The 115,343-nt window shown below is 73.9% G+C and carries 92 protein-coding genes, 1 tRNA gene and 12 pseudogenes (2 of these 105 cut by a window edge); 61 read left to right on the forward strand and 44 right to left on the reverse strand.

The window, feature by feature from the left end; genetic code table 11:
- The 18 genes and pseudogenes from aroC to POD19_RS09010 form a co-directional block, all read left to right on the forward strand.
- Positions 1 to 1,092, forward strand: the 3' portion of a protein-coding gene (gene aroC, locus POD19_RS08925; protein WP_036336604.1) for a chorismate synthase. The gene continues 144 nt to the left of window position 1, outside the view; the window shows 1,092 of its 1,236 coding nt (coding positions 145-1,236); the start codon falls outside the window, past its left edge; its stop codon occupies positions 1,090 to 1,092.
- The gene (locus tag POD19_RS08930; protein WP_044659812.1) at positions 1,089 to 1,793 is read left to right on the forward strand and encodes a shikimate kinase; all 705 of its coding nucleotides are present in this window, start codon (positions 1,089 to 1,091) and stop codon (positions 1,791 to 1,793) included. Before aroC ends, POD19_RS08930 begins: the two co-directional genes overlap by 4 nt.
- On the forward strand, positions 1,790 to 2,959 hold the full coding sequence (gene aroB, locus POD19_RS08935; RefSeq protein WP_081097731.1) for a 3-dehydroquinate synthase: 1,170 nt from the start codon (positions 1,790 to 1,792) through the stop codon (positions 2,957 to 2,959). The genes POD19_RS08930 and aroB overlap by 4 nt, the downstream gene beginning before the upstream one ends.
- A gap of 120 nt (positions 2,960 to 3,079) precedes the next feature.
- Entirely contained in the window at positions 3,080 to 3,643 is a 564-nt protein-coding gene (gene efp, locus POD19_RS08940) for an elongation factor P (protein WP_002857030.1), read from the forward strand.
- Complete coding sequence (gene nusB, locus POD19_RS08945) at positions 3,636 to 4,088, forward strand: transcription antitermination factor NusB (protein ID WP_044659811.1); 453 nt, start codon at positions 3,636 to 3,638, stop codon at positions 4,086 to 4,088. The genes efp and nusB overlap by 8 nt, the downstream gene beginning before the upstream one ends.
- 169 nt (positions 4,089 to 4,257) lie before the next feature.
- A pseudogene (gene pyrR / locus POD19_RS08950) lies at positions 4,258 to 4,865 on the forward strand (bifunctional pyr operon transcriptional regulator/uracil phosphoribosyltransferase PyrR).
- Between the two features lie 3 nt (positions 4,866 to 4,868).
- Entirely contained in the window at positions 4,869 to 5,852 is a 984-nt protein-coding gene (locus tag POD19_RS08955; RefSeq protein ID WP_036313715.1) for an aspartate carbamoyltransferase catalytic subunit, read from the forward strand.
- 19 nt (positions 5,853 to 5,871) lie between these two features.
- On the forward strand, positions 5,872 to 7,227 hold the full coding sequence (locus POD19_RS08960) for a dihydroorotase (RefSeq protein ID WP_340309510.1): 1,356 nt from the start codon (positions 5,872 to 5,874) through the stop codon (positions 7,225 to 7,227).
- 73 nt (positions 7,228 to 7,300) lie between these two features.
- Positions 7,301 to 7,849, forward strand: coding sequence for a PH-like domain-containing protein (locus POD19_RS08965; protein WP_250161805.1), 549 nt, complete (start codon positions 7,301 to 7,303; stop codon positions 7,847 to 7,849).
- Positions 7,846 to 9,029, forward strand: a pseudogene (carA, locus tag POD19_RS08970) (glutamine-hydrolyzing carbamoyl-phosphate synthase small subunit). Before POD19_RS08965 ends, carA begins: the two are co-directional and overlap by 4 nt.
- A 3-nt stretch (positions 9,030 to 9,032) precedes the next feature.
- The gene (gene carB, locus POD19_RS08975) at positions 9,033 to 12,338 is read left to right on the forward strand and encodes a carbamoyl-phosphate synthase large subunit (protein ID WP_010078599.1); all 3,306 of its coding nucleotides are present in this window, start codon (positions 9,033 to 9,035) and stop codon (positions 12,336 to 12,338) included.
- Entirely contained in the window at positions 12,335 to 13,222 is an 888-nt protein-coding gene (pyrF, locus tag POD19_RS08980) for an orotidine-5'-phosphate decarboxylase (protein WP_036336596.1), read from the forward strand. The genes carB and pyrF overlap by 4 nt, the downstream gene beginning before the upstream one ends.
- Positions 13,223 to 13,360: 138 nt before the next feature.
- Entirely contained in the window at positions 13,361 to 13,675 is a 315-nt protein-coding gene (mihF, locus tag POD19_RS08985) for an integration host factor, actinobacterial type (protein WP_010078601.1), read from the forward strand.
- Positions 13,676 to 13,746: 71 nt separating this feature from the next.
- On the forward strand, positions 13,747 to 14,397 hold the full coding sequence (gene gmk / locus POD19_RS08990; protein WP_078025473.1) for a guanylate kinase: 651 nt from the start codon (positions 13,747 to 13,749) through the stop codon (positions 14,395 to 14,397).
- Positions 14,398 to 14,463: 66 nt separating this feature from the next.
- Positions 14,464 to 14,904 carry a DNA-directed RNA polymerase subunit omega gene (gene rpoZ / locus POD19_RS08995; RefSeq protein WP_010078603.1) on the forward strand — a complete coding sequence of 147 codons (441 nt, stop codon included), beginning with the start codon at positions 14,464 to 14,466 and terminating at the stop codon, positions 14,902 to 14,904.
- Between the two features lie 7 nt (positions 14,905 to 14,911).
- The gene (gene coaBC / locus POD19_RS09000; RefSeq protein ID WP_340309429.1) at positions 14,912 to 16,198 is read left to right on the forward strand and encodes a bifunctional phosphopantothenoylcysteine decarboxylase/phosphopantothenate--cysteine ligase CoaBC; all 1,287 of its coding nucleotides are present in this window, start codon (positions 14,912 to 14,914) and stop codon (positions 16,196 to 16,198) included.
- A gap of 15 nt (positions 16,199 to 16,213) precedes the next feature.
- The gene (gene metK, locus POD19_RS09005) at positions 16,214 to 17,476 is read left to right on the forward strand and encodes a methionine adenosyltransferase (protein ID WP_010078605.1); all 1,263 of its coding nucleotides are present in this window, start codon (positions 16,214 to 16,216) and stop codon (positions 17,474 to 17,476) included.
- Between the two features lie 112 nt (positions 17,477 to 17,588).
- Positions 17,589 to 19,652 carry a primosomal protein N' family DNA-binding protein gene (locus POD19_RS09010; protein ID WP_159401773.1) on the forward strand — a complete coding sequence of 688 codons (2,064 nt, stop codon included), beginning with the start codon at positions 17,589 to 17,591 and terminating at the stop codon, positions 19,650 to 19,652.
- Between the two features lie 8 nt (positions 19,653 to 19,660).
- Here POD19_RS09010 and POD19_RS09015 read toward each other — a convergent pair whose 3' ends face one another.
- Positions 19,661 to 20,716 carry an alpha/beta fold hydrolase gene (locus tag POD19_RS09015; RefSeq protein WP_144819023.1) on the reverse strand — a complete coding sequence of 352 codons (1,056 nt, stop codon included), beginning with the start codon at positions 20,714 to 20,716 and terminating at the stop codon, positions 19,661 to 19,663.
- Positions 20,717 to 20,843: 127 nt separating this feature from the next.
- Here POD19_RS09015 and POD19_RS09020 point away from each other — a divergent pair, with 127 nt between their 5' ends.
- From POD19_RS09020 to holA, 7 genes and pseudogenes are all read left to right on the forward strand, one after another.
- Entirely contained in the window at positions 20,844 to 21,851 is a 1,008-nt protein-coding gene (locus tag POD19_RS09020; protein WP_136939979.1) for an IS481 family transposase, read from the forward strand.
- A gap of 259 nt (positions 21,852 to 22,110) precedes the next feature.
- Entirely contained in the window at positions 22,111 to 23,436 is a 1,326-nt protein-coding gene (locus POD19_RS09025) for a YkvI family membrane protein (protein ID WP_036336588.1), read from the forward strand.
- A 157-nt stretch (positions 23,437 to 23,593) separates the two neighbouring features.
- A complete protein-coding gene (gene leuS, locus POD19_RS09030; protein WP_144818816.1) occupies positions 23,594 to 26,101 on the forward strand; it encodes a leucine--tRNA ligase in 2,508 nt (835 codons plus the stop codon).
- A gap of 46 nt (positions 26,102 to 26,147) precedes the next feature.
- The gene (locus POD19_RS09035; protein WP_036313753.1) at positions 26,148 to 27,122 is read left to right on the forward strand and encodes a DegV family protein; all 975 of its coding nucleotides are present in this window, start codon (positions 26,148 to 26,150) and stop codon (positions 27,120 to 27,122) included.
- 129 nt (positions 27,123 to 27,251) lie between these two features.
- Positions 27,252 to 28,109, forward strand: a complete 858-nt coding sequence (locus POD19_RS09040; protein WP_036313756.1) for a ComEA family DNA-binding protein — start codon at positions 27,252 to 27,254, stop codon at positions 28,107 to 28,109.
- A complete protein-coding gene (locus tag POD19_RS09045) occupies positions 28,106 to 30,706 on the forward strand; it encodes a ComEC/Rec2 family competence protein (RefSeq protein WP_223247540.1) in 2,601 nt (866 codons plus the stop codon). Before POD19_RS09040 ends, POD19_RS09045 begins: the two co-directional genes overlap by 4 nt.
- A 10-nt stretch (positions 30,707 to 30,716) precedes the next feature.
- Positions 30,717 to 31,735, forward strand: a pseudogene (gene holA / locus POD19_RS09055) (DNA polymerase III subunit delta).
- Between the two features lie 101 nt (positions 31,736 to 31,836).
- Here holA and rpsT read toward each other — a convergent pair.
- Entirely contained in the window at positions 31,837 to 32,103 is a 267-nt protein-coding gene (gene rpsT, locus POD19_RS09060) for a 30S ribosomal protein S20 (protein WP_060973719.1), read from the reverse strand.
- A 195-nt stretch (positions 32,104 to 32,298) separates the two neighbouring features.
- Positions 32,299 to 32,961, reverse strand: coding sequence for a type II toxin-antitoxin system PemK/MazF family toxin (locus tag POD19_RS09065; RefSeq protein WP_060973718.1), 663 nt, complete (start codon positions 32,959 to 32,961; stop codon positions 32,299 to 32,301).
- Between the two features lie 111 nt (positions 32,962 to 33,072).
- Here POD19_RS09065 and lepA point away from each other — a divergent pair, with 111 nt between their 5' ends.
- A complete protein-coding gene (lepA, locus tag POD19_RS09070; RefSeq protein ID WP_044659803.1) occupies positions 33,073 to 34,932 on the forward strand; it encodes a translation elongation factor 4 in 1,860 nt (619 codons plus the stop codon).
- Positions 34,933 to 36,213, forward strand: coding sequence for a radical SAM family heme chaperone HemW (gene hemW, locus POD19_RS09075; RefSeq protein ID WP_060973717.1), 1,281 nt, complete (start codon positions 34,933 to 34,935; stop codon positions 36,211 to 36,213).
- Between the two features lie 15 nt (positions 36,214 to 36,228).
- Here the strand turns inward: hemW and POD19_RS09080 are convergent, their stop codons facing one another.
- Together POD19_RS09080 and POD19_RS09085 are read right to left on the reverse strand one after the other, a co-directional pair.
- A complete protein-coding gene (locus POD19_RS09080) occupies positions 36,229 to 36,648 on the reverse strand; it encodes a DUF4870 domain-containing protein (protein ID WP_002854682.1) in 420 nt (139 codons plus the stop codon).
- A gap of 94 nt (positions 36,649 to 36,742) precedes the next feature.
- Entirely contained in the window at positions 36,743 to 37,603 is an 861-nt protein-coding gene (locus POD19_RS09085; protein WP_010078617.1) for a DUF3097 family protein, read from the reverse strand.
- A 170-nt stretch (positions 37,604 to 37,773) separates the two neighbouring features.
- Between POD19_RS09085 and hrcA the strand changes: the two genes are divergently transcribed.
- The 10 genes and pseudogenes from hrcA to POD19_RS09135 all read left to right on the forward strand — a co-directional run bounded on the left by hrcA (position 37,774) and on the right by POD19_RS09135 (position 48,424).
- Complete coding sequence (gene hrcA / locus POD19_RS09090; protein ID WP_119217268.1) at positions 37,774 to 38,787, forward strand: heat-inducible transcriptional repressor HrcA; 1,014 nt, start codon at positions 37,774 to 37,776, stop codon at positions 38,785 to 38,787.
- Between the two features lie 75 nt (positions 38,788 to 38,862).
- Positions 38,863 to 39,996: a molecular chaperone DnaJ gene (dnaJ, locus tag POD19_RS09095; RefSeq protein ID WP_119217269.1), complete on the forward strand. Its 1,134-nt coding sequence runs from the start codon at positions 38,863 to 38,865 to the stop codon at positions 39,994 to 39,996.
- The gene (locus tag POD19_RS09100) at positions 39,989 to 40,753 is read left to right on the forward strand and encodes a 16S rRNA (uracil(1498)-N(3))-methyltransferase (protein WP_340309511.1); all 765 of its coding nucleotides are present in this window, start codon (positions 39,989 to 39,991) and stop codon (positions 40,751 to 40,753) included. The genes dnaJ and POD19_RS09100 overlap by 8 nt, the downstream gene beginning before the upstream one ends.
- A 76-nt stretch (positions 40,754 to 40,829) precedes the next feature.
- A complete protein-coding gene (locus tag POD19_RS09105; protein WP_230278170.1) occupies positions 40,830 to 41,867 on the forward strand; it encodes a PhoH family protein in 1,038 nt (345 codons plus the stop codon).
- A complete protein-coding gene (ybeY, locus tag POD19_RS09110; RefSeq protein WP_144818820.1) occupies positions 41,857 to 42,330 on the forward strand; it encodes an rRNA maturation RNase YbeY in 474 nt (157 codons plus the stop codon). Before POD19_RS09105 ends, ybeY begins: the two co-directional genes overlap by 11 nt.
- An 11-nt stretch (positions 42,331 to 42,341) precedes the next feature.
- Positions 42,342 to 43,667, forward strand: a complete 1,326-nt coding sequence (locus POD19_RS09115; RefSeq protein ID WP_136939985.1) for a hemolysin family protein — start codon at positions 42,342 to 42,344, stop codon at positions 43,665 to 43,667.
- 43 nt (positions 43,668 to 43,710) lie between these two features.
- Positions 43,711 to 44,676: a GTPase Era gene (gene era, locus POD19_RS09120; RefSeq protein ID WP_002854662.1), complete on the forward strand. Its 966-nt coding sequence runs from the start codon at positions 43,711 to 43,713 to the stop codon at positions 44,674 to 44,676.
- A 337-nt stretch (positions 44,677 to 45,013) separates the two neighbouring features.
- The gene (gene leuA, locus POD19_RS09125) at positions 45,014 to 46,747 is read left to right on the forward strand and encodes a 2-isopropylmalate synthase (protein ID WP_049147695.1); all 1,734 of its coding nucleotides are present in this window, start codon (positions 45,014 to 45,016) and stop codon (positions 46,745 to 46,747) included.
- Positions 46,744 to 47,565: a DNA repair protein RecO gene (gene recO / locus POD19_RS09130; RefSeq protein ID WP_136939986.1), complete on the forward strand. Its 822-nt coding sequence runs from the start codon at positions 46,744 to 46,746 to the stop codon at positions 47,563 to 47,565. Before leuA ends, recO begins: the two co-directional genes overlap by 4 nt.
- Positions 47,562 to 48,424, forward strand: a pseudogene (locus tag POD19_RS09135) (isoprenyl transferase). Before recO ends, POD19_RS09135 begins: the two are co-directional and overlap by 4 nt.
- Here POD19_RS09135 and POD19_RS09140 read toward each other — a convergent pair.
- The gene (locus POD19_RS09140) at positions 48,364 to 49,473 is read right to left on the reverse strand and encodes an alpha/beta hydrolase (RefSeq protein ID WP_144818822.1); all 1,110 of its coding nucleotides are present in this window, start codon (positions 49,471 to 49,473) and stop codon (positions 48,364 to 48,366) included. The pseudogene POD19_RS09135 and the gene POD19_RS09140 sit on opposite strands and share 61 nt — an antisense overlap.
- 55 nt (positions 49,474 to 49,528) lie before the next feature.
- Here POD19_RS09140 and POD19_RS09145 point away from each other — a divergent pair.
- Positions 49,529 to 50,655: pseudogene (locus tag POD19_RS09145) on the forward strand (quinone-dependent dihydroorotate dehydrogenase).
- Between the two features lie 66 nt (positions 50,656 to 50,721).
- Here POD19_RS09145 and POD19_RS09150 read toward each other — a convergent pair.
- Complete coding sequence (locus POD19_RS09150; protein WP_136939989.1) at positions 50,722 to 51,345, reverse strand: DUF3043 domain-containing protein; 624 nt, start codon at positions 51,343 to 51,345, stop codon at positions 50,722 to 50,724.
- An 80-nt stretch (positions 51,346 to 51,425) separates the two neighbouring features.
- Here POD19_RS09150 and POD19_RS09155 point away from each other — a divergent pair, with 80 nt between their 5' ends.
- The 5 genes from POD19_RS09155 (at position 51,426) to POD19_RS09175 (ending at position 56,643) form a co-directional block, all read left to right on the forward strand.
- Positions 51,426 to 52,829, forward strand: a complete 1,404-nt coding sequence (locus tag POD19_RS09155) for a dipeptidase (RefSeq protein ID WP_144818824.1) — start codon at positions 51,426 to 51,428, stop codon at positions 52,827 to 52,829.
- A gap of 118 nt (positions 52,830 to 52,947) precedes the next feature.
- Positions 52,948 to 53,340, forward strand: coding sequence for an iron-sulfur cluster insertion protein ErpA (erpA, locus tag POD19_RS09160; RefSeq protein ID WP_002854644.1), 393 nt, complete (start codon positions 52,948 to 52,950; stop codon positions 53,338 to 53,340).
- 278 nt (positions 53,341 to 53,618) lie between these two features.
- Positions 53,619 to 54,536 (forward strand): aa3-type cytochrome oxidase subunit II, encoded by a 918-nt coding sequence (gene ctaC, locus POD19_RS09165; protein WP_445299761.1) that lies wholly within the window; start codon positions 53,619 to 53,621, stop codon positions 54,534 to 54,536.
- Positions 54,536 to 56,245, forward strand: coding sequence for an aa3-type cytochrome oxidase subunit I (ctaD, locus tag POD19_RS09170; protein WP_070708784.1), 1,710 nt, complete (start codon positions 54,536 to 54,538; stop codon positions 56,243 to 56,245). The genes ctaC and ctaD overlap by 1 nt, the downstream gene beginning before the upstream one ends.
- The gene (locus POD19_RS09175) at positions 56,242 to 56,643 is read left to right on the forward strand and encodes a cytochrome c oxidase subunit 4 (RefSeq protein ID WP_070708785.1); all 402 of its coding nucleotides are present in this window, start codon (positions 56,242 to 56,244) and stop codon (positions 56,641 to 56,643) included. The genes ctaD and POD19_RS09175 overlap by 4 nt, the downstream gene beginning before the upstream one ends.
- A gap of 528 nt (positions 56,644 to 57,171) precedes the next feature.
- On the opposite strand, the gene istB is transcribed toward POD19_RS09175, so the two are convergent.
- From istB to ctaE, 6 genes are all read right to left on the reverse strand, one after another.
- Positions 57,172 to 57,957, reverse strand: coding sequence for an IS21-like element helper ATPase IstB (istB, locus tag POD19_RS09180; RefSeq protein WP_010078636.1), 786 nt, complete (start codon positions 57,955 to 57,957; stop codon positions 57,172 to 57,174).
- Positions 57,954 to 59,477, reverse strand: a complete 1,524-nt coding sequence (locus POD19_RS09185; protein WP_031943827.1) for an IS21-like element ISMlu14 family transposase — start codon at positions 59,475 to 59,477, stop codon at positions 57,954 to 57,956. Before POD19_RS09185 ends, istB begins: the two co-directional genes overlap by 4 nt.
- Before the next feature lie 931 nt (positions 59,478 to 60,408).
- Positions 60,409 to 62,103, reverse strand: a complete 1,695-nt coding sequence (gene qcrB, locus POD19_RS09190; protein WP_095353356.1) for a cytochrome bc1 complex cytochrome b subunit — start codon at positions 62,101 to 62,103, stop codon at positions 60,409 to 60,411.
- Between the two features lie 5 nt (positions 62,104 to 62,108).
- The gene (gene qcrA / locus POD19_RS09195; RefSeq protein WP_020625609.1) at positions 62,109 to 63,185 is read right to left on the reverse strand and encodes a cytochrome bc1 complex Rieske iron-sulfur subunit; all 1,077 of its coding nucleotides are present in this window, start codon (positions 63,183 to 63,185) and stop codon (positions 62,109 to 62,111) included.
- 69 nt (positions 63,186 to 63,254) lie between these two features.
- A complete protein-coding gene (gene qcrC, locus POD19_RS09200; RefSeq protein WP_036315101.1) occupies positions 63,255 to 64,061 on the reverse strand; it encodes a cytochrome bc1 complex diheme cytochrome c subunit in 807 nt (268 codons plus the stop codon).
- An 85-nt stretch (positions 64,062 to 64,146) separates the two neighbouring features.
- Positions 64,147 to 64,785, reverse strand: coding sequence for an aa3-type cytochrome oxidase subunit III (gene ctaE, locus POD19_RS09205; RefSeq protein ID WP_428842618.1), 639 nt, complete (start codon positions 64,783 to 64,785; stop codon positions 64,147 to 64,149).
- A 190-nt stretch (positions 64,786 to 64,975) separates the two neighbouring features.
- On the opposite strand from ctaE, the gene trpD reads away from it, so the two are divergent.
- Positions 64,976 to 66,034, forward strand: coding sequence for an anthranilate phosphoribosyltransferase (trpD, locus tag POD19_RS09210; protein WP_144818826.1), 1,059 nt, complete (start codon positions 64,976 to 64,978; stop codon positions 66,032 to 66,034).
- 54 nt (positions 66,035 to 66,088) lie between these two features.
- On the opposite strand, the gene POD19_RS09215 is transcribed toward trpD, so the two are convergent.
- Positions 66,089 to 66,370, reverse strand: coding sequence for an Lrp/AsnC family transcriptional regulator (locus tag POD19_RS09215; RefSeq protein WP_002854527.1), 282 nt, complete (start codon positions 66,368 to 66,370; stop codon positions 66,089 to 66,091).
- A 68-nt stretch (positions 66,371 to 66,438) separates the two neighbouring features.
- Positions 66,439 to 66,855 carry a DUF3054 domain-containing protein gene (locus POD19_RS09220; RefSeq protein WP_095353358.1) on the reverse strand — a complete coding sequence of 139 codons (417 nt, stop codon included), beginning with the start codon at positions 66,853 to 66,855 and terminating at the stop codon, positions 66,439 to 66,441.
- Positions 66,856 to 66,964: 109 nt separating this feature from the next.
- On the opposite strand from POD19_RS09220, the gene POD19_RS09225 reads away from it, so the two are divergent.
- A complete protein-coding gene (locus POD19_RS09225; protein WP_144818828.1) occupies positions 66,965 to 67,618 on the forward strand; it encodes a hypothetical protein in 654 nt (217 codons plus the stop codon).
- A 194-nt stretch (positions 67,619 to 67,812) separates the two neighbouring features.
- Positions 67,813 to 68,058 (forward strand): superinfection immunity protein, encoded by a 246-nt coding sequence (locus POD19_RS09230; protein ID WP_002854519.1) that lies wholly within the window; start codon positions 67,813 to 67,815, stop codon positions 68,056 to 68,058.
- Between the two features lie 16 nt (positions 68,059 to 68,074).
- Here POD19_RS09230 and POD19_RS09235 read toward each other — a convergent pair whose 3' ends face one another.
- Positions 68,075 to 68,623 carry a maltokinase N-terminal cap-like domain-containing protein gene (locus tag POD19_RS09235; RefSeq protein ID WP_049147365.1) on the reverse strand — a complete coding sequence of 183 codons (549 nt, stop codon included), beginning with the start codon at positions 68,621 to 68,623 and terminating at the stop codon, positions 68,075 to 68,077.
- A 59-nt stretch (positions 68,624 to 68,682) separates the two neighbouring features.
- On the reverse strand, positions 68,683 to 70,788 hold the full coding sequence (locus POD19_RS09240) for an NADPH-dependent 2,4-dienoyl-CoA reductase (RefSeq protein ID WP_144818830.1): 2,106 nt from the start codon (positions 70,786 to 70,788) through the stop codon (positions 68,683 to 68,685).
- 149 nt (positions 70,789 to 70,937) lie between these two features.
- Here POD19_RS09240 and POD19_RS09245 point away from each other — a divergent pair, with 149 nt between their 5' ends.
- The 3 genes from POD19_RS09245 (at position 70,938) to POD19_RS09255 (ending at position 73,110) form a co-directional block, all read left to right on the forward strand.
- Entirely contained in the window at positions 70,938 to 71,414 is a 477-nt protein-coding gene (locus tag POD19_RS09245) for an NfeD family protein (protein WP_020624804.1), read from the forward strand.
- A 70-nt stretch (positions 71,415 to 71,484) separates the two neighbouring features.
- Positions 71,485 to 72,675: an SPFH domain-containing protein gene (locus POD19_RS09250; protein ID WP_078025539.1), complete on the forward strand. Its 1,191-nt coding sequence runs from the start codon at positions 71,485 to 71,487 to the stop codon at positions 72,673 to 72,675.
- A gap of 87 nt (positions 72,676 to 72,762) precedes the next feature.
- Positions 72,763 to 73,110 (forward strand): RNA polymerase-binding protein RbpA, encoded by a 348-nt coding sequence (locus tag POD19_RS09255; protein WP_060774975.1) that lies wholly within the window; start codon positions 72,763 to 72,765, stop codon positions 73,108 to 73,110.
- Positions 73,111 to 73,186: 76 nt separating this feature from the next.
- Here POD19_RS09255 and POD19_RS09260 read toward each other — a convergent pair whose 3' ends face one another.
- From POD19_RS09260 to POD19_RS09310, 11 genes and pseudogenes are all read right to left on the reverse strand, one after another.
- Positions 73,187 to 73,918, reverse strand: coding sequence for a polyprenol monophosphomannose synthase (locus POD19_RS09260; RefSeq protein WP_036315073.1), 732 nt, complete (start codon positions 73,916 to 73,918; stop codon positions 73,187 to 73,189).
- 90 nt (positions 73,919 to 74,008) lie between these two features.
- Entirely contained in the window at positions 74,009 to 74,236 is a 228-nt protein-coding gene (locus tag POD19_RS09265) for a hypothetical protein (RefSeq protein ID WP_340309432.1), read from the reverse strand.
- Between the two features lie 2 nt (positions 74,237 to 74,238).
- Positions 74,239 to 75,102, reverse strand: a complete 864-nt coding sequence (locus POD19_RS09270) for a hypothetical protein (protein ID WP_340309433.1) — start codon at positions 75,100 to 75,102, stop codon at positions 74,239 to 74,241.
- Positions 75,103 to 75,121: 19 nt separating this feature from the next.
- Positions 75,122 to 78,110: pseudogene (locus POD19_RS09275) on the reverse strand (DEAD/DEAH box helicase).
- Positions 78,111 to 78,184: 74 nt separating this feature from the next.
- On the reverse strand, positions 78,185 to 79,042 hold the full coding sequence (gene tatC / locus POD19_RS09280) for a twin-arginine translocase subunit TatC (RefSeq protein WP_041103787.1): 858 nt from the start codon (positions 79,040 to 79,042) through the stop codon (positions 78,185 to 78,187).
- Positions 79,043 to 79,062: 20 nt separating this feature from the next.
- Positions 79,063 to 79,320, reverse strand: a complete 258-nt coding sequence (locus tag POD19_RS09285) for a twin-arginine translocase TatA/TatE family subunit (RefSeq protein WP_002855080.1) — start codon at positions 79,318 to 79,320, stop codon at positions 79,063 to 79,065.
- A gap of 37 nt (positions 79,321 to 79,357) precedes the next feature.
- Positions 79,358 to 81,457 (reverse strand): helix-turn-helix transcriptional regulator, encoded by a 2,100-nt coding sequence (locus tag POD19_RS09290; protein ID WP_340309434.1) that lies wholly within the window; start codon positions 81,455 to 81,457, stop codon positions 79,358 to 79,360.
- Between the two features lie 11 nt (positions 81,458 to 81,468).
- The gene (locus tag POD19_RS09295; RefSeq protein WP_010078659.1) at positions 81,469 to 81,864 is read right to left on the reverse strand and encodes an FKBP-type peptidyl-prolyl cis-trans isomerase; all 396 of its coding nucleotides are present in this window, start codon (positions 81,862 to 81,864) and stop codon (positions 81,469 to 81,471) included.
- A gap of 32 nt (positions 81,865 to 81,896) precedes the next feature.
- Positions 81,897 to 82,988 carry an FKBP-type peptidyl-prolyl cis-trans isomerase gene (locus tag POD19_RS09300; protein ID WP_340309435.1) on the reverse strand — a complete coding sequence of 364 codons (1,092 nt, stop codon included), beginning with the start codon at positions 82,986 to 82,988 and terminating at the stop codon, positions 81,897 to 81,899.
- A 37-nt stretch (positions 82,989 to 83,025) separates the two neighbouring features.
- Entirely contained in the window at positions 83,026 to 84,420 is a 1,395-nt protein-coding gene (gene pafA, locus POD19_RS09305; RefSeq protein ID WP_340309436.1) for a Pup--protein ligase, read from the reverse strand.
- Positions 84,417 to 84,608, reverse strand: coding sequence for a ubiquitin-like protein Pup (locus POD19_RS09310; RefSeq protein WP_115164939.1), 192 nt, complete (start codon positions 84,606 to 84,608; stop codon positions 84,417 to 84,419). The genes pafA and POD19_RS09310 overlap by 4 nt, the downstream gene beginning before the upstream one ends.
- A 124-nt stretch (positions 84,609 to 84,732) precedes the next feature.
- On the opposite strand from POD19_RS09310, the gene POD19_RS09315 reads away from it, so the two are divergent.
- The gene (locus POD19_RS09315; protein ID WP_340309437.1) at positions 84,733 to 85,197 is read left to right on the forward strand and encodes a pyrimidine dimer DNA glycosylase/endonuclease V; all 465 of its coding nucleotides are present in this window, start codon (positions 84,733 to 84,735) and stop codon (positions 85,195 to 85,197) included.
- 150 nt (positions 85,198 to 85,347) lie between these two features.
- Positions 85,348 to 85,830, forward strand: coding sequence for a cyclodeaminase/cyclohydrolase family protein (locus POD19_RS09320; protein ID WP_340309512.1), 483 nt, complete (start codon positions 85,348 to 85,350; stop codon positions 85,828 to 85,830).
- Between the two features lie 15 nt (positions 85,831 to 85,845).
- On the opposite strand, the gene dop is transcribed toward POD19_RS09320, so the two are convergent.
- The 6 genes and pseudogenes from dop to POD19_RS09350 form a co-directional block, all read right to left on the reverse strand.
- Positions 85,846 to 87,573, reverse strand: a complete 1,728-nt coding sequence (gene dop / locus POD19_RS09325; RefSeq protein WP_340309438.1) for a depupylase/deamidase Dop — start codon at positions 87,571 to 87,573, stop codon at positions 85,846 to 85,848.
- Between the two features lie 7 nt (positions 87,574 to 87,580).
- Positions 87,581 to 89,323: pseudogene (gene arc, locus POD19_RS09330) on the reverse strand (proteasome ATPase); the annotation flags it as partial.
- Positions 89,324 to 90,388: a tRNA (adenine-N1)-methyltransferase gene (locus tag POD19_RS09335; RefSeq protein WP_119217277.1), complete on the reverse strand. Its 1,065-nt coding sequence runs from the start codon at positions 90,386 to 90,388 to the stop codon at positions 89,324 to 89,326.
- Between the two features lie 16 nt (positions 90,389 to 90,404).
- Complete coding sequence (locus POD19_RS09340; protein ID WP_340309519.1) at positions 90,405 to 90,830, reverse strand: hypothetical protein; 426 nt, start codon at positions 90,828 to 90,830, stop codon at positions 90,405 to 90,407.
- Positions 90,831 to 91,051: 221 nt separating this feature from the next.
- Positions 91,052 to 91,531: pseudogene (locus tag POD19_RS09345) on the reverse strand (M50 family metallopeptidase); the annotation flags it as partial.
- Positions 91,528 to 92,268: an HAD family hydrolase gene (locus tag POD19_RS09350; protein WP_095695724.1), complete on the reverse strand. Its 741-nt coding sequence runs from the start codon at positions 92,266 to 92,268 to the stop codon at positions 91,528 to 91,530. The gene POD19_RS09350 and the pseudogene POD19_RS09345, both read right to left, overlap by 4 nt.
- Before the next feature lie 91 nt (positions 92,269 to 92,359).
- Here POD19_RS09350 and POD19_RS09355 point away from each other — a divergent pair, with 91 nt between their 5' ends.
- Complete coding sequence (locus POD19_RS09355; protein WP_036315178.1) at positions 92,360 to 93,310, forward strand: proteasome assembly chaperone family protein; 951 nt, start codon at positions 92,360 to 92,362, stop codon at positions 93,308 to 93,310.
- Between the two features lie 22 nt (positions 93,311 to 93,332).
- On the opposite strand, the pseudogene mshC reads toward POD19_RS09355, so the two are convergent.
- The 3 genes and pseudogenes from mshC to POD19_RS09370 form a co-directional block, all read right to left on the reverse strand.
- Positions 93,333 to 94,600 (reverse strand): annotated as a pseudogene (gene mshC, locus POD19_RS09360) (cysteine--1-D-myo-inosityl 2-amino-2-deoxy-alpha-D-glucopyranoside ligase).
- A 64-nt stretch (positions 94,601 to 94,664) separates the two neighbouring features.
- The gene (locus POD19_RS09365) at positions 94,665 to 95,498 is read right to left on the reverse strand and encodes an undecaprenyl-diphosphate phosphatase (RefSeq protein WP_340309439.1); all 834 of its coding nucleotides are present in this window, start codon (positions 95,496 to 95,498) and stop codon (positions 94,665 to 94,667) included.
- Between the two features lie 69 nt (positions 95,499 to 95,567).
- Positions 95,568 to 95,786, reverse strand: coding sequence for a hypothetical protein (locus tag POD19_RS09370; RefSeq protein WP_036315190.1), 219 nt, complete (start codon positions 95,784 to 95,786; stop codon positions 95,568 to 95,570).
- Positions 95,787 to 95,879: 93 nt separating this feature from the next.
- Here POD19_RS09370 and POD19_RS09375 point away from each other — a divergent pair, with 93 nt between their 5' ends.
- Positions 95,880 to 96,119, forward strand: a complete 240-nt coding sequence (locus POD19_RS09375; RefSeq protein WP_036315193.1) for a DUF5703 family protein — start codon at positions 95,880 to 95,882, stop codon at positions 96,117 to 96,119.
- 52 nt (positions 96,120 to 96,171) lie between these two features.
- Here POD19_RS09375 and POD19_RS09380 read toward each other — a convergent pair whose 3' ends face one another.
- Positions 96,172 to 97,497: a M20/M25/M40 family metallo-hydrolase gene (locus tag POD19_RS09380; RefSeq protein WP_340309440.1), complete on the reverse strand. Its 1,326-nt coding sequence runs from the start codon at positions 97,495 to 97,497 to the stop codon at positions 96,172 to 96,174.
- A gap of 116 nt (positions 97,498 to 97,613) precedes the next feature.
- Here POD19_RS09380 and POD19_RS09385 point away from each other — a divergent pair.
- From POD19_RS09385 to POD19_RS09400, 4 genes and pseudogenes are all read left to right on the forward strand, one after another.
- A tRNA-Leu gene (locus POD19_RS09385) sits at positions 97,614 to 97,697 on the forward strand.
- A gap of 136 nt (positions 97,698 to 97,833) precedes the next feature.
- Positions 97,834 to 99,093: pseudogene (locus POD19_RS09390) on the forward strand (4-alpha-glucanotransferase); the annotation flags it as partial.
- Between the two features lie 116 nt (positions 99,094 to 99,209).
- Positions 99,210 to 99,835, forward strand: a pseudogene (locus POD19_RS09395) (4-alpha-glucanotransferase); the annotation flags it as partial.
- A gap of 285 nt (positions 99,836 to 100,120) precedes the next feature.
- Positions 100,121 to 101,290, forward strand: a complete 1,170-nt coding sequence (locus POD19_RS09400) for a glycosyltransferase (protein ID WP_340309513.1) — start codon at positions 100,121 to 100,123, stop codon at positions 101,288 to 101,290.
- Between the two features lie 67 nt (positions 101,291 to 101,357).
- Here the strand turns inward: POD19_RS09400 and POD19_RS09405 are convergent, their stop codons facing one another.
- The 3 genes and pseudogenes from POD19_RS09405 to POD19_RS09415 form a co-directional block, all read right to left on the reverse strand.
- Entirely contained in the window at positions 101,358 to 102,251 is an 894-nt protein-coding gene (locus POD19_RS09405) for a MaoC/PaaZ C-terminal domain-containing protein (protein ID WP_340309514.1), read from the reverse strand.
- Positions 102,252 to 102,253: 2 nt separating this feature from the next.
- Positions 102,254 to 103,602: pseudogene (locus tag POD19_RS09410) on the reverse strand (3-oxoacyl-ACP reductase).
- A 32-nt stretch (positions 103,603 to 103,634) separates the two neighbouring features.
- Positions 103,635 to 104,978 carry an acetyl-CoA C-acetyltransferase gene (locus POD19_RS09415; RefSeq protein ID WP_036315208.1) on the reverse strand — a complete coding sequence of 448 codons (1,344 nt, stop codon included), beginning with the start codon at positions 104,976 to 104,978 and terminating at the stop codon, positions 103,635 to 103,637.
- Positions 104,979 to 105,096: 118 nt separating this feature from the next.
- Between POD19_RS09415 and POD19_RS09420 the strand changes: the two genes are divergently transcribed.
- Positions 105,097 to 105,810, forward strand: coding sequence for a TetR/AcrR family transcriptional regulator (locus POD19_RS09420; RefSeq protein ID WP_340309441.1), 714 nt, complete (start codon positions 105,097 to 105,099; stop codon positions 105,808 to 105,810).
- Entirely contained in the window at positions 105,807 to 107,930 is a 2,124-nt protein-coding gene (locus POD19_RS09425; protein WP_340309442.1) for an acyl-CoA dehydrogenase family protein, read from the forward strand. Before POD19_RS09420 ends, POD19_RS09425 begins: the two co-directional genes overlap by 4 nt.
- Before the next feature lie 77 nt (positions 107,931 to 108,007).
- On the opposite strand, the gene glgA is transcribed toward POD19_RS09425, so the two are convergent.
- Complete coding sequence (glgA, locus tag POD19_RS09430) at positions 108,008 to 109,204, reverse strand: glycogen synthase (RefSeq protein ID WP_340309443.1); 1,197 nt, start codon at positions 109,202 to 109,204, stop codon at positions 108,008 to 108,010.
- Between the two features lie 113 nt (positions 109,205 to 109,317).
- Between glgA and glgC the strand changes: the two genes are divergently transcribed.
- Both glgC and pepN read left to right on the forward strand, forming a co-directional pair.
- A complete protein-coding gene (gene glgC, locus POD19_RS09435; protein ID WP_144826634.1) occupies positions 109,318 to 110,562 on the forward strand; it encodes a glucose-1-phosphate adenylyltransferase in 1,245 nt (414 codons plus the stop codon).
- Between the two features lie 103 nt (positions 110,563 to 110,665).
- Complete coding sequence (gene pepN, locus POD19_RS09440; protein ID WP_069941299.1) at positions 110,666 to 113,314, forward strand: aminopeptidase N; 2,649 nt, start codon at positions 110,666 to 110,668, stop codon at positions 113,312 to 113,314.
- A 79-nt stretch (positions 113,315 to 113,393) separates the two neighbouring features.
- On the opposite strand, the gene POD19_RS09445 is transcribed toward pepN, so the two are convergent.
- Positions 113,394 to 114,347 (reverse strand): hypothetical protein, encoded by a 954-nt coding sequence (locus POD19_RS09445; RefSeq protein ID WP_101962892.1) that lies wholly within the window; start codon positions 114,345 to 114,347, stop codon positions 113,394 to 113,396.
- 137 nt (positions 114,348 to 114,484) lie between these two features.
- Positions 114,485 to 115,343: the 3' portion of a lipoate--protein ligase family protein gene (locus POD19_RS09450; RefSeq protein WP_340309444.1), read on the reverse strand. It continues 200 nt past the right edge of the window; the window shows 859 of its 1,059 coding nt (coding positions 201-1,059); its start codon lies off the right edge, out of view; it ends in the stop codon at positions 114,485 to 114,487.

Raw genomic sequence — 115,343 nt, forward strand, 5'->3', positions numbered from 1 at the left:
CGCATGAAGTTCGAGCAGGACGCGGTGACGATCCTCGGCGGCGTCCGCCACGGCCGCACCCTCGGCTCGCCCGTGGCGATCCAGGTGGGCAACACGGAATGGCCCAAGTGGGAGAAGGTGATGGCCGCCGATCCCGTCCCCGCGGAGGAGCTCGACGGTCTGGCCCGCAACGCGGCGCTCACCCGCCCACGGCCCGGCCACGCCGACCTGACCGGCATGCAGAAGTACGGCTTCGACGAGGCCCGCCCCCTCCTCGAGCGCGCCTCGGCCCGTGAGACCGCCGCCCGTGTGGCCCTGGGCACCGTCGCCCGCGCCTTCCTCGGCGAGCTCGGCGTGCGGATCGTCTCCCACACCGTGGCCTTCGGGGAGGCCGCCCTGCCGGAGGGCCACCCGTTCCCCGTCCCCGAGGACGAGGCCCGCCTCGACGCCGACCCGGTCCGCTGCCTCGACCCGCAGACCTCCGCGGCGATGGTCGCCGAGGTCGACGACGCCCACCGCGCCGGGGAGACCCTCGGCGGCGTCGTGGAGGTGCTGGCGTACGGCGTGCCGATCGGCCTGGGCTCCCACGTCCACTGGGACCGCCGCCTCGACGCGCGGCTGGCGGGGGCGCTCATGGGCATCCAGGCGATCAAGGGCGTGCAGGTCGGCGACGGGTTCGCCACGGCCGCCCGACGCGGCACCGCCGCCCACGACGGGATCGCCCGCGGCGCGGACGGCCGCCCCCGGCGCACGACCGACCGGGCCGGCGGCATCGAGGCCGGCATGTCGACGGGCGAGCTGCTGCGCGTGAGCGCCGCGATGAAGCCGATCGCCACGGTGCCGCGCGCACTGCCCACGGTCGACGTCGCCACGGGCGCGGAGACCACGGCCCACCATCAGCGCTCCGACGTGGCGGCCGTGCCCGCCGCGGGCATCGTCGCCGAGGCCATGGTCGCCCTCGTCCTGGCCGACGCGATGCTCGAGAAGTTCGGCGGCGACTCCGTGGCCGAGACGCGCCGCAACCTCGAAGCGTTCCAGGCCGCGGTCCCCGCCCTGCCGGAGCCGGGCGCCGACGTCGTGGCGGACGGCCCGATGGGCGACCCCCTGCCGTGACCGACACCCCCGGGACCGCGCCGGCCCCGGGACCGGACCCGAGCACGCGTCCCGTCCCCGGGCCCGTCACCGTGTGCCCGTGGGAGGGCATGATCGGTGCCCTCGAGGCGCGCCTGACGGCCGCGGCCACGGTGGCCGCCGCGGCCGACGAGGACCCGGCCGCGCGCCCGGCCCGCCGGATCGTCCTCGTCGGCCCGATGGGGGCCGGGAAGACGACGGTCGGCCGGGCCCTGGCCGCCGTGACCGGGCTGCCCTTCGTGGACTCCGACGAGCTGTTCACCCAGGTGCACGGCCCGATCCCGGAGTTCTTCGCCGAGCACGGCGAGGCCGCGTTCCGGGCGGAGGAGGCGCGCGTCATCGGCCATGTGCTCGGCCGACCCGCCCCGTGCGTCCTCTCGTGCGGCGGCGGCGCCGTCCTGCATCCGGGCACCCGCCGCGCGCTGGCCGGGCCGGACTCCGACGTCGTCTACCTCGCGGTCGGAGAGGAGGAGGCGCTGCGCCGCGTGGGCGGCGGCGCGGGCCGCCCCGTCCTGGCCGGAGACCCCGCCGGGACCTGGCGGCGCATCCTCGCCGAACGCGAGGGGCTGTACCGCGAGGTCGCCGACCTCGTGCTCGACACCACAGGCCTGACGGCCGCCGAGGCGGCCTGGCGTATCGTGGGGGACGCCCACCGCCCCCGAAGGAGTGAGTCACACCCATGACCGACCGTGAGCCGGACATCACCGAGCAGGAGACCCCGGGGGCGGCGCCCGCGGCCGCTCCGGCCGCACCCGAGGACGTGACGGTCATCCCCGTGGCCGGCGGCCACGAGGCGGCCGTGCACGGCGGCTACGACGTGGTGGTGGGCCGGGGCCTGCTCGCGCGCCTGCCGGACATGCTCGGCCCGACCGTCCGACGCGTGCTGGTCATCCATCCGCGCGCCCTCCGGGCCACCGGCGACGTCGTCAAGAACGACCTCGAGGCCGTGGGCCTGACCGCACTGACCGCCGAGATCCCGGACGCCGAGGAGGGCAAGCACCTGCAGGTGGCCGGGTTCTGCTGGCAGGTGCTCGGCCAGAACGACTTCACCCGGTCGGACGCGATCGTCTCCGTGGGCGGCGGCGCCGTGTCCGACCTGGCCGGCTTCGTGGCGGCCACGTGGCTGCGCGGCGTCCGCGTCGTGCACATGCCCACCACCCTGCTGGGCATGGTGGACGCGGCGGTGGGCGGCAAGACCGGCATCAACACCGCCGAGGGCAAGAACCTGGTGGGGGCGTTCCACAATCCGGCCGGCGTGCTGGCGGACCTGGACACGCTGCTCACCCTGCCGGCCAACGAGCTGATCTCCGGCCTGGCCGAGGTCGTGAAGTGCGGCTTCATCGCCGACCCCGCGATCCTCGACCTCATCGAGGAGGACCCGGCCCAGGCCCAGAACCCGCACTCCGCGCGGCTGCGCGAGCTGATCGAGCGTTCGATCCGGGTCAAGGCGGACGTCGTCTCCCGCGACCCCCGCGAGTCGGGCGCCCGCGAGGCGCTGAACTACGGCCACACGATGGGGCACGCGATCGAGCTCGCCGAGCGCTACCAGTGGCGCCACGGCGCCGCGGTGTCCGTGGGGCTGGTCTTCGCGGCCGAGCTGGCCCGCTCCCTCGGCCGGCTCGACGACGCCACCGCGGACCGCCACTGGTCGGTGCTGACGGCCCTGGGCCTGCCCGTCTCCTACCGCGGGGACCGGTGGCAGACCCTGCTCGAGGGCATCCGCCGGGACAAGAAGAACCGCGGCGACCAGCTGCGCTTCGTCCTGCTGGACGGGCTCGCGCAGCCCACCACCGTGGACATCCCGGACGCGTCCCTGCTCTTCGCGGCGTACCAGGAGATCGCAGAGTGAGCCGCCGCTGACCCCGGCCCCGCGCGGGGCCTCCCGTAGACTGGCCCGCGCACATCCAAGACCCCACCCACTGCAGGCGGACCCGTGACGGTCCGCGAGACCGATCGGGAGCACACACACGTGGCAACGAGCAACGACATCAAGAACGGCGCCGTCCTGAAGCTGGAGGGCCAGCTCTGGAACGTCACCGAGTTCCAGCACGTCAAGCCGGGCAAGGGCGGCGCGTTCGTCCGCACCAAGATGAAGAACATCACCACGGGCAAGGTCGTGGACAAGACCTTCAACGCCGGCGCCAAGGTCGAGTTCGCCACCGTGGACCGCTCCGACTACCAGTACCTCTACCAGGACGGCGCGGACTACGTGTTCATGGACGTCAAGGACTACGACCAGATCACCGTGCCCGGGGCCGTGGTCGGCGACGCCGCGAAGTACATGCTCGAGAACACCCAGGTGGTCATCGCCCTGCACGAGGGCACGCCGCTGTACCTCGAGATGCCGGCGTCCGTGGTCCTGGAGATCACCTACACCGAGCCGGGCCTGCAGGGGGACCGCTCGTCCGCCGGCACCAAGCCCGCCACCGTGGAGACCGGCGCCGAGATCCAGGTGCCGCTCTTCGTCGAGCAGGGCACCCGCGTCAAGGTCGACACCCGCACCGGCGACTACCTCGGCCGCGTCAATGACTGAGCGGGCCTCCGCCGGCTCCGCTGCCAAGCGGGGGACCACGGCGCGCAGCCGCTCCCGGCAGCGTGCGGTGGAGATCCTGTTCGAGGCCGAGCAGCGGGGCTCCAGCGCGCTGGAGGGCATCCGCACCCGCCGCGAGAGCACCGATCTGCAGGTGAACGCCTACACCCAGCGGCTCGTGGAAGGCGTCATCGCGGACCAGGAGCGGCTCGACGAGGCCCTGAGCTCCTACTCCCGCGGCTGGTCCCTGGACCGCATGCCCGCCGTCGACCGGGCGATCCTGCGCGTGGGGGCCTGGGAGCTGCTGTTCCAGGACGACGTGCCGGACGCCGTCGCCATCTCCGAGGCCGTCGCCCTGGCCGCCCAGCTGTCCACGGACGACTCGCCCGAGTTCGTCAACGGTCTGCTCGGCCGCCTGCAGCAGGTCAAGCCGACGCTGCTCGCCTGAGCCGCCGAGAGCTCCGTCACGAGGCCCGTCCCGCACCGCGTCATCCGCGCCGTGGGGCGGGCCTCGCTGGTAGAGTCGGCGACGTTCCGCGCGGGGGCCCACCGGCGCCCCGGGACGGACCACGCATCCTTTAAGAGCCGTCCTGTGAGGCGGGGAAGGAGGCGCCGGCATGGGAACTGACCCCGCCGCACCTCGTGCTGCCCGGACCGTGCTGTCCACGTCCGAGATCGACCGGGCGCTGACCCGGATCGCCCACGAGATCCTCGAGTCCAACAAGGGCGCCGAGGGTCTCGTCCTGATGGGGATCCCGCGCCGCGGGGCCCCCTGGCCCGGCGGCTCGGCGCCCTGCTGGCCCGCATCGAGCCGGCCTTCGACCCCACCGCCGCCGTCGGTGAGGTGGACGTGACGCTCTACCGGGACGACCTCCGCCGCGGCACGGCCCGCACCCCGATGCCCACCCGCCTGCCCGAGGTCCCCCTCGACGGCGCCGTCGTCGTGCTCGTGGACGACGTCCTCTTCTCCGGCCGCACCGTCCGGGCCGCCCTCGACGCGATCGCCGACCTGGGCCGCCCCGCCGCCGTGCGCCTGGCCGTCCTCGTGGACCGCGGGCACCGCGAGCTGCCCGTCCGGGCCGACTTCGTGGGCAAGAACCTGCCGACCTCCACCGCCGAGCGCGTCCAGGTCCGGCTCATGGAGGTCGACGGCCCCGAGGGCACCGGCGAGGTCACTGAGGACGCCGTGAGCATCGTCGACCGTGTCGCGACCCGGGAGGGTTGAGCCGTGCGCCACCTGCTGTCCACCGCCGACCTCTCCCGCGCCGACGCCCTCGCCGTCCTCGACACCGCCGAGGAGATGGCCGCCGTCAACCAGCGCGAGGTCAAGAAGCTGCCCGCCCTGCGCGGCCGCACCGTGGTGAACCTCTTCCTCGAGGACTCCACCCGCACCCGCATCTCCTTCGAGGCCGCCGCCAAGCGGCTCTCCGCGGACGTGATCAACTTCTCCGCGAAGGGGTCGTCCGTCTCCAAGGGGGAGTCGCTCAAGGACACCGTCCAGACGCTCGAGGCCATCGGCGCGGACGCCATCGTGATGCGCCACTGGTCCTCGGGCGCGGCCCGCCAGCTGGCCGACTCCGGCTGGGTGCGCTCCGCCGTCGTGAACGCCGGCGACGGCACCCACGAGCACCCCACCCAGGCCCTCCTGGACGCCTTCACCCTGCGCCGGCGCCTCGCCGCGGCGACGGGAGAGGACCTGGTCGGCCGGGACCTGACCGGCATGCGCGTGGTGATCGTGGGGGACATCCTGCACTCGCGCGTGGCCCGGTCCAACGTGTGGCTGCTCAGCACGCTGGGCGCACAGGTCACCCTGGCCGCCCCGCCCACCCTGCTGCCCGTGGGCGTGGCCGCGTGGCCGTGCCAGGTCACCTACTCGCTGGACGAGGCCCTCGACGCCGGCCCCGACGCCGTCATGATGCTCCGCGTCCAGGCCGAGCGGATGGGCGGCGCCTTCTTCCCGTCCGCAGGGGAGTACACCCGGACCTGGGGGCTGACCGATGACCGCTTCGCCCGCCTCACCGCCGGCCGGGGCGCCCTGCTCGACGAGCCCGTGGTCATGCACCCCGGCCCGATGAACCGCGGCCTGGAGATCAGCCCGGCGGCGGCGGACTCGCCCCGCAACACCGCCCTCGAGCAGGTCGCCAACGGCGTGTCCGTCCGCATGGCGGTCCTGCACCTCGTCCTCAACCACGACCAGGAGGTCCGCCCGTGAGCGCCCCCAGCCCCGCCCCCTGCTGCTGCGCAGCGCGCGCCTGACCACGGGCGAGACCGCCGACGTGCTCGTCGCCGAGGGCCGGATCGCCGCCCTCGGCCCGGACGCCGCGACCCACGCCGCCGGCCTCGACCCGGCCCCCGAGGAGGTCGACTGCGCCGGCCTGGTGCTGCTGCCCGGGCTCGTCGACCTGCACACCCATCTGCGCCAGCCCGGCAAGGAGGACGCGGAGACGGTCGAGACCGGCACCCGCGCCGCCGCGATGGGCGGCTTCACCTCGGTCCACGCGATGGCCAACTCGACGCCGACGGCCGACACCGCCGGCGTGGTGGAGCAGGTGTGGCGGCTGGGCCGGGACGCGGGCTGGTGCGATGTGCACCCCGTGGGCGCGGTGACCGTGGGCCTGGCCGGCGAGGCCCTGGCCGACCTCGGCGCGATGGCCGACTCGCAGGCCCGCGTGCGGATGTTCTCCGACGACGGCATGTGCGTCCACGACGCCGTGCTGATGCGCCGTGCGCTCGAGTACGTGAAGTCCTTCGGCGGCTTCGTGGCCCAGCACGCGCAGGAGCCGAACCTCACCGCCGGCGCCCAGATGAACGAGTCCGAGCTCTCCGGCGTCCTCGGCCTGGCCGGCTGGCCCGCCGTGGCGGAGGAGGCCATCATCGCCCGTGACGTGCTGCTGGCCCAGCACGTGGACTCCCGCCTGCACGTGTGCCACGTCTCCACGGCCGGCTCCGTCGAGCTGATCCGCTGGGCCAAGGCCCAGGGCGTGGCCGTGACCGCCGAGGTCACCCCGCACCACCTGCTGCTCACGGAGGAGCTCGTCCGATCCTACGACCCCGTGTTCAAGGTCAACCCGCCGCTGCGCCGCGAGTCCGACGTCCTGGCCCTGCGCGCCGGCCTGGCCGACGGCACCATCGACACCGTGGGCACCGACCACGCCCCGCACACCGCCGAGACCAAGCAGTGCGAGTGGACGGTCGCGGCGATGGGCATGACGGGCCTCGAGACCGCCCTGTCCGTGGTGCAGCAGGCGATGGTGGACACCGGCCTGATGGACTGGGCGGGCGTCGCCCGCGTGATGTCCACGGCGCCGGCCCGGATCGCCGGCCTGACCGACCAGGGCCAGGCCGACGAGCGCGGCGTCCCGCGCGTCGGCGCCGTGGCCAACCTCGTGCTCGTGGACCCGCGGGCCCGCCGCACCGTGGACCCCGAGCAGCACCTGACGAAGTCCCGCAACAGCCCGTACCGGGGCATGGAGCTGCCGGGCGCGGTGCGCCACACGGTCTATCGCGGCGCCCGCGTCGTCGCCGACGGCGCCCCCGCCCGGCCGTACCGCCACCCGGCCCTGACGGAGACGGGGGAGCGCGCGTGAGCATCACCCCCTGGCCGCCGCCCTGGCGGCCCGACCCGTCCCCCCGCGGACCCCGACGAAGGACTACGCGGACGTGTGGCTGCCGGTGACCCTGGGCACCCTGGCCGTCGTCCTCGTGCTGCTCGGCCTGCTGGCCCTCGGGTGGCGGGCCCGCCGCCGGGCGCAGGCCGGGATCCCGGCCCCGGCCCCCGTGCCGACGGCCCTCTACGACGCCGAGCCGACGCTGTCCGCGGAGGGCATGCACGTGGGCACGGTGCGCGGCGAGGACCGACTGGACCGCGTGGCGGTGCACGGCCTGGGCCTGCGCTCGCGCGCCGTCCTCGAGGTCCACGACGCCGGCGCCCACCGCGGCCTGCTCGTGCTCCGCCCCGGGGCCGCCAACCTGTTCATCCCCGCGGACGACCTCGTCGAGGCCGGCCTGTCCGCGGGGATCGCCGGCAAGTTCGTCGAGCCGGGCGGGCTCGTCGCCTGGGGCTGGCGCCTCGGCGACGTCGAACTCACCTCCGCCTTCCGCCCCGACCGCCCCGAGGACCGCGACCGGCTCCTCGCCGCCCTGCAGACCATCATCGACCCCGCCCCGGCCGACCCGGCCGGCCGCGCAGGAGAAGGAGACCCCCGATGAGCACCCCCACCGACGACCTGGCCCTGCTCGTCCTCGAGGACGGCACCGTCCACCGCGGCCGGGCCTACGGCGCCCGCGGCCGCACCCTGGGCGAGGCCGTGTTCACCACGGGCATGACCGGCTACCAGGAGACCCTCACCGACCCGTCCTACGCGGGGCAGATCATCGTGCAGACCTCCCCGCACATCGGCAACACCGGGGTCAACGACGCCGACCGCGAGTCGCGGGCGATCTTCGCCGCCGGCTACGTGGTCCGCGACGCGGCCCGGCGTCCGTCCAACTGGCGCGCCGAGCGCACCCTCGACGAGGAGCTCGAGACGTTCGGCGTCGTCGGGATCCGCGAGGTCGACACCCGGGCCATCACCCGCCGCCTGCGCACCGAGGGCTCGATGCGCGCCGGCGTGTTCTCCGGCGAGCACGCCGCCCGCCCGGAGGCCGAGCTGCTGGCGGAGGTGCGCGCCCAGCCGTCGATGGCCGGCGCCCGCCTCGCGGAGTCCGTCACCACGGAGCAGCCGTACGTCATCGAGCCGGCCGAGCACGGCTGGGAGGGCGAGCCGATCGCCGAGATCGCCGCCCTCGACCTCGGCATCAAGGCCGCCACGCCGCGGCACCTGGCCTCCCGCGGCATCCGCGTGCACGTGCTGCCCGCGGCCACGGACCTGGCCGGCATCCGCGCCGTGGACCCGGACGGCGTCTTCCTGTCCAACGGCCCCGGCGACCCGGCCACGGCAGACGCCCAGGTGGAGCTGCTGCGCGAGGTCCTCGACGCCGGCCTGCCGTTCTTCGGCATCTGCTTCGGCAACCAGATCTTCGGCCGCGCGCTCGGCTTCGACACCTACAAGCTGAAGTTCGGCCACCGCGGCCCGAACCAGCCGGTGCTGGACAAGGCCACGGGCCGCGTGGCCATCACCTCCCAGAACCACGGCTTCGCCGTGGACGCCCCCTCGGCGAGCCGATCGAGGCGCCGGAGTCGCGCTTCGGCCGCGTCGAGGTCTCCCACTGGTCCCTGAACGACCAGGTCGTCGAGGGCCTGCGCCTGCTCGACCGGCCCGCCTTCTCCGTGCAGTTCCACCCGGAGTCCGCGGCCGGCCCCAACGACACCCTCGACCTGTTCGACCGCTTCGTGCAGCTGCTCACCGAGCACCGCGCCGCCACCACCCCCGCCACCGAAGGAGCCTGATCCATGCCCAAGCGCACCGACCTGAAGTCCGTCCTGGTCATCGGCTCCGGCCCCATCGTGATCGGCCAGGCCGCCGAGTTCGACTACTCGGGCACCCAGGCCATCCGCGTCCTCAAGGAGGAGGGCGTCCGCGTCGTCCTCGTCAACTCCAACCCGGCCACGATCATGACCGACCCGGAGCTGGCCGACGCCACCTACGTCGAGCCCATCACCCCGGCCGTGGTCGCCAAGATCATCGAGAAGGAGCGCCCGGACGCCCTGCTGCCCACCCTGGGCGGCCAGACGGCGCTGAACACCGCCATCGCCCTCGACAAGGACGGGGTGCTCGAGCGCTTCGGCGTCGAGCTGATCGGCGCGAACATCGAGGCCATCGAGCTCGGCGAGAACCGCGAGCTGTTCAAGGGCGTCGTGGAGCGTGCCGGCGGCGAGTCCGCCCGGTCCCACATCGTGCACACGATGGAGGAGGCCCTGGCCGCCGTCGAGGACCTGAAGTACCCCGTGGTGGTGCGCCCCTCGTTCACGATGGGCGGCCTCGGCTCCGGCATGGCCTACGACGAGGCCGACCTGTACCGCATCTGCGGCGCCGGCCTGCAGTACAGCCCGACCTCCGAGGTCCTGCTCGAGGAGTCCATCCTCGGCTGGAAGGAGTACGAGCTGGAGATGATGCGGGACAAGAACGACAACGTCGTCGTCGTCTGCTCCATCGAGAACGTGGACCCCGTGGGCGTGCACACCGGCGACTCCATCACCGTGGCCCCGGCCATGACGCTGACGGACCGCGAGTACCAGAAGCTGCGGGACATCTCGATCAACGTCATCCGCGAGGTCGGCGTGGACACCGGCGGCTGCAACATCCAGTTCGCGGTGAACCCCGTGGACGGGCGCGTCGTCGTCATCGAGATGAACCCGCGCGTCTCCCGCTCCTCGGCGCTGGCCTCGAAGGCCACCGGCTTCGCGATCGCCAAGATCGCCACCAAGCTGGCCCTGGGCTACACGATGGACGAGATCCCCAACGACATCACCCAGAAGACCCCGGCGTCCTTCGAGCCGGTCCTGGACTACGTGGTCGTGAAGGTCCCGCGCTTCGCGTTCGAGAAGTTCCCGGCGGCGGATCCCACGCTGACCACCACCATGAAGTCGGTCGGCGAGGCCATGGCCATCGGCCGCAACTTCACGGAGGCCCTGCAGAAGGCCCTGCGCTCGCTCGAGCAGAAGGGCTCGGAGCTCGCGTTCCCGCAGGACGCCGACCCGCAGGCCCTGCTCGCGGCGGCGAGCACGGCCACCACCGACCGGCTCTCCCAGACCCAGCAGGCGCTCTACGCCGGCGCCACGATCGAGGAGGCCTTCGAGGCCACCGCGATCGACCCGTGGTTCCTGGACCAGTTCGTGCTCATCAACGAGGTCGCGGACGAGATCCGCGACGCCGAGGTCCTCGACGAGGCCCTGCTGCGCCGCGCCAAGCGGCACGGGTTCTCCGACGCCCAGATCGGCTCGCTGCGGCACATGGACGCCGCGGTCGTGCGCGGCGTGCGTCACGCCCTGGGCGTGCGCCCCGTCTACAAGACCGTGGACACCTGTGCCGCCGAGTTCGAGGCCTTCACCCCGTACCGGTACTCCAGCTACGACCTCGAGACCGAGGTCGCCCCGCACGAGGGCGAGTCGGTGATCATCCTCGGCTCGGGCCCGAACCGGATCGGCCAGGGCATCGAGTTCGACTACTCGTGCGTGCACGCCACCATGGCGCTGCGCGAGGCCGGTTACGAGACCGTGATGGTCAACTGCAACCCGGAGACGGTATCCACGGACTACGACATCTCCGATCGCCTCTACTTCGAGCCGCTCACGCTCGAGGACGTCCTGGAGGTCATCGCGGCAGAGGAGGCCTCCGGCGGCGTGCGCGGCGTCTTCGTGCAGCTCGGCGGCCAGACCCCGCTCAAGCTGGCCCAGCAGCTCGCCGACGCCGGCGTGCCGATCCTGGGCACCTCGCCCGCGGCCATCGACCTGGCCGAGCACCGCGGTGAGTTCGCGCTCGTGCTCGAGCGCGCGGGCCTGGTGGCGCCGAAGAACGGCACGGCCGTCTCCTTCGACGACGCCAAGCGCGTGGCGGACGAGATCGGCTACCCCGTGCTCGTGCGCCCCTCCTACGTGCTCGGCGGCCGCGGCATGGAGATCGTGTACTCCGAGGAGGCGCTGGCCCACTACGTGGCGCACGCGACGGAGATCACCCCCGACCAGCCGATGCTCGTGGACCGCTTCCTCGAGGACGCGATCGAGATCGACGTCGACGCCCTCTACGACGGCACCGAGCTGTACCTCGGCGGCGTCATGGAGCACATCGAGGAGGCGGGCATCCACTCGGGTGACTCCGCGTGCGTGCTGCCTCCCGTCACCCTGGGCCCGGACGTGCTCGAGCGCGTGCACCGCGCCACCGAGCGGATAGCGGCCGGCGTCGGCGTGCGCGGCCTGATCAACATCCAGTTCGCGCTCGCCTCGGACGTGCTGTACGTGATCGAGGCGAACCCGCGCGCCTCGCGGACCGTGCCGTTCGTCTCGAAGGCCACGGGCGTCCAGCTGGCCAAGGCGGCCGCGCGGATCGGCGTCGGCGAGAGCATCGCCGACCTGCGCGCGGCGGGCATGCTGCCCACGGCGTACGACGGCGGCACCCTGCCGATCGGCGCGCCCGTGGCGGTCAAGGAGGCGGTGCTGCCGTTCACCCGCTTCCGCACCGCGGAGGGCCGCGTGGTCGACTCGCTGCTGGGCCCGGAGATGCGCTCGACGGGCGAGGTCATGGGCATCGACAAGCACTTCGACACCGCGTTCGCCAAGTCCCAGTCCGCCGCCGGCGGCCCGCTGCCCACCTCGGGGCGCGTGTTCGTGTCGGTCGCCAACCGGGACAAGCGCACCCTCGTGGGCCAGGCCAAGCGCCTCGTCGACCTCGGCTTCCAGGTGGTCTCCACCGGCGGCACCGCCGAGGTGCTGCGGCGCAACGGCATCCCCGCGGAGGTCGTGGCGAAGATCGCCGACGCCGGGCACGAGGACGGCGCGGGCACCGTGCTGGAGCAGCTGCACGCCGGCACCGTCGACCTCGTGCTGAACACGCCCTCCGGCGGCGACGCCCGCACGGACGGCTACGAGATCCGCGCGGCCGCGACGTCGCTCGGCGTGCCGGTGATCACGACCACGGCCGAATTCGGGGCGTGCCTGCAGGCCATCGAGGCCATGCGGTCCTACGAGTGGTCCGTCACCTCACTGCAGGAGCACGACGCGCGCCTGCAGCAGGCTGTCGCCGGTCCGGAGGCCGCGGCGTGACCACGACGGCGACGGGCGGCGCGGGGCCCCGCGCCCCCTTCGGGCGGCGGCTGGCCCACGCCATGGAGACGGCCGGTCCGCTGTGCCTCGGCGTGGACCCCCATCCGGGCCTGCTGCGGCAGTGGGGCCTGAGCGACACCCCGGCGGGCCTCGAGGCGTTCTCCCTAACCGCCCTCGAGGCGGCGGTGGGTCCCGAGGGGCCCCGCGTGGCGGCGATCAAGCCCCAGGTGGCGCTGTACGAGCGCCACGGATCGGCCGGCCTGGCGGCCCTGGAGCGGCTGCTCGCGGCCGCCCGGGACGCCGGGGTGCTCACGATCGCGGACGCCAAGCGCGGTGACATCGGCTCCACCATGGACGGCTACGCCGCCGCGTGGATCGCCGACGCCTCGCCCCTGGCCGCGGATGCGGTGACGCTCAGCCCGTACCTGGGTTTCGGCACCCTCGTGCCGACCATCCGCGCCGCCCACGAGGCCGGCCGCGGCGTGTTCGTCCTCGCGCTGACCTCCAATCCGGAGGGCCGCGAGGTCCAGCACGTGGGCGAGGGGTCGGCCGAGGGATCGGTCGCCCGGCGCATCGCCGCGGCGGCGGCCGCCGAGAACGCGGCCCTGCGCGGCGACGACGCGTGGGGGCCGGTGGGACTCGTCTTGGGCGCCACGGTGGCCGCCGAGGCGGACCGCCTCGGCCTGGACCTGCCGGCCCTCGGCGGGCCCCTGCTGGCGCCCGGGTTCGGTGCCCAGGGCGCCACGGCCCGGGGCATGCGGGCCGACTTCGGGACGGCCTGGCCGCAGGTCTTGGCGACCTCGTCCCGCGGCATCCTGAGCGCGGGCCCGTCGGTGGCCTCGCTGGTGGACACGATCGAGGAGAATCGCGCCGCCCTGCGGTGACGCCCGCGTCCTCCCGGCGCGCCCGTGCCGTGTGGACGGGATGGTATCTTCCCTTTCGATCGGCTGTGCTCGTCGTCCTTGACCATGGAAGGGTCACGACGGGGCCGGTGGGGAACGAGAGGCATCGAGGTCAGACCCATGGCGTTGCGGCAGCTCAGTGTGCAGGAGAGGGCGGAGGCCCGGAGGAAGGCCCTCCAGGCCCGCCAGGCGCGGGCGGAGCTCAAGGCGGCCTTCGCCGCCGGTGAGGTCGGCCTGGCCGACATTTTCGCGCGCGCGGACGCCGACGACGCCGTCGCCCGTCTGCGGACCGTGGACCTGCTGCTGGCCCTGCCGGGCGTGGGCGAGGTCCGGGCCCGGGAGGCGATGGCGGGGTGCGGCATCTCGCCGCGGCGTCGGCTGGGCGGCCTGGGCCGTCGTCAGCGCGAGGCGCTGATCGCCTATATTGGCCGGTGACCCCCACATCCCGGCGGGTCGGCGCCGGCCCGGGTGACGGGTCTGCGAGGCCCGTCCCACCAGGAGGATGCGTGACCGACACGTTCGACCCCGGACCCGCCCCCGCCGTCCCGGTGGCCCGCACCGTCGTCCAGGAACGCCCCCCGGGCCCGGGCGTCACCGTCCTGGCCGGCCCCACCGCCGTCGGCAAGGGCACCGTGTCGGCCTATGTCCGCGAGCACTACCCCGAGGCCTGGCTGTCCGTCTCCGCCACCACCCGCCCGGCGCGCCCGGGCGAGGAGGACGGGGTGCACTACTACTTCACGACGCCGGAGGAGTTCGACTCCCTCGTCGAGGCGGACGAGATGCTGGAATGGGCCGTCGTGCACGGCGTCCACCGCTACGGCACGCGGCGCGACCGCGTGATGGAGGCCGTGGCGCAGGGCCGCCACGTCCTGCTGGAGATCGACCTGCAGGGAGCGCGCCAGGTCCGCCGTGCGCTGCCGGAGGCCACCTTCGTGTTCCTGGCGCCGCCGAGCTGGGAGGAACTCGTGTCCCGGCTGCTCGGCCGCGGCACCGAGAGCCCGGAGGAACAGCGCCGCCGGCTCGAAACGGCTAGACTGGAACTCGCCGCGGAACCCGAGTTCGACGCCGTCGTCGTGAACGACCGCGTGGAGCGGGCCGCCGAGGAACTGGTGAGACTCATGGGGCTGGACCCCGAGCGCCGTCCGACCGAGGCCTGAGGACCGGCCGCACCGACGCCGCACCCGGCGCCGACGTGACAGTGAGATGAAGACTTTGGAGACCCCGTGACCGAACAGTACGAAGGCATCGTCAACCCGCCCATCGACTCCCTGCTGGAGCGGGTCGACTCGAAGTACGCCCTGGTGCTCTTCGCCGCCAAGCGGGCCCGGCAGATCAACGCCTACTACTCGCAGCTGCACGAGGGGCTGTTCGAGTACGTCGGCCCGCTCGTGGACACCCAGCTGAACGAGAAGCCGCTGTCCATCGCCCTGCGCGAGATCGAGGCCGACCTGCTCGTGTCCCGCGAGGCCGTCGAGGCCACCCCGGAGGCCGACCTGGCCGCCGAGGACTTCGGCGACTTCTCCCTGCCGGGCGAGGACGACCCGTTCGCCACCCTCGAGTCGGCCGACGCCCACCAGCCGATGGGCGATCCCGCCGCCATCGAGGAGGCCGCCGAGACGGTGCGCGCCGAGGAGGGCACCTCCGAGGACGCCCCGGAGGCCTGAGCCCGTCATGGAGATCGTCCTCGGGGTCGGCGGCGGCATCGCGGCCTACAAGGCGGCGCTGCTGCTGCGCCTGATGACCGAGGCCGGCCACGGCGTGACCGTGGTGCCCACCGCCAACGCCCTCGAGTTCGTGGGCGCGGCGACGTGGGAGGCCCTCTCCGGTCGCCCGGTCCGCACGGACACGTTCGAGGCGGTCGACGAGGTGAACCACGTCCGGCTCGGCCGGCGTGCGGACCTCGTGGTGGTCGCGCCGGCCACCGCCGATCTGCTCGCGCGCACCGCCGCGGGGATGGCGCCCGACCTGCTGGGCAACGTGCTGCTCACCGCCACGTGCCCCGTCGTCCTGGCCCCCGCCATGCACACCGAGATGTGGCACCACCCCGCCACGGTCGCCAACGTCGCCCTCCTGCGCGAGCGCGGCGTCACGGTCGTGGACCCCGCCGTGGGCCGGCTCACCGGGGCCGACTCCGGCGCCGGGCGGCTGCCCGAGCCCGCCGAGATCTGGGAGCGTGCGCAGGCCGCCGCGGCCGCGGGCGCCCCGCGCCGTCCCCGGGCCTCCGGGTCCGACGCCGAGCCGACACCCGGCCCGCTGGCCGGTCGCACCGTGGTGATCACGGCCGGGGGCACCCGCGAGGCGCTGGACCCGGTCCGCTACCTGGGGAACCGCTCCTCCGGCAAGCAGGGGGCCGCCCTGGCGCGCGCCGCCCTCGAGGCCGGCGCCACCGTGCGGTTCGTCGCCGGGTCCATGTCCGTCCCGACGCCCGAGGGCGTCGAGCGCGTCGTGCCCGTGGAGTCCACGCAGGACCTGCTCGAGGCCGTGCTGGCGGAGGCCGCCGACGCCGACGTCCTCGTGATGGCGGCGGCCGTTGCGGACTTCCGACCGGCCGAGGTCTCCGACGCCAAGATGAAGAAGGGCGACGACGGCGGCGCGCCCGTCATCGTGCTCGAGCGCACCCCGGACGTGCTCGCCACGGCCGTGCGGACCCGCTCCGAGGGCGGGCCCATGGCCCCGCTCATCGTCGGCTTCGCCGCGGAGACCGGCGACGCGACGTCCTCCGTGCTCGAGTACGGCCGGGCCAAACTGGCGCGCAAGGGCTGCGAGATGCTCGTGGTCAACGAGGTCGGCACGGACAAGGTGTTCGGCCGGGACGAGACCGCCGTGACCATCCTGTTCGCCGACGGCCGCCCCGCCGTGGAGGCCGCAGGCTCCAAGGACGAGGCCGCGGCCGCCGTCGTGCAGGCGATCGTGGATGACCTCGCCGGTCGCGACCCCGCCGGCGCGTCGGGCCGCTGACCTAGACTGTGCGGCATGACCGATGCCGCCTCGCTGAGCCCCGCCCGCCACGCCGACCCGTATTCGGGGGTGGGCGGCGGAGAGCTCCGCCTCTTCACCTCCGAGTCCGTCACGGCGGGCCACCCCGACAAGATCTGCGACCAGATCTCCGACGCCATCCTGGACGCGATCCTCGCCGCCGACCCGTCGGCGAAGGTGGCCGTGGAGACCCTGACCACCACCGGCCTGGTGCAGGTGGCCGGCGAGGTGAACACCTCGGCGTACGTGGAGATCCCCAAGATCGTGCGCGAGACCATCCTGGACATCGGCTACGACTCCTCGGCCAACGGCTTCGACGGCGCCCAGTGCGGCGTGAACATCTCCATCGGCCAGCAGTCCTCGGACATCTTCGCCGGCGTCTCCCGGTCCCTCGAGGCCCGCGAGTACGGCTCGGCGGACGAGGTGGACGAGCAGGGCGCGGGGGACCAGGGCATCATGTTCGGCTACGCCACGGACGAGACCCCGGCGTACATGCCCATGCCCATCTACCTCGCGCACCGGCTCTCCGAGCGGCTCACCGCGGTGCGCCGGGCGGAGAACACGCCCATGCCGTACCTGCTGCCGGACGGCAAGACGCAGGTCACCATCGGCTACGCGCCCGGCCACGTGCCCACCACGGTCGAGGCCGTGGTGGTCTCCACGCAGCATCACGAGTGGGTCACGCAGGAGCAGCTGCGGGCGGACGTGGAGGAGCACGTGATCCGGCCCGTCATCGAGCGCTCCGGCCTCGACACCTCCGGCATGCGGATCATCATCAACCCGGGCGGCAAGTTCGTCATCGGCGGCCCCGTGGGCGACGCCGGCCTCACCGGTCGCAAGATCATCGTGGACACCTACGGTGGCATGGCCCGGCACGGCGGCGGCGCCTTCTCCGGCAAGGACCCGTCCAAGGTGGACCGCTCCGCCGCCTACATGCTCCGCTGGGTCGCGAAGAACGTGGTGGCCGCCGGCCTCGCCTCGCGCGCCGAGTTCCAGGTGGCCTACGCGATCGGCTCGGCCCGGCCCGTGGGCCTGTACGTGGACACCTTCGGGACGGCCACGGTGCCGGAGGAGAAGATCATCGAGGCCGTGAACGCGGTGTTCGACCTGCGTCCGGCCGCCATCGTGAAGGAGCTGAACCTCCTGCGGCCCATCTACCGACGGACCGCCGCGAACGGCCACTTCGGCCGGGACGACGCCGACTTCACGTGGGAGCGCACGGACCGCGTCGAGCAGCTGCGCGCTGCCGCCGGCCTCTGATCCGGAGGCGGGCATCACGGACACGCTGTTCGCCCTCCCGGAGCCGGAGGACGCGCCCCGACTGCCGGAGCGGGCCGAGGGGTGGCCGGAGCGGCCGATCGCCCGCGTCCTGCTGGACTCGCCCGTGCCGCACCTGGACCGCGAGTTCGACTATCTCGTGCCCGTGGCCCTGGACGACCGGGCGGTCCCCGGCTCCCGCGTGTCCGTCCGCTTCGGCGGACGGGCCATGACGGGCTGGCTCGTCTCGCGGGAGCAGGAGCCGGCCACCGGCGCCCAGCTCACCGAGCTCACCGGCGTGCTCACCGCCATCCCGCCGCTGACGGAGGAGGTCCTGGCGACGGCTCGCGCGGTGGCCCGCCGCCAGGCCGGCGTCGTCACGGACGTGCTGCGGGCCGCGGTGCCCCCGCGCGTTGCGCAGGTCGAGAAGGCCGCCCTGGCGGAGGACGCGGAAACCGCCGCGGACCACCCTGTGACGCTGACCGGCACGGACGCCGAGCGCCCGGAGCCTCCCGCGGCGGAGGAGGGCCTCGTGCCCACGGTGTGGGAGTCCCTCGAGGGGGGCACCGCGTTCGTGTCCGCCGTGCTGGCCGGGGACGCCGCGCGGGCGGCCGCCGTCGTGCCCTCGCGCCTGTTCGAATGGGACGAGGCGGGCGCGCTGGCCGCTCTGGCGCGCACGGTGGCCGCCTCGGACGGCGGCGTCCTGCTGCTGGTGCCCGACCACCGCGACCTCGACCGGCTCTGCGCCGCCCTCGACGAGCACGTGGGGGAGGACGCCTACGCGCGGATCGGCTCCGAGGACGGCAACACGCCCCGGTACCGCGCCCACCTGGCCGCGCTGCGCGGCACCCGGCGCATCGTGGCCGGCACCCGGGCCGCCGTGTGGTCGCCCGTGCGCGACCTGAGGCTGGTGGTGCTCTGGGACGACGGCGACGACGCGTGGGCAGAACCCCGCGCGCCCTACTTCCACGCCCGAGAGGTCGTGTTGGAGCGGGCCCGCGCGACCGGCGCGGCGCTGCTCTTCGCCGGGCCCTCCCGGTCCGTCCCGGTGCAACGGCTCGTCGAGTCGGGCTGGCTGCTGCACCTGGGCCCCTCCCGCGCGACCCAGCGCGAGCTCGGGCCACGGGTCGTCTCCACCGCCGACGCCTGGGAGACGGCGCGCGACCCGTTCGCGCAGCGGGCGCGGCTGCCGCAGGCCGCCTGGGCCGCCGCCCGCGCCGCGCTGCTCGGGCCACGGCCGGGCCCGGTGCTCGTGCAGGTGGCCCGGGCCGGCTTCATCCCAGCCCTCGTGTGCGAACGGTGCCGCACGCCCGCCCGCTGCCGCGTCTGCGCGGGGCCGCTGGGCTTCCGCGACGCGCGGGCCGCCCGGCACGGGGAGGTGGCCTGCCGGTGGTGCGGCACCCGGGAGCGCGGCTTCCGGTGCACCGAGTGCGGCGGCACGACGCTGCGGGCCGGCGCCCGCGGCGTGGACCGCACGGCCGAGGAGCTGGGCCGGGCGTTCCCGCGCGTGCCCGTGCACGCCTCCTCGGCGCAGCACATGCTCGGCTCGGTGCCGCCCGGGCCCTCCCTGGTGGTGGCGACCGTGGGGGCCGAGCCGGCGACGCCCGACGGCTACGCGGCCGCCCTGCTGCTCGACGGGGACAGCCAGCTCCAGCGCGAGGGCCTCGACGTGCCGGGCCGCGTGCTCGCCCGCTGGCTCGCGGCCGCCTGCCTGGTCCGCCCCGCCTCCGACGGGGGCGTCGTGGTGGTCACCGCGGACGCGGGGGAGGCGGTGAACGCGCTCGTCCGACGGGACCCCGACGGCTTCGCCGCGCGCCAGGTCGCCGAGCGGCGCGAGCTGCACCTGCCTCCCGCCGGCCGCCTCGCAGAGGTCACGGGGGAGGCCGCCGCCGTCGCGGAGTACCTCGAGCTCGTGGAGGCCGCCCGCCGGGAACGGCCGGACGAGGACGTCCACGAGGATCCGCACTCGGCCCCGCTCGATGGCGGCCCGGCGCGGCTGCCCTGGATTGGGCCGGTGCCGGACCCCGCCGACGAGACCCGCTCCCGCGCCCTGCTGATCTTCCCCTACGCGGCGGCCGAGGCCACCGTCGGCGCCCTGCGCGCCGCCCGGTCCGCAGCGAGCGCTCGGCGGGAGACCGCCCCGGTGCGGGTGCGGCTCGACCCGGCCGGGGTGCTCTGAGGGGCCCGTCAGCGGCCGGCGCGGCGGAGCCAGTCGCGGATCAACGCCGCACAGGCGGCCGGCCGCTCGTAGTGCAGCAGATGCCCGACGCCGTCGAGGACGTGCAGCTCCGCCGTGCCGCCCGCGTCGTCGATCGCCGCGGCGAGCGCCTCCTGTGCCGGCACCGAGCCCAGCGGATCCTCCCGCCCCGCGACCAGCAGCACCGGCAGGCTGAGGCGGGCGGCGACGTCGGCCACGGAGCCCGTGCTCGAGGCGCGGTACGCCTCGGAGAGCATGCGTGCGGAGGCGAAGTCCGAGAAGTGGCGCCGGTGCTGGTCATGGGTGTACGCGAGGACATCCCTGTCCCTGGTGCGGGTCATGGCGAGCGTGGTCACCCACACGACCGGCGGCGCGCCCAGCAGCAGCCGCGCCGGGCGCTCGGGCAGGCGGGCGGCGACCTCGTAGTACCCCTCGGCGACGGCCGCCAGCACCCGACTCGACACGGACGCCGACGCCTCCAGCGCGGGTTCGGCGATGGGGTTGAGCAGGACCAGCCGTCCCCACCGGGACGGGTCCCGCGCGACCAGCTCGGCCGCCACCGTCGTCCCGTAGGAGTGCGCGACCAGCACGGGGGTCGCCCGCAGACCCAGGGCGGCGACGACGGTGGCCACCGCGTCCGCGTGATGGGCCACGGTGTGCTCGGCGTGGGGGAAGGGCTCCGAAGCCCCGAAGCCGGGCAGCTCGATCGAGTGGATCGGATGCTCCGGGAGCGCGTCGGCCAGCAGGGCGAGGCCGTGGTGATCCCCGCGGAAGCCGTGCACGAACACCAGCGGGGCAGCGGCCGGGTCTCCCTCGGGTGCGCCTCGCGATCCCGGCGCGGCCTCCGGAACGGGGGCGTACTCCCACACGGCCACGGACGACGGGGTCCTGCGGACGGGGTCCGGGACCGCCAGGGTGCGCCGGCGGGGCGTCCGGGCCACGTGGCCCGTCAGCACGCGGGGATCGGCGGGCGCCGCGGGCGGGCGCAGCAGATCGCGCAGGCGGACGGGCGGGCCCGGGGCGGCGGACGGCGTCGGGACAGGCACGTCCCCACCCTAGCTGTTGTGGGTCATGAGGTTCTTGACATCCGTACCGGGCTGAGATGAGACGAGTGGGCCCCGCCCCGCAGGATGGAAGTTCCTCAACAACCCACCTGCCAGAAGAGACCCACTCATGACTCACGCTAACGCACCCCTGACCCCCACTGGCCGTCTCAGGATGGTCCACCGCCACCTGCACGACGGGATCCCGCAGGCACACGTGGCCGCCGAGTTCCGGGTGAGCCGGCCCACGGTGGCCACCTGGGTCGCCCGCTACCGCGCCCAGGGAGAAGCCGGCCTTCAGGACCTGCCCAGCCGGCCGCACCGTTCACCTGCCCAGCTCGATCCGGTCCTGGTCGCCCAGATCCACGCCCTGCGGCGGGAGCGCAAGTGGTCCGCACGGCGCATCCATCACCACCTCGTCTCCGAGGGCCACCGGGTGTGTCTTCGTACCGTGGGACGGTGGCTGCACCGGGCCGGGATCTCCCGGTTACGGGACCTGACCCCGGCCGGAGAAGACCTGCGCCAACGACCCCAGAAGATCACCGCGAGAGGGCCGGGGCACATGGTGCACCTGGACGTGAAGAAGATCGGGAAGATCCCTGACGGGGGCGGCTGGCGTGCTCACGGACGTGACAGTGAAGCAGGCCGTGCTTCCAAGCGTGGTGCAGGCCGGCGGGTCGGCTACACCTATCTGCACTCGGCGATCGACGGGTTCACCCGGCTGGCCTACACCGAAGCGTTGGAGGACGAGCGGGCGGCCACGACCGTGAGCTTCTACTGCCGGGCGAGGGCGTTCTTCGCCGCCCACGGCATCACCGTGGACCGGGTGATCACGGACAACGGGAACAACTACCGGGCCGTGGACTTCACCGCGAAGGTGGTCTCACTCGGGGGCCGGCACCACCGGATCCGCCCCTACACCCCGCGCCATAACGGGAAGGTCGAACGGTACAACCGGCTGATGGTCGATGAGGTCCTCTACGCCCGCCCGTACTCCTCAGAGCAAGCTCGGCGTGAGGCCCTGCAGGTGTGGGTGAACCACTACAACTACCATCGGCCTCATACCTCCTGCGGAGACGCTCCTCCGGCCTCACTGGCACCGACCCGAGTCAACAACGTCATGCCCTCCTACACCTAGCCAGGCCTTCGACCGCCGACGCCGTGGCGCCTCGTCTCCGCTGGACGCGGGGACGGGGTCCGCCGAGATGCTCGGCCTGATCGCGACCGCGGCGTGCCAGCGGGAGGGCGGCCTTGGGGTGGGCCTGAGGCCACGCTGCCCGGAACCCGGCGACGCCTGGTCCTGGCCACGATGGCGCGCGCGTGCCTACCGTACTCCGGCCCGTCCTCGGTCCCGGGGCCCGCACGGGCGCACCCCGTCCCCCACGAAAGGCCCATGCGTGCAGCACCCCGTCGCGCTCAGATCCCTGAAGATCGCCCTCGCCTTCGTCGGCCTGCTCGTCGGCGCCGGCTTCGCCACCGGCGCCGAAGTCATCCAGTACTTCGTGGGCTTCGGCTGGATCGGCGTCGTGGGCGCGGGACTGGCCGGCCTGCTCGTCACCGCCGGCGGCGCCGTCATCCTCCAGCTGGGCAGCGTGTTCCTCGCGGCCGACCACAAGGTCGTCTTCCGCAGCGTCTCGCACCCCGTGATGGCCCGGATCCTGGACGTCGTGGTGACGGTGACGCTCTTCGCGATCGGCGTCGTCATGCTCGCCGGGGCGGGCTCGACGCTCGCCCAGCAGTTCGGCTGGCCGACGTGGGCGGGCTCCACCCTGATGACCCTGCTCGTGCTCGTGACGGGCATGCTGGACGTGGAGAAGGTCTCCGCGATCATCTCCCTGATCACGCCCCTGGTGGTCGTCGCGGTCGTGGCCGGGTTCGTCCACGTCCTGGTCACCCGCGACGGCGGCTTCACCGCCCACGAGTCCCTCGCCGTCCAGGCCACCACGCCGGTGGACCCGTGGTGGCTGTCCTCGGTCAACTACTTCGGCCTCGTCGTCGTGATGGCCGTGTCCATGTGCCTCGTGATCGGCGGGTCCATCACCCACCCCCGGGAGGCGTTCCTCGGCGGCCTCACCGGTGGCCTGATGTACACCGCCCTGCTCCTGATGGCCTCCACGCTGCTCTACCTCGGCTACGCCGAGATCGGCCGCGCCGACGTCCCCATGCTGCGGCTGTTCGCCTCGATCGCGCCCTGGCTGGGCTGGGCGATGGTCGTGGTGATCTACCTGATGATCTTCAACACCGCGATCGGCATGTTCTACGCGCTGGGACGCCGCCTCACGGCCGACCGCCCGGGCCGCTACCGGCCCGTGTTCGCCGGCGTCACGCTGCTGGCCTTCGCGGTGAGCTTCGTCGGCTTCGGCGACCTGATGAACGTCGTCTACCCGGCGCTGGGCCACCTGGGGATCGTGCTCGCGCTCGTGCTCCTCGTCTGGTGGCTCACCCACCGCCGGCAGATCTCCGCCGAGTCGGGGCTGCGTCTGCGCCTGCTCGCGCTGCTCCGCCTGCGTGAGCATCCGGAGAAGACCTTCACGGCCCAGCACGCAGTGCAGCTGCAGGAGGCGGTCGGGGACTCCGTGGCGGCCCCGGACGCGGTGACGGAGGCCCTCGAGGACGAGGTCGCCCAGGTGCTCGAGGAGGACGACGCGCTCACCTCCGGAGGGGCGCGCCCCGGTCCCGACGCCGGGCCCGAGCGTCCGGCAGGCGGCAGCCACTCCGCCTGAAACCGCGTGCCCGGCCGGGCACGGCGTCTCGGAGCGGCCCTGCGGCCGGGCCGGGGCGCCGTCGCCGTAGGATGGGGTGGCCGGCCGTGCCGCCGGCCCCGTCCGCGCCGCCCGAGGGCCGGCGCCCCATCCCGACTGCGTGAGGACTCGAACCGCCGTGAGCCAGACCCCCGACAGCGCCGTGCCGGCCACCCCCAGCATCCCCGCCGACGCGGAGTACTCGTTCCGTGACGTGGAGGCCCGCTGGGCCGGGTACTGGGAGCAGGCCGGGACGTTCGCCCCGCGCGAGGACGGCTCCGAGACCCGCACCGTGGTCGACATGTTCCCGTACCCGTCGGGCGACCTGCACATGGGGCACGCCGAGGCGTTCGCGATGGGCGACGTCGTCGCGCGCCACTGGATGCAGCGCGGCTTCGACGTGCTGCACCCCATCGGCTGGGACTCCTTCGGCCTGCCGGCCGAGAACGCCGCCATCAAGCGCGACGCCCACCCGGCCGAGTGGACCTACGCGAACATCGAGACGCAGAAGCGCTCCTTCCAGCGGTACGGCATCGCCGTGGACTGGTCCCGTGAGCTGCACACCTCGGACCCCGAGTACTACCGGTGGACCCAGTGGCTGTTCCAGCAGCTGTACCGCAAGGGCCTGGCGTACCGGAAGGACTCCCCGGTCAACTGGTGCCCCCAGGACCAGACGGTGCTCGCCAACGAGCAGGTCGTGGACGGCCGCTGCGAGCGCTGCGGCACCGAGGTCACCAAGCGGACCCTGAACCAGTGGTACTTCCGCATCACCGAGTACGCGGACGCGCTGCTGGACGACATGGACCAGCTCACCGGCCACTGGCCCGAGCGCGTGCTCGCCATGCAGCGCAACTGGATCGGCCGCTCCGAGGGCGCCCACGTCGACTTCCAGGTCGAGGACGGCCCCGTCGTCACGGTCTTCACCACCCGGCCGGACACGCTGCACGGCGCGACCTTCATGGTGGTCGCCGCCGACGCCCCGCTGGCCGCCGAGCTCGCCGGCGACGACGTGCGGGCCGAACTCGAGGCGTACCGCGAGGACCTGAAGAAGGTCTCGGACATCGACCGCCAGGCCACGGACCGTCCCAAGAGCGGCGTGTTCCTGGGCCGCCACGCGGTGAACCCGCTGACCGGTGAGCGTCTGCCGATCTGGGCCTCGGACTACGTGCTGGCCGACTACGGCACGGGCGCCATCATGGCCGTGCCGGCCCACGACCAGCGCGACCTCGACTTCGCCCGCGCCATGGGCCTGCCCGTGCGCACCGTGCTGGACACCGGCGAGGAGGACCCGGCGGTCTCCGGCGTCGCGACGACCGGCGAGGGCATCCTGGTGAACTCCGGGGAGCTCGACGGCCTGGACAAGACCGCCGCCATCGCGCGGGCCATCGAGATCGTGCAGGAGCGCGGCACCGGCCGGGGCACCACCACGTACCGCCTGCGCGACTGGCTGCTCTCCCGTCAGCGCTTCTGGGGCACCCCGATCCCCGTGGTCCACTGCCCGGACTGCGGCGAGGTGCTCGTGCCGGAGGACCAGCTGCCGGTCACCCTGCCGACCGACCTCAAGGGCGAGCAGCTCGCCCCCAAGGGCCAGTCGCCCCTGGCCGCGGCGACGTCGTGGGTCGAGGTGGACTGCCCGCAGTGCGGCGGCCCCGCGCGACGGGACACCGACACCATGGACACGTTCGTGGACTCGTCCTGGTACATGCTCCGCTACGCGTCCCCGAACGACGACGCCCGCGTTTTCGACCCCGACGCCCTGCGCCGCTGGCTGCCCGTGGACCAGTACGTGGGCGGCGTGGAGCACGCGATCCTGCACCTGCTGTACGCCCGCTTCTTCACCAAGGCCCTGCACGACCTCGGCCTGGTGCCCTTCACCGAGCCGTTCCGCGCCCTGCTCAACCAGGGCCAGGTGCTCAACGGCGGCAAGGCCATGTCCAAGTCGCTGGGCAACGGCGTGGACCTGGGCGACCAGCTGGACGAGTTCGGCGTCGACGCCGTGCGCCTGACCATGGTGTTCGCCTCGCCGCCCGAGGACGACGTGGACTGGGCCGACGTCGCCCCGGGCGCCGCCGGCAAGTTCCTGGCCCGCGCGTGGCGCCTGGCCCGCGACGTCCGCGCGACGGGCGCCCCGGCCGGCACGGACCCGGCGGGCGGGGCCGTGACCCTGCGCCGGGTGACCCACCGGACCGTGCACGAGGCCCAGCAGCTGCTGGACGACGGCAAGTTCAACGTGGTCGTCGCCAAGACGATGGAGCTGGTCAACGCGGCCCGCAAGGAGATCGACGCCGGCGCCGGCGCGGCCGACCCCGCCGTCCGCGAGGCCGCCGAGGCCGTGGCCGTGCTGCTCTCGCTCGTGGCGCCGTACACGGCCGAGGACATGTGGGTGCTGCTCGGCCACGAGCCCTCCGTGGTCCGCGCCGGCTGGCCCGCGGTGGACGAGGCGCTGCTGGTCGAGGACACCGTCACGGCGGTCGTCCAGGTCAAGGGCAAGGTCCGCGACACCCTCGAGGTGCCCGCGGACATCACCGCCGAGGATCTCGAGGCGCGCGCCCGCGCGTCGCAGAAGGTGCGGAACTTCATCGGGGACGCCGAGATCGTCAAGGTGATCGTGCGCGAGCCCAAGCTCGTGAACCTGGTGATCCGCTGACCGCGTGAGACCGTCCCCGACCGGGCCGGGGGAGAGGAGGCAGGCCGTGGCGAGCATCGAGCAGTGGCGCGACGATGCGCTCGTCCGCCTGCGCTCCCGCCGCTCCCAGCTGGCCGGGCGGGCACGCTACGGGCTGCGCCCGCCCCGCCGGGACCGCACGGCCGTCGTCACGGACTCGGCCGCGGCCCTGCCCGGCGCCGTCCTCGGACACGGTCTGGCCGCGGGGATCCGCCAGGTGGCGCTGCCCGTCATGGTGGGCGAGCAGATCCACACGGAGGGCACGGACGAGCTCGCGCTGGAGCTGCCGCTGGCCCTGGCCGCCGGCACCCCGGTGCGCACCTCACGGCCCTCGCCGGGCGCGTTCCGGACGGCCTACGCCGAGCTGGCCCGCGCCGGCTACGCACGCATCCTCTCCGTCCACCTGTCCGGCGAGCTCTCCGGCACCGTGGAGGCCGCGCGCCTGGCCGCCGCGGAGGCCGAGCGCCCGGTGACCGTGGTGGACTCGCGCACCGTGGGCTTCGCGCTGGGCATGGCCGTGGTGGACGCCGCCGTGGACGCGGGGGTGGGCATGCCCGTGGCCCGCATCCGCGAGCGGCTCGAGGCCACCGTGGACTCCAGCCACGTGCTGTTCACGGTGCCCAGCCTCGAGCAGCTGCGCCGGGGCGGGCGGATCAGCGGGCTGGCCTCGCTGCTGGGCACGCTGCTGCAGGTGCGCCCCGTCATGGCCGTCGACGACGGCGCGATCGGCCTGGTCGACCGCCCGCGGTCCGCGGCCCGGGCCGTCGACCGGCTCGTGGAGCTCGCGACCGAGCGGGCCGGCGAGGACCCGGTGCGGATCGCCGTGCACGAGTACGGCGACCCCGAGACGGCCGTGCAGCTCGCGGAGCGGCTCCAGCCGGTCTCCACCACCCCCGTGCCCGTCGTCGAGCTGCCCGCCGTGCTCGCCGCGCACCTGGGCCTGGGCGCCCTGGGTGTGGTGATCTGCCCGCTGGAATCGCCCACGGGGGGCTCGGGGGACTGAGGCCGCCCGTGCGGGAGCGCCGAGGAGACGGGCGCGTCCGTTCCTGCACACCACCCTGGACCGCGGAGGTCATCCCCAGGTCGGGTGCGGGACGCGCCCGACTCGGCGACGGGGCCGCAGACTGCCCGCATGAGCCCCAGCCACCGCCTCTGCGACGATCCGCCCGCCTTCGCCCCGGACCCCGCGCCCGCGGCCGCCCCCGACGTCGACACAGCCGGCCCGCACGCCGCGTCCCGGTGGGAGCGCACCCCACCTCGGGGCCCGGTGCTGCGGTGGCGGCCGGCCCTGCTGGCCGTCACCGTGCTGCTCGTCGCCGCCACGGCCTGGTGGGCGGTGGCCTGGCTGACCACCCCGGCGCCGCCCGCGGCCATCCCGGCGGCCGCGGCCGGTGCAGGCATCCCGCAGACCGACGCGCCCTCCACCGCCCCGTCGGCGGCGGGCACCGACGCGCGGACGTCCGAGGCGGGGCCGTCGGGGGAGGCGTCCGGCCCCGCCGGGTCCGGCCCGCTGCGGGTGCACGTGGTGGGCGAGGTCGCCCGGCCGGGAGTGGTCAGCCTCGCGCCGGGCTCCCGGGTGGCCGACGCCGTGGGCGCCGCCGGCGGCCCGACCCGGCACGCCCGGGCGGAGCGCATCAACCTCGCGGCCCCGTTGGACGACGGCCAACAGGTCCTCGTCCCCTCCGCCCGCACACCGCAGGACGCCCTGGACCGGGTGGCCGGGGCCGCGCAGGCGCAGCCCACGCCGACCACGGGCAGGGCCGGTGGCGGAGGCGAGCCGGGCGGCGCCGAGTCCGGCGACACCGTGGACCTGAACACCGCCGACGCCACGGAGCTGCAGACCCTGCCCGGCGTCGGCCCCGCCACGGCGGAGAAGATCATCGCCCACCGCGAGACGGTCGGCCCGTTCACCGGCCTGCAGGACCTGGACGCGGTGCCCGGCATCGGCCCGGCCACGCTCGACCGGCTGCGTGACCACGTCTCGTGGTGAGCCCGGCCCCGGGCCCGCCCAGCGATCCCGTGGACCGCCGCGCCCGCCACCGCGAGGTGCCCGGCCCGCTCGAGGCCCGGTGGGTGCCCGCCCTGCTCGTCTGCCTGACCCTCGGGATCCTCGGCGTCGCCTGGGACGCCCCGGCCCGCTCGGCGGCGGCCCTCACCGGGCTGGCCGTCGCCGCGACCACTGTCCTGGGCGCCGCCCGCTCGACCGGTCGGATACGGGGCGTGGCCACCGCGACGACGCTGGCCGGCGTGGCCGCGGCCCTGATGCTGCAGCACTCGGCCGGGCCCGCCGCCGCGGCCAGCGCCAGCGGCTGGACCGGCGCGGTGCACGCCGGCTCACCGCTGCGGCTCGAGCTGACCCTGGACGGGCCCGCCACCCGGAGCGAGGCGACCTTCGGCCCACGCTGGAGCGTGCCCGTGCGGGTCGAGACGTTCGGTCATCCGCCGCGGGCCCCCGAGGCGGCCGTGACGGCCCGACTCACGGGCGGGGGCGCACCGCCCGCGACGATCGCCGCGCCGTTGGACGGGACGGCGGCCCCCGGCGGCGGGCCGGGATCGCGGGTGTGCGTGGTGGCCCGGCCGTCGAGGTCCGGCTCCACCGTGTTCCTGGCCGCCGCGGCCGCCCCGCAGCCGGGACCCTGCCCCGGCGGGGCGGAGCCGGCAGGCGGGGCCACCGACGGCGGCCCGGGCCCGCCGCGGCGGGAGGCGCTGCGCGCCGCGTTCCGTCAGTCCGCGGAGGGCACGGTCGGCACGGCGCCGGAGCTCATCCCGGGGCTGGTGCTGGGCGACCGCTCCGCCCAGGGGGCCGCCCTCGACGACGCCATGAAGGCCTCGGGCCTGTCGCACCTGTCTGCCGTGTCCGGGGCCAACGTGGCCATGATCCTCGGCGCGGTCGCGATCACCCTGCGCAGCGCGCGGGTGCACCGGGCGGTGGTCCTCAGCGCCGGGCTGGCGGTCCTCGGGGTGTTCGTGGTCGTCGTGGGGCCGGAGCCGTCGGTCCTCCGGGCGGCCGTGATGGGCGCTCTCGGCGCCCTCGCGGTGTTCTTCGGCCGCGCGCGGCAGGCGTTCGGACTCCTGACGGTGGGCGGCACGGCCCTGCTCGTCGCGGTGCCGGCCCTCGCCGTGGAACCGGCCTTCCACCTCTCCCTGGCGGCGACCGCGGGCATCGTCCTGGGCGGCGCGCCCCTCGACCGTGCGCTGCACGCCGGGCTCGGCCGGGTGCTGCCCGACGTCGTGGCGCGGTGGCTCTCGGCGTCGCTCGCGGTGACCGTGGCCGCCCACCTGGCCTGCCAGCCGATCATCCTGGCCATGACCGGTGAGGTGTCGGCCTACGCGGTGCCGGCCAATCTGCTGGCCGCCCCGGCCGTGCCGCCCGTGACCGTCCTGGGCACCCTCGCCGCGGCCCTCGCCCTGCCCGCGCCGGGGATCGCCGCCGCCCTCGTCGCCGTGATCCAGTGGCCCGCGGCCTGGATCGGGTGGGTCGCCCACACCAGCGCCTCCCTGCCCGGGGCGCTGCGTCCGTGGCCGGCCGGAGCCCTCGGCGCCGGGCTGGGCGTCCTGCTGGTGGCCGCGACGCTCCTCGGATTCGCCGCCGTGCTCCTGCTCGAACGACGCCGGGCCGCCCCGGTGCGGCGTGTCGGCCGCAGCGCGCCGCGGACCCGCGAGCGCCTCCCCGCCCTGGTCGTGCTCGCCGCCGCGCTGGCCGCGGCCACCACGGGTGCGGTCGGGGCGGTCCTCGTGCCGCGGGCCTCGGGCGCGGCCCCGCCGGACTGGGCGGTGGCGTTCTGCGACGTCGGCCAGGGAGACATGGCCGTGTTCCGGTCCGGCCCGCGCGCGGGGGTCGTCGTCGATGTCGGGCCCGAGCCTGGGCTCGCTCGTCGCTGCCTCGACGACCTCGACGTCGACCGGGTGGACGCCGTGCTGCTCACTCACCTGCACGCCGACCACACCGGGGGACTGCCCGGCGTGGTCGACCGCGCCTCCCGCGGGGCGGTGCACTACGCGACCCGGGACGCGCCGGCGCAGGGCAGGGGAGGGCGCGGCGGCGAGGCGGACGGCGTCGACCGGCCCGCCGACGCGGCACGGCTCCGCACCGGCGCGACGGGCACGGCCGGGCCGGTGCGGTGGCACGTGCTGCTCGCCGACGCGCGGGCCCCCGAGGAGAACGACGCCTCCGCCCAGGTGCTGGTCACCGTCGAGAGCGAGGCCGGTCCGGTCACGACGCTGATCACCGGCGACATGGAGGAGGACGCCTCCGCGGCATGGGTCGCGGGGCACCGGTCCGATGCCGCCGCTCCGCCGCGCGTGGACGTGCTCAAGGTCGCCCACCACGGGGCCCGCAACGGTGGGACGGCCGTGCCGCGCGCGGTCGGCGCCCGCCTGCACATGGTCTCCGTGGGCGCCGACAACCCGTACGGACACCCCCACCGGGCCACGGTGGACGCGCTCGGCCGCCTCGGGCCGGTGGCCCGCACCGACCTGCACGGCACGCTGGCCCTCACGGCCGCGGACGGCCCCGACCCCGACGGCGCGCCCGAGATCACGGCTCACACCGTCCGCCCGCCCTCGAGCGTCCGCACCGGACCCTAGGATGGGACGCATGTCCGCCGCCCGCAGCCCCCGTTCCGGCCGAGCCGGCCGCACCGACCCGCTGGCCTGGCGGCGAGCCGAGCCCGCCCCGCTCATGCTCCTCAAGGGACCCGAGGACCATGCCGCCCGCTGGGTGACGGACCGCGTGACCCAGGCTCTGCGCGAGCGCCACGGCCAGCTGGAGATCCACCGGCTCCGCGCGGGGAGTACCAGCCCGGCCAGCTGGCCACCGCGGCCAGCCCGTCCCTCTTCGCCGAGCCCACCCTCATCACGGTCGAGGGCCTCGAGGCCATGAACGACGCGTTCCTCGAGGACGCCCTGCGCCTCGTCCAGCAGGGCCCCGGCGCGGACGACGTCACGCTCGTGCTGCGCCACACCGGCGGCAACCGCGGCAAGAAGCTGCTGGACGCCGTCGCCCAGGCCGGCACGGTGGTCGAGTGCGTGCCGCTGAAGAAGGACGAGGAGCGGCTGGCCTTCGTGCAGGCCGAGTTCCGCGACCGGCGTCGGCGCATCGACGAGGAGGCGGCCCGCGCGCTCATCCGCGCCACCGGCGCCTCGCTCACGGAGCTCGCGGCCGCGTGCGCCCAGCTCGTCGACGACACCGAGGGCGTCGTCACCGTCGAGACCGTGGACACCTACTACAGCGGCCGCGTGGAGGCCACGAGCTTCGCGGTGGCCGACGCGGCGCTCGAGGGGCAGGCGGCGAGGGCCGTGTCCCTCGTGCGGCACGCGATGGCCACCGGCGTGCACCCGGTGATGATCACCGCGGCGCTCGCGCTCAAGGCGCGGCAGGTGGCACGGATGATCGACGCCCGCCGGCCCGCCGCCGAGCTGCCGTCCCTGCTCGGGGTGGCCCCGTTCCAGGTGCGCTACATCCAGCAGGCGGCGCGGCACTGGACGGCGGCCGGCATCGCGCAGGCCGTGGAGTGGATCGCCCAGGCCGACGCCGAGGCCAAGGGCGCCTCCCGCAACCCGGAGTTCGCCGTCGAGCGCGCGGTCATCCGCGTGGCCACCGCCGTCAGCCGCTGACGGCGCCGCCGGACGGCACGCGACGGGGGCTGCCCGGACACGACGCGGCCCCCGCACCGATCGCTCGGGGCGGGGGCCGCGGTCACAGCCGGGGGCGTGGATCAGCCGAGGAGGGCCTTCACGCGAGCGGCGATGCCGGACTTGCGGTTCGCGGCCTGGTTCTTGTGGATGACGCCCTTCGAGGCGGCCTTGTCCAGCTTCCGGGAGGCGGTGCGCAGCGCGGCGGCGGCGGCCTCGGCCTCGCCGGCGGCGACGGCCTTGTCCACGGCGCGGATGGCGGTCCTCAGCTCGGACTTCACCGCGACGTTGCGCTGGCGCGCCTTCTCGTTGGTGAGGATGCGCTTCTTCTGGGACTTGATGTTAGCCAAATCGGGTCCTTCGTCGTCGGCGGCGCGGACGAGGGTCCGGGCGCCGCATGAACAGGGGGTCGTGGAGGGTGCCCGGATCCGTGGACTGAGCGGCGTGGGGAACACCGATGATGACCCGTTCCGGGGGTGCCCGTCGACCGGCGGACACAATGCGGACGATCCTACCACCCAGACCCTGCGATCCGCGCGGCGGACTCAGCGCCCCCGCCTCCGGGCGCGGGCCAGCGCGGCCGTGACCCGGTCGAAGGCCGCCCGGTCCAGGACGCCGCCCTCCCGGCGCACCGCGGCCGGATCCACGCGGACCACCCGGTCCAGCTTCGCCTCCGAGGCGCGGCCGGACCGGTCCCAGGCGCCCGCGCCCACGTCCACGTAGTCCTCGTCCCGGGCCAGGGCGTTGTTCCGGTCCCGGCTGGTCAGCATGAGCCCGAGCAGGTGCGCCCCGTCCCGGCCGATCAGGAGCACGGGGCGGTCCTTGCCCCGGCCGTCCATCTCCTCGTACGGCACCCAGGTCCACACGACCTCTCCCGGCCCGGCCGTCGGCCCGGGCACGGGCGCGTACTCGACGCGGACGGTCCCGGTGAAGTCCGGCAGGGACGCGTGGCGGCCGGTGTCCTGTCGCCGGGGCCGGCGCTCCTGCCCGGGCCCGGGCATCGGCCACGAGTCGGTGGGCTCCGTGGGGTCCCACGCGGGCCCGGGAGGCCCGGGCGGGCCCGGGAAGGGTGACGGGCCGCTCCGGTCGCCGGCCCGTCGACCGGCCTCGGAGGCGGCTCGACGCGGCCGGGCGTCGTCGCGGAGGGTGCCGATCAGGCGTGCCGTCCGGCGGCCGAGGGACAGGGCGCGATGCAGGTCGAAGGCCATGGGCGTGAATCTAGTGGACGCGCGGGCCCGGCGTCCGGGTCGGGTCGGCGGCGGGACATGACAGACTAGGCGGTCAGAGCCCCGTCCCCGTCACCCGTAGAGGAAGTGCCCGTGTCGCCCCTGGCGTCGAACCCCCCGGTGCCCGCTGCCACCGACCCCTCGGTGATCCGCAACTTCTGCATCATCGCCCACATCGACCACGGCAAGTCCACGCTGGCGGACCGCATGCTGCAGGCCACCGGCGTCGTGCAGCCCCGCGACATGAAGGCCCAGTATCTGGACCGCATGGACATCGAGCGTGAGCGCGGCATCACCATCAAGTCCCAGGCCGTGCGCATGCCCTGGTCCGTGGACGGGGTGGACTACGCCCTGAACATGATCGACACCCCCGGGCACGTGGACTTCACCTATGAGGTCTCCCGCTCGCTGGCCGCGTGCGAGGGCGCGATCCTGCTGGTGGACGCCGCCCAGGGCATCGAGGCCCAGACCCTGGCGAACCTCTACCTCGCCATGGAGCACGAGCTGGAGATCATCCCCGTGCTCAACAAGATCGACCTGCCCGCCGCGGATCCGGACCGCTACGCGGCCGAGCTGGCCTCCCTGATCGGCTGCGAGCCCGAGGACGTGCTGCGCGTCTCCGGCAAGACGGGCGTCGGCGTGGAGGAGCTGCTGGACCGCGTGGTCCGCGCCGTCCCCGGCCCGGAGGGCGACGCGGACGCCCCGGCCCGCGCGATGATCTTCGACTCCGTGTACGACACCTACCGGGGCGTCGTCACGTACGTGCGCGTCGTGGACGGCCGGCTCTCCCCACGGGAGAAGGTCCGCATGATGTCCACGGGCACCACCTACGAGCTCCTCGAGATCGGCGTCTCCTCCCCGGAGCCCGTGCCCACCAAGGGCCTGGCCGCGGGCGAGGTGGGCTACCTCATCACCGGCGTGAAGGACGTGCGTCAGTCCAAGGTGGGCGACACGGTCACCAACCACGCCCACCCGGCGGAGCAGTCCCTGGGTGGCTACGAGGACCCCAAGCCCATGGTGTTCTCGGGTCTGTACCCCATCGACGGCTCGGACTATCCCGTGCTGCGTGACGCCCTGGACAAGCTCAAGCTCAACGACGCCGCGCTCGTCTACGAGCCGGAGACCTCGGTCGCGCTGGGCTTCGGCTTCCGCGTCGGCTTCCTCGGTCTGCTGCATCTGGAGATCGTGCGCGAGCGCCTCGAGCGCGAGTTCGACCTCGACCTCATCTCCACCGCGCCCAACGTGGTCTACGAGGTCACCCGGGAGGACCGTGAGGTCGTCACCGTGACCAACCCCTCCGAGTTCCCCGAGGGCAAGATCCTCGAGGTGCGCGAGCCCATGGCCTCGGCCACGATCATCGTGCCGGCCGAGTTCATCGGCGCCGTCATGGAGCTGTGCCAGGCCAAGCGCGGCAATCTCAAGGGCATGGACTACCTCTCCGAGGAACGCGTGGAGATCCGCTACTGGATCCCGCTGGCCGAGATCGTGTTCGACTTCTTCGACCAGCTCAAGTCCCGCACCAAGGGGTACGCCTCGCTGGACTGGAAGGCCGACGGCGACCAGGTCGCCGACCTCGTCAAGGTGGACATCCTGCTCCAGGGCGAACAGGTGGACGCGTTCTCCTCGATCACCCACAGGGACAACGCCTACGCGTACGGCGTGATGATGACGGGCAAGCTCAAGGAGCTGATCCCGCGCCAGCAGTACGAGGTGCCGATCCAGGCCGCCATCGGCTCGCGCATCATCGCCCGCGAGAACATCCGCGCGATCCGCAAGGACGTGCTCTCCAAGTGCTACGGCGGAGACATCTCCCGCAAGCGCAAGCTGCTCGAGAAGCAGAAGGAGGGCAAGAAGCGCATGAAGATGGTCGGCCGGGTGGAGGTCCCGCAGGAGGCCTTCATCGCCGCCCTGTCCTCTGACGGCGCCGGCGCCGACCAGGCGGCGAAGAAGTAAGTGCCCGCCCTGCCCCTCGGCGAGCCCGTCCCCGACGACGGCCGGCTGCCGGCCGACGTCGGGCGGCGGGTGCGCGCGGCCGCCCGCGACGGCGCGGCGCGCACCTTCAGCCTGTACGTCCACGTGCCGTTCTGCACGGTGCGCTGCGGCTACTGCGACTTCAACACGTACACGGCCGTCGACTTCGGCCCCGGCGCGGGTCGCGGCGACTACTGGGAGTCGGCGGTCGCGGAGCTGGACTTCGCCGCGGACGTGCTCGCGTCCTCGGACGTGCCCGCCCGCCCGCTGCACACGGTGTTCTTCGGCGGCGGCACGCCCACGCTCCTGCCGGCCGCGGACCTCGTGCGCATCCTCCAGGCGGCGGTGGACCGGTTCGGGATCGCGCCCGGCGCGGAGGTGACCACCGAGGCCAACCCAGACACGATCACCCCGGAGTACGCCCGCCAGCTCGCGGCCGGCGGCTTCACCCGCCTCTCCCTGGGCATGCAGTCCGCGGTGCCGCACGTGCTCGCCACGCTCGAGCGCACCCATCGGCCCGAGTCCGTCCCCGCCGCCGTCGCCGCGGCCCGCGAGGCCGGCCTGGAGGTGTCCCTGGACCTGATCTACGGGACCGCGGGGGAGTCCCTCGCCGACTGGCGGGCCACGCTCGAGGCCGCCGTCGCCCTGGCCCCGGACCACGTGAGCGCGTACTCGCTGATCGTGGAGGAGGGCACCAAGCTCGGGGCCCAGGTGGCCCGCGGCGAGGTGGCGGACGTGGACCCCGACGACCAGGCGGACAAGTACCTGCTCGCCGAGGAGCTGCTCGGCGCCGCCGGCTACCGCTGGTACGAGGTGTCCAACTGGGCGCGGGACCCGCGGGGGTCCGGGGTCCACCGCGCGCGGCACAACGTGGCGTACTGGGAGGACCAGGACTGGTGGGGGATCGGCCCGGGAGCGCACTCGCACCTCGCCGGCGTCCGGTTCTGGAACGCCAAGCACCCCGCCGCCTACGCGCAGCGGCTGGCCACGGGGGTCACCCCCGCCGTGGGCCGCGAGCGGCCCGACGCCGACGCGCGGCGACTCGAGCGCATCATGCTCGCGGTGCGCACGGTGGACGGGCTCCGGACCGCGGAGCTCGTCTCGGAGACGCCGGGGGAGGCCGCGCGGATCCGCGGGGCGATCGCCGAACTCATCGCCGCGGGCCTGCTGGACGGGCTCGCCGCCGTGGACGGCCGCATCATCCCGACGCTCGAGGGGCGGCTGCGCAACGACGCGATCGTCCGGGCGCTGGCCGGCTTCTGACCGGCCGGCCCCAAGTCAGCGCAGGATGCGCAGGTTGAACGGGTACCGGAACGGACGGCCCTTGGACACGTGCGAGGCGCCCATCACGCCGTAGACCGCCATGGCGGCCCACGTGAGCGCGCCGAGGATCGCGAAGATCGGGCCGACCACCGGCAGCAGGGACAGGAAGAAGAACAGGAGCGTGATGAGCGTGGGCGGCCCGGAGAAGTTCAGGGCCTCGCGCGACTCCTGCGAGGTGAACGGGCCGCGGTCGCGGTAGAGCAGCCACACGACCAGCGGGCCGAGCACGCCGAACGCCAGACTGAGGTGGGCCAGCGCCGCGCGGTCACGGTCCTGCTTCGCCGTGAGCGGGGCGCCGCGGCCGCCGGCCGAGACGAGCCAGGCGGGCGGGCCGTGGCCGGTGCGGCCGGCGTCGGGCTGCGCGCGGGTGTTCACGAGGGGCTCCTCCTGGATCGCGGGACCCGCGCGCCGGGGACCGGGCGCAGGGCATGGGCCAGCATAGCGCGGGCGGGCGGGGGCCGCGCCGAGATCAGTGCTCGGGTGCGGCGGTGAGGAAGTCGATGAGCTCCTCCACGCGGCCCAGCAGGGACGGCTCGAGGTCCGCGTACGTGGTGACGTGGGAGAGCAGCCGCTTCCACCCCAGCCCCGTGGCCTCCTTGCTCCCGTGCGGCCAGCCCAGTCCCCGCAGGATCCCCGTCTTCCAGTCCTGCCCCTTCGGCACGACGGGCCACGCGGGGATGCCGAGGACGGAGGGCTTGATGACCTGCCAGACGTCCACGTAGGGGTGACCGAGGATGAGCACGTTGCCCGCGGCCCCCGGCACGCGCATGGCCTCGGCCGCGAGGCGCTCCTCCTTGGACCCGGTGACGAGATGGTCCACGAGGATCCCGAGCCGGCGCCGCGGACCGGGGGCGAACGCACGGATCGCCCCGGCGAGGTCGTCCACGCCGTGCAGGGGCTCCACGACGATGCCCTCGAGGCGCAGGTCCTCGCCCCACACCTTCTCCACCAGCTCGGCGTCGTGCACGCCCTCCACCCAGATGCGAGAGGCGCGGGCGGTGCGGGCCCGCGCCCCCTCGACCCGTCGCGAGCCGGAGGCGGTGCGGGCCGGCGCCGCCGGGGCCGCGGCGGTCGGGGGGACCAGGGTCACGGGCTCGCCGTCGATCCAGAAGCCGCCGCCGAGGGGGAAGCCGCGGCGCACGCCGCGGCGGTCCTCCAGGACCACCACGTGCACGCCGCCGGAGCGCTCGATGCCGATCACGGCCCCGGTGAACCCGGAGGCCACGTCCTCGACCACCGTGCCGGGGGTGGCGGGCACATCGGGGACGGTCCGGGCGGGGCGGCGCGTCAGGTCGTCGTGGCCCGCGGGGCCCCAGCTGCTCCAGTCCATGGGAGAGCACGGTAGCAACGGGGGCGGGCGATCACCGTGAGCGAAGCCGTGCGGGCCGGTCGGGTCGTCCCCCGGGTCGGACGGTAGCATTGGCACTTGACCCGCCGGAGTGCCAGCCAGGGGCACCTCCGGGGTCGCCCCGGATCCCGACGGACCAGAGGAGGACCGAGATGTCGGAGCAGCCCCGCCGCCTGCAGGTGCTCCAGGCGATCGTGGAGGACTACGTGGCGCTGCGCGAGCCCGTGGGCTCCAAGGCGCTCGTGGAACGGCACGCCCTGGGCGTGTCCTCCGCGACCGTGCGCAACGACATGGCTGCGCTCGAGGAGGAGGGCCTCATCGTGGCCCCGCACACCTCCGCCGGGCGCGTCCCCACGGACAAGGGCTACCGCGTGTTCGTCGACCGCCTCTCCGAGGTGAAGCCGCTGTCCCCCGCCGAGCGCCGGGCCGTGCGGACCCTGCTGGACCCGGAGACGGACACCGAGCACATGATGGAGTCCACGGTGCGCCTCCTGGCCCAGCTGACCCAGCAGGTCGCCGTCGCGCAGTTCCCCCACGAGGACGGCTCCACGATCCGCCACCTCGAACTGGTCTCCCTCACACCCACGCGCGTGCTCGTGGTCCTCATCCTGTCCACGGGACGGGTGGACCAGCGGCACGCCGTGCTGGACCGTCCGGTCGAGGAGGCGGAGCTGTCCGTGCTCCGCGGCCTCCTGCTGGACGCCCTGCTGGGGCTCGGTCCGGTGCAGGCGGCCACCGTGGTGGACGACGTCGTCACCCGGGTCCGCCCGGAGCACCAGCAGTCCGCCGCCCTCGTGGCCGCGGCCGTCCACGACCTGCTCGAGGCCGGTCGGCAGGACCGCATCGTCCTGGCCGGCACCGCCAACCTGGCCCGCTCCCCGGGGGACTTCGGCGCGTCCATCGGGCCGATCCTGGAGGCGCTCGAGGAGCAGGTGGTGCTGCTGCGCCTGCTCACGGAGATGGAGCAGGACGCCCACGGGGTGTCCGTGCGGATCGGGTCCGAGAACGTCGGATCGCTCGCGGACACCTCGGTGGTCGCAGCCGCCTACGGCCCCGGCGCCGTGGCGAAGGTCGGTGTCATCGGTCCGACCCGGATGGACTATCCGGGCACCATGGCCGCCGTCCGGGCGATCGCCCGCTATCTCTCCCGCATCCTGACCACCTGACGCGCCTCCGCGCGTCCTGGCGGGCCCCGTCCCGCATCGCCCCACGTCCCGCTCTCCCCGAGAGGAATCCCCACCGTGACCGACCACTACGAGACGCTCGGCGTCAGCCGTGACGCCAGCACCGAGGAGATCCGCCGCGCCTACCGCAAGCTCGCGCGCACCCATCACCCGGACGTCAACCCCGACCCGGAGGCGGCCGAGCAGTTCAAGCGCATCTCCCACGCCTACGAGGTGCTCTCGGACGAGGGCCGGCGCCGGGCCTACGACACGACGGGCAATGAGAACGGCCAGGCCGGCTTCCCGGGCGGCTTCGGCGGGGCGGGCGGCTTCGGGGGCTTCGCCGACATCTTCGAGACCTTCATGAACGCCGCCGGCCAGGGCGGCCGCGGCGGCCCCGCCAGCCGCGCCCGCCGCGGCCAGGACGCCCTCGTGACCGCGCGGATCGACCTGCGCGACGCCGTCTTCGGCGGCGAGCAGACGATCGAGTTGGACACGGCCGTGCGCTGCGATCGGTGTGAGGGCTCGTGCTGCGAGCCCGGCACCCAGCCGGAGACCTGCCAGACCTGCCACGGCCACGGCATGATCCAGCGCCCCGTGCGGTCGCTGCTGGGCACCGTCATGGCCACCGAGGCCTGCCCCGCCTGCCAGGGGTTCGGCACCGTCATCCCGACGCCCTGCCACGAGTGCGACGGGCAGGGCCGCGTCCGCACCCGGACGCCGCTGACCCTGCGCATCCCCGCGGGCGTGGACGACGGCACCCGCATCCACCTCGCCGGCCGCGGCGAGGCCGGCCCGGGCGGCGGCCCGAACGGGGACCTCTACGTGGAGATCGCGGTCCGCCCGGACGAGACCTTCCGCCGCGAGGGCGACCACCTGGCCACCACCGTGACCGTCCCCATGGCCGCCGCGGCCCTGGGCACCACCGTCACGCTGGACACCCTGGACGGCACGCAGTCCGTCAGCCTGGACCCGGGCGTGCAGTCCGGCCACGTCGAGGTCCTCCACGGCCTGGGCGTCGGCCGCCTGCGCGGGCAGGGCCGAGGCGACCTCAAGGTGGACGTGGTGGTCACCACGCCCACCGACCTGGACGAAGAGCAGCGCCAGCTCCTGGAGCGCCTGGCCGAGGTGCGCGGCGAGGAGGTCGTGCACGGCGCACCCCAGGCCAAGGGCATGTTCGCTCGGCTGCGGGAGAACCTGAGGAATCTGTGACCGCCCCCTGTTCCACCTCGAGCCGGGCGCCCTGGCCGGCGCGAGCGCCGGCGCGGAGGTCGTCTTCGGCGGCCCCGAGGCCCGACACGCCGCCGCGGCCATGCGCCTGGCCCTCGGGGAGGCCGTGCTCCTGGCCGACGGGTCGGGCACGCTCGGCCACGGCACCGTGCTCGCGGCCGCCCCGGACGCGGTGTCCGTGCGGCTGGACGCGGTGGCGGAGGAGCCGGCGCCCACCCCGGCGCTCGTGCTCGTCCAGGCCCTCGCCAAGGGCGACCGGGACCTCATGGCGGTCCAGGCCGCCGTCGAGCTCGGCGTGGACGCCGTGGTGCCCTGGGAGGCGGAGCGCTCGATCGTCCGCTGGAAGGGCCCCAAGGCCGCCAAGGCCCGCCAGAAGTGGGCGGACACGGCCCGCGCGGCCGCCAAGCAGGCGCGTCGCGCCCGGGTGCCCGCGGTCCGAGACCACGTCTCCGGGACGGCGGTCGCCGGGCTGGCCCGGGACGACGACGGCGGCCGGCTCGTCCTCGTGCTGCACGAGGACGCGGAGCACGGGGTGTCCGCGGTGCCCGCGGAGCGACTCTCCGCGGCCGCCGAGATCGCCGTCGTCGTGGGTCCCGAGGGCGGGATCGGCCCGGCCGAGCTCGAGGCCTGCGTGGCCGCGGGGGCCGTGCCGGTGCGGCTCGGCCCGCACGTGCTGCGCGCCTCCACGGCCGGCCCCGCCGCCCTCGCCGTGCTCCAGCACCGGCTCGGCCGCTGGTGAGCCCCGGCAGGACGACGCGCCGACGCCTAGACTGGACGGGACGTCCCGCCCCCACGACCCCGAGGTGATCCGCCCCATCGTGACCGTGCCCCCCACGACCCCGACCCCGCCCGCCACCGCGCACGAGGGGGTCGCGTTCGAGACCGCCGACCTCATGGTCCGCACGCTCGGACCGCAGGACGCCCTGCTGCGGATCCTCGGCGGCGTGTTCCCCACCGTGGACGTCACGGTCCGCGACCAGCGACTGGACCTGGCCGGGCCGGTGGCCGACGTGGCCTCGGTGCGGCGCGTCGTCGAGGACCTGCGCTCGATCGCCCGCCGCGACCAGGCCGTCACCCCCGAGGTGATGGGCCAGGTGGTCCACCACGTCCGCGATGCCGCCACCGGGCGCGGCGCGGGTCAGCTGCACCTGGACTCGATCCTCTCGGGCCGGGGCCGCCGCATCCGCGCGAAGACCCTGCACCAGCAGGACTACGTGGAGGCGATCGACCGCTCCACCGTCGTCTTCGGCATCGGCCCGGCCGGCACCGGCAAGACCTACCTGGCGATGGCCAAGGCGGTGCAGGCGCTGCAGGCCAAGGAGGTCAACCGCATCATCCTCACCCGTCCGGCCGTCGAGGCCGGCGAGCGGCTCGGGTTCCTGCCCGGCGGGCTCTCCGAGAAGATCGACCCGTACCTGCGCCCCCTGTACGACGCGCTGCACGACATGATCGAGCCCGAGTCGATCCCGCGGCTGATGGAGGCCGGGACCATCGAGGTCGCCCCGCTGGCGTACATGCGCGGCCGCACCCTGAACGACGCGTTCGTGATCCTCGACGAGGCCCAGAACACGACCGGCGAGCAGATGAAGATGTTCCTGACCCGCCTCGGCTTCGGTGCGCGCATGGTCGTCACGGGCGACACCTCGCAGGTGGACCTGCCGCGCGGCACCCAGTCCGGCCTGGCCCAGGCCGTCGAGGTGCTCGAGGGGATCGAGGGACTGGAGATGGTCCGCTTCGACTCCTCGGACGTGGTCCGGCACTCGCTGGTGAGCGCCATCGTGGACGCCTACGACGCCGCCCGCGGCCCCGCGGAGCGCTCCCAGAAGCGAGGAGGGGCCCGCCGTGGCCGTTGAGATCCTGAACGAGTCGGGGATCGAGGTCCCCGAGGACGCGCTGCTGCGCATGGCCCGGCACGTGTACGCGCGCCTGCACGTCCACGAGCGCGCCGAGACGGCCGTGACCGTCGTGGACGCCGCACGCATGGCCGAGCTGCACGAGGAGTGGATGGACCTGCCCGGGCCCACCGACGTGATGAGCCTGCCCATGGACGAGCTGACCCCCGGCTCGCCCGAGGCGCCGGCCGAGGGCGTGCTCGGCGACGTCGTGCTCTGCCCCGAGGTCGCCGCCGAGCAGGCGGCGCGCGGCGGGCACTCCCGTGACGACGAGCTGCTCCTGCTGCTCACCCACGGCATGCTCCACCTGCTCGGGTACGACCACGTCGAGGACGCCGAGCGCGAGGAGATGTTCGCGCTCCAGGATCGGCTCGTCTCCGAGGTCCTCGGCCGGCCCGCCCCGGCCCCCACCGTCGAGGATTGAGGGCACCGCCCATGCTGACACCCGCCGTCCTCTTCGCCCTCTTCCTGGTCTTCCTCGGCCTGACCTGGACGCTGTCCCTGGCCGAGTCCGCGTTCTCCTACCTCTCCCGGCGGGATGCGGAGGACATCGTCCGCGAGCAGCCCGGCTCCAAGGTCCTGGAGATCGCCCGCGAGCGGGAGAGCCACCTCGGGGCCCTGCGGGTCTGGCGCTTCGTGGCCGAGGCCCTGTCCGCCGTCTGCCTGACCGCGGCCGCCGACGCGGTGGTGGACGACACGTGGCTCGCCGTGGCGATCGCCGCGGTCGTGCTCGTGGGCGTGGCCGCCCTGCTGGGCGTCTGGAGCCCGCGGCCGATCGGCTCCCGCAACGAGGCCGCCGTCGCCCGCCGCCTGGGCGGGCTCGTGTGGGTGCTCCGCCGGGCCCTGGGCCCGCTCGCCGCCCGACTGGACCGGGACCGGCGCCGTCGCGAGGTCGAGCCGGAGGATGAGGACGACTTCCAGGAGCGCCACCTGCGTGAGTTCGTCGCCCGCGCCCACGACGCGGACGTGCTCGCGGACTCCGAGGCGGAGCTGATCCAGTCGGTGTTCTCCATGAACGACACCATCGTCCGCTCCGTCATGGTGCCGCGCACCGACGTCGTCACCATCGACGCCGACCACACGCTCGGCCAGGCCATGGCCCTGTTCCTGCGCTCCGGCAACTCCCGCATCCCGGTGATCGGCGACGACGCCGACGACATCCGGGGCATGCTGCACCTCAAGGACGTCACCCGCGCCCTGCACCACGACGGCGCTGCGACCGACACCCCCGTCACCGAGGTCATGCGCGACGTCCGCTTCGTCCCCGAGTCGAAGTCCGTGGCCACCCTCCTGCAGGAGCTGCAGCGCGAGTCCACCCACGTGGCCGTGGTGGTGGACGAGTACGGCGGCACGGCGGGGCTCGTGACCCTCGAGGACCTCATCGAGGAGATCGTCGGCGAGATCTACGACGAGGACGACCGCCCGGACCGCCCCGAGGTGGAGTTCGTCGCGCCCGGCGTCTACTCCGTCGACGCGCGCATGGGCATCCACGACTTCCGGGAGGAGTTCGAGCTGCCGGAGGAAGACGAGGACGACGACGTCGACACGGTCGGCGGCCTCCTGGCCAAGGAGCTCGGCCGCGTCCCGATCCAGGGCTCGCGCGTCGTGGTCCAGGGCATCGAGCTCGTCGCGGACACCCTCGAGCCCCGCCGCAACCGGGTCGCGCGCCTGCGCGTCTCCGAGACCCCCGACCGTCCGGTGCGGCTGCGCCGGCGCGAGGAGCAGGCCCACGGCGCCACGCCCGCCGACCCCGTGGCCTGAGCCGGCCGCCCCACCCCACGCCCCGCCTGACAAGGATGACCCCATGACCGATCTCGTCGATCCGGCCCGCGCCGCGGACGGCTTCCGTTCCGGCTTCGTCTCGCTCGTGGGCCGGCCGAACGCCGGCAAGTCCACGCTCACCAACGCGCTGGTGGGGGAGAAGGTGGCGATCACCTCCTCCAAGCCGCAGACCACGCGCCACACCATCCGCGGAATCGTCCACCGCGAGGACTTCCAGCTCGTGCTCGTGGACACCCCGGGCCTGCACCGGCCCCGCACCCTGCTCGGCGAGCGCCTCAACGACCTCGTGGCGGAGACGCTCAACGAGGTCGACGCCGTGGGCATGTGCCTGCCGGCCGACGAGGCGATCGGCCCCGGCGACCGGTTCATCGCCCAGCAGCTCTCCTACCTGCACCGCACCCCGGTGGTCGCCGTGGTGACGAAGACGGACAAGGTGGGCCCGGAGCAGCTCATGGCGCAGCTCGTGGCCGTGACCGCGCTGGGCGACGAGGTCCTCGGGCCGGAGAACGGCGGGGAGGGCTTCGCGGCCGTCGTGCCGGTCTCGGCGGTGGCCGGCCGCCAGGTCGACGACGTCCTGGGCGTCTTCGCGGGCCTGCTGCCGGCCGGGCCGCCCCTCTATCCCGACGGCGAGCTCACGGACGAGCCGGAGGCGGTCATGGTGGCCGAGCTCATCCGTGAGGCCGCCCTGGAGGGCGTGCGCGACGAGCTGCCGCACTCGGTGGCCGTGGTGGTCGAGGAGATGTCCCTGCGCGAGGACCGCCCCGCGGATCGGCCCCTCATGGACGTGTGGGCGAACGTCTTCGTCGAGCGGGACAGCCAGAAGGGCATCATCATCGGCAAGGGCGGCTCCCGGCTGCGTGAGATCGGCGCGCAGGCGCGGGCGGGCATCGAGCGCATGCTCGGCACCAAGGTGCACCTGGACCTGCGGGTCAAGGTCGCCAAGGAGTGGCAGCGCGACCCCAAACAGCTCGGCCGACTCGGCTTCTGAGCCGGAGGCCCCGGCCCGGGCGCGCACGCGCCGGAGCGGGCCGCCGTCGTCGTGCGTCACACGGGGACGGCCTCCTGTGGCCCGGCCCACCTCGGTGCTAGGGTCGGGGGCATGTCCCTCCGCCTCGCGACGACAGCGCCGGCCACGGCCCGCCTGCTACTTCACGGCCGCACGGGGTCCCCGTGCCAGGCCGTGATCCACGCCGCCTGAGCGCACGCGGAGGCAGGACGCCTCCCACCGGACCGGACACCCCGTGCGGAGTCCCTGACCTCCCGGTCCGGCCACCGACCATCCACCTTTCGCGCGCCCGCCGCGCGCACGTCGAGGGAGAACACGCATGAGCGCCCACCTGCAGAAGTCGTCGGGGATGAAGTTCCACAAGTACGTCCCGTTCCAGGACCAGATCGAGGTCGCCCTGCCGGACCGCACCTGGCCGGACAAGGTCATCGAGAAGGCGCCGCTGTGGTGCGCCGTGGACCTGCGCGACGGCAACCAGGCCCTGATCGACCCCATGGGCCCCGAGCGCAAGCTGCGCATGTTCCAGCTGCTCGTCGGCATGGGCTTCAAGGAGATCGAGGTCGGCTTCCCGTCCGCCTCGCAGACCGACTACGACTTCGTCCGCCAGCTCATCGAGGGCGACCACATCCCGGACGACGTCACCATCCAGGTCCTCACCCAGTCCCGTGAGCACCTGATCGAGCGCACCTTCGAGGCGCTCGAGGGGGCCGACCGGGCCATCGTGCACCTGTACAACTCGACGTCGGTGCTGCAGCGCCGCGTGGTGTTCCGGCAGGACGAGGACGGGATCGTGGACATCGCGACCTCCGGCGCGCGCCTGGTGAAGAAGTTCGAGGAGCAGCTCAAGGGCACGCAGATCACCTACGAGTACTCGCCCGAGTCCTACACGGGCACCGAGCTCGAGTTCGCCCGGCGCATCTCGGACGAGGTGGCCACGGTCCTGGAGGCCTCCACCGACCGCAAGATGATCCTGAACCTGCCGGCGACGGTGGAGATGTCGACCCCGAACGTGTACGCCGACTCGATCGAGTGGATGCACCGCAACCTGGAGCACCGCGACTCGCTCATCCTCTCCCTGCACCCGCACAACGACCGCGGCACGGGCGTGGCCGCCGCCGAGCTGGGCTACCTCGCCGGGGCGGACCGCATCGAGGGGTGCCTGTTCGGCAACGGCGAGCGCACCGGCAACGTCGACCTGGTGACGCTGGGCATGAACCTGTACTCGCAGGGCGTCGACCCCATGATCGACTTCTCCGACATGGACCACATCAAGCGCACGGTCGAGTACTGCAACCAGCTGGCCGTGCCCGAGCGCTCGCCCTGGGGCGGCGACCTCGTCTTCACGGCCTTCTCCGGCTCCCACCAGGACGCCATCAAGAAGGGCTTCGAGGCGATGGAGGTCGACGCGAAGGCGGCCGGCACGGACGTGGACGGCATCCCGTGGGCCGTGCCGTACCTGCCCATCGACCCGAAGGACATCGGCCGCTCGTACGAAGCCGTCATCCGCGTGAACTCGCAGTCCGGCAAGGGCGGCGTCGCCTACCTGCTCAAGTCCGAGCACAACCTGGACCTGCCGCGCCGCGCGCAGATCGAGTTCTCCCACGTCATCCAGGATCTGGCCGACGCCCAGGGCGGCGAGGTCTCCGGCGCCGACCTGTGGCGTGTGTTCCAGGACGAGTACCTGCCCGCCGACGCGGCGGAGGCGCAGTGGGGCCGCTACCGGCTCCGCTCGGTCTCCTCGGCCTCCGGCGAGGACGGCGCGTTCCGGATGGAGGCCGAGCTCGAGGTCGACGGCGTCACGCAGACCCGCACGGCGCAGGGCAACGGCCCGATCGACGCGTTCCTGCGCATCCTCGGCGAGGAGGGCGTGGACGTCCGCGTGCTCGACTACTCCGAGCACGCGCTGTCCGAGGGCGGCGCGGCCATGGCCGCCGCCTACGTGGAGGCGGCCGTGGGCGACCGTGTCCTCTGGGGCGTCGGCCTGGACCACAACACCACCACCGCCTCGCTGAAGGCCGTGGTGTCCGCGGTGAACCGCGCCCTGCGCGCGTGAGCGGCTCCGGCTCCTCCCGGCGGGGTGCGCGGCACGGCGGCTACGCGGCGAACTCGTCCCGCACCGAGGCCATCGTGCTGCGCACCCACCGTCTGGGGGAGGCCGATCGCATCATCGAGGCGCTCACCCCCGAGCACGGCCTGGTCCGGGCCGTGGCCAAGGGGGTGCGCAAGACCTCCTCCCGGCTGGGCTCGGTGGTGGAGCCGTTCATGCACTCCACGCTCCAGCTCGCACGCGGCCGGGGGGAGCTGCACACCGTGAGCCAGGCGCAGCTGCTGCACCCGTACGCGACGATGCTGGCCGCCGACTACGACGCCTACACCGTCGCCGGCGCCCTCGCCGAGGCCGTCGAGCGGGTCCCCGCGGTCGACGACGACGGCCGGCGCGCCCAGTACCGCCTGTTCCACGGCGCGCTGGCCGCGCTGGCCCGCGGCGCGCACGACCCGCGCCTGATCCTGCACTCGTTCCTGCTGCGCGCGCTCGCCCAGGCCGGCTGGGCCCCGACCTTCGACCGGTGTGCCCGCTGCGGCGCCCCCGGCCCGCACACGGCACTGCACGTGGGCCTCGGCGGGGCCGTCTGCCCCGAGTGCAGGCCGCCCGGTGCCGCGCACCCGGCCCCGGAGACCTTCGACCTGCTCTCGGCCCTCGCGGCGGGGGACTGGGCCACCGCGGACGCCTCCGGGGCCCCCGCCCGCCGCGAGGCGGCCGGTATCGTGGCGGCGTACCTGCAGTTCCACGCCGAGCGGCGCCTGGTGTCCCTGTCCGTCCTGGACCAGGACCTCGGCCTCCCCGCCCCGCGCGTCGAGAGGAGACCATGAGCGCCGACCGAGCCCCGCAGCCCCCACCGCCGCACCCCTCGGGTGCGGTCGCCCCGCGGATCGACCCGCGTTTCGTGCCCCGGCACGTGGCGATCGTGATGGACGGCAACGGACGGTGGGCCAACCAGCGCGGCCTGCCCCGCACCGAGGGCCATCGGGCCGGCGAGGCGGCGCTGCTGGACGTCGTCGCCGGGGCGGTGGAGCTGGGGATCGGCCACGTGTCCGCGTATGCGTTCTCCACCGAGAACTGGCGGCGCTCGGCGGAGGAGGTGCGCTTCCTCATGGGCTTCTCCCGGGACGTGCTGCGCCGGCAGCGGGACACCCTGCACTCGTGGAACGTGCGGATCCGGTGGAACGGGCGGGCCCCCGCCTGTGGACCCCCGTGATCCGGGAGCTGCAGGAGGCCGAGGAGCTCACCCGCCACAACACCGGGACCACCCTGCACATGTGCGTGAACTACGGCAGCCGCGCCGAGATCCTGGACGGCGTCCAGGCCATCGCCGAGGAGGTCCGGGCCGGCCGGATGCGGCCGGGGGAGATCAGCGAGGACGTCATCACCCGCTACCTCGATCGCGGTTTCCGCACGGGTCAGGACGTCGACGTCGTCCCGGACGTGGACCTGTTCCTGCGGACCTCGGGGGAGCAGCGCCTGTCCAACTATCTGCTGTGGCAGTCCGCCTACGCGGAGCTGCTGTTCCTGGACGTGCTGTGGCCGGACGTCGACCGGCGGACCCTGTGGGCCGCCGTCGAGACCTACGCCCGACGGGACCGCCGCTACGGCGGCGCCGTGGACACCCCTCAGCCGGCGCCGTCGTCCGGGGCGCCGGACTCGGCCTCGGACGCCGACGGCGGCGCGTAGGCGCCCAGCCACGTGAGCGTCGCGGCGCCGGCCGCCTCGCGCACCGACGCGGCGGAGGCGAACACGTCGTGCAGCGCGTCGGGGAGCCGGTGGACGGTCACCCGGTCGCCGAGCCGCAGGGAGCGTCGGGCCATGGCGTCGGGGTCCAGGACGATGTCCGAGGTCAGCATCGCCTCGTCGTAGGACGTGCCCCGATGCCCGCGCGCGGAGACGAGCACGAGGATCGGCACGGAGACGTCGAGCCGCCCGGCCACGGCCCGGTGCCCCGAGAGGACCGCGCTCAGCCAGGCGGCCGGCACCTCGAACGCGTACGGGGGGCGCCAGAGCGGGTGCAGGTCCCATTCGCCCTCGCCCTGGTCCGAGAGGGTGCGCCAGTAGTGGTCGATGCGCGGCAGCGTGAGCATGGCGTAGGGCTTCATGGCGGAGACGGGCCCCACGATGGACTTCGCCAGCAGGCGCACCCCCGCGCTGCCCTGCATCTCCAGCCACGGGCTGTTGAGCACGAGCGCGGCGAGGCGGCCGGGATTCCGGTCCGCCCACAGCGCGGCGATCAGCCCGCCGGTGGAGTGTCCCATGAGGATGGGCGGCAGCGGGTGGTCCTGGGCGATGGTCTCGAACGCGGCCTCGAGGTCCGCGTCGTAGCGGGCCAGGTCGTCCGTCCAGCCGGGCGTCTGTCCCGTGCGCAGCGAGCGGCCGTAGTGGCGGAGGTCGACGGCGTGGAAGGCGTAACCGGCGGCCTCGAACGCGCGGGCGAGCGGGGCGTTGTAGAAGTAGTCGCTCCAGCCGTGCACCGAGAGGATGGGTCGCCGGGCCGGGTCACGGGCGGCGTCGGTGCGCGGACGCACCACTGTGACAAGGTTCTGTCCTTGTTCATCGGTGTCGAGGCCGAGCGTGCATCGTTCGAAGCCCGGCAGCCCGTCCGGGACCCAGCCCAGGCCCGGCGGATCGTCGAGGAACGGGCGGTTGTCCTTCTCCGTCGCTCCGCCGGCGGGTGCGCCGTGCGGGGCTGAGGGGTCCGGGGGCGGCGGCTGGATCGGGTCACGGGCCATCAGGCCACTCTAGGAGGACCCCGGGCGTGCGGGAGGCCCGTGCGAGGATGGGGACATGCAGCTGCCTGATCCCAAGTCCGCCGTCGACGGCCTTCTGACCTCCCGCGCGCCTCGCCTGTACCCGCCCTTCTTCCGTGCCGTGTTCGGCGGCATGGACGCGGAGCAGGCGCATCAGCGGGGCTTCGACGCGATCCGGCTGGCCGAGCGCACCGGGGCGTCCGCCGCCCTGCGCGCCGCCTTCCGCCCGGACCCGATGCTCGCGCGCACGGTCATGGGCCTGCGGTTCCCGACGCCCTTCGGCCTGGCCGCGGGGTTCGACAAGGACGGCCGGGGGACCGCCGCCCTGGCCGACCTCGGGTTCGGCCACATCGAGGTCGGCACGGTCACGGCGCAGCCGCAGCCCGGCAACCCGCAGCCCCGACTGTTCCGTCTCGTGGACGACCGGGCGCTGGTCAACCGCATGGGCTTCAACAACGACGGCGCGGCGGCCGTCGCCCCCGCCTGGCGCGGACCCGGCAGACACTGGAGCGCCGCTTCGGCCCGGCCCGGCCGGTCCTGGGCGTGAACATCGGCAAGACCAAGGTGGTCCCCCTCGAGGACGCGGCGGACGACTACCGGGCCTCGACCCGCCTGCTCGCGCCCCACGCCGACTACCTGACGGTCAACGTGTCCTCGCCGAACACGCCGGGGCTGCGCCAGCTGCAGGAGATCGACGCGCTGGAGCCGATCCTTACGGCGGTGCGCGAGGAGGCCGACCGTGCGGTCCCGGACCGTCGCGTGCCGCTGACCGTGAAGATCGCCCCGGACCTGGCGGACGACGACGTGCGCGCCGTCGGGGCGCTCGCCGAGCGCCTCGGGCTGGACGGCGTCATCGCGACCAACACGACCGTCTCCCGGGAGGGTCTGCGCACCCCGCGTGCCGACGTGGACGCCCTGGGCGCGGGCGGCCTGTCCGGCGCCCCGCTCCAGGAGCGGTCGATGCGGGTGCTGGAGGTCCTGCGGGCGGCGCTGCCGACGGGCACCGCCGTCGTCAGCGTGGGCGGGGTGACGGACGCCGACGACGTCCAGGCCCGGCTCGACGCGAGCGCGGACCTCGTCCAGGGCTACACCGCGTTCCTCTACGAGGGCCCGTTCTGGGCCGGCCGGATCACCGCCGGGCTGGCCCGGTCCCTGCGGGGCTGACGGTCTGCTCGCCGGGGACGCGACGGCCCGGACCCACCGGGGTCCGGGCCGTCGCGCGGTGTCGTGTCAGGCGGGGTACTCGCCCCGCTTGACCTGGGGCTTGGGCAGACGCAGGCGGCGGAACTGCAGGGCCCGCATGATGCCGTAGAAGCCGGTCCCGGACTCCGGCGTGCCGAAGCGCTCCGTGAGGCCCTTCTTGATGTGCCGGCTGACCAGGAAGCTCTCGATGAGCACGAGGGCCACGAGGGCGTACAGGCTGATCATCAGGATCAGCTGCGCCTCGCGGCCGGGGATGAACATGAGCAGGACGTAGGCGAAGACGACGGGCATGAGCCACTCGCCGATGCCGGTGCGCGCGTCTACGTAGTCACGGACCCAGCGCTTCTGCGGTCCCTTGTCGCGTGCCGGGAGACCGCGTTCGTCCCCGGTCTCCAGCGCGGCGCGCTGGCGCATCCGCTCCTGGGCCATCGCCTGACGCTCGGCCTTGCGAGCCGCCTTGCGATCTTCGGGGACCAGGGTGCGACGGCGCGCGGCCTCCTGGTCACGGCGCCGCGGAGTCGGGCCCTTCTTGCCCTGCGAGCGGTCGCGCGGCCCGGCCTCGGCCACGGCGGCGCCCTCGGCGGGAGCGGCCGAGGAGCCGTGAGTCGAGGGGGCGGGCGCGGTCTCGGGGGTCTTGTCTCGCTTGAACACCCGTCCAGTCTAGTGGTGGGGCGCATCCGGCCCGCCCGGAGGCGCGGCCCTCGGCCCGGCCGCCGTCTACGCTGGCCGTCATGACTGACATCACCTCCCGTGCGCCGCAGGACGCGGCCCTCGTCTCCGCCGTCCGTGAGGCCGTCGAGGCCCGTTTCCCGACGACCCTCCAGACCCTCACCGACCTCGTGGCGATCCCGGGCATCGCCTGGGACTCCGCGGACCGCGCCCAGCTCAAGCGGTCCGCCGAGGCTGTCGCGGGCCTGCTGCGCGAGGCGGGCCTGCAGGATGTTGAGATCGTGACCGAGACCCGCGACGACGACCGGCCCGGCGGGCCGGCGGTGATCGGCGAGAAGCCCGGCGCCTCCGACAAGCCCACCGTCTTGTTGTATGCCCATCATGACGTGCAGCCGCTCGGGGACGAGGACCTCTGGGACACCCCGCCGCTCGTGGCCACCGAGCGCGGCGGGCGGCTGTACGGCCGCGGCGCCGCCGACGACAAGGCCGGCATCATGGTCCACCTCGCCGCCCTCGCCGCCCTGCGGGACGTCCTGCCCGACGCCGGCGTCGGCGTCCGCGTCTTCATCGAGGGCGAGGAGGAGGCCGGCTCGCCCACCTTCCGCACCTTCCTGGAGAAGCACCGGGCGCGCCTCGACGCCGACGCGATCGTGGTCGCGGACTCGTCCAACTGGGCCGTGGGGGAGCCCGCGCTGACCACCTCCCTGCGTGGGCTGGTGGACGGCACGGTGACCGTCCGGGTGCTCGACCACGCCGTGCACTCCGGCATGTTCGGCGGGCCGGTCCTGGACGCCGTCGTCCTGCTCTCGCGGCTGATCGCCACGCTCCACGACGCGGACGGCGCGGTCGCCGTGCCCGGCCTCGAGCCGCGGCAGACCGCGGGCCTGGACTACCCCGAGGACGTCTTCCGCGCGGACGCGGGCGTGCTGGACGGGGTGACCCTGGCCGGCCGCGGCCCGGTCGCGGACCGGCTGTGGAACGCTCCCGCGTTGAGCATCATCGGGATCGACGCGCCCTCGGTCGCGGAGTCCTCGAACACGATCCAGCCCGCGGCGCGCGCGAAGTTCTCGCTGCGCCTGGGCCCCGGCATGGACCCCGCGGAGGCCTTCGAGGCGCTGCGCACCCACCTGGAGGCGCAGTCCGCGGCGGTGCTCGGCGCGGAGATCACGGTCACCGCGGGGGAGTTCGGCCAACCGTTCACGACGGACACCTCGGCCCCCGCCGCGGCCGCGATGATGGCCGCCCTGGAGGACGCCTGGGGCGTCGAGCCCCGGGCGATCGGCATGGGCGGCTCCATCCCGTTCACCGCGGACCTCGCCGAGGTCTTCCCGGAGGCCACCCTCCTCATCACGGGCGTGGAGGACCCGGACACGCGGGCGCACTCGGCCAACGAGTCGCTGCACATCGACGACTTCAAGCGGGCCGTCGTGGCCGAGGCGCTCTGGCTCGCGCGGCTCTCCGCGTGAGCGCCGCCCGGCCCGTCGGTGCGGCGGGCCGGGAATGCTCCGTGGGCGGCTAGTGTTGCCCGGGAGACCACATGCGCGTGACGGCCCCGTCCGCGCCCCATGATCTGAGGAGGTCACGATGGCTCTGTCCGCAGAGGAGACCGGCGTCGAGATCGGCGCGACCCAGGACGCCGAGGGCCTGCCCCCGCACGAGGTCGAGCTGACCGACGTGGCGGCCGGCAAGGTGCGCTCGCTGCTCGAGCAGGAGGGCCGCACGGACCTGCGGCTGCGCGTTGCTGTGCAGCCGGGCGGCTGCTCGGGCCTGATCTACCAGCTCTACTTCGACGAGCGCGTCCTCGACGGCGACACCGTCCGTGACTATGACGGGGTGGAGGTCATCGTCGACAAGATGAGCGTGCCCTACCTCATGGGCGCGACCATCGACTTCGAGGACACCATCTCGAAGCAGGGCTTCACGATCGACAACCCCAACGCGGGCGGCTCGTGCGCCTGCGGCGACTCCTTCCACTGATCTGCGGGCGCCCGGAGCGCCTCGGACCGCGAACCGGCGGGTCGGCCTCGGCCGGCCCGCCGTCGTCGTGCCCGGGCACCGTGCCCAGGATGCTCGGACCCGACTCCCAGACACGAGGCGCCCGTGTCACGGTGCGGTGAATCCGCGTGTTTCGGCTTAGACTGGCTCTGAATCATCAGGGCATGCCCGTGCTCCCTGCGAGGACGCTGCGAGAAGTCGCCGAATCGTCGGGGGAGCGGGGACGCCCCTCGCACACGAGATGAAGAGGAAGGCCGTCTGTGAGAGCACAGAATGACGCCGGACGTCGGACTCGCCGCCGCTGGACCGCCGGTGCCGTGGGCACCACGGCGCTCCTGGTGCTGACCGGCTGTTCGGCAGAGGTCCAGCGCGGCTGGTACCCCGGCACCCGGGAGACCACCAACCACAACGCCCAGCTCACCGACCTGTGGGTGAACTCCTGGATCGCGGCCATGGCCGTCGGCCTGCTGGCCTGGGGCGCCATGATCTGGTGCATGGTGGCCTACCGCCGTCGCAAGAACGACCAGGGCTTCCCGAAGCAGACGGCCTACAACGTGCCGCTCGAGACCATGTTCACGGCCATCCCGATCCTGATGGTCTTCACCCTCTGGGGCTTCACCAACCGCGTCCAGACCGAGGTCGACCGCCCCGTGGACGACTCGCCGCTGACCGTCACCGTGTACGGCAAGCAGTGGTCCTGGGACTTCAACTACTCCTACGAGCAGGAGAACGGCGAGGTCATCGAGGCCTACTACTCCGGAATCCAGGCCCAGCTGGACGGCACCGAGGGCGTGCGTGACACCCTTCCGGTCCTGTACCTGCCGAATGACGTGCCGGTGCACTTCGAGCTGAAGTCCCGTGACGTGGCCCACTCCTTCTGGATCCCGCAGTTCCTCCAGAAGCGTGACATGGTGCCCGGCAAGACCAACCACCTGTACCTGACCCCCCAGGAGCTGGGCAGCTACGACGGCAAGTGCGCCGAGCTGTGCGGCGAGTCCCACTCCGAGATGCTCTTCAACGTGGAGGTCGTCGACGAGGCGGAGTTCGTCCAGCGCCTCGAGGAGATGGAGCCGGGTCAGGTGGGCGACGAGTACAGCCGCAATCCCAACAACAACCCTGACGGCGCCGGGACGATGGAGCGCGATCTCCAGACCCCCCGCGGTGGAGGTAGCCACTGATGACCACTTACGAGTACGCAACGGATGAGGTGCGCTCACAGGCGCAGCCTCGTGTGGTGCCCCGTTCGCTGGGCAAGATCGTCGTCAGCTGGCTGACGACGACCGACCACAAGGTGCTCGGGTACATGTACCTGATCACGTCCTTCATCTTCTTCTGCATCGGCGGCGTCATGGCCCTCATGATCCGCGCGGAGCTCTTCGAGCCCGGCATGCAGATCCTGCAGACGAAGGAGCAGTACAACCAGCTGTTCACCATGCACGGCACGCTCATGCTGCTCATGTTCGCGACCCCTCTCTTCGTGGGCTTCGCCAACGTGCTGGTGCCGCTGCAGATAGGTGCTCCGGACGTGTCCTTCCCGCGTCTGAACGCCTTGGCGTTCTGGTTCTTCCTGTTCGGCTCGCTCATCGCGACCGCCGGCTTCCTCACCCCGCAGGGTGCGGCCTCGTTCGGCTGGTTCGCCTACGCCCCGCTCTCCAACACCACGTACTCGCCGGGCGTCGGCGGTGACCTCTGGGTGTTCGGTCTGGTCCTCCAGGGCTTCGGCACGATCATGGGCGGCGTCAACTTCATCACCACGATCCTGACGATGCGTGCTCCGGGCATGACGATGTGGCGCATGCCGATCTTCACCTGGAACACGCTCATCACCGGCATCCTGATCATGATGGCGTTCCCGCCGCTGGCCTCCGCGCTCTTCGCGCTGGGCCTGGACCGTCGCTTCGGCGGCCACATCTTCAACCCGGAGAACGGCGGCGCCATCCTGTGGCAGCACCTCTTCTGGTTCTTCGGCCACCCCGAGGTGTACATCATCGCCCTGCCGTTCTTCGGCGTCGTGTCGGAGATCATCCCGGTGTTCTCCCGCAAGCCGATCTTCGGCTACAAGTCCATCGTGTTCGCGACGACGGCGATCGCCGCGCTCTCCGTGACGGTGTGGGCGCACCACATGTACGTGACCGGCGCCGTGCTCCTGCCGTTCTTCTCCGTGATGACCATGCTCATCGCGGTCCCGACCGGCGTGAAGTTCGTGAACTGGATCGGCACCATGTGGCGCGGTTCGATCACCTTCGAGACCCCGATGCTGTGGACGCTCGGCTTCATGGTCACCTTCCTCTTCGGTGGCCTCACCGGCATCATCCTGGCGTCGCCGCCGCTGGACTTCCAGGTCTCCGACACGTACTTCGTCGTGGCGCACTTCCACTACGTCGTCTTCGGCACCGTGGTGTTCGCGATGTTCGCCGGCTTCTTCTTCTGGTGGCCGAAGTTCACCGGCAAGATGCTGAACGAGCGTCTCGGCAAGATCCAGTTCTGGATGCTGTTCGTGGGCTTCCACGGCACGTTCCTGATCCAGCACTGGCTCGGCGTCATCGGCATGCCCCGTCGTTACGCGGACTACATGGTGGAGGACAGCTTCCACGCGATGAACGCGTTCTCCTCGGTCTTCTCCTTCGTCCTCGGCGCGTCGCTGATCCCGTTCTTCTGGAACGTGTACATCACCGCGCGCTACGGCAAGAAGGTCACCGTGGATGACCCGTGGGGCTTCGGCGGCTCGCTCGAGTGGGCCACCTCGTGCCCGCCCCCGCGGCACAACTTCCACTCGCTGCCGCGCATCCGCTCGGAGCGTCCGGCGCTGGACCTGCACCACCCGGAGCTCTACCCGCACTCGCCTCAGCACACCACTAAGGCCTTCGGAGAGAAGGTGGCCCGGTGAAGGTCGCAGCGAACATCTTCTGGGTGATCGGCCTCTTCTTCGTGGGCGCCGGAACCCTCTACGGCTTCTGGAACGAGTGGACTGAGTGGGCTGGCATCCCGGCCCTCTACGCCCTGGGCGCGATGTCCTGGATGATCGCCTGGTACCTGCGGGCCGCCGAGCACAAATACGGCGTCGGCCCTGCAGATGACGAGGACGGTCAGATCGTCGAGTACGCCGGCACCTACGGCACCTTCGCTCCCTGGAGCTGGTGGCCCCTGGGCCTCGGCCTGGGCTGCGCGATCATCGTGACCGGCCTGGCCGTCGGCTGGTGGGTCTTCATCATCGGCATCGTCGCCGCCGCCTACTTCACCTTCGGGTGGGTCTACGAGTTCTCTCGGGGCAAGTACGCCCACTGACCCGGCCGTCGTTCCCACGCCGCAGGCCGGATCCCCTTGGGGTCCGGCCTGCGGCGTTTTCATGCCGCGTGTGCTGCGGAGCGACACGGCGCCGTCGCGGGCAGCCAGCTCCTGCGCCGCGGGGCCGGTCACGGCGACCGGCCTACTCGCCGCTCGGGGGCCAGGCGTGGTGCCCGGGTGAAGGGTTCGCCTGGTGGCCCGTCCCGCTGTCTCGTGGTCTGCGTAGGCCCGGGCATCGACCGCCGCGCAGAGTCAGCGGCGCGCCAGGAGCGCCTCACCGCGCTGCCCATGACGACGTCTGCGTGCCGCGGCGGCACTTGAATGGGCCGTCCCGTCGCGCGTCCCGTTGATGCCCGTGCCCGCGACTCCTACGCCGCTCTCAGCGGCCGGAACGAGCCTCGTGTCAAGGGCCATTGAGTTCTGCCCATAGGCGGCCAGTGTTTCTTCCCGCTGGTGGCCATCAGAACTGCCCACTGGTGGCCAGCTGGTTTGCCCGTTTGGGTGGTGGTGCTGGCCACCGTGATGGGATCAGTTCAGTGGCATGACTCCCTTCCCGGCCATTGCCTGGGTCATCCGTACGGAGTCTCCGGTGGTCTGGCACACGTGGGCGTGGTGCAGGAGCCGGTCCACGGTGGCGGTGGCCAGGGTCTTGGGCATCAGCTCGTCGAAGCCGGCCGGGTGCAGGTTCGAGCTGATCGCTACGGAGCGTTTCTCGTAGGCGGCGTCCACGATGCGGTAGAGGCCCTCGGCGGCATCGTCGGCGACCGGCAGCAGGCCGATGTCGTCGATGACGATCAGGTCGGCGCGCAGGATTCGGGCGACGGCTTTGGTGATGGTGTCATCGGGCCGGTGGGCCCGGATCATCGCCCCGAGGTCCTCCAGGGTGAACCAGGCCACCCGCTTGCCCTCCTCCACGGCCTGCTGGCCCAGGGCCTCGAGGAAGAAGGTCTTGCCGGTGCCGGAGGGCCCGCAGACCACGAGGTTCTCTCTGCGCGAGAGCCATTCCAGGGTGCGCAGGGACTGCTGGGTCGGGGCCGGGATCGAGGAGGCGCCCGGATCCCAGGTCGTGAAGGTCTTGCCGGTGGGGAACCCGGCGGCCTTGCGCCGGGCGGCGAGCATGGATCGGGCCCGACCGGTGGTCTCCTCGACCAGCAGGGCCTTGAGGACCTCGGCCGGCTCCCAGCGTTGGGCCCGGGCGGTGGCCAGTACCTCGGCGGCGATACCGCGGGCGTGGGGCATCTTCAGCTGCCGCAACAGCGCCTCCAAATCGGCCGGCAGCGCCGGTGCGGCGGTGTTCGGGGTGTGGATGCTCACCGGGCTGCCCCCTCGGTGTTGGAGGTACCGAGGCCGGCCCAGCCGGCGGTGCCCTGGGTCAGGGACCGTTCCTCGGTGGCGGTGTGCATCCCGGTGCGGTGGCCGGCGGCGGTGAGCAGGGAGGCCAGGTCGCCGTGGGCGAAGCGCTGGTGCACCGCGGCCACCCCGAGGGCGCGGTCGACCTGGTCGGTGCCGGCGAGCTTGGCCAGGGTGACGGCCTCGGCCATCTTCTGACCGATCCGGCTGGTGCCGGCCGCGGCGGCCTCCACCAGCCAGGTCCTCGCTCCGGCCCCGATGGCCAGGAACTCGGCCTCCGCCGCCGAACGGGGCACCGGGGTGTAGTCCCCGGGCACCTTGTCCGTCTCGTGGCCGGGGAAGTGCGCGTCGTCGATGGCCGGGGACCCGGGCCGGGCCACCCGGTGCCGGGCGACCTCCACCGGCCCCTGCGCACCGGCGTGCATGATCACCACCATCGAGTCCGGTCCGGTGCCGTGATGGCGCACGAACACCTCGGCCCCGAGCAGGTGCGCGGGCACCGAGTACTGGGCGTTTTCGAAGGAGACCATCGGCGTGTTCTCCGGCACCTTCCGTCCCACCCCGTAGGCCACGGTGTGCGCCGTGGCGGGGATCCGATGCAACGCGCTGGTCTCCTCGGCGAGCATGTGGTCCGGGCGGCGCCGGGTCACCCGGTGCTCCCGGGAGTTCACCATGGCCATGAACCCCGCGCAGGCGGCCTCGAGCTCAGCGAACGAGGCGTACTGGTCCCGCAGGTTGGTGTCCTTCGGGACCAGGTCGGCCTTGGCCAGCTTCACCGCGTTCTCCACCCCGCCCTTGGCGGCCGGATCCGCTGGCTGGCAGGTCAGCACCTCCACGCCGTAATGCCGAGCGAACGCCACGGTGGCCTGGTTACGCACCGGCACCCCGGCCACATGAGAGACCGTCACTGTCTTCTCGTTATCCGTCAGCACATAGGTCGGCGCGCCCCCGATCAGCCGGAAGCACCGGTCCAGGGCGGCGAACACACTCGGAGCCGTCCTATCACGCAGGGCGATGACGATCCGGTAGCGGGACCAGGCCAGCCAGGCCACGAACAGCACCGTCTTGGCCCCGTCGATCGCCGGCCCATCGCCGAAGTCGTACTGCAGCCATGCGCCCGGCTCGGTGATCCAGGGCCGGTGCACCCGGCGCTTCCCGGCCCGCCAGGCGGCCTTCACCTCGGCCACCGCCCGCCGGGTGGAGCGCTCAGAGCCGGTGTAGCCCATTGCGGTGAGCTTGGCGTGCACGACATCGGCGCGGATCCTGCCCGTGGAGGCCTCGACCCATTCCTCGATCTTGGGCAGCCAGACATCGGTGACCTTCGGGCGGCTGGCTCCGGATCCAGGGGTCTGGCCGGCGTCGCGGGCCCGCACCAGCCGGGCCACGGTGTGATGGGAGCAACCGGCCAGCTCGGCGGCGCCCCGCAATGACTTGGTCAGGTCATAGGCACTGAGTATTTTCATGGTTTCTGCGGCATCCTTCATTCAGGGCCTCTTCCTCGCTGGATTCGATTCGACACCGATATCCAACCCGGGGAGGAGGCCCCCGCCGGCTCACGACGCGGCGGGCAACGAGCAACGCGGGCAAACCAGATGGCCAGCACCGGGCAGTTCCCGTGGCCATCACTGGGCAGTCCTCATGGCCGTCAGCGGGTCATTCCCTGGCCACCTATGGGCAGCTTTTCATGGCCGCTTACAGCCTCGTCACGTAGAGACCGGGCAGGGGAGTCGCACGGGGTGCAGGCCAGCAGGGCCGTCGCTTGTGACGGTCCACGTGGCGAGGTGAGGGTGACACTTTCGGTGGGCGCCGGACGAGGCCCCCTCCGCCCCCTCTGCACCGTCCGAGGGGGCGGGGCCGGCCCGGCCTCCGGAGAGCCCGTGGCCGCGTCCGCACGGGCACCTGCCACGCACTGTCGACAGCTCCTCGGTCAGGAAGAAAGGGCTGGCCGGTGGTTGCGGCGATGGGCCTCATCATCACCATCGGTGCATCGGTGCAGCGGAGTACGGCTTGGCTCTGCACCGGTGCCCACCATGTTGACCGTGACGCCGTGGCCTGCATCCGGGCCGTCGTCCATCTCGGGGCCCAGGGGTGGCGGATGGCCACCCTGCCGGGACAGCCCCCGCCGCCAGGACACACCGTCGGGCACGGGCCCGCGGCACCTGGGAGTCCGGAACCGGGCACGTGGCCGTCAGCAGGGGCCGGGCACGTCCCAGGCTGGCGGGAAACGCTGGGCAGGCCCACGGGGGTGGCCCGGGACCGGCGGGCCTGAACCCTTCGCCGTCCATGCGGGCCGATGCGCGCCGCGGCGTCGGGGCTGCTCAGGGCAGCGCGTCCTCGAGGTCACCCTGGGAACGTCGAAGGGCCCCACGCACCATGGTGCGTGGGGCCCTTCGTCAGGGAATCAGCCGCTCGGGATCAGCGATCCAGGTGAGGGGCGTGCGAGCCGTGCTCGAGCTCGACGGGGTGCTCCTCGTGGCCGTGCTGGCCGTGGGTGCGGGCCTCCACCAGCTCCTCGCGGGAGACCGGGGCGACGCGATCCTGGTAGAACATGCGGTTCAGGCCGGCACGGGCCTTCTCCAGCGCGCCCACCTTGCCGTTGCGGCCGGGCATGGCCGGCACCGGGCGGCGGTCCTCGAAGGACACCAGGCGGTACAGCTCGTAGTCGGTGAGCTGGCGGTGACGCTCGTGGAAGCCGCCCTCGGGGGACATCTCGATGACGCCGGCCTCGTGGCCGTGGAGCACCAGCTCACGGTCCTTGCGCTGCAGGGACAGGCAGATGCGGCGGGTCACGATGAAGGCGATCACCGGGCCGAGGAAGAACAGCGCGCGCAGCACGTACAGCACGTCGTTCAGGGAGAGGTGGAAGTGGGTGGCGATGAGGTCCGAGGACGCGGCCGCCCACATGACGCAGTACCAGACGACGGCGGCCACGCCGATGCCCGTGCGGGCCGGGGCGTTGCGCGGACGGTCGAGCAGGTGGTGCTCAGTGTTGTCCTTGGTGATCCACCGCTCGATCCAGGGCCAGGTGCACATGCCGACGAGCAGGGCGCCGACCGGGATCAGCGGCACGAGCACGCCCATGGGCAGGGACACCGAGGAGCCCCACGGCATCGGGATGTTCCAGAGGAAGGAGTAGTCGCCGATCATGCCCGGCATGAGGCGCAGGGCGCCGTCGAACACGCCGATGTACCAGTCGGGCTGGGTGCCGGCCTGCACCGGGGACGGATCGTACGGGCCGTAGTTCCAGTTGGCGTTGATCGTCACCGTGGAGGCGATGAGCGCGAGCACACCGAACACGATGAAGAAGAAGCCGCCGGCCTTGGCCGCGTACACGGGGCCGACCGGGTAGCCGACCACGTTGTCCTCGGTGCGGCCCGGGCCCGGGTACTGGGTGTGCTTGTGCACGACGACCATGAACAGGTGGATGCCGATCAGCAGCAGGATGGCGGCCGGCACGATCATGATGTGCAGGGCGTACAGGCGGCCGATGACCGAGTGGCCGGGGAACTCGCCGCCGAAGAAGAAGGCGGAGAGGTACGTGCCCACCAGCGGCAGCGACTTCAGGATGCCGTCGATGATGCGCAGGCCGTTGCCGGAGAGCACCTCGTCGGGCAGGGAGTAGCCGGTGAAGCCGGCGGCCCAGCCGGCCATCAGCAGGAAGCAGCCGACCAGCCAGTTCAGCTCACGCGGGCGACGGAACGCGCCGGTGAAGAACACGCGCAGCATGTGGACGGACATGGCCGCCACGAACATCAGCGCCGCCCAGTGGTGCAGCTGGCGCATGAACAGGCCGCCGCGCACGTCGAACGAGATGTCCAGGGTCGAGGCGTAGGCCGCGGACATCTCGATGCCGCGCAGCGGGGCGTAGGCCCCGTCGTAGACGACCTCCGACATGGAGGGGTCGAAGAAGAGGGTGAGGAACGCGCCGGACAGCAGCAGGATGACGAAGCTGTACAGGGCGACCTCGCCGAACATGAACGTCCAGTGGTCCGGGAAGATCTTGCGGCCGAAGAACTTCACGATCGGCGACATGCCCATGCGAGTGTCGACGAAGTTGGCGATGCGGCCGGTCGTGGTCGCCGGCTGGAACTCATTCACGGTGGTGCTCATAGGTGTCAGCCACGCTCCCAGTAGACAGGCCCGACGGGCTCATGGAAATCGCTCTGGGCCACGAGGTAGCCCTCGTCGTCCACGGTGATCGGCAGCTGCGGCAGCGCGTGGCTGGCCGGGCCGAAGATGACCTTGCACTCCTGCGTCAGGTCGAAGGTCGACTGGTGGCAGGGGCAGAGCAGGTGGTGGGTGTGCTGCTCGTACAGGGCGATCGGGCAGCCCACGTGCGTGCAGACCTTGGAGTAGGCGAAGATCCCGTCCACGTTCCAGTCCTCGCGACCCGGGGTGATCTTCACCTTGGCCGGGTCGAGGCGCATGAGCAGGACGACGGCCTTGGCCTTCTGGTTGAGCTTGTCAGGGCCCAGGTCGTTCAGGCCGTCGGGGATGACGTGCACGGCGGAGCCGAGCGTGACGTCCGAGGCCTTGATGGGGGAGCCGGTGGGGTCGCGCACGAGGCGCACGCCCTCGGCCCACATGGTGTGACGCAGACGCTCCGGACCGAAGTTGTGGATCTCCTCATCCGAGAAGTTGTCCGAGTCGTCCAGATCGCGGAACACGGCGATGAACGGCAGGGGGGCCAGCAGGGCGGCACCGATCAGGGTGTTGCGCAGCAGGGGGCGGCGCTTGATCTGCGACTCGTCCAGGATCTCGGAGATCATCCCGGTGGCGGCCACGCGGTCGTCCTCCGAGCGGATCTCGTGACGGTCCTCCACGGTCTCGTGGTCCGGCATCAGGGTCTTGGCCCAGTGCACCACGCCGATGCCGATGCCGAACATGGCGAGGGCGGTGCCCAGGCCGAGCAGCAGGTTCTGCAGGTAGATCTTGCTGAACGCCTCACCGTTGCCGATCTGCCCCACACCGAAGTAGCCGATGAAGAAGAGCACCGTGCCCACGATGGAGATGAGGAACATGACCGAGACCTGACGCTCGGCGCGCTTCGCAGCCTTCCGATCCTCATCGGCCAGACGCGGACGGTGCGGAGGCAGGCCCGGGTTGTCGATCGCGTACCGGGGCGCGTCCTCGCCGGCGTGCTCGAGGGAACCCGAGCGGTGCTCGGTCCCTTCAAAGCCTTTCTCGCCCATATGTCCTGTTTCCTTTACTCGAGTGATGAATGTCGATGACGGGTGGTCGGCGCGCCTGCGCCGACGGGATCAGGAGGACCGGCTGGTGAGCCAGACCATGAAGCCGATGATCAGCGCCAGGCCAGCGGTCCAGATGAACAGGCCCTCGGAGACGGGGCCGAGCGAGCCGAGGGCGAGGCCGCCGGGGGAGCCCTGGTTCTCGATGGTCTTGAGGTAGGCGATGATGTCGCGCTTGTCCTCGGGCTTGATGTTCGAGTCGGAGAACACCGGCATGTTCTGCGGGCCGGTCTCCATGGCCTCGTAGATGTGCTTCTCCTCCACGCCCTGCAGAGAGGGGGCGTACTTGCCGCGGGTGAGCGCACCGCCGGCCGCGGCCGCGTTGTGGCACATGGCGCAGTTGATGCGGAACAGGTCGCCGCCGCGGGTGATGTCCACATCCTCGTGGTTCACATCCAGGTACTCGTCCTCGGGGACGGCGGGGCCGGCACCCAGCGAGGCGACGTAGGCGGCGAGCTGGGCCGTCTGCTCGTCGTTGAACTGGTTCGGCTTGACCTGGGCCTGCGGGCCGTTCATCTGCATCGGCATGCGGCCGGTGCCCACCTGGAAGTCGACGGAGGCGGCGCCGACACCGATCAGGGACGGGCCGGAGGGACCCCCCGCGGCACCCGTGCCGTGGCACGAGGCGCAGTTCGCGTTGAAGAGCTTCTCGCCCTCGGAGATGTCATCAGCCGAGGCGGCCGCGGTGACCTGCGTGGCCGCCTGCGCCTGGTTCACGGTGCTCGCGACGGAGTACAGTCCGCCGGTCACCAGGAGTCCCAGCAGGAGGAGCGCCAGCCCCATCAGGGGATGGCGTCGGTTCTGCGAAAGTGCCTTCACGGGGGTTTCCTATCGTTCTCTTCCCGGGCGGGCCGCACATGCTGCCGGCCCGGGCCTGAAGTCGGTGCGGGGAGTGGGGGTCGTCTTACTTCAGGAAGTAGACGATGAAGAACAGGGCGATCCAGACGACGTCCACGAAGTGCCAGTAGTAGGACACGACGATCGCCGACGTCGCCTCGTGGTGGCCGAAGCGGCGGGCCATGTAGGCGCGGCCGATGATGAAGAGGAACGCGATCAGGCCGCCGGTCACGTGGATGGCGTGGAAGCCGGTGGTGATGTAGAACGCCGAGCCGTACGCGTTCGCCGCGACGGTCACACCCTCGGAGACGAGAACCGCGTACTCGTAGGACTGCACCGCCACGAAGATCGAGCCCATGATGAAGGTCAGGATGAACCACTCGACCATGCCCCACTTCCCGAACTGCAGGAAGCCGCCGGTGCGGCGGGGCTGAAGGCGCTCGGCGGCGAGGACGCCGAACTGGGCGGTGACGGAGGAGAGCACCAGGATCGTCGTGTTCACCGCGGCGAGCGGGACGTTGAGGATCGCGGTGTGCTCGGCCCAGAGCTCCGGAGACGTGGAGCGCAGGGTGAAGTACATGGCGAAGAGCCCACCGAAGAACATGAGCTCGCTGGCAAGCCACACCATGGTCCCGACCTGCACCATGTTCGGCCGGCTCGGGAGCCCCGTGGTGGGCTGATGGAGAGTGGGGTTAGCTGTGGTCACCCAGCCATTATGGCCCCAAACACCGCCCGGGCGGTAAATCGAACCTACCGTGTCGCAGGACAGGTCGTCAGCACCGTCGGGGGGTTTCAGTGACAGTCGGGGGCTGGCGTCCAGGGGATGTTCAGGTTCGCGGTGCGCGGCGCATGACACGACGCGGTGCCGGGTGTGGCCGGGCCGCTAGGCTCAGTGCGTGAGCACCCCCGAGAACACCGCAACAGTCCTGGGGACCTCCTGGCCGGAGGTCTTCCGCGCCCTCACCGTCGGTGAGGACCTCAGCGACGACGTCGCCGCGTGGGCCATGGGGGAGATGATGGCCGGCGATGCCACCGAGGGGCAGGTGGGTGGATTCCTCCTCGCCCTGGCCGCCAAGGGGGTGACGGTGCCGGAGCTGCGCGGCCTGACCGAGGCGATGGTGCAGGCGGCGAACCCGGTGCACGTGCCGGGGGAGACCCTCGACGTCGTGGGCACGGGCGGCGATCGCCTGGGGACCGTGAACCTCTCCACGATGTCCTCGCTCGTGGCCGCCGGTGCGGGCGCGCGGATCGTCAAGCACGGGAATCGCGGCGCCTCGTCCACCGCCGGCGCGGCCGACGTGATCGAGGCCCTCGGCGTGGACTTGTCCATGCCGGCCCGGAAGGCCGAGGAGTGCGCCGAGGCGGTGGGCATCACGTTCCTGTTCGCCCAGAACTACCACCCGTCCATGAAGTATGTGGCCCCGGTGCGCAAGCAGCTCGGCGTGCCCACCGTGTTCAACTTCCTCGGCCCCCTGAGCAATCCGGCCCAGGTCACCGCCCAGGCCCTGGGCTGCTCGAGTGAGGCCATGGTCCCGCTGCTGGCGCAGGTGCTCGCGGACCGGGGGGTGCGCGGCTTCGTCTTCCGCGGGGCGGACGGCCGGGACAAGATCACGACGTCGGGACCGTCGACCGTCCTGGAGGTCCGGGACGGTGTGCGCACCCACGAGCTCGATCCCCGGGAGCTGGGCATCGACCTGGCCCCCGTTCAGGCCCTGGCCGGGCGGGACGGCGCCTACAACGCGACCCTCGTCCGCGCTCTGCTGGCGGGGGAGAAGGGTCCGATCCGCGACGCCGTCCTCCTCAACGCGGCCGCGGGCCTGACGGCCTGGGACCGCGACGCGGACGCGCCGCTGATGGAGCGACTGGCGGCCAACATGACGCGGGCCGCCGAGTCGATCGACTCCGGCGCCGCGCGTGACGTCCTGGACCGCTGGGTCGCCTTCTCCCGGTCCTGATGGTGCGACGACGGGCCCTCCCCGGCGAGGTGGGGTCCGTCGTCGAGAAGACGCTCAGGAGTCGAAGCCGAGCGCCCATCCCTCGCCGAGGTCCTCGGACGAGTAGGTCCGGAAGGCCAGCATGGTCTCGGTGTCCTGGATCCCGTCGACCTTGGAGAGGTGGTCGGCGATCACGTCGGCGAGGTCCTCGTAGCGGCGCACCTTGACCATCGCCACCAGGTCCCATGCGCCGGTCACGGAGTAGACCGACCCGACCCCCTCGAGCGCGGCGAGGGTCTCGGCGGTCTCCGGGATGCTGGATTTGTCGGTCTTGATCAAGACGATGGCGGTGACCACGGGCGGTCCTCATTTCCTCGATGCTGTGGGTCCGGTGTCCCCGACGATCCTAGCTGCGCGCCGGGCCCTCACCTCCGGGTGCGGCGCACCAGCCAGGCGGTCACGGCCCGGCGGCCCAGGAGCAGGACGCCCAGCACCCCGAGTGCCACGAGCACGAAGGACACCGGTGCACCACCGAGACCGAAGGCCACGCGCAGGACCATCCCGACCGCCACGGTCCCCAGCCAGACGATCACGCCGTGGGGCCACACGCGGGCCCACGTCCGGTGTCCGGCGGTCACCCCGGTCATGAGGAGGAGGCCCACCAGGAACGGCGCCGCCGTGACCAGCAGACCCAGCGGGCCGCGCTCCGTGGAGTGCTGCCCCTGACCCAGAGCCACGAAGAGGACGGTGAGCAGGAGGTCGACGGCAAGCGCAGGCAGGGCGCCGCGCGGGGCACGGTGCTCGGCGGGTACGACACGACGGGCGGTGGGGGAGGACGTCATGCATCCAGTCTGGCCCACCGCGAAGTCGAGGCGGATCGTACGGCCGGGGGCGGCTCGGCGAACGTGCCGTACGACAAGACATTGCCTTTGTCAGAGATAGACTCTGGGCATGGTGTCCGTACATCTGGCGCTCATCCGACCGACCACCGCCACGGCTGAGGACGCGCGGCGTCTGGCAACCGCGCTGCGCGACGATCCCCGCCCGGACGCGGCTGTGACCGCGGCGATGTGGCTCGGCGACGAATCCGACCCGGTGGACGACGATGCGGCGCCGCACGACGGCGAGCTGGCCGTCGTCCTCGACGACGCGGCGGCTGCGGTGGGCCTGGCGTTGTGGGCCGTGCGGACCGGGTCCTGGGCGGTGATGCTGGATCCCGAGGGTGGCTCCGACAAGGACTCAGCGTTGTCGTATCTGACGCCAGCCGAGCGGCGGCGCGCCCGGCGGGCACCGGGCCGACTCGTGCTGCCGGCCGGAGGTCGCCCGGGCCGCGCCTCGGAGTCCGGCCGAGAGGCTGATCTGCGCTGTGCGGAGGCCACCCTGCAGCTGGTCGCCGCAGTGGAACGGCGCCGGTCCGCTGACCAGCACGCGGCGGGACGGCTGGTCGAAGCCGGCGCCAGTCAACGAGAGGCGGCGGCCGAACTCGGGATCAGTCAGCAGGCCGTCTATTCCCGGTTGAGACACGGGCTCTGGCATGAGAGCCGGACGGCGGTGGCGGCCGTCCTGCCGTTGCTGGACCGGCTGTCCACAGACCCGGGGGAGTGAATCGCCGGTACGCGGCGCCGGCGTCGACCGGCGCGACCTCCTGGGCCAGGTCCCGATGTGGCGCGTGCCGTGCAGGCGACCGTCCGAAGGGGAGGCGAAGGACGGGCTAGTTGACATAATGTACATTATCGGCGCACGGTAGAAGGGCGGACAGGGGCGCCCCGCGCGGCGGGTCTCGCGCGTAGCCTGGACCCATGACGATCATGACCGACCAGCGCGACCGCCCCCTGCACGCGACGATCGCCGTCGTCCTGGCCATCGCCACGGCGGGCTACCTGGCTCCATGGGCCGTCGCCGCCGTCCGTGGCCGTTCCAACGTGTGGGCGGTGTTCTGGGTGAACCTGCTCACCGGGTGGACCGTCCTCGGCTGGTGCATCGCGCTGTACATGTCGCTCACCAGCCATCGCCGGCTGCGGTCCTGGGGTCCGCGCGGCCTCTGACCGCGCGGACCGCCCCTCAGGTAAGACGCGCGACGACGGCCCGCACACCGTCTCCCTCGGCGATGAGGCACCGCGGGCCGTCGACGTCCGCCTCGCCCGTCTCCGACAGCTCGACCGGCACCTCGAGCTCCCCCGTCGCATCGGCGCCGATCACGCGGAGGGTGAGATCCGGGGCGCGCGTCTCGAGGTAGGTCCCGGACTCGTCATGCATCTCGAGCCGGGCCTGCGGGATCTCGCCGCGCACGGCGGCCGCGAGGATACGGCGCGCGTCCGGGTCGGTGGCGGCGTCCACGACCCAGCGGTGTCCCAGGACGGAGTGCTCCACCTCGGCCACGACGTCCCCCTCGGCGGGTGCGTCGCCTCGGTAGGCGAACGCAGTCTGGTAGAGCCGGTCCCCCACGCGCACGAGCATCGACTCGACGCCGATCTCGCCGGTGGGATCGTCGAACCGGTACGAGCCGACCTTCTCGGCGGTCACGTCCTCGGGCAGTCCGTGCGCCACGAGGCGGCGGCGGATCCATTCGGGCTTGTCCGGGTCCAGGCGTGCGGTGTAGATGAGAGCCATGCCCCGACCGTAGCCCCGACGTCGTCCGCCCGGGAGGGCCCGCCGGCCGGCGGCGCGGCTCAGCCCTGCACGGCCCGCACGGCGTGGTCCATGGCCCGGTAGGCGTCGAGCTCGCGGGCTTCGGCCGCGCCACCGATCAGGCGCACCGCCTCCGGCGCGTAGCCCGCAGCCACCAGGTCCTCGACGAGATCCGTCTCGGACTCCTGCCCGGCGCACACGACGACGTCCGTCACGTCCAGGGTCAGCGCCACGCGGGCCTCGGGGTCCTCCGGGGACGGCGCGGTCACGCGCAGGCCGTCGGGGCCGAGGCCCTCGTAGGTCACACCGGAGTGCAGGTGGACCCCGTGCCGCCGCAGCTCGGCGCGGTGCACCCAGCCGGTGGTGGGGCGCAGTCGGACGCCGATCGGTCCGGGGCTGCGCTGGAGCAGGTGGACCTCGCGTCCGGGGTGGGCCGCGGCCGGCTTCGCCAGCTGGCCCGGCGTCTCCGAGGTCAGTGCCACGCCCCAGCGGGCCCGCCAGTGCTCCTGCGTCTCGGGTGTCCCGTCCGGCCGTTCCGTGCCGGCCGCCAGGGCCTCGGCGACATCCACGCCCACGCCGCCGGCGCCGATCACCGCGACGCGCGGGCCGACGTCGACGTGCCCCAGGACCACGTCGTCATAGGCATGGACGGCGGGCGCGCCCGGCTCCCCCGTCCCGGGCAGATCGACGGGCCGGGGCCGCACGCCGGTGGTGAGGAGCACCTCGTCGTAACCCGGCCGCCCGTCGTCGGTCAGGAGTGTCTGTGCGGATACCTCCTCCCCGGTCACGAGCGTCACCCCGGACGCCGCCGCGCGGGCCGCCAGGTGCTCCAGCGCGGGACCGAACTCCTCCTTGCCGGGGATGCGCCGGGCGAGCCGGAACTGGCCGCCGGGCTCGGCGTGCCGGTCGAACAGGGTGACCTCGTGCCCGAACCGGGCCGCACGCTCCGCCGCCGTGAGGCCCGCCGGCCCGGCACCGACCACGGCGATCCGGCGCCGGCGGCCGAGGGCCACCGGGACGGGCGCGGCGTACTCCGGCTCCGTCTCCCGCCCGGCGCGGGGGTTCATCAGGCACGAGACCTTGGCCCCGGTGAACACGTGGTCGAGGCAGGCCTGGTTGCAGGCGATGCACGGGGTCAGGGTCCGAGCGCGCGGGTCGCTGATCGCGGCCATCCACTCGGGGTCCGCCAGCAGGGGCCGGGCCAGCCCGACGAGCGCGGCGGCCCCGGACGTCAGCGCCTCCTCCGCCTCGGCGGGGGTGGTGAGCCGGTTGGAGGCGATCACGGGGATGTCGACGGCGGCGGTCAGGTCAGCCGAGGCGGCGAGGAACGCGGCGCGCGGCACGGAGGTCACGATGGTCGGCACGCGGGACTCGTGCCACCCGATGCCGGTCATCAGGACGTCCGCTCCGGCGGCCTCGAAGGCCCGGGCGGTGTCCGCGATCTCCGCGCGCGTCTGCCCGTCGGGGACGAGGTCCGCCGCCGAGGTGCGCACCGAGAGCACGCCGCGCTCCCCCAGCGCCTCGCGCACGGCCGCGACCACCGCCGCCGGGAACCGGCGTCGGCGCTCGGCGTCGCCCCCGTACTCGTCCGCGCGTCGGTTCGTCGCCGGGGCGAGGAACTGGTTGAGGAGGTAGCCCTCCGAGGCCATGATCTCCACGCCGTCGTATCCGGCCTCCAGGGCCAACGTGGCCGCGCGTGCGAACGCGTTCACGGTCCGCTCGATGTCCGCGGCCGTCATCTCCCGGGGCGTGTGCCGCGAGATCGGGGCTCGCACCGCGGAGGCCGAGACCAGGTCGGCGCTGGGGGCGTAGCGCCCGGCGTGCAGCAGCTGGGCGAGGATCCTGCCCCCGGCGGCGTGGACGGCGTCCGTGACGACGCGATGGGCGCGCGCGTCCTCCTCGCTGGCGAGCATCCCCCCGCCCAGCGTCACCGTGCCCTCCGGGACGACGCCCAGGCCGCCGGTGACGATGAGTCCGACGCCGCCGCGTGCCCGCTCCGCGTAGAACGCCGCCAGCTGCGGCAGGTCGTCGTGCCGATCCTCCAGTCCCATGTGCATCGAGGCCATGACCACCCGGTTGGGCAGCGTGAGGGGGCCCAGAGTGATCGGCTGGAGCAGGGGCGAGACCGCGACGGGTGAAGATGTCATGCAGCTCACATTACCGGTCGGTAGCCCCCTCCTTCCAGGACCGCCTGGGGACACGCTGTGTCCGACGCCACTGCATAGGGCAGGATGGGGATCACACGTCGACGCGCGGCAGACCCGTCCGCGCACCCGACACGGAGGGGAGCGCACGCATGGAGTGGATCGAGGCGAACGCGGGCTGGCTGTGGCTGGTGCTGGCCGCCGGCCTGGCCGGCGTCGAGCTGCTGACCCTCGACCTCGTCTTCCTGATGATCGCCGCCGGGGCCGGCGCGGCGGGAGTGGTCGCGCTCGTGGGCGGCCCGCTGGCGCTCCAGCTCGCGGCGTTCGCCGCCGTCGCTCTGCTGATGCTCGCCGCCGTGCGCCCCGTCGCGCTGCGCCACCTGCGCAAGGACACCGGCGCCGGCGCCTCCTACCTGGACACGCTTCCGGGGCGCCGCGTCGCGGCCCAGGGCGCGATCACCGGCGACGCCGGCACGCTCGCCGTCGACGGCGACACCTGGTCCGCCCGCGTCGAGCCCGGGGCGCCCGAGGTCGCCCCCGGCGACGAGGTGACCGTCCTGCGCATCGACGGGGCCACCCTGGTGGTCCGCCCGCTCCCCCGCATCGACTGGGAGGCGGACGGCGCCTGAGCCGCCCCACGTCCTCGTTCCGACCGCACCGACCGCACCGACCGCACCGACCCCAGAAGAAGGGACCCCGATGGAAACCCTCATCGTCCTCGTCGTCCTCGCCGTCCTCGCGGCGGTGATCGTGGCCTCCTCGGTCAAGATCATCCCGCAGGCGCGGACGGCCAACATCGAACGCCTCGGCAAGTACAACCGCACGGCCGGCGCCGGGCTGACCCTGATCATCCCGTTCGTGGACCGCATGCTCCCGATGGTGGACATGCGCGAGCAGGTCGTCTCCTTCCCGCCCCAGCCGGTGATCACCGAGGACAACCTCGTCGTCTCCATCGACACGGTCGTCTACTTCCAGGTCACGGACGCCAAGGCCGCGACCTATGAGATCGCCAACTACATCCACGCGGTGGAGCAGCTCACCACCACCACCCTGCGCAACGTCGTGGGCGGCATGAACCTCGAGGAGGCCCTGACCTCTCGCGACTCCATCAACTCCCAGCTGCGCGGCGTGCTGGACGACGCCACCACGCGCTGGGGCCTGCGGGTCTCGCGGGTGGAGCTCAAGGCCATCGACCCGCCCATGTCCATCCAGGACTCGATGGAGAAGCAGATGCGCGCCGAGCGCGACCGCCGCGCCGCCATCCTCACCGCCGAGGGCACGAAGCAGGCCGCCATCCTCACGGCCGAGGGCGAGCGCCAGTCCCAGATCCTCTCCGCCGAGGGCGAGGCTCAGGCCCGCGTGCTGCGCGCCAACGCCGAGGCGGAGGCGATCGAGGTGGTCTTCGACGCCATCCACTCCGGCGGCGCCGACTCCGAGGTCCTGGCCTACCAGTACCTGCAGTCCCTGCCCAAGATCGCCGACGGCCAGGCCAACACCATGTTCGTGGTCCCCGCCGAGCTCACCCGCGCCCTGCAGGGCCTCGGTGAGGCGTTCGCCCCCGGCGACGGCGACCGCCCCACCCCGGAGCACGCACCCCGGCGTCGGGACTCCGGGGACCGCGCGGGCGAGCCGGGAGCCGAGCACTCCGGCGTCACCCCGGAGCGCGCGCGTCGGCCGCGTGGGTCCCGTCCCACCACCGCGGACGCCCTGCGCGCCAGCGGCGTCATGGACGCGATGACCGCGGGCGCGGTGACGGCGGAGGACATGCCGCAGACCTCGCTCGACGAGGCCCTGGCCACGCCGCAGGAGATCGAGCCCGACCCGTCGGCCGGCCGCACCCCCGGCACCCGCCCGGCCGGCGAGGCCGACGGGAATGCTGTGGGACACTGAATGGTTCCATCGGTGAGAACGACCCGCCGCGCCTCGATCGGCCCGCGCCCCCGCGCGGGCCTCGGCGCGGCCTGACGAGGAGGAAACGTGAGCGATCGCAGCCTGCGGGGCATGCGCCTGGGCGCGCAGTCCCTGGAGTCCGAGGCCGGCGTCGAGCCCGCCGCCCGGCAGCGGGTGGAGTACCGCACGGAGGACGGCGAGCAGGTGTTCGTGACCTTCTCCGTGGAGGCGGACGTGCCGGCCACCTGGACTTCGAAGACCGGCAAGGAGGCGTTCCTCGTCAGCGGCGAGAAGCCGGCTGAGACCGAGGGCAAGCCCGTGCGCACCCACTGGGACATGCTGCGTGAGCGCCGCAGCCTCGAGGAGCTGGAGGAGACCTACAAGATCCAGCTCAACAAGCTGCGCGCCAGCCGCGGCGAGGAGGTCGACGCCTGACCCGCCGCTCCCCCATGCACGACGGGGCCGGATCCGCCATGGATCCGGCCCCGTCGTCGTTCGGGGACTGTGCGCCTCACAGGCCGAGGCGGGCGCGCAGGCCCTCCCAGCGCGCGGCCAGGCCCCACCGGGTCACGTTGACCACGGCCTCGCCGATGATGCCGCCGCTCATCTTGGACTCGCCGAGCTCACGCTCCACGAACGTGATCGGGACCTCGACGATCCGCTTGCCGAGGCGGGCCGTGCGGAAGGTCATGTCCACCTGGAACCCGTAGCCCTTGGACTCGATCGCGTCCAGGTCGATCGCACGGAGCGTGTCGGCCCGGTAGGCGCGGTAGCCCGCCGTGATGTCCGTCAGGTTGAGGCCGAGCATGATCCGCGGGTACAGGGAGCCGGCCCACGAGATCATCTTGCGGGAGGTCGGCCAGTTCACCATCTTGCCGCCCGGCACGCGGCGCGAGCCGATCACCAGGTCCGCAGTGCGGACGGCCTCCAGCAGGCGCGGCAGCTGCTCGGGCTGGTGCGAGCCGTCCGCGTCCATCTCGACCAGGACGTCGTAGCCGCGCTCCAGGCCCCAGCGGAACCCGGCGATGTAGGCGCCGCCCAGGCCGTCCTTGGTGGTGCGGTGCAGCACGTGCACGGAGGGGTCCTCGGCGGCGCGGGCGTCGGCCCAGTCGCCGGTGCCGTCCGGGGAGGCGTCGTCCACCACGAGAACGTCGGACTCCGGGACGGCGTCACGGAGTCGGCCGAGGGTCAGCGGCAGCGACTCGATCTCGTTGTACGTGGGGATGATGGTCAGCACGCGCATGTGCGGTTCTCGCCTTCCGGCCGGGGTCGTGGGGGCGGCCCGCCGGTCGGACGGGCCATCGCATCCGTTCGAGTATAGGAAGCGGAGGTCTCAGGCCGGCGTCGCGGCGTCGTGAGCGTCGCGGGCCACGTCCTCCGCGGCGATCCGGCCGTCCACCCAGGTGGCCCGCCAGCGGGGCAGGGCGGTCTCGGCGTCGAGGGCCGGCAGCAGCGGCGTGCCGGCCCGGGTGTCCGTGCTCCACGCCGCCACCCGGCCGTCCGGCGACTGCACAGCGACCGCGTCGGCGTCCCAGACGCCGAACACGGCCGGGGCCGACACGCTCAGGCGCGGGGCGACGGACAGGCGTGCCGCCGGAGCGTCGGGCAGCGCGCGCAGCGGGTGCGGGTCGCGGCGGCGAAGGCGGAGCGGGCGGAGATGCGCTCGTCCGGGTCGGGGTGGGACAGCGCCGACCGGACGGCGGCCCACGGGTCCCCGGCCGGGCCGGCGCCCAGGCACACGGTGACGGCGTCGGCCAGCAGGCTCGCCACGGGGGCGTGCAGCACGCCGTCCGCGTCGGGGACGACGGTGGCGCTGACCCCGGCGGCGGCCAGGAAGGCGCGGTCCTCGGCGGTGACCGGGTGGGTGACCACGAGCCGATGGCGCACGCGGCCCAGGGCGGCGGTGCCGAGTTCCTCCGCGACCGAGCGCAGGGCGGTCAGGGCCACGTCCTGGGCGGCGGGCCCGGCGTCCGCACCGCCGTCGGGGACGAGGTAGGCCTGCTCCCCCGCCTGGGTCGAGGCCGTCAGGAGGCCGGTGAGCGTGGCGGGGTCGGTGTCGGTCCCGACGGGCAGCCACACCCCGGCCGCCTCGGCGTCCACGCGGTCGGCGTGCCGGTAGACGACGGTCTGGACGTCCTCGTCGGCGGGCGCGGCGCCCGTGTCCTCGGGCCCGGCCAGGACCGTCACGACGGCGGTGCCGCGGCTCAGCGCGTCCCGCGCGTCCGCGGGCCGGGCCAGCGGCTCGACGAACACGGGCACGACGACGGCGCCGTCGAGGTCCCGCCGTTCGTCACCCGGGTCGGCCACGCGGTCCGCGGAGTCGTCCGCGCCGAGCCAGGCGATCATCCCGTCCCGGACCAGCAGCGCCTGTGCGTACGGGTCCGTCGTCGAGTGGATGATGCCGCGGGTCAACAGGTGTGCGCTCACCCGCCCACCCTAGCCCGTGTCAGTCCTCGTCCGCGCGCGGCGCCGAGGCCGCCGGCAGCGAGGTGGCCACGACGCCGCGGGAGACGAGGTCCGCGGCCCGGCGGCAGGCACGGCTGCGACGGGTGTCCCCGGGGACGTTGGCCAGCTGGCCCAGCACGTCGATGACCTGCCGCGCCCAGCGGACGAAGTCGCCCGCGGCGAGGTCCGCGCCGTCAAGGGTGCGGCGCAGGGTGGCGCCCCGCACCCAGCGGTGCATGGGTGCCACCAGCCCGGGGTCCGTCCGGGGCGTCGGCTCGAGCCGGGCCTGGGCCTCGTCCGTGCGCAGGCGCTCCTCGATGCGCTCGGCGGCCTCCGCGACGCGCGCGAGCCGCGGGGTCGGCATCGGGACCAGTCCGGGCTCGGCCTCCCCCTGCCCTGGTACACGAGCAGCGCGGCGACGGCGGCCCACTCCTCCGGCGTCAAGCCGTCCGTGGCCGGATCCTGCAGCACCAGCGAGGTGAACAGGTCCCGCTCGCCGTAGATCCGGCGCAGGGCCTCGCCGCGCTCCGTGAGCGCCGCGCGGGGCGAGGACGCGTCCTCCTGGACGTAGCCGTAGGCGCGCAGCAGACCGACGACGCGGTCGAACGTGCGGGCGATGGTGTTGGTGCGGCCCGCGATGCGCTCCCGCAGGACGGAGACCTCCCGCCGCATGGCCCACCAGCGGTCGCCCCAGCGGGCGTGCTCCTCGCGGTCCTGGCAGCCGTGGCACGGGTGGCGGCGCAGTGCCCGGCGCAGCTCCTCGACCCGGGGCGCGGCCGGGTCCTCCCGGAGGCGGAAGCCCGCCGTGCGGCGGCCTCCGGCGGGCGGGCGGCCCGTGCGCACGGCCTCGCGCATGAGCGCGGCGACGTCCTTGCGCTGCGCGGGCGTCTTCACCTGCACCACCTGGGGCAGGGCGGCGCCGGCCACCGGCTCGACCGGCCCGGCGACGTCGTCCACCGTGATGCGGCGCAGCTGCGCCTTGTCCGTCACGACGCCGACGCGCGGGTTCTGGAGGTTGCCGGCGGGGAACACGACGACGGCCCGGCCGAGCGCGCGGCCGGCGTCGAGCTCGACGACGTCCCCGACCGCGAGGTTCGCGAGCGAGTCCTTCACGGCGGCCAGGTGGGCCCGACGGCGCCCCTGCGAGCCGGACTTCTCCGCGGCCGCGAGCTCCTTGCGCAGGGTGAGGTACTCGGCGAAGTCGCCGAGGTGACACTGCATGGCCTCCTCGTACTTCTCGAGGCTGGCCTGCTTCGAGCGGACCTCGCGGGCCAGCCCCACCACGGAGCGGTCCGCCTGGAACTGGGCGAACGAGGACTCGAGGATGCCCCGTGCCCGCTCCGCCCCGACCTGTGCCAGCAGGTTCGCGGACATGTTGTAGGTAGGCCGGAACGAGGAGCGCAGCGGGTAGGTGCGGCGCGAGGCCAGGCCCGCGACGGCGGCCGGGTCCAGCCCGGGACGCCACATCACCACGGCGTGGCCCTCGACGTCGATGCCGCGGCGGCCCGCCCGGCCCGTCAGCTGGGTGTACTCCCCCGGCGTGATGTCGACGTGGTTCTCGCCGTTGAACTTGACCAGCTTCTCGATCACCACGGAGCGGGCCGGCATGTTGATGCCGAGGGCGAGGGTCTCCGTGGCGAACACGGCCTTGAGCGCGCCGGCGGCGAACAGGTCCTCGACGGCCTCCTTGAACGGGGGCAGCATGCCGGCGTGGTGGGCCGCGAAGCCCCGGGACAGGCCGTCGCGCCACGCCCAGAACCCGAGGATCTCCAGGTCCTCGACGGGCAGCAGACGCGCCGCCTCCTCGACCCGCTCGGCCACGAGCGCCTTCTCCCGCGCCGTGGTGAGGTCGAGCCCGGCCCGGAGGCACTGCTCCACGGCGGCGTCGCAGCCGGTCCGGGAGAAGATGAAGGTGATGCACGGCAGCAGCCCGTCGCGGTCGAGGGCCCGGATCATCTCTGGGCGCGACGTGGACAGCCGCGGTCCGCGCCGCTGGCCGCCGTCGTGACCGCCCGGCCGACCGGAGACCGGCCGCTCCCGGTCCAGCGCGGAGGAGCCGTTCCGGCCCCGGCCGCCGTCGCGAGTCGTGCGTCGGCCGCCCCTGACCCGGCCCTTCGGGCCGCCCCCGCGCCCGTCGCGGTGCTGCTGCCGCCCGGGCCGTCCCCAGTCCGCGCGCTGGAACCGGCGCTCGGTCTCCTCCCCAGGCGCTTGAGCTCGGGGTTGAGCAGGGCCTCCCCGTCCCGGTCCGCGGTGTCCTCGAAGGCGATGTCCTCGGCGAACAGGTCGTAGAGCCGGCCCCCGGCCATGACGTGCTGCCACAGCGGCACCGGCCGGTGTTCGGAGACGATCACGGTGGTGGCGCCCCGGACCGTGTCGAGCCAGGCGCCGAACTCCTCGGCGTTGGACACCGTGGCGGACAGGGAGATCAGCTGCACGTGCTCGGGCAGGTGGATGATGACCTCCTCCCACACCGGGCCCCGGAACCGGTCGGCGAGGTAGTGGACCTCGTCCATGACGACGAAGCCGAGGTCGATGAGGGTGTCGGACTGCGCGTACAGCATGTTGCGCAGCACCTCGGTGGTCATCACGACGACGGGCGCATCCGGGTTGACGGAGGTGTCCCCCGTGAGCAGGCCGACGTTCTCCGCACCGTGCACGCGGGCGAAGTCCGCGTGCTTCTGGTTGCTGAGAGCCTTGATGGGGGTGGTGTAGAACGCCTTCGTGCCGCGGGCCAGGGCCAGATGGACGGCGAACTCGCCGACCACCGTCTTGCCGGCGCCGGTGGGCGCCGCGACGAGGACGCCGTGGCCGTCCTCCACCTCGGCGCACGCGCGGCGCTGGAAGTCGTCGAGGGGGAAGCCCACGCGTGCGGCGAACCGGCCGAGCTCGGAGCCGGCGTGGTGCCGGGCCGCCCGGGCACGGGCGTAGCGCTCCGCCGGGCTCAGCTCGGGCTCGTCGTGCGGGGTCGCGGACGCGGGATGGTGGGCCATGGCCCCACCCTACTGGCGGGTCCGGACACCGTCGTGGTCGTGCGTCCGGGCGGGAGGGCCGCCGCGTACGACGCTCAGATCTGATCGAGCGGCTTCGGGCCTTCGGCGAGCTCCGCCTCGACGTCCACCTCGCGCTGCCCCGAGCGGCGGTCACGACGACGGTCCCCCCACAGGCACAGGACGATGGCCACGCCGAAGAGGACGACGAGCGGGATCGCCATGTAGAACATGGAGATGGCGTCCGCACCGGGGGCGGCGATCGCGGCGATCAGCATGATCACGAAGACGGTGATGCGCCAGTGGTGGACGATCGTGCGGCCCGGCAGGATGCCGAGCATGTTCAGTCCCACCAGCAGCACCGGCAGGACCATGGCCACGCCGAACGCGAGGTAGAGACGCGTGACGAAGCTGATGTACACCGACGCCGTCGGGAGGTTCGCGCCGCCCTCGGGAGTGAAGCCCACGAAGAACTGGACGGCCTGCGGCATCACGAGCCACCCCAGCGCGATGCCGAAGATGAACAGGGGCACGGCCGCGGCGATGAAGCCCAGGGCGTACTTCTTCTCGGCCTTCTTCAGACCCGGCACGATGAATGCCCAGATCTGGTAGAGCCAGACCGGGCTGGACAGGATGAGCCCGATGAACATGCTGACCTTGAGCATGAGGTCGAACGGCGAGGCCACCGTGTCATAGGCGACGGCCGCCGTGTGTCCCTGGCTGGCGATCTCCTTGACCGGGCGGAACAGCTCCGCCATGACCGGCTGGTAGACGAGGAAGCCGATCACCATGCCGACGGCGACGGCGAGCGCCGACTTCAGCAGTCGGTTGCGCAGCTCCGTGAGGTGCTCGCGCAGCGGCATCTCGCCGGTGGGGTTGTCCCGCCGCTTCCGGCGGCGCCGGGTGCGGCGGGCGACCTCGTCGACCTCGGTCATCGGGTGGGGGTCCTTCCGGCTCAGCGCGGGTCGCGCGGGTCGGTCTCGTCACGCTCGACGACGCGGCCCTCAACCGGCTCGTCCGCGGCGGTGGAGCCGGCGCCGGAGCGCTCGTCCGTGGTGCCCTTGCCCTCGGTGCGCATCTGCTTCACCTCGGAGGAGAAGATGCGCATCGACTGGCCGAGGTTGCGGGCCATCGCGGGCAGCTTCGGCGCCGCGAAGAGCAGGATCGCGAGCAGGATGATGATGACGAGCTGCCAGCCCTGGAGTCCAGCCATGATGAAGGGTCCTTTCGATGGGGTTCCGGGGTCCAGGCTACCGCGCCGGCAGGGCCGCGAGGGCATCGCCCAGCGCGTCCGCCACGGACGTCCGGAGGTCGGCGGGGGCCAGCACCTCGACGGCGCCGCCGTGGCGTCCGACCAGCGCGGCCGCCACGCCGGCGTCGGTCAGATGCACCCGGGTGAGCCGGTCGCCGTCGGGCAGGTCGGCCTGGGCGTCCGGGCGGTAGCCGGCGGCCGCGTCGCGGACGGGATGGGCCCAGCGCAGCAGCACCGGCACCCCCGCAGTGTCGTCGGGATGGACCCGCCAGCGCGCGGGCCGAGCCCGGGGCGCGAACGTCTCCCCCGTGGGTGCGGGCGCGCTGATCCGGTCCACCCGGAACACCCGGTGGTCCTCGGCGCGACGGCACCACGCCTGCAGGTAGAGGCGCGCCCCGTCCTGCACCAGGGCCAGCGGCTCCACGTCCCGCTCGGTGAGGGCATCGGCATGCACGGAGCGGTAGGTCAGGTGCACGACGGCCCGCTCCGCCACGGCGGCCAGCAGGGTGCGCACCGTCGCGGGGTCCACGGCCACGTCCCAGTGGGCGGCGACGGCGACCGGGGGCTCGCCGGCGGTGTGCGCCTCGGCCTCCCGGAGGGCGGCGTCGTCCGCGTCGTCCGCATCCGGGGCCCCCGCGTCCAGGACCGCGGCGCGGATCCGGCGCTGGGCGGAGCGGGCGGCCTCGCGGTCGGCCTCGTCCAGCACCGGCAGGTCCGCGACCGTCTGCAGGGCGGCCACGAGGCTGTGCGCCTCGGGGCGCGTCAGCCGCACGGGACCGGCCAGGTCGGCGGCGCGCTCCACGTGGACGCGGCCGGCCACCTCCGCCACCTCGAACTGGAAGCCGGGGAAGTCCCGCTCGGGCATGCCGCAGTAGCGCAGCGTCTCGAGGTCGGCGTCGAGGCGCTCGTCGGTGACCCCGAGACGCGCGCGCAGCTCCGCCCGGTCCACCCCGCCGGCCCGGTTGGCCAGCCCCACGATGTCCAGCAGGCGGCCCACGAGGTCCTCGCTCGAGTCGCGGGCGCGACGTCGGACGGGCGCGGCGAGCGGGACCTCGAGCAGAGCCGGGTCGGCGGGGCCGGCGTGGGCCTCCGCCGCGGCGGCCAGGCCCGCGCGGACGCGGTCGGTCAGGTCCGGGTGCGCGGCCGAGGGAACGGCCCGGCCCAGCAGGCCGCCGATCTCCGCGGCGAGGCCGTCCTCGCGCGGTCCGGCGGGGGCCTCCCAGAGCTCCCAGTCGGGCCCCGGTGCGGCGCCGTCCTCGACCCGGGGCTCGGCGGGCTCACCGACCGCGCGGACGCCCTGACCCCGGCCGGGCGCGAGCCACACCCGGATCCGCTCGGCGTCGGCCTGCCCGGCCAGGCGCGCCACGAGGCCGGCGTGGTCGTGGTCCTCGGGACGGCCGGGGGCGTCCGTCGCCCGCTCGACGCGGCGCGGCTCCCCCTCCATCCGGGTGAGCCGGAAGCTGCGCTCGGCGCCGCGGTCGAGGTCCCAGCCGGTGAGGTACCAGCGGCCGCGCACGAGGGTGAGGAACCAGGCCCGCACGGTGCGCCGGGTGGCCCGCCCCCGCGCGTCGCGGTAGGGGAAGCGCAGCACGGCCTCGTCGGCCACGGCCTGGGTGAGGGCCTCGAGCCGGGGGTCGGCCCGGGGCATGAGGGTGTGGTACCCGGCCAGCTCGTCGTCGCCCGTGAGGTCGGTGGCCGGCTGGAACAGCAGGCCCACGGCGCGGACGACGTCGGCGCGCAGCGGCGAGTCGCCCCACAGGCGCCGCGCCCGCACGAGGGCGCGGCGCTCGTCCACGGTCAGGTCGAGGTCGCGCAGCAGCAGCGCGTCGCGGACGACGCGGTGCCGCACCCCCGCCTCGCCCTCGTCGAAGCCGGCGGGCTCGAGCGTCTCCAGCGGGACCCCCACGGCGCGCAGCACGCGGCGGTCCCGCTGGAAGAGCTTCTCGAAGGCGGCGTCCGTGAGCCCCTCATAGCCGACGACCTGCCGTCGGATCCGGTCACGCTCGAGGCCGTGCGGCGCCGAGAGCAGCAGCCACAGCAGCGAGATGATGCGCTCGGCGGCCTCGTCGCCGGCGCGCCGTGGGGCGGGTGGGGTCACGGGGCCCGGGGTCAGTCGACCGAGACGAGGTCGCAGACGAAGATGAGCGTCTCGTTCGGCCCGATCGCGGAGCCGGCGCCGCGGGCGCCGTAGCCCAGGTGCGGCGGGATCTCGAGGCGGCGGCGGCCGCCGACCTTCATGCCGAGCAGGCCCTGGTCCCAGCCGGCGATGACCTGGCCGACGCCGACGGTCAGGGGCAGCGGGGTGCCGCGGTTCCACGAGGCGTCGAACTCCTCGCCGGTGGACCAGGCCACGCCCACGTAGTGGACCTGCACGCGGGAGCCGGCCTCGACGGCCGGGCCGGAGCCCTCGATCAGGTCCTCCACCACGAGCTCGGTGGGCGGGGTCTCGCCCGGGAAGTCGATCTCGGGCTTGGTGCGGTCGTAGTCACGCTGTCCGAAGGACACGGTGCTCTCCTCTTGGGTTCTCGTGGACGGGGTCAGTTCGCCGACGGGGTGGCGGACGCCTGGGCGTCCAGGATGTCCACCACGAACAGCAGGGGCTCGTTCTCGCCGATGGCCGGCGGGCTGCCCTGCTCACCGTAGGCCTTCTCGGCCGGGATCGACAGGAGGACGCGCGAGCCCACCTTCTGGCCGGCCAGACCCTCCTTCCAGCCCTCGATGACCTGATTGAGGGAGAACGTGATCGCCTGGCCCGTCTCCCAGGACGAGTCGAAGACCTCGCCGTCGGACCACGTCACGCCCTCATACTGCACGGTCACGGTGTCGTCCGCGCCGACCTCGCGGCCCTCGCCCTCGATCAGGGGCTGGACCACCAGCTCCTGGGGCGCCTCGCCGTCGGGCTTCGCGATGCTCGGCCGGCCGCTCTGCTCGTCCACGGTGACGTCGGGCAGGCGCTCGTCCCGCTCGGTCACCTCCTCGCCCTCGGCCTGCTTCGGCAGGATGGCGTCGATCTTGTAGACGAACAGCTGGGCGGGCTGCGTCTGGGTGGAGGGGGAGGCGCTCGGCGACGCGCTCTCGGTCTGCGGGACGGAGACGTCGTACTCGGGGCTGTACGCGGCGACGATCGTGCCGGCGCCGTTGCCCACCAGCATCTCGTGGATCTCCGGGTTCATGGACTTGAGCTGGTCGTCCACGGGCACGGCTTCCGGTTCGCCGCTGAAGTTCTCGGCGACCACCTCGCCGCTGGCCGGATCGACGACGGCGATCGACATCTTCAGGACGTCGCCCTCCTGCACCTGCTCCCCCTCGCCGGCGGTCAGCACGCGCGTGGTGGGCTGGTCGGTGTCGATCTCCCCGTCGATCTCGACCGTCGGCGCCCCGCCGTCGCCCTCCGTGAAGGTGACACCCGTCAGGGCGTCCGGCTCCCCCTGGCCCTCGCCGACGGCCGCCCGCTCGGGGGCGGCCGACGTGGAGGCCGACGCGGTGTCGCTGTGGGGCTGGTCCGCGCCGTTGTCGCCGGTGGCGCAGGCGGTGGCCAGCATCAGGCCCGCGGCGCCGAGGGACAGCAGCGGCAGCAGGCGGCGACGGCGGCGGGCCGTCGGGGGCTGGGGGGTCTCGAACGAACTCATGCGGGTCACCCTAACGGCGCGTCCTGGACGCGCGCTGTCAGGCGATCCGCTCGAACAGCCGGTCGACGGCGGCCGACGACGTGTCGAACGGGTCCTTCGTCACGATCGCGTGCAGCGGATGGTCGGTGAGCTTCAGGGTCGTCCAGTCGACGGCGTAGTCCAGGCCGCGCTCCCGGGCGCGGGCCACGAAGTCCGCGCGCACGCGGGCCCGGGTGGTGGGCGGGGCGGTCTCCACGGCGGACCGGGCGGCGTCCTCGGGCAGCAGGCGCGCGACGGCGCCGCGCCGCAGCAGCAGGCGGAACAGCCCCCGGTCGGGGTCGATGTCGTGGAAGGCCAGGTCCAGCTGGGCGAGGCGGGGCGCGTCCCAGCCCAGGTCGTGGCGGGCCCGGTAGTCCTCCAGCAGGCGCAGCTTGATCGCCCAGTCGATGCGGTCCTCGATGCGGGACCGGTCACCGGTGCGGACGGCGTCGAGCACCTCGCCCCACAGGGTGAGGACCTCCCCCACCCGGTCGTGGTGGGCACCCTCCGCGGCGACGAAGGCGCGGGCCCGCTCGAGGTAGTGCTCCTGCAGCTCGAGGGCGGAGGCCTCCCCCTCCCGGAGCGCGATGCGGGCCGTGCCGGTGAGGTCGTGGGAGATCTGCCGCACCGCGCGGGTGGGGTGGGCGACGACGCGGTCCCCGAGCGGGAAGCCCGCCTCGATCATCCGCAGCAGCAGGTCGGTGGCGCCGAAGCGCAGCAGGTGGGTGTGCTCGGAGAGGTTCGAGTCCCCCACGATCACGTGGAGGCGCCGGTACTCGGAGGCGTCCGCGTGCGGCTCGTCCCGCGTGTTGATGATCGGCCGGGACCGCGTGGTGGAGGAGGACACGCCGTCCTGCACGAAGTCGGCGCGCTGGGAGAACGCGAAGTGGGCCGGGCCCTCGCCCTCGGGCCACGTGCCGGCGGGCACGACGCGGCCCGCGCCCACGAGGATCTGCCGGGAGACGAGGAACGGGACGAGCGCCTCGGTGAGCCGCCGGTACTCGGTGCGCCGGCGCAGCAGGTAGTTCTCGTGGGAGCCGTAGGAGCTGCCCGAGAAGTCGGCGTTGTTGCGGTAGAGGTGGATCCGGCCGCCGACCCCGTCCGCGGCCATGCGCTCCTCGGCCTGGACCACGAGGTCGTGCAGCAGCAGGTCCCCCGCCCCGTCCGAGGCGATGAGCTCGTCGAGCGTCGAGCACTCGGCGGTCGCGTACTCGGGGTGGGAGCCGACGTCGAGATAGAGCCGGGAGCCGTTGGCCACGAACACGTTCGAGGACCTCCCCCACTCGACGACGGGCCGGAAGAGGTAGCGGACGACCTCTTCGGGACTGAGCGGGCGCCCCTGCGGGTTCCAATGCTGGACGCCGTACTCCGTCTCCAGGCCGAAGATCCGGCGGGCGCGGTCCGCGTCGGTCACTGGCCGCCCTTCTGGACGAAGCCCTTGACGAACTCCTCGGCGTTGGACTCCAGCACCGAGTCGATCTCGTCCAGCAGGCTGTCCAGGCCCTGGTCCTGGGCCGCGGGCTTCACGTGCGCCTGGCCCGCCGCGGCGTCGGTCTCGTCGTCGCCGCCGGACGGGCGTGGGCGGATCTGCTCCTGGGACATGGTGGCCTCCTCGTGCGTCGACGCGGGTCGGTGTGCTCCGTCCGCGTCCACCCATCCTGCCCCACGCGCGGGCCACGTTTCAGCCCCACGTCCCCGGGTTGCCCCGCGCTGGCAGGATGGGGGCATGCGTCTGTGGACCCTTCACCCCCGCCACCTCGACCGTCAGGGCCTGACGGGCGCCTGGCGCGAGGCCCTGCTCGCGCAGGCCGTCCTGGCCGGCCGCACGCGCGGGTATCGGGACCACCCGCAGCTGCTGAGGTTCCGGGAGCACCCGGACCCGTCCGGCGCCGTCGGCGCGTTCCTCTCCGGCCTCGAGGCCGAGGCCACGGCGCGCGGCTATCGCTTCGACCACTCCCGGATCGACCGGCCGTGCCCCGCCCCCGACGGCGCGGTGCGCATCCCGCCCGCCGGTCTCGCACCGATCCCGGCCACCACGGGCCAGCGCGACCTGGAGTGGCGTCACCTGTGCGCCAAGCTGGCCGCGCGCAGCCCCGCCTGGTTCGAACGGTGGTCGGACACGCCCGTCCCCGACGTGCACCCGCTGTTCACGATCGTCCCGGGGCCGGTCGCGTCCTGGGAGCGCGCCTGAGGGCGGGCCGCGGTCGGGCCCGGTCTGGCACCGTGGGGGCATGATCCGCGACGAGAGCATCGAGAGCTATCTGGGCCGCCTCGCCTCCGGCGAGCCCACCCCGGTGGCGGCGCGACGGGCGCGCTGGCGGTCGCCGAGGGCGCCGGACTGCTGGCCATGGCGGCCCGGTTCAGCGCAGCCGAGGAGGACGCCCGGGCATCGGAGGGCCTGATCGCGGCGTGCCTCGGCCTCGCCGACGGCGACGAGCGGGGCTTCGGCGCCGTGGCCGAGGCGTTCGGGCTGCCCCGCGACACCCCGGAGGACCGGGCCCGACGCTCGTCCGCGATCCAGGCCGCCCTGGCCGAGGCCGTCCGGCCACCCCGCGGGATCGTCGATGCCGCCGCGCGTGCACTGGACCTGGCCGAGCGTGTGCTGGACGCGGCGAACCCGAACGTGCTCTCCGACGTCGGTGCGGCGCTCGGCTGCGTCCGGGGCGGCCTCACCGCCGCCGCGGTCACCCTCGAGACCAACCTGGGCCCCCTCCGCGACGAGGGCCTGGAGGGCGTCCTGCGCACCGACGTCGACCGGGCGGACCGTCTCGTCGCGCGGGCGGACGCCCTGCTGGGCCGCGTGCGCGCGGCCGTCGCGGGCTGAGCGCCCGCCCTCGCCTCAGGCCCGCGCGCCGAACAGCGGCGCCAGCGTGGCCACGAGCGCCTCGTCGTCGGGCCGGGGCGCGGCGGCGTCCTCCCACCAGCCGGGCAGGTCGACGGCGGCGCCGACCAGCGGCTCGGCCAGGTGCAGCCGGTGCACCCGCTCCCCCGCCCCGCGCAGCAGCAGGGTCTCCCACGCGGCGCCGGCCACGCGGTCACCGTGGCGGCCCACGAGGTTGCCGCGGGTCCACGCGCGGGTGGCCCGCGGCGGCGTGGCGACGGCGGCACGGATCTCCGCCTCGTCGGCGAGCGTCCGGAGGGCGCCGGCGGCCACGAGGCGGCGGTGCAGGGAGCGGGCCGGGCGCAGGTCGGCGTACTGCAGGTCCACCATCGCGAGGCGGGGGTCGGTCCAGTCCGCGCCCGTGCGGGCCCGCAGGCCCTCGAGGACGCGCAGCTTGGCCGCCCAATCGGCGCGGTCGCTCAGGGACAGCGGATCCGCGGTGGCGTCGTCGAGGTCGATGGCCCAGGCCTCCAGCACCTCGCGCGTCTGCGGATCCGTCACCCCGAAGGCGGCGCAGTGGGCGCGGGCCGCGTCCAGGTAGGACCGCAGGATCTGCAGCCCGGTCCAGTGCCGGCGCACGGGGCCGTCCGCGGTGCGTTCGAGCAGCGGCACCGTGGCCCGCAGACCCGGGTCGTGGCTGATCGTCTGCAACGCGGCCACCGGGTCGTCCAGGGTGAGCCGGGGCGCCGTCCCGGCCTCGGCCATCGCGAGGACGAGCGCGGTCATGCCCATCCGCAGCCACGTGGCGTGCTGGCTCAGCGTCGCGTCGCCGATGATCACGTGGAGCCGGCGGTAGGCCTCGGGACGGGCGTGCGGCTCGTCCCGCGTGTTGACGATCGGCCGGTGGATCGTGGTCTCCAGCCCCACGGGCTCCTCGAAGTAGTCGGCCCGCTGCGACAGCTGGAAGCCCGGCCGCTCCCCCGCCGGGCCGAGGCCCACGCGGCCCGCGCCCACGAGCACCTGCCGCGCCGCGAAGAACGGCAGCAGGACGGCGGTGAGCTCCTCGAAGTCGAGGGACCGGGCCACGAGGTAGTTCTCGTGCGCGCCGTAGGACTGGCCCTTGCCGTCCACGTTGTTCTTGTAGACCAGCACCTCCGGGGCGCCCTCGGCCTGGCCGATGTGCTCGGCCGCCGCCTGGGCGACCAGGTCCCCGGCGGCGTCCCACACCATGGCGTCCCGCGGGGTGGTCGTCTCCGGCGACGAGTACTCCGGGTGGGCGTGGTCCACGTACCAGCGCGCGCCGTTGGCCAGCACGGTGGACAGCAGCAGGTGCACGGGCTCCCCGTCCGGGCCCACGAGCGCCTCGTCGGTCAGCTGCGAGGGGTGCGCCGCCGAACGCGGCAGCCGCCAGCCGCGGGCGTCCACGAGCGGCGACTCCCCCGCGTAGTCCCACTCCGTGCCGGCCACCGCCGAGCCGGAGCGGGTGACCAGGTCCGCGTACGCGTTCACGAGCTCGACCGAGAGCACGTTGTGGTGCGCCCCCGGGTTGGCCGGCGCGTGGATGCCGAACTCGGTCTCCGTGCCCATCACGCGGTGCACGCCCCAGCCGGCGGCGTCCCGCCCGTTCGGGGGCACGGCCGCGCCGTGGAAAAGCCGGCGCTGGCCCTCGAAGGCGGGGGTCGGGCCGACGTCGACGGCGACGGCCCGGGCGAAGCCGTCCGCGGCCCCGCGGCCGAACGCGCTCATGCCTCGACCCCCGGACCATGCGCAGCGAGCGCAGCCGAGGACCGCGCCAGCCGGAGGTGCGCGCCCACTCGGCGGGCGCGACCGTGGCCAGCAGGTCCGTCTGGTCCTCCAGCACCGCGGCCACGGCCTCGCGCAGGTGGCCCTCGCGGACGCCGAGCGCGGCCGGGGCCTGGCCGGCGGCGAGGTAGTCGCGCACCGCGTGCCGCTTGGCGCGGTCCACGACGTCGGCCACCACGGCGCCCGAGACGAGGTCGGCCAGGTGCAGGGCGTGGGTCGTGCCGGACACGTCCGTCAGCTCCGCCAGCGCGGTGTCCGCGCCGCGGTCGTAGAGGGCGGCGACCGTTCGGGCGATGAGCGTCGCGCGGGCCGCGTCCGCGGAGCCGGCCGCCGCGACGTCGTCGGCGTGCAGGGGCACGTCTACGGTGAGGTGCTTGGCCATGATCTCCGCGGCGCCGGCGGCGTCGGGACGGTCCACGCGGATCTTCACGTCCAGCCGGCCGGGGCGGAGCACGGCCGGGTCGATCATGTCCTCGCGGTTGGAGGCGCCGATGACGATCACGTTCTCGAGGGCCTCGACGCCGTCGATCTCGGTGAGCAGCTGCGGGACGATCGTGGTCTCCACGTCCGAGGAGACGCCGGAGCCGCGCGTGCGGAACAGCGACTCCATCTCGTCGAAGAAGATGACCACGGGGAAGCCGGCGTCGGCCTTCTCCCGGGCCCGGTCGAAGATGACGCGGATCTGCCGCTCGGTCTCGCCCACGTACTTGTTCAGCAGCTCGGGTCCCTTGACGTTGAGGAAGAACGAGCGCTCGCCGTCCGCGCTGCGGGCCGAGAGGGCGTTGGCCACGGCCTTGGCGAGCATGGTCTTGCCGGTGCCGGGCGGGCCGTACAGCATGATCCCCTTGGGGGCGCGCAGGCCGTGCTCACGGTAGACCTCGGGGTGCAGGAACGGGATCTCGACGGCCTCGCGGATCCGGTCGATCTGCGGGCCGAGGCCGCCGATGTCCTCGAACGTGACGTCCGGGACCTCTTCGAGCAGCACCTCGTCCACCTCGGACAGCTCGACCCGCCGCAGCGCCCATTCGATGCGGGCGTCCACGGTGACGGCGTCCCCGTGGCGCAGGTCGACGCCCTCCAGCGCGGGCGCGCGCCGCACCACGCGCTCCTCGTCCGCCGTGCCGGCCAGGACGAGGCCGCCGTCGGGCAGCGCCTCCTTGACGCGCAGCAGCTGACCCGACCCCGTGCCCGGGGCGACGCCGACGATCGAGCTGGACTCGTCCAGCAGCACCTGGGCGCCGGGGGTGAGGCGGGCGGCGTCGAGCAGCGGGGAGACCGTCACGCGCAGCCGCCGGCCGTTCTGCACGACGTCCGCTCCCCCGCGCACCACGGCGCCGGTCTCCACGCCCTCCTCGGGCTCGCGCGGGGCGTGGACGGCCTCGAGGGTGGCGAAGGTGAACGGCGGATGCGTGACGGCGTCCAGGTTCTCCTTGAGCGTCGTGATCTCGGCGCGCGTGGCCTCGAGCAGCTCGACCATGCGCCGGTTGTTGCGGGCGGCCGTCTGCGTCTGGGCCTCGGCGGCCCGACGGCGTTCGCTCAGGCCGGCGGCGTGCCGCTGGGCGGACTGCAGCTGGTGCCGCAGCCGTTCGGCCTCGGCCTGGGACTGCCGCAGCAGCTCCCGCGCCTCGGCGAGGCGCTGCTCGGCGTGCTCCGTGCCTGATTGCGCGTGGTGGTCCACCGGTGCTCCGTCCACTCAGTCCTGCTCCCCGGTCGGGGTCCTCCCACCGTACGCGTCCACGCCCTGCTCGGCGGCGCGTGACCGCGCGGCCATGAGGCGGGCCTCCTTCGCCGCCTTGCGCGCCTTCTTGTCCGTGATCGGCCGTTCGCCGAGGGCCTCGGGCGTCCACCGGGCCTCGTCGGCCGGCTGCCAGGCCTCGACGTCCTCGGCCTTGAACTCGGAGACCTTGGAGCGCTTCTTCAGGCGCAGCGCCTCCTCGCCCGAGGCCAGGCGGCGGGCCGTGAGGAGGAAGCCGGTGTGCGCGACCATGCGGTGGTCGGGGCGCACGGCGAGCCCGTCCAGGTGCCAGCCGCGCACGAGGGTCTCGTTGGCCTCGACCTGCGTGAAGCGGCCCGAGTCCCGGATGGCCTCGGCCACGCGGGAGAGCTGGGTGGCGGTGGCCACGTAGTTCAGCCACACACCGCCGGGGGCCAGGACCTCGGCGACGGCGTCGAGGCATTCCCAGGGGGCCAGCATGTCCAGGACCACCCGGTCCACGGAGCCCGGCTCGTGGACCTTGGGCATCTCCTCCTGCGCGTCGCCGAGGTGCACCGACCAGGCGGGGTGCTCGGCGCCGAAGAAGGCCTCCACATTGGCCCGGGCGACGTCCGCGAACTCCGGGCGGCGCTCGTAGGAGTGCAGGCGACCGTGGTCGCCCACGGCGCGCAGCAGGGACATGGACAGGGCGCCGGAGCCCACGCCGGCCTCGACCACGACGGCGCCCGGGAAGATGTCCGCCTGCTGCACGATCTGCGCCGCGTCCTTCGGGTAGACCACCGTGGCGCCGCGGGGCATGGACAGGACGAAGTCGTTCAGCAGGGGGCGCAGCACCTGGTACGGCTGGCCGGCCGAGTTCTCGACCACGACGCCCTCGAAGCCGCCGATCAGGTCGTCGTGCCGCAGCACGCCCTGGTAGCTGTGGAACTCCCCGCCGGGCAGCAGGGTGATCGTGTTGAGGCGGCCCTTCGCGTCCTTGATCTGCACGCGCTGGCCGGCCCGCAGGGGGCCGCGGCGCGCGCTCACGCCGGTGGGTTCGGTCATGGGGGGCTCCTTCGGTTCAGGGACGCCGCGTCGCGTCGACGGCGGCGAGGATCGTCTCGCGGGGCACCACGGAGCGCACGAGGCCGTGCGCGTCGGTCAGCACCCACACGGGGGTCTGGGGGTCGGCCAGGTGGGCGGCCAGGTCGGGACCGGCGGCGGGGACGTCGTCGCGGACGAGGACGGCCTCCGGGGCCAGCGCGACGGCGACCGCGGCCAGGGCGGTGGTCGTGCGGCGCGCCGGGGTGAGGCCCGCCGCGGCCGTGTGGTCCAGCACGCCGCGGGGCCGACCGGCCCCGTCCACGGCCACGACGGCGCGGCGGCCGCCGTCCGCCTGGGCCAGGGCCTCGGCGACGCTGAGGTGCTCGGGCAGGGCGATGGCGGGCGCCTCGACCTGCTCGAGCCGCAGGGTCTCCAGCCGGCGGCTCCAGCGCCCGTGGCGCACGGCGTCGTCCGCGCCCCGCCACAGCGTGAGGGCGACCCAGGCCGCCAGGACGACGACGAACAGGTCCGGCGCGCGGCCTGCGAGGGTCGGGGGCCGAACACCGCCGCGAGGACGCCCACCGCGACGACGCGCCCGGCCCAGCCGGCCGCCTCGACGCCACGGGCCCGGGAGCCGGTGGCGGCCCAGACGGCGGACTCGACCATGCGGCCGCCGTCGAGCGGGGTGCCCGGCAGCGCGTTGAACGCGGCCAGGAGGAGGTTGGCCCACACCGTGACCTCGAGCAGCAGGGCGGGGACGGACGGGCCGGGCACGGCGCGGGCCGCCAGATGGGCGAGGCCCGCGAGCACGAGGTTCGCGGCGGGGCCGGCCATCGCGGTGAGGACCGTGTCCAGCGGTCGGGCGGACGGGCTGCGGAACTGGGTGTGCCCGCCCCACAGGGTGAGCGCGATCTCCTCGGTGCGCTGGCCGAAGGCGCGGCCGGTGAGGGCGTGGGCGGCCTCGTGGACCAGGACGGAGAGGGCCAGGAGCACGGCGTACCCCAGGGCCACCCCGTAGGCGCCGCCGCCGATCGAGGGCAGCGCGCGCTGGATCTGCGGGCCGAACGCGAGGGTGATGACCGCGGCGATCAGGAGCCAGGACCAGAACAGGCGCACCGGTGCGCCGGCGATCGTGCCCAGCCGGACGGAGGCGGGCCCGCTCATCCGGCCCCGTCCGCCCCAGGCCCGCGCGCGGCGGCGATCCGGCGGACCGCGGCGAGGTCGGCCGGCGTGCGGCCGGCGAGCGTCGTCCACTCGACGGTCGCGAGCCCCGCCGGCAACGGCAGCACGCTGGGCACGCCGACCGTCGGCAGGCCCGCGGCCACGGCCGCGCCGACGCCCACCGGGGAGTCCTCGACCGCCACACAGTCGGCGGCCGTCAGCCCCGGTGTCCGCTCGGCCAGCAGCTGCAGGCCCAGCCGGTACGCCTCCGGGTCGGGCTTGCCCCGGGAGACCATGTCCCCCGAGACGACGACGTCCAGGGTGCCCGCCGGCGCCCGCTCGGCCAGCGCACGCGCCAGTGGGGCATGGGACATCGTCACGAGGGCGCCCGGCACGCCGGCCTCGGCGAGCGCGACGAGCAGCTCCCGGGCACCCGGCCGCCATGGCACCCCACGGACGACCCCCTGGACGACCTCGTCCATCGTCAGGTCGATGATCCGCTGCACGGGCAGGTCCAGCCCGGCCTCCTGCAGGCGGCGCGCTCCCTCGTCGAGGGGGCGTCCCACGAGGGAGGCGGCCAGGTCATCCGACCAGGTGCCGCCGTGCTCGACCACCAGGCGGCGCTGGACGGCGTTCCACAGGGGCTCCGTGTCCACGAGGGTGCCGTCCATGTCCCACAGGACGGCGCGTGGCAGGCGGCGGGCACGGTCGTCCGGGGCGGGCGCGGGGTGGCGGGGCATGGAGTGCATCCTATCGAGCGCCGCCGCCGGGGTGTGCGGGGCGGGTCGCGGGCCGTGGCCCCGTCGTCGGGCCGTGTCTAGGCTGGCCGCCATGACCGACGCTACCTCCGAGGACCAGCCGGACGACGTCCTGGGCCCGCTGCGGACCCACCTGACGGCGACCGTGGACGAGCTCGAGGCCGGGCGGCGGGCCCCCACGGTCCTGTTGCTGGCCTTCGAGGGGTGGAACGACGCCGGGGAGGCCGCGACCGGGGCCCTGGGCGCGCTGCGGGAGCAGTGGGACGCGGCGGACGCGGGACGGGTGTGCGACGGCGAGTTCTACGACTACCAGGTCACTCGACCCCTGGTCCGGCGCGACGCCGACGGGCTGGGGACGCTGGACTGGCCGGCGGTCACCCTGCACGAGGCGCTCCTGGACCGTGAGGGTCGGCCCGTCGCGGGCGAGGCTGCCCCGCCGGACGGGGTGCGTGTGCTCCTCGCCGTCGGCGTGGAGCCGAACGTGCGGTGGCGCGCGTTCCTCGAGGAGCTGTTCACGGCGGCCGACGCGCGTGACGTGGACGCCGTCGTGACGCTGGGCGCGCTGCTGGCGGACGTGCCCCACACCCGGCCCCTGCGCGCCCGCCCGACCTCGCCGCTCGTGGACGTGCGGGTGGCCGTCGGCGCGGACCGTCCGGTCTACGAGGGGCCCACCGGGATCATCGGCGTCATCGCGGACGAGGCCGCGCGCCGCGGCCTGCCGAGCCTCTCGCTGTGGGGGACGGTGCCCCACTACGTGGCCCAGGCGCCCTCCCCCAAGACGCTGCTCGGGCTGGTCGAGGCGGTCGAGGACCTGCTGCACGTGAGCGTGTCCACGCGCGGGCTGGAGGACGACGCGAGGGCCTGGCAGCGCGGCGTGGACGAGCTGGCCGCCGAGGACCCGGACGTCGCCGCCTATGTCCGGCAGCTCGAGGAGGCCCAGGACACCCAGCAGCTGCCGGAGGCCTCGGGCGAGTCGATCGCGCGGGAGTTCGAGCGCTACCTGCGCGGGCGCGGCGGACGCTGACGCCCGGCCGCGCCCGGCGGGGTCAGCGCAGGCGCAGACCCAGCAGCGCCGCCACGACGTCGACCACCGGCACCGGGTCGGCGGCGGCCTCGGCCAGGCCCGGCAGGGTGCCGGCCGCCCATGCGTCGAGGGCCTCCAGCGCGCGGGGGCGTCGAGGTCGTCCGAGAGCGCCGCGTGGACCGCGTCCAGCACGGCGACGCCGGCGGCGGCGTGCGGTCCGTCCAGGGCGGCGCGCCAGCGGGCCACCCGCGCCTGGGCGTCGGCCAGCACCTGCTCGGACCACTCCCAGTCCGACCGGTAGTGGTGCGCGAGGATCGCCGCGCGGACGGCCACCGGCTCGACGCCCCGCGCCCGCAGGCGGGAGACGAGTTCGAGGTTGCCGAGGGACTTGGACATCTTCTCGCCGTCCAGGGCCACCATGCCGGTGTGCGCGTAGGTGTGCGCGAGCGGCAGGCCGTCGACGGCGGTGGCGTGCGCGGCGGAGAACTCGTGGTGCGGGAACCGCAGGTCGGAGCCGCCGCCCTGCACCGTGAACGGCGCCGGCAGGTGGGCCCGGGAGATCACGGAGCACTCGATGTGCCAGCCGGGCCGGCCGGAGCCGAGCGACCGACCGTCCCAGGCAGGCTCGCCCTCGCGGTGCACGCGCCACAGCAGCGGGTCCAGCGGGTCGTGCTTGCCGGGGCGGTCGGGATCGCCTCCCCGCTCCGGGAACACCGCGGCCATCTCGTCCGGGCCCATCGCGGAGACCTGCCCGAGGCGCCAGTCGGTCGCGGACTGGGCCGCGCGGACGTCGAAGTAGACGTCCCCGTCGGGCTCGCCGTCGCCGCCCGGCACGCGGTAGGCCCGGCCCGCCGCCAGCATCGTCTCGACGGCGTCCACCACCAGGCCCACCGCCTCGGTCGCGCCGACGTAGTGGTCCGGGGCGAGCACCTCGAGGGCGGCCATGTCCGCACGGAACAGGTCGGTCTGCTCCTCGGCGAGCGCGCGCCAGTCGACGCCGGTCGCCTCGGCCCGCTCGAGCAGGGGGTCGTCCACGTCGGTCACGTTCTGGACGTAGGCGACCTCGAGACCGGCCGCGCGCCAGTAGCGGTGCAGCAGGTCGAAGGCCACATAGGTGCTCGCGTGGCCGAGATGCGTCGCGTCGTACGGGGTGATCCCGCAGACGTACAGCGAGGCGCGCTGCGCGTCGTTGCCCGGATGCCGGGTCCGTCCCGTGGCGGTGTCGTGCAGCCGCAGCCGGTCGGGGCGGCTCGGCACGGCGGGCGGGGCGGGGGTGCTCCAGGACTTCACGGGACTCCTCAGATCGGGGTGGTTCGGCGGGGCCGGGCCGCCATGCCCGGCGGCGGGAGCGGGCTCAGGCGCTGATGACGCCCGCGCCCAGCAGGGCGAACAGGGCGCCGCCCAGGAGGATGCGGTACCAGACGAACGGCAGGTACGAGTTGGTGCTGATGAAGCGCATGAGCCAGGCGATGACCGCGTAGGCCACCACGAAGGCGATCACGGTCGCGACCAGCGTCTCCCCCATGCCGTACGGGCCCTGCGTGCCGGGATCGGTGAGCGAGGTGTACAGCTTGTACAGGCCGGAGGCGAACACGGCGGGCACCGCCAGCAGGAACGCGTAGCGGGTGGCGGCGGGCCGGGTGTAGCCCATGGCCAGGCCGGCCGCGATGGTGCCGCCGGAGCGCGAGACGCCCGGGATCAGCGCGAGGGCCTGGGCCAGGCCGTAGAGGACGCCGTCCCGCACGGTGAGCTTCTCGAGCGGCTTGGTCTGACGGCCGAACCGGTCCGCCAGGGCGAGCAGGACGCCGAACACGATGAGCATGGTCGCCGTGATCCACAGCGACCGGAACTCCGTGTCGATCCAGTCCTCCAGCAGCAGGCCCAGGACCGCGATCGGGATCGAGCCCACGATGATCAGCCAGCCCATGCGCGCATCGGGGTCCGAGTGCGGGATCCGCCCCGTGACCGCGGCGCACCACCGGCCGATGATGCGGGTGATGTCGCGCCAGAAGTAGATGAGGACCGCCAGCTCCGTGCCGAGCTGCGTGATGGCCGTGAAGGCCGCCCCCGGGTCGGTCGCGGAGGGCAGGAACTCGCCCACGATGCGGATGTGGGCGGAGGAGGAGATGGGCAGGAACTCCGTGAGGCCCTGCACCAGGCCCAGGATGATGGCTTCGATCCACGTCACGGAGGGTCACTGTACGCCACGGCCCCGGGTGGGAACCCGGGGCCGTGCGATCCGTCACGAGCAGGACGGTCAGTCGTCGTCGTCCTCGTCGTCGAAGAGGTCGAGCGGGGTGACCTCCTCGGTGTCCGCGTACAGGGCGTCCTCGTAGGCCTCGAAGGCGTCGGCCACGGCGAAGAAGGCGGCTTCGACGGCGGGGTCGTCCTCGCCCCGCTTGTTCTGCGCGGCCACGAGGTGTTCGTTCAGGGCGGTGGTGAGGGCCTCGAGGGCCATGCGGGCGTCAGAGCTCATGGGTGAACGGTAACCCGGTGGCCGGTGACGCGGCCAGGGGTGGGCCGTACGGGACCGGCCGCCGGACCCGAGTCCGTCTGCCAGGATGGGCGGGTGCGTGAACAGCTGATGTCCTCGACCCTCGACGCGATCTCCCGCGGACAGAAGTGGGAGTACCTGGTGATGACGGTCGCCGCCCACGAGTCCCTCGCCGACGCCCGGCGGCGCCTCGTGGAGCACGCGGAGTACGGCCAATGGGAGCTGCAGCGCTCCGTGCACTACCGCGACGGGGCGCGCCGCTACTGGATGCGCCGCCGGGTGATGCGCGTGGCCTCGACCCTGCAGACCCTCTGAGGCGCGGACGCGACGACGCCGTCCCGGCCGTCGTCGCCGCCCGCGGCCCGGATCAGCGTGGCTCCAGCATCCGCTCGAGCACCCGGCAGCCGAACTCGAGCGCGTCCACGGGCACCCGCTCGTCGATGCCGTGGAACAGGGACGTGAAGGCCAGGTCGGCGGGCAGGCGCATGGGCGCGAAGCCGTAGCCGGTGATGCCCAGCCGGGAGAGGGACTTGTTGTCCGTGCCCCCGCCGAGCATGAACGGCAGCACCTGGGCCTCGGGGTCCTCCGCCTGCAGCGAGGCGATCATCAGCTCCACCAGGTCCCCGGAGAAGGGGGTCTCCAGGGCGACGTCCCGGTGCTCGGGTGCGATGGTCACGTCCGGACCGGCGAGTTCGGCGATCGTGGCGAGGGCGGACTCCTCCTCCCCGGGGATCAGGCGCACGTCCACGGTGCCGGTGGCCGAGGACGGGATGACGTTGTGCTTGTAGCCGGCGGTCAGCCCCGTCGGGTTGGACGAGGTGCGCAGGGTGCCGGCCACCCAGGACCGGGCCTGCCCGAGCGCGTCGAGCTGCGGCGTCGGGTCCGTCTCGTCGAAGTCCACGCCCATGATCTCGGCCACCTGTTCGAGCAGCGCGCGCGTGGTCTTGGTGTACACGAGCGGCCACTCGTGCCCGCCGATGCGGGTCATGGCGCCGGCCAGCCGGGTGACCGCGTTGTCCGGGTGCGGGGCCGAGCCGTGCCCGGGGGCGCCCTGTGCGGTGAGGTTGAGCCAGGCGAGCCCCTTCTCCGCGGTCTGCACGAGGTAGGCGCGCGAGCCGTGCACCTCGGTGGAGAAGCCGCCCACCTCGGAGATCGCCTCGGTGCACCCGTCGAACACCTCGGGGTGGTGGTCCACGACCCAGCGTGCGCCGTAGACGCCGCCGGCCTCCTCGTCGGAGAAGAACGCGATCGTCAGGGGGCGCCGCGGCCGGCGGCCCGTGCGGGCCAGGTGCAGCAGCACCGCGAGCACCATGGCGTCCATGCCCTTCATGTCCACGGCGCCGCGCCCCCAGATCATGCCGTCCTTGAGCTCGGCGCCGAACGGGTCCACGCTCCACTCGTCCGCCTCGGCGGGGACCACGTCCGTGTGCCCGTGGATGACGAGCCCCGGCGCCTCCGGATCCCAGCCCGGCAGGTGCCCGACGACGGAGACCCGGCCCGGCGCCGACTCGAAGAAGCGGGGGGTCATCCCCGCCTCGGCCATGAGCCGGGCGCAGTACTCCGCGGCCTCGGGCTCACCGACGGAGACGTTGCCCCCGCGGTTGGTGGTGTCGATCCGGATGAGGTCGCGGCAGATCTCCACGACGCGGTCCTCGGGGCGCGAGCGGGCGGGGTTCTCGATGTTCTCGACCATGGTTTTGAGCCTAGCCCGAACCCGTGCTATCTTTCTCGAGTTGCCCGGAGCGGGACGGACCGGACAGGACCGGAACGCGGCGGGCGACGGAGCCTCTCCCAGGGCTCCACCGATGAGCGCGAGTGGCGGAATTGGTAGACGCGCAGCGTTGAGGTCGCTGTGTCCGCAAGGACGTGGGGGTTCAAGTCCCCCCTCGCGCACCGCTCGTCGAGCAGCAGGGCCCCGGTCGTCACGACCGGGGCCCTGCGTGTTCCCCGGCCCGGCGTCCCCTCTAGAGTGGTGTCCGTGCGACGGCAGGCGCCGTCGGTGGAACCGCACGACGGCATGGAGGACCCGATGGCCCTGGAAGCCCCCGCACTGCTGCACCGGCTCGCGCGAGCCCACGGGGTGCAGCCCGAGTACGTCGGGCAGGACGGCTCGGCCCAGACCGTGCCGGACGAGGCCCTCGTGAAGGTGCTCGCCGCCCTCGGGGTGTCGGTCCGTCCGGACGGGGTCGCCGCTCTGGCCGAGGCGCTGGAGGAGGCGGAGACGGCCCCCTGGCGGGACGTGCTCCCGCCCACCGTGGCCGCCCGGTCCGGCCACCGCCTGTCCGTGCCGTGCCACGTGGCCGCGGGCGAGCCGGTCGTGGCCCGCGTGCACACGGAGGACGGGCGGACCCTCGAGGTGAGCGTGAGCGAGCCGGTGTCCGAGGTCCGCCTCGTGGACGGCGTCGAGCGCGAGCGCGTCCACGTGCAGATCCCCGCCGACCTCGCCCCGGGCTGGCACCGGCTGGAGGTGACCAGCGGCTCCGGCTCCACCGCCTCCGCGGTCCTGGTCTGCGCCCCGACCCGGCTGAGCACGGCGCGTCCCTTCCTCGAGCGCCGCGGCTGGGGCGCGGCCGCGCAGGGCTACTCGGTGACCTCGGCGGACTCGTGGGGCATCGGCGACGCGGCGGACATGGCGTCCCTGGCCGAGATCGTCGCCCGGCACGGTGCCGACTTCCTGCTGCTGCACCCCCTGCACGCGGTCGAGCCCGGCCCCCATCCGGCGGACTCCCCCTACTCCCCCGTCTCCCGTCGGTTCTTCTCGGCGCTGGTCGTGCACGTGCCCTCGATCCCCGAGTTCGCCGACCTGCCGGCCGCGGAGCAGGCGGAGCTGCGGTCGGCCGGCGCCCGCGTCCAGGCGGAGCTGGAGCGCACCGGCCGGATCGATCGGGCTGCCGTCGCCGCCGTCCTGTGGCCCGCGCTGCGCCGCGTGCACGAGGTGCCCCGCTCCCCCGAGCGCGAGGCCGCCTACGCGCGGTTCCGCGCCGAGGCCGGCCCGGGCCTGGACGACTTCGCCCTCTGGTCCGTCCTGCGCCTGGACGGCGACGGCACCGGGCCCGATCTCGCCGACCCGGCCTGGGCGCCGGGCGGGGTCGAGGCCGAGCGGGTCCGCGTCGAACGCGCGACCGACGTCGACCTGCACCGCTGGGTGCAGTGGATCGCCGCCGAGCAGCTCGCCGGCGTGCAGGAGCGGGCCCGGGCGGCCGGCATGCGCATGGGCGTCATGGTGGACCTGGCGGTCGGGGCGACCCGCGAGACCGCCGACGCGTGGATGCTCGGGGACGTGCTGGTGCCGACCATGTCCGTCGGCGCGCCGCCCGAGCTGTTCAACCAGCTGGGCCAGGACTGGTCGCAGCACCCTGGCATCCGCGCCGCCTGGCCGAGACCGGCTACGCCGCGTTCCGGGACATGCTGCGCACCGTGCTGCGCGGCGCGGGCGGCATCCGGATGGACCACGTCCTGGGGCTGTTCCGCCTGTGGTGGATCCCGGAGGGCGCCAGCGCCACCCAGGGCGCGTACGTCGAGTACGACCACGAGGCGATGCTCGCGGTGCTCACGCTCGAGGCCGAGCGGGCCGGCGTCGTCGTGGTGGGCGAGGACCTCGGCACGTTCGAGCCGTGGGTGCAGCGCCGCCTGGCCGAGGCCGGCGTGCTCGGCACGTCGATCCTCTGGTTCGAACAGGAGGACGGCGAGCCCACCCGCCGGAGCGCTACCGGCGGCTGGCCATGGCGGCGGTGAACACGCACGACCTGCCGCCCACGGCCGGCTACCTCGAGGGCGTCCAGGTGGACCTGCGCGAACGGCTGGGCCTCTACACCGTGGACGTCGCCCAGGAACGCCGCCGGTCGGCGGAGGAGGTGCGCGCGTTCCTCGCCGCCGCGGCCCGGCGCGGGCTGCTCGCCGAGGCGGACGTGGACGTCCCCGAGGCCGGCCCCGAGGTGCGCGAACGCCAGATCGTGGCCCTCCACCGCCTGCTCGCGCAGGCGCCCTCGGCCCTGCACAGCGTGGCGCTCGTGGACGCCGTGGGCGAGCGGCGCATCCAGAACCAGCCCGGCACCCTCCAGGACCAGTACCCGAACTGGACCGTGCCGCTCGGCGACGGCGCCGGACGGATGGTCTCCGTCGAGGACCTGGCGGACTCGGCGTCGGCGGCCCCGGCTGTTCGACGCCGTGGACGCCGAACTGCGGGCGTCCGTGCCGGTGGGGATCGGGGTCAGCCTGCACACCTCCCCCTGGCCCAGCCCGGCCGCGGCGACGCGGGCGGCATGAACGTCTACGTGCGGCAGGCCGCCGTCGCCCTGGCCCGCCGGGGCGTGCGGATGATCCTGCTGACCCGGGCGGAGGAGCCGGTGGGACCGGACGGCGCACGGGTCCGGATGCTGGACGCCGGCGGGCAGGCCCCGCCGGTCACGGTGGTGGATCTCACGGCCGGGCCGTCCGCTCCCGTGTCCAAGGAGGAGCTGGCGGGACTGGGCGCCGAGTTCACCCGCGCGGCCCTGGACTGGCTCGCCTCGGACGCCGTGCCGGGCGGTCCCGTCCTCGGTGGCACGGACGCCCCGCCGGTCGCGTTCGTGCACGGCCACTACTGGCTCTCCGGGTCCACCGCCGCGGCCCTGGCGCGGGCGGCGCACGCCCCGTACCTGCAGACCATGCACACCACGGCGGCGGCGAAGATGCTCGAGGACCCCGAGCTGCGCGAGCCGACCGCGCGGATCGAGGCCGAGCGCGGGATCGTCGGGCGGGCCGACCTGCTCGTGGTCAACTCCGCCGCCGAGGTCGCCGACCTGCGCGAGCTGCTGGACGTGCCTCGCGCCCGCACCCGGGTGCTGCCTCCCGGGGCTGACCTCGAGACGTTCACGCCGGACGGCGCCGCGCAGTGGCCGGGCGCCCCGGAGGACGACGGGGCCCTGCGCGTCCTGTTCGCCGGCCGCGTGCAGCGGCACAAGGGCCCGCACCTGCTCGTGGCCGCCCTCGGGGTGCTGCGCGAGCGGGCCGGTGGCGCGGGCGCCGACCCGGGGGTGCGCCTGCACGTGAACGGGGCCGCTTCGGGGGACGACGAGCTGGACCTGGCGGGCCTGGCCGCGCGGGAGGGGGTCGCCGACCTGGTGACGTTCTCCGGGCCGGTGCCCGCGCCCGCCCTCGCCGCCCAGTTCCGGGCGGCGGACGTCGTGGCGATGCCGAGCGCGTCCGAGACCTACGGCCTGGTCGCCCTCGAGGCACAGGCCTGCGGCACGCCCGTGCTGGCGCACCGGGTCGGCGGACTGGTCTACGCGGTCCTCGACGGCGTGTCCGGCCGCCACGTGACAGCGGGCACCCCCGAGGCGTGGGCCGAGGCCCTGGCCGAGATCCTGGCGGATCGTGACGCCTGGGCCGCACTGAGGACCGGCGCCGTGCGCCACGCCGCCGGCCACTCGTGGGAGGCCTACGCGGACGGGCTGCTCGAGGCCGTCGCCGCCGTGCCGCGGCGGTCGCCCGGGCTGGACGCCTGACCGCCCGAACGCACCGGCCCGCCGAGACAGCGAGTCTCGGCGGGCCGGTGCGCGGGTCCGATGGCCGTCAGGACTCGAGCGGAGTGATCTCCCCGGAGAAGTGCGGGCGCCGGCGCCGCGCATCCCAGCCGCACACGCGCGTGCCGCCGTCGGGCCCGGGCTCGTAGCGGACGGCCACGGTGGTCGGCAGCACGACGGGCGCCTCGAAGTCGATGTGCCAGCGGAACCCGGCACCGGCCGGCTCCCGGCCCTCGAGCATCCGGGCGGCCAGGAACATCCCGTGGGCGATCGCGCCCTTCATGCCGAACAGTCGGGCCGAGACGCCCGTCAGGTGGATCGGGTTCCAGTCGCCGGAGACGCCCGCGTACCGGCGCCCGGCCCCCGTCCCGAAGCGCCACTGGGCGGTCGGCGTCGGGGGCACGAAGTCCGGGCGGGCGGGCCGCTCGGGACGCAGGCCGGAGAGGTGGACGCCCTTGGCGAGGTACCGGGAGACGCCCTCCCACAGCAGTGCCTCCGCGCCGTCGTCGCCGGGCCCCTCGACGGTCACGACGACGTCCACGGCCGTACCCGCGTGGTGCGGGACGAGACCCACCGCACGCGCGGTGACGCGCAGGGCGGTCTCAGCCGGGACGGGCCGGTGGTGCAGGACCGTGTTGCTCAGGTGCACCAGCCCGGGCAGGGGCAGTGGGAACTCGGGGTCGGCCATCAGCTCCATGGCCGCGCCGAACACCTGGGTGTGCACCAGGACCGAGGGCAGGTCCGCCGGATCCGCGGACCCGACGGCCCCGCGCCACGCGGTCACGGCCTCGGCCGGGATGCGGTGGCCGGTCACGACCACCTGACGGTCCGGGAGCTCGCGGGGACGGCGCCGACGGACGACGGCGTCCGCGGCGGCCCGCCCCGCGGCCCGGACGTAGAGCCGGCCGAGGGACGGCGGGGCGGACAGCTGCGTGGTCTGCATCCTCACGCCCCCAGCTTCGACTGGCCGCAGACCCGCAGCGTGGCCCCGTTGGTGCCGCCGGCGGCGTCCGAGGCGAGCCAGGCCACCGTCTCGGCCACGTCCTGCGGCAGGCCGCCCTGCTGCAGCGCGTTGAGCCGCCGGCCCACCTCGCGCGTGGCGAGCGGGATCTTCGCGGTCATCTCGGTCTCGATGAAGCCCGGGGCCACCGCGTTGATCGTGCCCCCGCGGGCCGCGAGGACCGGGGCGGACGCCGCGGTCAGGCCGATGACCCCGGCCTTCGAGGCCGCGTAGTTCGTCTGGCCGCGGTTGCCCGCGATGCCGGAGATGGAGGCCAGGCCCACGATGCGCAGCCCCCGACCCGCCACGTCCCGGGCGTCCTCGGCGAGGAACGCCTCGTTCATGGCCAGCTGGGCCGTGGTGTTCACGGCGAGGACGGAGTCCCAGCGCGCGGCGTCCATGTTGGCCAGCATCCGGTCCCGGGTGATCCCGGCGTTGTGCACCACCACGTCCATCCGGCCGTGCCGGGTGCGGCAGTGCTCGAGGATGCGCGCGCCGGCGTCCGGCGCCGTGATGTCCAGGGCGAGCGCGGTGCCGCCCACCTCGTTCACGACCTCGGCCAGCGCCTCACCCGCCGCCGGGACGTCCACGCCGACGACGACGGCCCCGTCGCGGGCGAGCGTCCGCACGATGGCGGCGCCGATGCCGCGGGCGGCGCCCGTGACCACGGCGACCTTGCCGGCCAGCGGGCGCGCCGCGTCGGCGGGGACCGCGCCGTCGGCGGTGGCGACGGGCACGAACTGGCCGGAGACGTACGCCGCGCGGCCGGAGAGCAGGAACGCCAGCGCGCCGGCCGCACCGGGGGCGGTGAGCGGCACGCCCTCGCCCAGGACCAGGCCGTTGGCCGTGCCGCCGCGGCGCATCTCGTGCGCGATGGAGCGGGTCAGGCCCGTCACGCCCTGGCGGGCGGCGCGGAGGGTCGGGTCCGTGGCGGCCTCGGGGTCCTCGAACACCGTCACCACGCGCGAGGAGGAGCCCAGCGAGCGCAGCGCGCCGCCGATCTCCAGTGCCACCGCGCCGAGGTCCGCGGGCGTGGCGACCCCGTCGAAGCACGCGACGATCGCCGCGTGGCGGGCGCCCTCCCGGGGGCGTCGGCGACCTCGAGGCCCCACGAGGCCAAGAGGGTGCGGGCGTCCGCGGCTGCGGGGGTCGCGCCCAGGACGAGCACGGAGCCGGGCAGCACGGGGTCGCCGGGGGTGTGCCGGCGCAGCTCGACGGGCTGAGGCAGGCCCAGGGCGCCGGTGAGGCGGCGGCCCAGGGGCGAGGCGACGAAGGTGCCGTAACGGTCGGTCATGGTCGGTCCTCTCGGGTCGGGTCGGTCGGGGCTCAGCGGCCGCGGAGCAGGGCGACGATGCCCTGGCCGCCGGCGGCACAGACGGAGATGAGGCCGAGGGAGCCCTCCCCCTTCTCGTGCAGCATCTTGGCCAGCAGGGCGACGATGCGGCCGCCGGTCGCGGCGAAGGGGTGACCCGCCGCCAACGAGGAGCCGTGCACGTTGAGCCGGGCGCGGTCCACCGAGCCCAGCGCACCCGGCAGCCCGAGGCGCTCGCGGCAGTACTCCTCGTCCTCCCAGGCGGCGAGGGTGGACAGGACGGTGCCGGCGAACGCCTCGTGGATCTCCACGAAGTCGAGGTCGTCGAGGGTGAGCCCGTGCCGGGCCAGCAGGCGCGGGACGGCGTAGGCGGGGGCCATGAGCAGGCCCTCGTGCCCGTCGACGAAGTCCACGGCGGCGTTCTCCATGTCCACGAACTCGGCGAGCACGGGAAGCCCGCGCTCGGCGGCCCACTCCTCGGAGGAGAGCAGCACCGCGGAGGCGCCGTCGGTGAGCGGGGTGGAGTTGGCCGCCGTCATGGTCGCCTCGTCCCCCAGCTGGCGACCGAACGCGGGCTTCAGGCCGGCCAGCTTCTCCGGCGTGGAGTCGGGGCGGAGGTTGTTGTCGCGGGCCAGGCCGTGGAACGGGGTCACCAGATCGTCCATGTACCCGGCGGCGTACGCGGCGCCGAGGTTCCGGTGGGAGGCCGCGGCGAGCTCGTCCTGGGCCTGACGGGTGATGCCCCACTTGTGGGTGGTCAGGGCCTGGTGCTCGCCCATGGACATGCCGGTGCGCGGCTCGCCTGCGCCGGCCGGCTCGGGCACGAGCTGCCCGGGGCGCAGCTGGGCGAGGGCGCGCAGGCGGTCCTTCATGGTCTTGGCGGTGTTGAGCTGCAGCAGCACGCGGCGCGCACCGTCGGAGAGCGAGACGGGGGCGTCCGAGATCGAGTCCACGCCGCCGCCGATGGCGGAGTCGAGCTGGCCGAGCCGGATCTTGTTGGCCAGGGTGCCCAGGGCCTCCATGCCGGTGGCGCAGGCCACCTGGACGTCGGCGGCGGGGGTCGCGGCGGAGAGCGCGGAGCCCAGGACGGCCTCGCGGGTGAGGTTGAAGTTGCGCGGGTGCTTGAGGACGGCGCCGGCGGTGACCTGACCGAGGCGCTCGCCCTGGAGCCCGAACCGCGCGACGAGGCCGTCGAGCGTGGCCGTGAGCATCTCCTGGTTCCCGACCTCGGCATAGGCGGTGTTGGCACGGGCGAACGGGATGCGGTTGCCGCCCAGGATGACGGCGGGGCGCAGCGCTCCACCGGCGACGGCGGGGCGGGAGGCGGTCTCGGACGCGGGGGTCTCGTGGTGGGTCATGACGGTCCTCTCGACGGCGGGCCCACCGCCGACGCGGCGGGGGCGTTTCCACCCCGGACGATACGGACGCCGGCGGGGTGGGTGACTGTGACCCACAGTACCTGATACGCTCGGTTTCGTGAACCCTGTCACGTCCACCGCCCGGGACGGTCGCAGCGTCCGCTGGGACCGGCACCGCGCCGAGCGCCGTCTGGAACTGGTCCGGGCCGCCCGGTCGGCCGTGCACGCCCTGGGCGCACACGCCTCGATGGAGGAGATCGCGTCCCACGCGGGGACCTCCAAGACGGTCTACTACCGCTACTTCGGCGACCGCGAGGGCCTGCGCCTGGCGGTGTCCGAGCGGGTCACCGCCCACATGGAGCGCCGCCTGCTCGAGGTCGCGGACGAACCGGTCTCCGAACCCGAGGCACTGCGTCGCATGGTCGAGGTGTACCTCACGGTCGCGGCGACGTCGCCCGAGGTGTACGCGTTCGCCGTCGCCCCGTCCCCCGCCGCGGCCGAGGCCCCTGTGCTGGGCCCGTTCCTCGAGCGCGTCTACGCCGTGCTCGAGTCGGGCCTGGCGCGCGGGATGGCCGCGCGGGGCCACGCCCCGGCGCCGGCGGACCCGCTCGCCCTGTGGCCGCGTGCCGCCGTCGGCCTCGTCCGGGCCGCCGCCGAGACCTGGCTGCGGACCCCGGCCGCCGGTCGCATCCCGGTCGAGGCGATGGCCCGCGCCATCGCCGACTGGCTGCTCACCGGCCTCATCGGCGCCGCGCCCGGCGCCTCCCTCGAACCCGCGGCGGCGGACGCCGACCGCGCCCGCCCCCACTCACGAACAGGAGCATCGTCATGACCGTCCACGAGAAGCTCGCCCCCCAGTCCCCGACGCCCAGCACCGAGGTCCCCTCCGACGTCGCCGAGATCGCGCCCGAGCGGCCGACGCCCGGCTCCCTCGACGCCGCGGCCCTCGAGGAGGCCCTCCTCGGCCGCTGGGCCGCGGAGCGCCGCGAATCCCGCGAACTCGCCAAGGACCCCGCCCTGTGGCGCGACCCGATGCTCGGCATGGACGAGCACCGCGCCCGCGTCCTGCGGCAGCTGGGCGTCCTCGTGGAGCGCAACGCGGTCCACCGCGCCTTCCCGCGCGAGTTCGGCGGCGAGGACAACCACGGCGGCAACCTCTCCGCCTTCGGCGACCTCGTGCTGGCCGACCCCTCCCTGCAGATCAAGGCCGGTGTGCAGTGGGGCCTGTTCAGCTCGGCGATCCTGCACCTGGGCACCGCGGAGCACCACCGCCGGTGGCTGCCGGGCGCGATGGACCTGAGCGTCCCGGGCGCCTTCGCCATGACCGAGATCGGGCACGGCTCGGACGTCGCCTCGATCGCCACGACCGCCACGTACGACGAGGCGACCCAGGAGTTCGTCATCCACACCCCGTTCAAGGGCGCCTGGAAGGACTACCTCGGCAACGCCGCGCTGCACGGCAGGGCGGCCACGGTCTTCGCGCAGCTGATCACCCGGGGCGTCAACCACGGCGTGCACTGCTTCTACGTCCCCATCCGGGACGAGGAGGGCGCCTTCCTGCCCGGCGTGGGCGGCGAGGACGACGGCCTCAAGGGCGGACTGAACGGCATCGACAACGGCCGCCTGCACTTCACCCAGGTCCGCATCCCGCGCACCAACCTGCTCAACCGCTACGGCGACGTGGCCGAGGACGGCACCTACTCCTCGCCCATCGCCTCCCCCGGGCGTCGCTTCTTCACGATGCTCGGCACGCTCGTCCAGGGCCGCGTCTCCCTGTCCCTCGCCGCCACCACGGCCTCCTTCCTCGGCCTGCACGGTGCGCTGGCCTACGCGGAGCAGCGCCGCCAGTTCAACGCCTCCGACCCGCAGCGGGAGGAGGTGCTGCTGGACTACCAGAACCACCAGCGCCGCCTCATCGACCGCCTGGCCCGCGCCTACGCGGACGCCTTCGCCTCCAACGAGCTCGTCGAGAAGTTCGACGACGTCTTCTCCGGCCGCTCCGACACGGACGTGGACCGGCAGGAGCTCGAGACGCTCGCCGCGGCCGTGAAGCCGCTGACCACGTGGCACGCCCTGGACACCCTGCAGGAGGCCCGCGAGGCGTGCGGCGGCGCCGGGTTCCTCGCCGAGAACCGGGTGGCCCAGATGCGTGCCGACCTGGACGTGTACGTCACGTTCGAGGGCGACAACACGGTGCTCCTGCAGCTGGTGGGCAAGCGTCTGCTGACCGACTACTCGAAGGAGTTCGGACGTCTCAATGTGGGCGCCCTCTCCCGCTACGTGGTCCATCAGGCCTCGGACGCCCTCCACCGTGCGGGCCTGCACAAGGTCGTCCAGTCCGTGGCCGACGGCGGGTCCGAGCGCCGCTCCGCGAACTGGTTCAAGGACCCCGCCGTGCAGCATGAGCTGCTCACCGAGCGCGTCCGCGCCAAGACCGCCGACGTCGCCGGCACCCTCTCGGGGGCCCGGGGCAAGGGCCAGGCGGCCCAGGCGGAGGCGTTCAACACGCGCCAGCACGAGCTCATCGAGGCCGCCCGCAACCACGGCGAGCTGCTGCAGTGGGAGGCCTTCACCCGCGCCCTGGAGGGCATCACGGATGAGACCACGAAGACCGTCCTGACGTGGCTGCGCGACCTCTTCGCGCTGCGCCTCATCGAGGACGACCTCGGCTGGTTCGTGGCACACGGCCGCGTCTCGAGCCAGCGTGCCCGGGCCCTGCGCGGCTACGTCAACCGGCTGGCCGAGCGGCTGCGCCCCTTCGCCCTCGAGCTCGTCGAGGCGTTCGGCCTCGAGCCCGAGCACCTGCGCATGGCGGTGGCTACGGACGCCGAGACCCAGCGCCAGGAGGAGGCCCACGCCTGGTTCACGGCCCGCCGGGCCGCCGGCGAGGAGCCGGAGGACGAGAAGGCCGTGCGCGCCCGCGAGAAGGCGGCGCGGGGTCGCCGCGGCTGACCGCGACCATCCCCCGGACGCACACGGGCCCCCGTCACCTCGCGGTGGCGGGGGCCCGTCTGCGTGGTCGGGCGGGCTCAGCGCAGCACGGCCTCGTAGACCTCGATCGTGCGCTCCGCGATGGTCTCCCACGAGAAGTGCTCGATCGCACGGGCCCGGCCGGCCTCACCCATCGCGCGGGCGCGCTCCGGGTCCTCCACGACGCGGGTGAGCGCGGCCGCGAAGTCGGCGGCGAACCCCTCCTCGTCCACGGGTGCCCCCGTGCCGTCGTCGACCTGCTCGAAGGGGACGAGCAGGCCGGTCTCGCCGTCCTGCACGACCTCCGGGATGCCGCCCACGGCGGAGGCGACGACGGCGGTGCCGCACGCCATCGCCTCGAGGTTGACGATGCCCAGGGGCTCGTAGACCGAGGGGCAGGCGAACACGGTGGCGGCCGTGAGGATCTCCATCACCTCGTGGCGCGGGATCATCCCCTCGATCACGACGACGCCCTGGCGGGTGCGCCGCAGCTCGGCGATCAGCCCGTTGACCTCGTGCGCCAGCTCCGCGGTGTCCGGGGCGCCGACGCACAGCACGAGCTGGACGTCCTCCGGCAGCCGCAGCGCTGCACGGAGCAGGTGCGGCACGCCCTTCTGGCGCGTGATGCGGCCGACGAACGCGACGGAGGGCTTGTCCGGATCGATCCCGTGCTTCTCCAGTGCGGCGGTGCCGGTCTGCGGGGTCCAGACCTGCGTGTCGATGCCGTTGTGGACCGTGTGCACCTTCGCCGGGTCCACGTCCGGGTAGCAGGCCAGGATGTCCCGGCGCATGCCGTCCGAGACCGCGATGACCGCGTCCGCCCCGAGGTAGGCCGTGCGCTCGGCCCAGCTGGACAGGGCGTAGCCGCCGCCGAGCTGCTCCGCCTTCCAGGGGCGCAGCGGCTCGAGGGAGTGCGCGGACAGGACGTGGGGCGCCTCGTGCAGGAGCTTGCCGAGGTGGCCCGCCATGTTGGCGTACCAGGTGTGGGAGTGGATGACGTCGGCGCCCTCGAGGTCGCCGAGGATCGTGAGGTCGGTGGCCAGGGTCTGCACGGCCCCGTTGGCGGCGTCGAACCCGGGCGGGTTCGGGTACGTCAGGACGCGGGCCCCGTGGTAGTCCGGGTCGCGCGGCTCGCCGAAGGCGTGCACGCGGACGTCGGCGCGGGAGGCGAGGACGCGGGTCAGCTCGGCGACGTGGACGCCGGCACCGCCGTAGATGGACGGGGGGAACTCTTTGCTCACGATGTCGATGCGCACGCCCCCAACCTAGTTCAGCCCGGCGGGGGTCGATAGTCTGGCGACACGGATGCCCCGCACGCCCCGAGCACGCGTGCGGGTCGCGACGACCCGGCTCACGAGGAGTGACGCAGATGGTGCAGAAGAAGGTCCTCTCGGTCGTGCTGGCGGGCGGTGAGGGCAAGCGCCTGATGCCGCTGACGGCCGACCGTGCCAAGCCGGCCGTCCCGTTCGGCGGCACGTACCGCCTCATCGACTTCGCGCTGTCCAACCTGGTCAACAGCCGGTACCGCGAGATCGTCGTGCTGACGCAGTACAAGTCGCACTCGCTGGACCGCCACATCTCCGAGACGTGGCGGATGTCCACGCTGCTGAACAACTACGTGGCCTCCGTGCCGGCACAGCAGCGCCGGGGCAAGGACTGGTTCACGGGCAGCGCGAACGCCATCTACCAGTCCATGAACCTGATCCACGACGCACGGCCGGACATCGTCGTCGTCATCGGCGCGGACCACGTCTACCACATGGACTTCCAGCAGATGGTGGACCAGCACATCGCCTCGGGCGCCAAGGCGACCGTGGCCGCGGTGCGCCAGCCTCTCGAGCTGGCCTCCTCGTTCGGGGTGATCGAGACGGAACCGCAGGACAGGACGCGGATCTCGGCGTTCGTGGAGAAGCCGGAGACGACCCCCGGCCTGCCGGACGACCCCACGCAGTTCCTGGCGTCGATGGGCAACTACGTGTTCGACACGGACGCCCTCGTGGCGGCGCTGAACCAGGACGAGGAGAACCCCGAGTCGAACAACGACATGGGCGGGGACATCATCCCGCTGTTCGTGGAGCGTGGCGAGGCCGGGGTGTACGACTTCACCGCCAACGAGGTGCCCGGGGGCACGGCCGGCAAGCACTACTGGCGGGACGTCGGCACCCTGGACTCCTACTACGACGCGCACATGGACCTGGTGCAGCCGTGGCCGGAGTTCAACCTCTACAACCGCGAGTGGCCGCTCTACACCCGCCAGTCCGTCTCCCCGCCGGCCAAGCTCGTGCGCTCATCCACCCGCCGCCCCGGCTCGGCGAACGACTCGATCCTCTCCCAGGGCGTGGTCATCTCCGGCGGCACCGTGGCCCAGTCCGTGCTCTCCACGGACGTGCGCGTGCACAACGAGGCGTGGGTGGAGCAGTCGGTGCTGCTGGACTCCGTCGTGATCGGCGAGGGGGCCCACGTGCGCAACGCGATCCTGGACAAGAACGTGGTCGTGCCCCCGGGCGCGCGCATCGGCTTCGACCGGGCGGAGGACGAGGCGAACGGCTACACCGTGACAGAATCCGGCCTGACGGTGCTCTCCAAGGGCCAGCCCGTCCCGACGCCGCACTGACGCGGCCCCGGGCCGCCGGTCCCGGACCACCGCCGACGCGCGGGCACGCCCCGGTGTGTCCGCGCGTCGCCGTCCCCGCTGGATCCCCGACCGGAGGCTCGCCTTGACCGACACCACCCCCGACCTCGACGCCACCAACGTCACCCGCGCGGAGGCCGCGGACCGCTCCCGCCTGCTCACGGTGCAGGACTACGTCGTGGACGTGGACCTCTCCGACGCCCGGGACGCCGCCGCCGACACCTATCCGGTCCGCACCGTGATCCGCTTCGCGTGCGCCGAGCCCGGCGCGCAGACCCACCTGGACTGGATCCACGGCGGCGTGGAGTCGGTGACCCTCAACGGCACGGCGCTGGACGTGGCCGAGGTCGTGGGCGAGGCCCGGGTGCTGCTGCCCGACCTGGCGGCGCAGAACGTGGTCGAGCTGGTCGGCCGGTCCGTGTACTCCCGGTCGGGCGAGGGCCTGCACCGCTTCACGGACCCCGCCGACGGCGAGGTCTACCTCTACACCCAGTACGAGCCCGCCGACGCGCGCCGCGTGTTCCCGGACTTCGAGCAGCCGGACCTCAAGGCCGCCTTCACCTTCTCCCTCACCGGACCCGAGGACTGGGTGCTGGCCTCGAACCGGCCGGAGGTCTCCCGGACGCCGACCGGGGACGGTGTCGTCCGGGTGGAGTTCGCCCCGACGCTCCCCCAGTCCACCTACATCACGACGCTGCTCGCCGGCCCCTATGCGCAGTGGGAGGACGCCTGGGACGGTCACCCGGCCAGCGGTGCGCAGGCCGTGCCGCTGCGGCTGTTCACCCGGCGCACGATGGCCGACGCGTTCGACCCCGAGGCCGTGTTCGACGTGACGAAGCGGGGGCTGACGTTCTTCCACGACCTCTTCGGCGTCGCGTACCCGTGGGGCAAGTACGACCAGGCGTTCGTGCCCGAGTACAACCTCGGCGCCATGGAGAACCCGGGCCTCGTGACCTTCACCGAGGACTTCGTGTTCACCTCGCGGGCCACCGCGGTCCAGTACGAGGGCCGCGCCAACGTGATCCTGCACGAGATGGCGCACATGTGGTTCGGCGACCTCGTGACGATGCACTGGTGGGACGACCTGTGGCTCAAGGAGTCGTTCGCGGACTACATGGGCGCCCTCGGCGTGGACGAGGCCACCGACTTCCGGACCGCGTGGGTGACCTTCGCGTCCCGCCGCAAGGCCTGGGCGTACGTGCAGGACCAGATGCCGACGACGCACCCCATCGTCGCGGACATCGTCGACCTCGAGGCCGCCCGTCAGAACTTCGACGGGATCACCTACGCCAAGGGCGCCTCCGTGCTCAAGCAGCTGGCCGCCTACGTGGGCCGTGACGCGTTCCTCGACGCCGCACATCGCTACTTCGCCGCCCACGCGTGGGGCAACGCCTCCCTCGCCGACTTCATGGCGGTCCTCGAGGCCGCCTCGGGGCGGGACATGCGCGCGTGGGCGGACGCGTGGCTGCACACCTCCGGCGTGCCCCGGCTGCGGGTCGACGTCGACGGCGACGCCCCGGTGCTGCGCCAGGAGGGCGCGGACCCGGTCACGGGCGGGCCGATCCTCCGCCCGCACGTGCTGAAGGTCGGCGTCTTCACGCCCGGGCAGGACGGCGTCCTGCGCCGCACCGCCCAGGTCACCGCCGATGTGCCGGGTGGGGCGGAGGGCGCGGCCGTGCCCCTGCCGGACCTCGAGGTGCCCGGGGGCGTCCGCCTCGTGCTGCCCAACGACGAGGACCTCACCTACGCCGCCGTCGCGCTCGACGCGGGCTCGCTGCGCGCGGCCCTGACGCACCCCATCGCGGACCCGCTCGCGGAGGCCACCGTGTGGGCCGCCCTGTGGTCGATGACCCGCGACGGCGAGCTGCCGGTCGCCCGGTTCCTGGACGCGGTGGCGACGCTGTCCGCGCGGATCGCGACCGTGGGCGTGCACGCGCAGGTGCTGGCGCAGGCCGCCGCGGCCGTGGGCCAGTACGCCCGCGCCGAGGACCGTGACGCGCTGCGGTCCCGGCTGGGCGAGGTCCTGGCCGAGCAGACCCGCACGCTCGAGGCCGGCTCCGACCGCCAGCGCACCGCGGCCCGCACGTGGGCGACGCTGGCGCGGGCCGACGTCGGGATGGCCGCGGCCCTCGAGGCCGCCCTGCTCGGCGAGGACGCGGCGGCGTTCGCGCCGGGCCTGGCGGTCGACGCGGAGCTGCGCTGGCTCGTGCTCCAGGCCCTCGCCGCGACCGGCCGGGCCGACCAGGACCGCCTGGACGCGGAGCTCGAGGCCGGCCGCACGGCGCAGACCGTCACGTGGCACCGGCTCGCCGCAGCCGCCCGCCCCGAGGCCGAGGTCAAGGCCGCCGCGTGGGAGGCGGTCATGTCCGGCCGCACGACCACCGGCACGGAGCTGTCCAACGACCTGCTCTCGGCCACGGCGGCCGGCTTCGCCGCGGGCGGGGTCGAGCTCCTCGCCCCCTACGAGTCCGGCTTCTGGCCGCGCCTGACCTCGGTGTGGGCCTCGCGGTCCAACGGGCTGGCCTCGCGCGCGATCGGCGGGCTGTTCCCGGGCCGCCAGGACGCGGTGGCCGGCGGCGCCGACGCGCAGGAGTCGCACCCGACGCTGGCCGCGGCCCAGCGCTGGCTGGACGAGCACCCCGACGCCCCGGGGGCCCTGCGGCGCCTGGTCGTGGAGCACACGGACGCCCTGCGGCGGTCCCTGCGCGTGCAGGCGGTGCAGCCGGCGGGCTGAGCGGTAAGCCCTCCCGCGCAGAGTGGTCACGACACGCCGCCTCCCCTCGGGCGAGGCGGTGTGTCGTGACCATTCCAGCTCAGGGCGCGGCAACGCGGAGCACGCGTTCCCGGCCCACCCGGCGCAGGCCCACGGCGTCGGCGGCGCGCTGGGCGTCCCGGTCGCGCATCCCCACCCGCTCGACGACGACGGGCCGCGTCTCCAGCACGGCCGTCAGTTCGGCGTGGCGCGCCACGTGCGCGGCCCCGCCGTCCGGGTCGAGAGACAGCGCCTGCCGGTCGGCCGCGTGGAGCCAGGCCGCCGACACGTCCTCCACCGGGCCGCGCAGGTGCGCGCCGAGGGAGGCGTCGTCGAGCAGGTCGGAGACGTCGGCGTCCGCGAGGCGGGCCACGAGTGCGGGTGGCCCGGCGACCACCGCGGTCGTGTGGAGCAGGACCACGTGCAGCAGCTCCGGGTCGGCGTCCGCGGCGGGCGCGAGCACGACGCCCGGGTCCTCCCACGCCGTCGGCGCGACGCCGAGTCCCGCGGCCAGCCCGGTCCGCAGCGCGGCGGTCGCGTCGGCGCCCAGCACGTCGGCCGGCGCGACCGTGCCGAGGGCCAGCGGGTGGACGCCGAGCAGCCGGTTCAGGGCGCGGGCCTCGCGGTGCGCCCGGTCCACGAGGGCGGCCAGCTCGGGCGAGGTCTCCCCCACCAGCGGCAGCTCGCGCAACGTTGCGGCCCCCACCGGCACCCCGGCCTCGGCCGCGACCGCTGCCAGCGCGTCCCAGTGTCGCGTCTCCTCCTGGGCAGGCGTGCGGCCGCCGCCCGGCTCGTCCGGCCCGGTCACCGTGGCGGCGGCCTCGTCGAGGTCGCGGACCGTGACGAGGTCCCACGTGCCGTCCGCGCTCCAGCCGCGGTCCGTGAGCAGAGGCACGCGGCGGCCGGAGGCGAGCTCCAGCTCGAGGGCGCAGTGGACGTCCACGGTCGACCGTGGGCGCCGCGGGGCGTCGGAGCGGGCGATCAGGCGGACGGGGGCGTCGTCGTCGGGGGTCATGGTCCGATCCTGACAGAGCCGCCCCGCCACACCTCGACGCGTCGGGGGCGGTTTCGGGCGGTATTCACGTCGAATACCACCGCAAACCGCCCCCGGACGGAAGCGTGCCGGACGGTGCCGGGACGCCGTCAGGCGGCTCAGGGCACCCGCGCGGTCCACTCGGGGGTCGTGAACTTGGTGCGGGCCAGCTGCTCGGCCTCCTCACGGGTGGCCTCGTCCAGCTCGACGCGGCGGGCGCCGTAGCGCTCCTCGAAGGTGGTCATCATGGTCTCCCAGATCTCGGCGCGGGAGACGCCGGTCTGGCGCCGGAGCGGGTCCACGCGCTTCTTCGCCGAGGTCACGCCCTTGCCGCGCAGCTTCTCCCGGCCGATGCGCAGCACCTCGAGCATCTTGTCCGCGTCGATGTCGTAGCTCATCGTCACGTGGTGCAGCAGCCCGGCCGTGCCCACCCGCTTCTGCGCGGCGCCGCCGATCTTCCCCTGGTCCGTGGCGATGTCGTTGAGCGGCTGGTAGAACGCGTGCACGCCGAGTCGGGAGAGCGCGTCCATGGTCCACTCGTCCAGGAACGGGTAGGACTCCGCCGTCTCCAGCCCGTCGACCAGCGACGACGGGACGTGCATCGAGTACGTGACGCAGTTGTCCGCCTCCATGAACATCGCGCCGCCGCCGGAGATCCGCCGCACCACGTTGATGCCGTGCCGCCGCGCCCCCTCGGGGTCCACCTCGTTGGCGAGCGACTGGAAGGCGCCGATCACCACGGCCGGCTCGTTCCACTGCCACAGGCGCATGGTCGGCTTGCGACGTCCCTCGGCCACCTGCCGGGTGAGCACCTCGTCCAGGGCCACGGTGAGCGCGATCGGCATCGGCTCCGGCCCGATGACCTCCCACTCGTGGTCCCCCCACGTGGTCGCCTTGCCGAGGGCCCGACGCACGGCCGAGGCCACCGCGAAGGCGTCCACGCCGAACAGCTCGGCCTCGGGTCGCAGACCCCGCTCG

This window comes from Micrococcus sp. GPGPB33, from assembly GCF_037853785.1.
GTDB lineage: Bacteria > Actinomycetota > Actinomycetes > Actinomycetales > Micrococcaceae > Micrococcus > Micrococcus luteus.

Bases quoted from the DNA above. Each gene is read 5' to 3' on its own strand.
- aroB (WP_081097731.1), top strand. From the start codon at position 1,790: ATGACCGACCGTGAGCCGGACATCACCGAGCAGGAGACCCCGGGGGCG.
- nusB (WP_044659811.1), top strand. From the start codon at position 3,636: ATGACTGAGCGGGCCTCCGCCGGCTCCGCTGCCAAGCGGGGGACCACG.
- carB (WP_010078599.1), top strand. From the start codon at position 9,033: ATGCCCAAGCGCACCGACCTGAAGTCCGTCCTGGTCATCGGCTCCGGC.
- mihF (WP_010078601.1), top strand. From the start codon at position 13,361: ATGGCGTTGCGGCAGCTCAGTGTGCAGGAGAGGGCGGAGGCCCGGAGG.
- coaBC (WP_340309429.1), top strand. From the start codon at position 14,912: ATGGAGATCGTCCTCGGGGTCGGCGGCGGCATCGCGGCCTACAAGGCG.
- metK (WP_010078605.1), top strand. From the start codon at position 16,214: ATGACCGATGCCGCCTCGCTGAGCCCCGCCCGCCACGCCGACCCGTAT.
- POD19_RS09020 (WP_136939979.1), top strand. From the start codon at position 20,844: ATGACTCACGCTAACGCACCCCTGACCCCCACTGGCCGTCTCAGGATG.
- POD19_RS09040 (WP_036313756.1), top strand. From the start codon at position 27,252: ATGAGCCCCAGCCACCGCCTCTGCGACGATCCGCCCGCCTTCGCCCCG.
- POD19_RS09065 (WP_060973718.1), bottom strand. From the start codon at position 32,961: ATGGCCTTCGACCTGCATCGCGCCCTGTCCCTCGGCCGCCGGACGGCA.
- POD19_RS09085 (WP_010078617.1), bottom strand. From the start codon at position 37,603: ATGGACTGGAGCAGCTGGGGCCCCGCGGGCCACGACGACCTGACGCGC.
- hrcA (WP_119217268.1), top strand. From the start codon at position 37,774: ATGTCGGAGCAGCCCCGCCGCCTGCAGGTGCTCCAGGCGATCGTGGAG.
- POD19_RS09115 (WP_136939985.1), top strand. From the start codon at position 42,342: ATGCTGACACCCGCCGTCCTCTTCGCCCTCTTCCTGGTCTTCCTCGGC.
- era (WP_002854662.1), top strand. From the start codon at position 43,711: ATGACCGATCTCGTCGATCCGGCCCGCGCCGCGGACGGCTTCCGTTCC.
- leuA (WP_049147695.1), top strand. From the start codon at position 45,014: ATGAGCGCCCACCTGCAGAAGTCGTCGGGGATGAAGTTCCACAAGTAC.
- POD19_RS09140 (WP_144818822.1), bottom strand. From the start codon at position 49,473: ATGGCCCGTGACCCGATCCAGCCGCCGCCCCCGGACCCCTCAGCCCCG.
- POD19_RS09155 (WP_144818824.1), top strand. From the start codon at position 51,426: ATGACTGACATCACCTCCCGTGCGCCGCAGGACGCGGCCCTCGTCTCC.
- erpA (WP_002854644.1), top strand. From the start codon at position 52,948: ATGGCTCTGTCCGCAGAGGAGACCGGCGTCGAGATCGGCGCGACCCAG.
- ctaD (WP_070708784.1), top strand. From the start codon at position 54,536: ATGACCACTTACGAGTACGCAACGGATGAGGTGCGCTCACAGGCGCAG.
- POD19_RS09185 (WP_031943827.1), bottom strand. From the start codon at position 59,477: ATGAAGGATGCCGCAGAAACCATGAAAATACTCAGTGCCTATGACCTG.
- qcrB (WP_095353356.1), bottom strand. From the start codon at position 62,103: ATGAGCACCACCGTGAATGAGTTCCAGCCGGCGACCACGACCGGCCGC.
- qcrA (WP_020625609.1), bottom strand. From the start codon at position 63,185: ATGGGCGAGAAAGGCTTTGAAGGGACCGAGCACCGCTCGGGTTCCCTC.
- POD19_RS09220 (WP_095353358.1), bottom strand. From the start codon at position 66,855: ATGACGTCCTCCCCCACCGCCCGTCGTGTCGTACCCGCCGAGCACCGT.
- POD19_RS09225 (WP_144818828.1), top strand. From the start codon at position 66,965: ATGGTGTCCGTACATCTGGCGCTCATCCGACCGACCACCGCCACGGCT.
- POD19_RS09230 (WP_002854519.1), top strand. From the start codon at position 67,813: ATGACGATCATGACCGACCAGCGCGACCGCCCCCTGCACGCGACGATC.
- POD19_RS09235 (WP_049147365.1), bottom strand. From the start codon at position 68,623: ATGGCTCTCATCTACACCGCACGCCTGGACCCGGACAAGCCCGAATGG.
- POD19_RS09240 (WP_144818830.1), bottom strand. From the start codon at position 70,788: ATGACATCTTCACCCGTCGCGGTCTCGCCCCTGCTCCAGCCGATCACT.
- POD19_RS09245 (WP_020624804.1), top strand. From the start codon at position 70,938: ATGGAGTGGATCGAGGCGAACGCGGGCTGGCTGTGGCTGGTGCTGGCC.
- POD19_RS09250 (WP_078025539.1), top strand. From the start codon at position 71,485: ATGGAAACCCTCATCGTCCTCGTCGTCCTCGCCGTCCTCGCGGCGGTG.
- POD19_RS09260 (WP_036315073.1), bottom strand. From the start codon at position 73,918: ATGCGCGTGCTGACCATCATCCCCACGTACAACGAGATCGAGTCGCTG.
- tatC (WP_041103787.1), bottom strand. From the start codon at position 79,042: ATGACCGAGGTCGACGAGGTCGCCCGCCGCACCCGGCGCCGCCGGAAG.
- POD19_RS09285 (WP_002855080.1), bottom strand. From the start codon at position 79,320: ATGGCTGGACTCCAGGGCTGGCAGCTCGTCATCATCATCCTGCTCGCG.
- POD19_RS09300 (WP_340309435.1), bottom strand. From the start codon at position 82,988: ATGAGTTCGTTCGAGACCCCCCAGCCCCCGACGGCCCGCCGCCGTCGC.
- POD19_RS09310 (WP_115164939.1), bottom strand. From the start codon at position 84,608: ATGTCCCAGGAGCAGATCCGCCCACGCCCGTCCGGCGGCGACGACGAG.
- POD19_RS09315 (WP_340309437.1), top strand. From the start codon at position 84,733: ATGCGTCTGTGGACCCTTCACCCCCGCCACCTCGACCGTCAGGGCCTG.
- dop (WP_340309438.1), bottom strand. From the start codon at position 87,573: ATGAGCGCGTTCGGCCGCGGGGCCGCGGACGGCTTCGCCCGGGCCGTC.
- POD19_RS09335 (WP_119217277.1), bottom strand. From the start codon at position 90,388: ATGACCGAACCCACCGGCGTGAGCGCGCGCCGCGGCCCCCTGCGGGCC.
- POD19_RS09350 (WP_095695724.1), bottom strand. From the start codon at position 92,268: ATGCCCCGCCACCCCGCGCCCGCCCCGGACGACCGTGCCCGCCGCCTG.
- POD19_RS09355 (WP_036315178.1), top strand. From the start codon at position 92,360: ATGACCGACGCTACCTCCGAGGACCAGCCGGACGACGTCCTGGGCCCG.
- POD19_RS09370 (WP_036315190.1), bottom strand. From the start codon at position 95,786: ATGAGCTCTGACGCCCGCATGGCCCTCGAGGCCCTCACCACCGCCCTG.
- POD19_RS09380 (WP_340309440.1), bottom strand. From the start codon at position 97,497: ATGGTCGAGAACATCGAGAACCCCGCCCGCTCGCGCCCCGAGGACCGC.
- POD19_RS09400 (WP_340309513.1), top strand. From the start codon at position 100,121: ATGATCCTGCTGACCCGGGCGGAGGAGCCGGTGGGACCGGACGGCGCA.
- POD19_RS09405 (WP_340309514.1), bottom strand. From the start codon at position 102,251: ATGCAGACCACGCAGCTGTCCGCCCCGCCGTCCCTCGGCCGGCTCTAC.
- POD19_RS09415 (WP_036315208.1), bottom strand. From the start codon at position 104,978: ATGACCCACCACGAGACCCCCGCGTCCGAGACCGCCTCCCGCCCCGCC.
- POD19_RS09425 (WP_340309442.1), top strand. From the start codon at position 105,807: ATGACCGTCCACGAGAAGCTCGCCCCCCAGTCCCCGACGCCCAGCACC.
- glgC (WP_144826634.1), top strand. From the start codon at position 109,318: ATGGTGCAGAAGAAGGTCCTCTCGGTCGTGCTGGCGGGCGGTGAGGGC.
- POD19_RS09445 (WP_101962892.1), bottom strand. From the start codon at position 114,347: ATGACCCCCGACGACGACGCCCCCGTCCGCCTGATCGCCCGCTCCGAC.